Source organism: Massilia litorea (assembly GCF_015101885.1).
Classification (GTDB): Bacteria; Pseudomonadota; Gammaproteobacteria; order Burkholderiales; family Burkholderiaceae_D; genus Telluria; species Telluria litorea.
In genome coordinates, this window is the sequence record NZ_CP062941.1 from 3,412,996 (window position 1) to 3,527,346 (window position 114,351).

The window sequence follows — 114,351 nt, forward strand, 5'->3', positions numbered from 1 at the left end:
GCCGGCAGCTCGGGCGTCCTGATGCGCGTGACCTTCCGCGACCAGTCGGGCAAGGTCATTGCGACGCCGGAATTCTTCCAGCGCTCGAACGCCATGAGCGGCGGCTTCACCCTGGGCGTGAACGACAACCTGATGCTGACCCGCGTCGCCAAGCTGGCCAGTAACTACGTGATCGCCAACTACGAGCAGGCCGTCGGCGGCCCGTCGGGCGCGGACGAACAGGCCGTCGCCGCAAACTGATCCGGTTCACTTTCGAGGAAAACAACATGAAAAAACTGATGCTGAGTATCGCCGTGGCCGCCGCCGCCATCGGCAGCACCGTCCCTGCGCAAGCGCGCGACAACAAGCTGATGATGCCGCTGGCCGCAGCCATGGCGGCCAACGACGCGCAGAGCCGCCTCGGCGACACGGTCAAATTCTATTTCGGCAGCCAGAAGACGCCGGCCATTGCCCAGCGCCTGGGCAGCGACAAGACCAGCCAGAAGACCAATTCCTTCGGCAAGTCGCCAGAAACGGCCTGCAACTGGGCCTTCCTGTCGGGCATGCTGAAGCTGCAGCAGCGCGCGAAAGAACTGGGTGCCGACGCGGTCATCAACATCGTGAGCAATTACAAGAACGAGGAAATGTCGAGCGAGACCGAGTTCGAATGCCACGACGGCGCGATGATGTCGGGCGTTGCGCTCAAGGGCGAGTTCGTCAAGCTCAAGTAATGAGCGAGGGCCGGGCGGGCTGCCGCGACCAAACACTGTTGTGGCTGTTGGACGCCGGCGCGATCTCCTGCGCGGCGCTGGACGCTTACACCGCCTGGCTGGGTGAAGGGGAGCGCCAGCGCTGCGCCCGTTTCGTGCGGGCCGGGCGGCGCCGGCAGTTCATTGCAGGCCGCGCCTTGCTGCGCCTGGCTCTGGGCCGTCTTCTTGACCTGGCACCGCGCGACATCGTGCTGCGTGAGCGGCCGGGCCTGGCCCCCGCGCTCGATACGCCGGCGCCGGAGGGCGTCGGTTTCAGCATCTCGCACAGCGGCCCTTGGGTCGCCTGTGCCGCCAGCACCGTTTCCCAGCTTGGCCTCGATATCGAACGCATCGATGCCGGGCGCGACCTGCTGGCCCTGGCCGAACAGGCGCTTGGACCTGAGGACGTCGCGGAATTGCGTGCGCTGGCTGGGCAGGCCAGGGTGGATGCGTTCCACCGGATGTGGTGCCTGCATGAGGCGCGTTTCAAGCTGGGCAGCGCAAGTGCTGCCGATTATGTGTTCGCGCAGCCGGGACTGGCGCTGGCCTTGAGCGCCAGTCGTCCCCTGACGCCCGCGCCGCCGCCGCTCGTCGTGACACTCGGCGAATTGGCCGCAGGCTAGGTACGCCGGGCTGGCCTTACCTGGCCACGCCGACCAGCTTGTGCACCAGCTCCGACGAGGTCGACGCCGAAAACTTGCGCATCAGTTTCGCCCGGTGCATCTCGACAGTGCGCGGACTCAGGTCGGTCTCGCGGGCGATCACCTTGCTGGTCTTGCCTTCCACTAAAAGCGCGGCGATCTCGCGTTCGCGCGGGGTCAGCTCGGCCGTGACCGGCCGCTTCTCGCTCACGTCCTCGAAGGTCCACACGCCCGCGCCGAGCGGCTCGTTCGCGTTCAGGGCGCGCCCCGTCACGTGGCACCAGAACAGTTCGCCGTCGCCGCGGCGCATGATGCGCTCGTCCGAGTAGCGGCCCTTCGCATTCATGATGGGCACGATGCGGTCGCCCGTGCGCAGGAATTCGTCCATCGTCGGGTACAGCACGGCAAAGGACTGGCCGTCGAGCTGGCCGCGGTCGTAGCCGAACATCGCGGCCAGCGCGAGGTTGCATGACTGGATCACGCGGTTGCTCGAGATGCACATGCCGACCGGCGCATGCTGGAAAATCATCTCGTAATCGATGGCGTATGATGGATTCACTTGAACTGCTTCTACTTGTTGTTGCTGGGGCAGGGCCATGGCCGGTAGTTCTACGGTATTGTGCTTTGAATCGGCGTATTTTATGCTGGGATTCTACTCTGCGGTACATAAACGGCTATTCAGCCACTCTACAAAAGGGACGGGTATGAACAAAGTGTATCCTGACGCGGCATCGGCGCTGGCCGGTATCGTTCAAGACGGCCAGACCATCGCCGTCGGCGGCTTCGGCCTGTGCGGCATTCCCGAGGCGCTGATCGAAGCGCTGCGCGATTCGGGCGTGAAGCAATTGACCGCCATCTCCAACAACGCAGGCGTCGACGGCTTCGGCCTCGGCCAGCTGCTGGAGACGCGCCAGATCAAGAAGATGATCGCCTCGTATGTCGGCGAAAACAAGGAATTCGCACGCCAGTTCCTGGCCGGCGAACTCGAACTCGAATTCACCCCACAGGGCACCCTGGCCGAGAAGCTGCGTTGCGGCGGCGCCGGCATCCCGGCCTTCTTCACGAAAACCGGCTACGGTACCATCGTTGCCGACGGCAAGGAAACGCGCGAGTTCAACGGCGAACATTATGTGATGGAGCTGGCCCTGGTGCCGGACGTGTCGCTGGTGAAAGCCTGGAAGGCCGACAAGGCCGGCAACCTGGTGTTCCGCAAGACCGCGCGCAACTTCAACCCGAACGTCGCCACCGCCGGTAAAGTCTGCATCGTCGAAGTCGAAGAGCTGGTCGAGATCGGCGAGATCGATCCGGACCAGGTGCACACCGCAAGCATCTTCGTGCACCGCATCGTCCACAATCCGACGCCGGAAAAGCGCATCGAACAGCGCACCGTGCGCGCAAACTAAAAACCGATCGGAGACAGAACATGGCATGGACTCGTGATGAAATGGCCGCGCGCGCGGCACAGGAACTGCAGGACGGTTTCTATGTGAACCTGGGCATCGGCCTGCCGACCCTGGTCGCCAACTATGTACCGCAGGACATCGAAGTCTTCCTGCAGTCGGAAAACGGCCTGCTCGGCATCGGCCCGTTCCCGACCGACGACGCGGTTGACGCAGACCTGATCAACGCAGGCAAGCAGACCGTCACCGCGCTGCCCGGCGCCGCCTACTTCAGCTCGGCCGATTCCTTCGGCATGATCCGCGGCGGCAAGATCAACCTCGCCATCCTGGGCGCGATGCAGGTCTCCGAGCACGGCGACCTGGCCAACTGGATGATCCCTGGCAAGATGGTGAAGGGCATGGGCGGCGCGATGGACCTCGTCGCCGGCGTCAAGCGCGTGGTCGTGGTGATGGAACACGTCGCCACCGCCAAGGATGGCTCGACCAGCCACAAGATCCTCAAGAAATGCGACCTGCCGCTGACCGGCGTCGGCGTGGTCGACCGCATCATCACGGACCTCGGCGTGATCGACGTCACCGGTAAGGGCCTGAAGCTGGTCGAGCTGGCGCCGGGCGTGACGAAGGAGCAGATTGTGGAAGCAACGGCGGCCGAGCTGGACGTGTCGGCGGTCTGAGCCTGCGATAGATGCAGTCGAAGAGAGCGGCCTGTGCCGCTCTTTTTTATTCCAGCACGTACCAGTAAATCGTGATGTAGTGCGCGGCGCTCCCCGCCAGCACGAACAGATGCCAGATCCCGTGCGCATGGCGCAGGCGCGCATCGAGCGCATAGAACACGATGCCGGCCGTGTAGGCGATCCCTCCGCCCAGCAGCCAGGCAAAGCCGTCCGCACCGAGACCTTCCTGCAGTGGCCGCAACATGGTTGCCGCCGACCAGCCCATCGCGAGATACACCAGCATCGACAGCACCCGCGCGCCCTTGTGCGGCCGGGTTTCCTGCAGGATGCCGACGATCGCCAGGCCCCACACGACGCCGAGCAGGATCCAGGCCTCGCTGCCCGTCAGCATCAGCATGCAGAAGGGCGTGTAGCTGCCGGCGATGAGCAGGTAGATGCTGAGGTGGTCCAGGCGCTGCAGCAATTGCTTCAGCGATCCGCTGGCGCCGTGGTAGGCGGTCGAGCAGGCGTACATCAGGACCAGCGAGATCGCGTACACGGCCGTGCTGGCCAGCCCCAGGTGGCCGTTGGCATTGAAGGCGCGCGCCAGCAGCGGGATGCTGGCGCCGAAGGCGAGCACGGCGCCGCCGAGGTGGGTGATGGTGTTGAACTTTTCGCCGTGTTGCATGGCACCCCCCGCTGGACAGTGGGCGGCACCGGAAGTGCCGCCTCCCCATTCTAGCGCGGGCGTGTCTGCGCGCACTGTGCCATGCCGGCGCGCGTGCGCCGGTGTTGCGTTTTTACCCGAGCGACCAGACGTACTGGACCGGCACCCAGGCACGCGCCGGCTTGCCGCCGGCAAGCGCCGGCGTGAAGCGGCACTTGGCGATCGCGGCGCGTGCCGCCTCGTCGAGCGAGGCGTCGCCGCTCGACTGCGCAACTTGTGCTTCGGCCACGCTTCCGTCGGTATCGATCAGGAAGCGCAGCGAGGTCGTTCCTTGTGCGCGCCGGGCCAGTGCCTCCGCCGTATATTCCGGTTTGGCGCAGGAATTGAACTGGGCAATCGGCTTCCTGCTGAGCGAGGCGTCGCCGGTGGCGTCGTGGGCCGTGGCCGTCCCGGCGCAGCCGGCGATGCAGGCCGTCGCCATGGCCAGGACCGGAAGCGCGGCTTTCCAGGTGAGTGCTTGCGTTTCGGGACGAACCAATCGTTTGATGCGGGTCATGAGATCTCCTCCGTTGGCCGCCTGGGCCAGGTGCTGGGTTGAGAACTGGAGACGTTCCAGTTCGGAAAGCGCAAGGGCCAGGCGCCGCGGTTCGCCCAGTTGTCTTGCCGCGATATCGTCCGCAATCTGCTCGCGCTCGACACGGATGCGGTGCGAGAGCCACCAGACCACGGGGTGGTAGAACAGGATGGTTTCGATCAGGCTCTGCGCCAGGTTGACCAGGTAATCGCAGCGGCGCACGTGCGCCAGTTCATGCGCCAGCAGGGCCTCCAGCAGCTGCGGCGGCATGCCTGAGATGAGCGACGCCGGCACCAGCACCACCGGACGCCACCAGCCGGCGGTGACCGGACTGGACAGCGTGTCGACCACCCGCAGGCGCAGCGTGCGCGTGATGCCGAACTGCGCGGCCATCGTGTCCAGGCGCGCCTTCCAGTGCGGGTCGGTGCGCTCGGTCCTGGCGGAGCGCCGGATCCATACCAGGCCGAGCGCCAGGCGCAGGCCGAGCGCAGCGGCGCAGGCTGCCCAGCCGGCGACCAGCCAGGCAAGGTGGGCCTGCAGGAAGCCTTGCCAGCCGCCGCCGCCAGCCGCGCCGGTGCCGGAGAAGATTTGTCCAAGTACCGGGGTGCCGCTTGCGCCGGATGGGCCGCCGTTCAGGCGCGCGACCAGTTCGACCGCAGGCCACAGCAGGCACAACAGCAGGTGGACGCAGGCGACCGCGTAGCGCGTCTGTGGACGGGCCTTGCGCAGGCCGATCATCGCGCAGGCGGCCTCCAGCCCGATCAATGCACACTGCCAGACGGAATCGAGCAGGGTGGCGCCGATATGGCCGACGAGCTCCTGGCCGGTCATGGCCCGTCGTCCTTCAGCAGCTTTTCGATCTCGGCGCGCTCCTTCTTGGAGATGCCGCTTTTCAGGGCCGCCAGCACCAGCGCCTTGGCCGAACCGGCGAAGGCCTTCTGCATCAGGTCCTTCAATAAATTGGTTTGCAGCGAATCCTGGGGCTGGGCCGGCGCGTAGACGTGCGAACGCTCGCTCTCGTCGCGGCTCAACAGCCCCTTGGTGTGCATGATCTGCATGAGGCGCAGCACGGTGGCGTAGGTCACCTCGGGACGCGTCTTCTGCATCGCCTCGTGTACCTGGCGCGCGGTCGCGGCGCCGAGCGGCCACAGCACCTGCAGGAGGTCGAGTTCGGCCGCGGTCGGCTTGGGAATGTCGGCAGGTGTGGGCATGGTGCTTCCTTCAGGGACAGGCTGGATGAATCTAGAATATCTTGTCTAGAAAAGATTGTCTAGCTTATTTCGCTGCCGTGCCGGCCCTGCCTGCGGGGGCTTATTTCTTCTCGATCTTGCCGTGCACCTCATTGACCATCATCAGCGCCGCCGAGCCGTAGAACTTGTGGTACTCGGCAACCATTTCGCCGTTGATGATGACCGGGTCGGTGGCGACCCAGGTTTGTGCCGTCTCGATATCGGGCGTGTTGAAGACGAAGATGCCGCGCCGGCCTTCCTTGCCGTCGAGCGGGCCGGCCAGCACCAGTTTCTTTTCGCCGGCGAGCTTGCCCATGTTGGCGAAATGGCCTGCGAACATGGCCTTGCGTGCCTCGCCGTCGGCCATCTTGTTCGGGCCCGTTTTCAGGATGACCAGCACGTATTGGCGCATGCCGCGTTCGTCGGCGCCCAAGGATTTGGCGAGCTCGGCGTCGTAGGCGGGGGCGGTTTGGGCCGCTGCCGCAAAGGGCAGGGCGAGCAGGGCGGCGAAGGCGAAAGTGGACAGGCGCATGGTGTATCTCCGTGTTGTTATGGCCCGGAGCGTAGCACGCGGATATTCGGGCGGCAACGCTAAGGGTCGGCGCTCGGGTATGCCGGAGCACGAACGCGTGGGCATGCCCACCCTACGTTACACGGCAGCCGCAGGCCGTTGCGTAACCTAGGGTGGGCTCCCGAGCCCACGCGTTCCAGCCCGTGCGCACGAACGCAAGCAACAAAAAACCGCGCCGAAGCGCGGTTTTTTGATGAGACACGAAGAATCAGGCAGCTTCGCGGATCGGCGGCACGTGCTTGGCGTGATCTTCCACATAGTGGCCCGACAGCACGGCATCCATGCGTTCGTGGTCCAGCTCCTTTTCCCACTTCGACACCACCACCGAGGCCACGCCGTTGCCGACGAAGTTGGTCAGGGCGCGGCATTCGCTCATGAAGCGGTCGATGCCGAGGATCAGTGCCATGCCGGCGACCGGGATGGTCGGCACCACGGCCAGGGTCGCGGCGAGGGTGATGAAGCCGGCGCCGGTGATGCCCGAGGCACCTTTCGAGGTCAGCATCGCCACGGCGAGGATGGTCAGTTCCTGCATCAGGGTCAGTTCGGTGTTCGTTGCCTGGGCGACGAACAGGGCGGCCATCGTCATGTAGATGTTGGTGCCGTCCAGGTTGAACGAGTAGCCGGTCGGAACCACGAGGCCGACGACCGACTTCGAGCAGCCGAGCTTTTCCAGCTTGCGCATCAGGGCCGGCAGGGCGCTTTCCGAGGAGCTGGTTCCCAGCACGATCAGCAGTTCTTCCTTGATGTAGCCGATGAACTTGAAGATCGAGAAGCCGGTCAGCCTGGCGATGGTGCCGAGCACGACGACGACGAACAGGCCGCAGGTCAGGTAGAACGAACCCATCAGCTTGGCCAGCGGGATCAGCGAGGCCAGGCCGTATTTGCCGATGGTGAAGGCCATGGCGCCGAAGGCACCGATCGGGGCAACCTTCATGACGATGTTCACGACGCCGAAGATGACGTGCGAGAAGTCTTCGATGATCTTCGTCGTCGCACGGCCGCGTTCGCCGAGGATGGACAGCGCGGTGCCGAACAGGATCGCGATCAGCAGCACCTGCAGGATGTCGCCCTTGGCGAAGGCATCGACAAAGGTGTTCGGGATGATGTTCAGCAGGAAGTCGACCGTGCTCTGGTGCTGGGCCTTCTCCGTGTACTGGGCGATCGCCTTGGTGTCGAGGTGGGCGACGTCGACGTTGAAGCCGGCGCCCGGTTTCGCGATGTTGGCGACCAGCAGGCCGATGATCAGGGCGAAGGTCGAGACGACTTCGAAATAGAGCAGGGCCTTGCCGCCGACGCGGCCGACTTTCTTCATGTCCTGCATGCCGGCGATACCGGCGACGACGGTGCAGAAGATGACGGGGGCGATGATCATCTTGATCAGTTTGATGAAGCCGTCTCCGAGGGGCTTCATCTCGGTGCCGAGCTTCGGATAGAACACGCCGAGCAGGACGCCAAGGACGATGGCGGTCAGCACCTGGACATACAGGATTTTATAAAAGGGCTTTTTCATGACAACTCTTCATGAGAGGTTGGTGGTGTCGCCATGATCACCAAATCTCACTATAGCCGCTATTGTGGATATCCCCAACCCGTGTGAATGCCGGTCATGCGCCTGCGTGATATGCGCAACGCGGCAGCGCGGCGCCCCGTGCCACCGCGCCTGGCGCTAACGAGGTACATCGTTACGGTGGGCTCGGGGCGCCCACCCTACGTCGCTGCTCATGCGTTCATTCAATAAGCGGCATCACGGCCGCTTATATACCTTGCCGCCCTTCATCACGAAGCCCACCTTGCGCAGCGCGCCGATATCCGCCGTCGGGTCGCCCTCGACCGCGACCACGTCGGCCAGCGCGCCGGGCGCCAGCTGGCCCAGCTCCTGGCCCTTGCCGAGAATCCCGGCCGCCACCACGGTGGCCGCTCGCAGGGCCTCCGTCGGCGTCATCCCGAGCCGCACCATCCACTCCAGCTCGCGCACATTGGTGCCGTGGGTGAAGACACCGACGTCGCTGCCGTTGCCGATCACGACGCCGACCTTGCGCGCAAGCTGGAAGGCGCGCGCCGCCTCCTGCATGCCCGGGGTCGGTGGGCCGCCGCGCACGTGCTTCTGGAAGTATTCGCCGATGGCTTCCGGCGCCGTGAGCGTCGGCACGTAGGCCGTGCCGCGCTCCTTCATCAGGCGGAAGGTCGCCTCGCTCGCTCCATAGCCGTGCTCGATCGTGTCGACCCCGGCCAGCACGGCCAGGCGGATCGCGGCGTCGGTGCTGGCGTGCGCCGCCACCTTGCGCCCGGTGACGTGGCTCGCTTCCACCATCGCCTTCATCTCTTCCAGCGTGAAGGTGGGGCGGCTGCTGCCGTCGACGCCGGTCCGGTAGTCGGCATAGAACTTGATCCAGTCGGCGCCGTGCGCGCTCTGCTCGCGCACCGCCTTCGTGGCTTCAATGACACCGGTCGCTTCCTGGGCGCCGTAGGGAATCTCCATGTCGGGCCGGTAGCTGCGCTCGGCCGGGCCGTAGCTGAAGCTGGCCACGATGGCTTTCGTCGCGATCAGCAGGCGCGGGCCGGGCACCACGCCCCCTTCGATCGCGCGCTTGATGCCGACGTCGGCATAGTTCGCGCCTTCGGTGCCGAGGTCGCGCAGGGTCGTGAAGCCGGCCTGCAGGGTGTCGGCAGCGTGCTTGCCGGCCAACAGGGTGCGGTACTCGACCTGCTCCTTGATCACCTGGTCGTCCCAGGTCGTCTCGTTGTACGGGTGCAGCAGCACGTGCGAGTGCAAATCGATCAGGCCCGGGATCAGGGTCTTGCCGGGCAGGGAGACGCGCTCGGCATCCGGCGGCGCGCCGATCGCATCCGCCGGTCCCACTTCCTTGACCCGGCCGTCGACCACCAGCACCGCCCAGCCGGCGTGGGGCTTGCCCTCTCCCGTCCAGACACGGTCCGCGCTGAGCAGCAGGCTGCGCGGATCGGCCGCGTGGGCGGCGGCCGCGAGCAGGGTGAGGGTGGTCAGCGCTACGGTGTGCAAACTGCGGGTCCAGGTAGGCATGGCGTTATTGCTCGAGTTGTGAGAACGCCATCATAACGGAGCCGGCAGCGCTTGCGTACGGTATGCTGGCGGCCACATTCATCGATCGAGGGACACATGGGGCAGGAGGACGCGCGCGTCAGGGCGCTGTTGAAGGAAGCCGTGGCGCTGCACCAGGGCGGCAAGCTGATTGATGCGGCGGCGCGCTACCGGCACGTGCTGGACATCGCACCGCGCCAGTTCGATGCGCTGCACCTGCTCGGCGTCATCCAGCGCCAGCAGGGCGAGGCACAGGACGCAGTGCGGCTGATCGAGACGGCGCTCGCGATCGATCCGGGTCAGGCCACTGCCCACTGCAACCTCGGCGCCGCATTCCAGGACCTGGGCCGTAGCGGCGAGGCGCTGGCCAGCTACGACACGGCGCTGGGCCTGAACCCCGGCTATGCGCTCGCCTGGAGCAACCGCGGCAACGCCTTGCGCAAGCTCGGACGGCTGCCCGAGGCCGTCGACAGCTACGAGCGCGCGCTGAGCCTGCGCCCTTCCTACCCGGAAGCCTGGTGCAACCGCGCGATCGCGCTGCTCGAACTGGGCGAGGCGCAGGCGGCGCTGGAGAGCTGCGAGCAGGCGCTGCGCCAGAAACCTGTCTATCCCGAGGCGGCCTGCGTGCGCGCGAACGCCCTGTTCCAGCTGCGTGCCTTCGACGCGGCCTTGCGGGCCTATGACGATGCAATTGGCGCCGATCCGGATGCACCCGAAGCGCACACGGGACGCGGCCTGACCCTGCTGAAGCTCGAGCGGCCGCTCGCGGCGCTGGCGTGTTTCGACGCTGCGCTGCGCCTGCGGCCCGGCCACGCGGCGAGCCACCAGCAGCGTGGCGATGCGCTGCTGGCCCTGCACCGGCGCGAGGAAGCGATCGCCGCCTATGAACAGGCGCGCGCGCTTGCCGAGGACACGGGCGGGATCGACTTCGCGCTGGCCGCGCTCGGCGTCGGCGCGGCGCCGAAGCAGGCCCCGGCCGGCTACGTCAAAGCCCTGTTCGACGGGTACGCCGGCCATTTCGAGCGCCACCTCACCGGGGTGCTGGGCTACCGCACGCCGGCCCTGGTCGACGCGGCCATCAGGCGCCATGTCCAGGCTGCCGGTCTCGCTACCGTGGACCTTGGCTGCGGCACGGGCCTGTGCGGGCCTTTCCTGCGCCCGAACGCGCGGCACCTGACCGGCGTCGACCTGTCCGGGAACATGCTGGCACAGGCGCGCGCGACCGGGCTGTACGACGAGCTGGCATGCGCCGACATCGGCGCCTTCCTCGCGGCGCGCCCGCGCAGCTTCGACCTGGCCGTGGCCGCCGACGTGCTGGTGTATTTCGGCGACCTGGACGCCTTGTTCGCCCAGGTGCGCGGCGCATTGCGTCCCGGCGGCTGGTTCTGCTTCTCGACCGAGGCGGGCGCAGAAGGCGCGGTACCGGAGTATGTGCTGCAGCCGTCGAACCGCTACGCGCACTCCATGGCCTACCTGCGGCGCCTGGCGCTCGGGCACGGCTTCAGGCTGGTCGAGGCCGAAGCCGCGGTCGTGCGCAGCGAGAACGGCAGCGAGGTCGCCGGCCACTTGCTGCTGATGCGCGCGGCCTGAAGAGGGCAAAGGCGCCGGCGGCTCGGCCAGAACCCTCCACGCGTTTGCGGTCCAATCCTCCCCGCGTGTCGGTATTGATTGCCTGTCTTGCGGATCGGATGCCGATGCGCGGCTTTTGGTACGCCGACGGATTGGAGGATCATCATGTCAACAACACGCTTTGAAGAACCATCCAGGGGGAGGCCGGCAGCACCAGGGTCCGCAAGGGCCGCTTCGATTCTCGCCCTGTCCGTGATGCTGGGAACGGCCGCGCCCGCTGCGCTCGCCGATTCGATTCCAGTCGAGATGCTCGACCCGAACCTGCAGGTCACGACCTGGCTCGGCGGCCTGACCACGCCGATCGGGATCGCCTTTATCGGCACGGACGAAGCCCTGATCCTGGAAAAAGCGACCGGCCAGGTGAAACGGGCCACCGGGGGGGGGCAGGCGACGCCCGTGCTCGATCTGGCCGTCAATTCGGCCTCGGAACGCGGCCTGCTCGGTATTGCGCTGCATCCGGATTTTCCGGCCCTGCCTTTCGTCTACATCCGCTGGACCGAGAGCTCGACCGGGCACCATGGGACCGCTCAGCCTCCATTCCGAGTTCAAGGGGATCGAAACGACGATGTTCGCCGGCGACCTGCAGCAGCTGCGCTATCCGCCCATCCGCCTCGCGGACACCGCCAACGGCGCGCATGGTCATGCTGCCCGGCGCCACCTACGAGGATCCGCAGTTCAGCTGGCGCTATGACGTCGGGCCGGCGGGGACGGCCTTTGTACGGGGCGACGCACTGGGCGCCGAATACGACGGCAGTCTGTGGATCGGTTCGGCCCGGTCCTACGCGCCGACCGCCACCACCGGCGGCAGCCTGTACCGGCTGCGCCTGAGCCCGGACCGGCTGGCGGTCGACGTGAGCGCCGATGCGCGCCTGGCCGACAAGGTGGCCGACAACCTGGGCAAATTCGAGCCCACCGAAAGCGAGACCCTGCTCATCGGCAGGGGTTTCGGCGTCACGCCGGACATCGAACAGGGACCGGACGGCAAGCTGTATGTGGTGTCGCTGACCGACGGCGTCATCTACCGCATCGGCCGCAGCGCCGCGCCGCCAAGCGCGACCCGATGAGCACATCGTTCCGGGGCGCGTGGCGGCGCCCCGGATTTGTTCATCGCATCAGCGGGGGACCGGTCTGGTCCTGACCGCGAGGCACAGCGCTCCGGTCAGCAGCGCCAGCGCCACGTGCATGCCGTACAGCGGAAGGAAGTCCGCGCGGGTCAGCTGTGCGTGCCCGACCAGCAGCACGGTGACTGCCACCCCCAGCACCGAGCCGAGCTGGCGCGTGGCCTGGTTGACGGCGCTGCCGACCGCATACTGCGCCGGCGGCAGGCCCGCGACCGCGGCTCCCGACAGCGAAGGCAGCACCATGCCCACGCCGATCCCGCTCAGGAACAGGCCCGGCAGCCAGTGCGTCGCATAGGCCGGCTCGATGCCGGGCACCAGCAGCAGCCACAGGCCGCTCGCCGCATACACCAGCGAACCGATGACCAGGATGGGACGATGGCCGGTTTTCGCCGCGATGCGGCCGGCGACGATCGCGGTCGGCACCACCATCAGCGGTCCCGGCGTGACGGCCAGGCCCGCCAGCGGCAGGCTGAAATGCCAGATCCGCGTCATGTAGGAGAAGAAGGCGAAGAACATCATTGCAAACGCGGTGCCGAAGGCGAGCGTGGCCAGGTTGACGGCGCTGTAGCTGCGGTTGGCGAACAGGGCCAGGTCGACCAGCGGCGCACTGCTTGTCCTCGCCCAGGCGACGAAGGCGCCGAAGGCGATCGCGCTGGTCGCGGCCAGCGCCGACAGTTCCAGCCGGCTCCAGCGCGGCGAGTCGAGCTGGGTGATCGCCATCGCCAGCGCGCCGACGGCGACGATCAGCAGCAGCATGCCCACCACGTCGATGCGGGCCTTCTTGCCGGAGACCTGCGCCTCGCGCAGGCGCAGCGCGCCGAACCAGAGCGAGACCGCGCCCAGCGGCAGGTTGATGTAGAAGGCCCAGGGCCAGCCCAGGTGCTCGACGATGGTCGTGCCCAGGCTCGGACCGATGGCGGCGGCCAGGCCCCCGACCGCGCCCCACAGGCTGACCGCCACCGTCCGCTTCTCCTTGGGGAAAGCGTCGAGGATGATCGAGAGCGAAGCGGGCGTCAGCAGCGCGGCGCCCAGCGCCTGCACCACGCGCGCCGCGATCAGCAGGGGCACGCTGCCGGCCATGCCGCAAGCGGCCGAGGCGGCCAGGAACAGCGTGACGCCGAACAGGAATACGCGTTTGCGGCCATGGGCATCGGCCAAGCCGCCGGCGGGTATCAGCATCGTCGCATACACGACCGTGTAGGCGTTCAGCACCCAGGACAGGTCGGCCGGCGTGGCGGCGGGGAAGGCGGCGGTCAGGGCGCCGAAGGCCGCGAACAGCACCGTGCTGTCGATCGAGACGAGGAAGACGGCGATGCAGGCGATCCAGAAGGTCGGCCAGGGAGACACGGGCGCGCGCGGCACGGTGTCGGTGGCGGCGGGGGCGAGGGTGGGCGTGGTCATGGCGGCTCCGGTCAGCGGGCGAACTCGATGTAGATGCCCGGCTCGCTCGACAGGCCGCGCTTGATCTGCTGGGTGAGCTCGCCGACGGCCACCTCGCTGGCGCCGCTTTCGAGCGCCTCGAAGGCCTGGGCGGCGACGAAGTCCGGCGCCAGTTTCGGCGCATCGATGCCGCGCGTGAGATCGGTGTCGATGAAACCGACGTGCAGTCCCAGCACCTGCGTACCCTGGGCGCGCAGCTCGTTGCGCAGGCCGTTGGTGGCGCTCCAGGCGGCCGCCTTCGACACCGCATACGCGGCCAGTGCCGGTGCGCTCAGCCAGCTCGCCACCGACAGCACGTTGAGCAGGGCCCCGCCGCCGTTTGCTTTCAGTACGGGCGCGAAGGCCCCGCTCACGCGCAACAGGCCGTAGACATTGGTCTCCATCATGCGCGCCGTGGATGCGATGCTGTCCTCGCCCAGCAGCCCGCCGAAATCGGCGATGCCGGCATTGTTGACGACCAGGGTGACGTTGCCGCAATCGGCCGCGGCGGCCGCGACCTGCGAGGGATTGCTCACGTCGAGCGCGACCGGCACCAGGCCGGGCAGCGTGACCGAGGCCGGGTCGCGCGCGGCGCCATAGACCTTGCGTGCGCCGGCGGCGAGCGCGTGGCGGGCGAAAGCCAGGCCGAGGCCGCGGTTGGCGCCGGTGATGAAGACGGTGGCGTCCTTGAGTTTCATGGTCGTTCCTTTCAGGCTGGGTTCTGGAATATGATGGTCGTCATATTTGTGCGTCAAAAAAAGGCCGCGGGGATGCCGCAGCCCGTGTTCAGTTGGCGTCGTACTGGGCGATGAGTGCGGCGCGGGTGGCGGGGAGCAGCGCGCGGCCTTCGTCGCCGAGGGCGCGCGCCATCTGTACGGCGCCAACCAGGCTGGCGGCAAGCAGGAAGGCGCGCTCGGGCGGATCGGTTGGCGGCAGCGCCGCGCGTGCGCGCTCGACCAGGGCCGCCACGCGGCGGCGCGACACCGCCAGCAGCTCTTCGCTCTGGCGCGGCATTTCCGAGCCGAGTGCGGCGACCACGCAGCCGCGCTCGCTGCTGGTGACGTGCAGGTCGGAGAGATAGGCCTCGACCAGCGCCCGCACCGGACTGGCGCCCGCTTCCTGCAGGGCAGCGATGCGCCGCGACAGGCTCTGCGTACTGTCGCCGGCCGCATGCTCGAGCGCCGCCGACAGCAGGGCCTCGCGCGACTTGAAGTGGGCATAGAAGCCGCCGTGGGTCAGGCCCGCTTCCTTCATCACCTCGGCCACGCCCACGCCGGCATAGCCCTGGCGGCGCAGGGCGCGCGCGGCGGCGTCGAGGATGCGGCCGTGCGATTGTTCGCGGCGGCTTTGTTTGGTGTCGGCAGTCATGGCATCGGCCTGCAAATATGATGGTCTTCATATTATGACCGTCATATTCGCGCGTCAAGCGATATATTTAACAGCCTGGACCACGAAACGGACGTCCTGTCGATTCGCCGTTGAGGCCCAGGCTTGCCTTTGATACATTGTTCCTCTCGAAAACTATTCTGGAGTGATCGGATGGGAACGATCCGTGTGCAGCGTAGCGTGGCGCTTGCCTTGCTGGCGCCGCTGCTGGCCCTCGCCTGTCCCTTGGCCGAGCGGGCGCAAATCGACTTGACGGTGCTCGACCGCGACATGGCCGGGCCACGCGCGCAGGTACTCGTGCTCGGCACCGTGCACCTGCGCGCCATGCCGCCCAGCTTCGATCCCGCCGCGCTCGATGGTGTGCTCGACCGGCTGGCAGCTTTCAAGCCCGAGATCATCACCATCGAGACCGAAAACGGCGAAGAGTGCGACCTCGCCGCGCGCCATCCGGTGAAATACGGGACCGATTACTGTCCACCGGTCGACGCGGCCCGCGTCGCGACGGGGCTCGAGGCGCCGGCGGCGATGGCGGAGGCGAACAAGCTGCTTAAGGCCTGGCCGGCGCCGCCGACGCCAGCCCAGCGCCGCCGCCTCGCCGCATTGTTCCTCGCGTCCTACGACAACGCCTCGGCCTATGTCCAGTGGCTGCAGTTGCCCGCGAGCGAGCGCCATCCGGGGGACGGCCTGGACGCCGCGCTCGTCGAGCAGCTCGTCAAGCTCGGCAAGCGCAACAACGAGAGCTACCAGATCGCCGCACGCCTGGCCGCGCGGCTCGGCCTGGCGCGCGTGCATGCGGTCGACAACCATACGGGCGACCTCATCGACGTCGCCGATAGCAAAGCCTTCGTGCGTTCGATCGAGGCCGCCTGGGCCACCGGCGGCGCCTTCAAGAAAATCGAAGCGATCGAGGAGCCGCTCAAGCGTGCACCCGACCTGCTGCCGCTGTACCGCTCCATCAACGCTCCGGACCACCTGCGCGTGCTGGCCGAGGCCAACGTCGTCCCATCGATGCGCGCGGTATCGAAAGAGGGCTATCCGCAGATCTGGGTGGGCGGCTGGGAAGTGCGCAACCTGCGCATGGTGGCCAACATCCGCGAAACCTTCCGCGAACGGCCGGGCGCGCGGGTGCTGTCGGTTGTCGGGGCATCGCACAAGCCGTGGTTCGACAGCTGGCTGGGGCAGCTGCAGGGCGTGGACATCGTGGACGTGGAAAAAGTCCTGAAATGAGCTCGCTTACGGCTGCCCGGCCATGAAGCCCGCCAGCTCGGCCGCGACCTGCTGCGCCAGCTGGTGGATATGAAAGCCGTCGACGAAGCCGTGATGGGCCTGCACCGAGAACGGCAGCAGCAGGCGCCCGTCCGGCCCATCCTTGAAGCGGCCCCAGGCCAGCGAGGGAATGTCGGGCGCGCCGAGGGTCGCCGTCGGATGCTGGATGGAGGTGAAATCGAGCCAGGGGATGCAGGTGATGAAGACCTGGTCCTTGCACTGGCGCGGCGACAGGGCCGCGTACGCGTTGTTCAGTTCCGTCATCGCGCAGGCCTGCTCGCGCGCCGCCACGCCGCGGCGGACGAATTCGCGCAGGTCGTCGGTCCAGTCGAACAGGGCGAAATTCAGGTCATTGTGCCGATTCACGACCGTGAAGGAGGGCATCAGGCGGTCGATTTCGATGACCTCGCCGTCGAAGACGCGGTAGCGGAAGTTCTCGATTTTCAGGATCGAGCGCAGCACTGCGCACAGCAGGACGTGGAAGGGCGGCAGGCCGTGCTGCCTGCACCAGGGGCGGTAGTCGGGCAGGTCGAGCGTGAAGCAGAGGTTGACCGCAGGGCTGTCCATGCGGTCGAAGAGGTCGAAGCGGTCGCGCCGGTTTTCAAAGTTTTGCATGCGTCAAGGGGTGTTGCAGGGTGGGCTCCGCCCACGCGATATCACGGCATGCAATTTCGCGGCTTGCGCTTCACTTCGTCTGTGTGCTGGCCATGATCCGCGTGGGCGGAGCCCACCCTACGTATAGAAATGATCCGGCAGCGTGGCCGGATCGGTCATGCTTACTGCGCAGCCCAGCCGCCGTCCATGTTCCACGCGACGCCGCGCACCTGGCTGGCTGCCGGCGAGCAGAAGAACACCGCCAGCGCACCGAGTTCGTCCGGCGTCACGAATTCGCCCGACGGCTGCTTCTCGGCCAGCAGCGCGCGCTTGGCCTCGTCGTTCGACACGTTCTCGCGCGCGGCGCGGTCGTCGACCTGTTTTTGCACGAGCGGGGTCAGGACCCAGCCCGGGCAGATCGCGTTGCAGGTGACGCCCGTCTGCGCCGTCTCCAGCGCGGTGACCTTGGTGAAACCGACCAGGCCATGCTTGGCCGCGACGTAGGCCGACTTCTGCGCCGAACCCACCAGGCCGTGCACCGACGCCAGGTTGATGATGCGGCCCCAGTTTTTCTGCTTCATGCCGGGCAGTGCCAGGCGCGTGGTGTGGAAAGCGGAGGTCAGGTTGATCGCGATGATCGCGTCCCATTTCTCGGTCGGGAAATCCTCGACGGCGGCCACGTGCTGGATGCCGGCATTGTTGACGAGGATGTCGACGCCGCCGAATTTCTCCTGCGCGAAGGCCATCATCGCCTCGATTTGCTCGGATTTCGACATGTCGGCGTTATGGTAGGCGGTCTGCACGCCGAATTCCTGGCCGATGTCGGTGTACAGCTTCTCGATCTGCTGCGCGTCGCCGAAGCCGTTGAAGACCAGGTTGGCGCCCTGTTCGGCCAGCGCACGGGCGATACCGAGGCCGATGCCGGAGGTCGAGCCGGTGACCAGTGCCGTTTTGCCGCTTAGCATATTCGATTTCATTGTTTCCTCTGAAGGGTGGGTGATCGGAGCGAGTTCCGCGGAATTGGTAGAATTCTAATCGCTTGGGCGGTTAAAATGTGAGGCTGGGCTTAACGGCATACCAATATTGTCATCGGGAGCAGCAGGATATGGAAGCGCAAGCGGAAGCGAGATTGAAAAGCGTGCAGTGCAGCTCGCCCGCCGGCCTGCACCGGATCGCCTACAAGGAATGGGGCGACCCGGCCAACGATCGCGTGCTTGTCTGCGTGCACGGTGTGACGCGCGTGGCCGACGACTTCGATGCCCTGGCGCGCGCGCTGTGCGACGAATACCGCGTGGTCTGCCCGGACGTCGCAGGGCGCGGGCGCTCGGACCGCCTGCGCGACCCGAACCTGTACGCGCTGCCGCAATACGTGGCCGACATGGTCACGCTGGTGGCACGGGTTACCGCGAACGGCGACGACAAGGTGGCCTGGTTCGGCACCTCGATGGGCGGCCTGATCGGCATGGTGCTGGCGTCGCTCCCGGGATCGCCGATCACGCGCATGGTCCTGAACGACATCGGCCCGGCGCTCGACGGCGCGGCGCTGAACCGGATCGCCGACTATATCGGCCAGGACCTGCGCTTCCCGGACTATGCGAGCGGTGCGCGCTTCGTACGCGAGGTGTCCGCCTCGTTCGGGCCGCACTCGGATGCCGAGTGGGACAAGCTGGCCGGCGACGTGCTGCGCCAGGAGCCGAACGGGGAGTGGGTGCGCCATTACGACCTGGCGCTGGCCCAGCCCTTCAAGGCGATGGGCGTCGAACGGGCGAAGCAGGACGAAGCCGCGCTGTGGCGCGCCTGGGATGCGATTGCCTGTCCCACGCTGCTGGTGCGCGGCGAATTGTCCGACCTGCTGTCGCACGCGACGGCGCAGGAAATGACGACGCGCGGACCGCGTCCGCAACTGGTCGAGATCGCAGGCGTCGGCCATGCGCCGACCTTTGTCCATGCGGACCAGATCGCGATCGCGCGAGATTTTTTAATGGGTCACTGAGACCCTGAACACGAAAGAAACCATGGAAATCAAACGACTTCACGTAGGCAAGCGACTCTCCGAGATCGCCATCCACAACGGCACCGTCTACCTGGCCGGCCAGATCGCCGAAGACACCACGCAGGACATCGAGGGCCAGACGCGCGAAGTGCTGGGCCACGTCGACCGCCTGCTCAACGAAGCGGGCAGCGACAAGACCTGCATCCTGATGACGCAGATTTATATCGCCGATATGGCCAACTTCGCCGGCATGAACGCGGTCTATGACGAATGGGTCGCATCGGGCCACACGCCGCCGCGTGCGACCGTCGAAGCAAAGCTTGCCAATCCGGCCTGCCTGGTGGAGATCGTCGTCACCGCCGCACTGCGCTAAGCAGACAGGGCGCCTCGATGGTATCCACCGCCGCACTCGGCGACGCCACTACCCAGCTGGTCTCGGGACTGAGTCCAGAGGAATGCGTGCGCGTGCAGCATGCGCTCGACTATGCGGCTGTCGCCTATGGCGAGCGGGCCTGCACCTCGGGGCAGAACGCCTTCGAGTTCTCGCTGGGCGTGGCCGGCACCCTGGCCTACCTGCGCAGCGATGTCGAGACGCGCATCGCCGGCCTGCTGTTCGAGCTGGCGATGTTCGAGCCGCAGCTGCTGGAAACGCTCGAGCGGCTGTTCGGCGCCGAGGTGGCGAGCCTGGTGCGCGGTGTGCAGCAGCTGATCCGCCTGCGCGACCTCACCGTCGGCCAGCAGGCCGTCGGGCGCGGCAAGAACGCGGCCCAGCAGGCCGTGGCGCAGGTCGAAACCCTGCGCAAGATGCTGCTCGCGATGGCGACCGACATGCGCGTGGTCCTGATCCGCCTCGCGTCCTGCGTCACCACGCTGCGCTGGTTCGCGGACCAGAAGCGCTTCGACGACCTCACGCGCGACTACGGGCGCGAAGTGATGGACCTGTATGCGCCGCTGGCGAACCGCCTCGGCATCTGGCAGCTGAAATGGGAGCTGGAAGACCTGGCCTTCCGCTTCCTCGAGCCGGAAACGTATAAACGCATCGCCAGGATGCTCGAAGAAAAACGGATGGCGCGCGAAGGGTTCGTCGCGTCTTCCATCGAACGCCTGGAGCGCGAGCTGCAGGCGGCCGGCATCAAGGCCGAGGTCAGCGGACGGCCGAAGCACATCTACAGCATCTATAACAAGATGCGCGGCAAGGACCTGGATTTTTCCTCGCTCTACGACGTGCGCGCCTTCCGCGTGATCGTCGCCGACGAAAAGACCTGCTACACGGTTCTCGGCCTGGTGCACAACATCTGGACCCCGATCCCGGCCGAATTCGACGACTACATCGCGCGCCCGAAGCCGAACGGCTACCGTTCGCTGCACACGGTCGTCACCGCCGAAGACGGGCGGCCGCTGGAGGTGCAGGTGCGCACCCAGGAGATGCACAACTTCGCCGAATACGGCGTCGCTGCGCACTGGCGCTACAAGGAAGAAGGCGGCTCGAATTTCAAGAGCCAGAAATACGACGAGAAGATCGCCTGGCTGCGCCAGCTGCTGGCGTGGAAGAGCGATGTCACGGATGTCGTGGCCGCCGAGGAAGACCAGAAGGAGTGGGTCGAAAAGCTGAAGGCGACGACCCTGGACGACCGCATCTTCGTGCTGACCCCGCAGGCGCGCGTGCTGGAACTGCCCGTAGGCGCGACGCCGATCGACTTCGCCTACCACCTGCACAGCGAAGTCGGCCACCGCTGCCGCGGCGCCAAGATCGACGGCGTGATGGTGCCGCTGAATACCCCGCTGAAGAACGGCCAGACCTGCGAGATCATCACCGCGAAAGGTCCGGCCGGCAGCCAGGGCCCGTCGCGCGACTGGCTCAGCCCCGGCTATACGGTCAGCAGCCGCACGCGTTCGAAGATCCGCGCCTGGTTCCACGCGCTGGAACTGGCCGAGACCCTGGCCCAGGGGCGCACCCTGGTCGAGAAATCCCTGCAGCGCGAGGGCAAGACCGCGGTCAACCTGGAAGCGCTGGCGCATAAACTCGGCTTCGCCAAGGTCGACGATTTGTTCGTCGCGGTCGGCAAGGAAAAATTCAGCCTGCGCCACGTGGAAGCGGCCCTGCACGAAACCGTGGAAGCGCCGCCGCCGGACGACGCGGCCGTCGTCAACAAGAGCCGGGCGTCGAGCGTCGAGCAGGGCGCCAAATCGGGCGTGCTGGTGGTCGGCACCGAGGGCCTGATGACGATGCTCGCCAAGTGCTGCAAGCCGGCGCCGCCGGACCCGATCGTCGGTTTCGTCACGCGCGGGAAGGGCGTCTCGATCCACCGGCTCTCGTGCAAGAACTTCGCGGAGATGCGCAGCAAGGCGCCGGAACGCGTGATCCAGACCGACTGGGGCAAGGGCGTGATCGAGACCGTTTATCCGGTCGACATCTTCATCCTCGCGGTCGACCGCCAGGGACTGCTGCGCGACGTGTCGGACGCGTTCCTGCGCGAGAAGATCAATGTGACGGGCGTGAATACGCAGTCGACCAAGGGTCAGGCGCGCATGGTGTTCACGGCGGAGATCGGGTCGACGGCGCAGTTGCAAAAAGCCCTGGCGGCGATTACCGAGGTGGCGGGCGTGCAGGAGGCGCGGCGTCAATGATGGGAACCCATGTGATACGGATGTCCATACAGGCTTATTAAAACCGTATCATATGTCCATGCGCCGCTCCCTCCACCTCGCCACCCGCCCCAGCCTCTGGGGCCTCGCTTTCCTGCGCTACCTGCGCAGCTGGTGGTACATGTTCCACCTCGGCGCGATCGCCATCGTCACCGCATTCTCGCCCTCGACCTATCGCAGCGAAAACCGCCGCGCCAACCGCCTCGCGACCGCGCGCTACATCCACGCCAGCAGCTGGCAGGTGCTGCCCTGGTTCACGGTGCTCTCGGCCCTGATCAGCCTTGTCATCATCCGCATCGTGCTCGTCACGGCCATGAGCTACGGCCTGTCGCGCTATGCGCTGGAAATGGTGGTGCGGGTGCTGGTGCTGGAACTGATTCCGCTGTCGGCGGCGCTGTTCGCCGCACTCCGCTCCGGCATGGCCTTCGACGCCTCGAGCCTGGGCCTGGCGCGCGCCGGCCTGCCGACCGCCGAGGTGAATGCAGAAGCGCTGCGCCGCCTGCGGCGCGACCTGGTGCCGCAGGTGTTCGCCAACGCGTTCTCGGTGCTCAGCCTCGCCATGGTCAGCTCGACCATCGTGCTGGTGCTGGCCTACCTGAACGTCTACGGCCTGTCGCCCTGGGGCATGCCGGATTACACGCGCACGGTGGGCCGGGTGTTCGACCCGGTCGTCACGATCGGCTTCGTCCTGAAAACCGTGCTGTTCGGGCTGGCCGTGGCCGTGATCCCGACCGCCGCCATCCTCGAACTGCAGCGTTATCCGCGCCGCTTGTCGTCGAGCGTTCAGCCCGGCGCGCTGCGCCTGCTGTTCGTGCTGCTGCTGATCGAAGGCGCTTCGCTGGCCCTCAAATACATTTGACCTTGCCCATGATCGATACGACTCCCGACGAACCGGCCCACGTGGAAACCAAGGCGATGATCCTGCTGGGTCTCGTCTCCTTGCTCATCATCGCCTTTGTCCTGTACGTGATGTACGCGCGCGGCGTGTTCGAGCCGACCCAGAAGCTGGTGCTGACGACCGAGAATTCGGAAGGCGTCATCCCCGGCATGGACATGACCTTCGCCGGCTTCCCGATCGGGCGCGTGCGCCTGGTCGACCTGGCGAAGGATGGCAAGGTGCAGATCCAGATCGACGTCTCGAAGTCCGACGCCAAATGGCTGCGGGCCTCGTCCGTCTTCACGCTCGAGCGCAGCGTGGTCGGCGAAACGCGGCTGCGCGCCTTTACCGGCGTGCTCGACGACGCCCCCTTGCCGGACGGCGCGGTGCGTCCCGTCCTGCGCGGCGACGTCACGGCCGAGATTCCGGGACTGGTGGCCACCGCCCGTTCGCTCCTGAACAACCTGGAGAGCCTGACGCAGGAAGGATCGAGCGTAGCCGGCAGCCTGGAGAACCTGCAGACCCTGACCGGCCGCCTGTCCGGGAAATACGGCCTGCTGAGCGGCGCGCTGGGCGACGAGGAAGCGAAGAAATTCGTGGGCACGCTGCAGCGCCTGGACGGGCTGCTGGCGAAAACCGACCAGCGCCTGTATGGCAAGAAGGGCGTCGTCGACGATGCGCAGGCGGCGGTGGTCGAGCTGCAGGGCGTGCTGCAGGATGCGCGCGGCACCCTGAAACGCGTCGACGCGGTGCTGGTCGAGGCCCAGGCGGTCGGCGCGAATGCGCGCGTGGCCACCGAAGACCTGGGCGCGCTGCGCGGCGAAGTCGACGCCAGCCTGCGCAAGGTGAACCGCCTGGTCGACCAGATCAACCGCAAGTGGCCGTTCGCCGGCAAGAACGAGGAGATCAAGCTGCCATGAAATTCGCGACCTTGACCATTGCGCTGGTGCTGGCGGGCTGCGCCAGCAAGCCCGCGCCGCCGAGCTGGCAGCCGAACGCCAGGGATGCGCTCGACGGTTTTACGGACGACTACCTGCGCGGGAATACGGCGGCCGCCAACGCGGAGTTTGCGCGGGCGCGGCGCGAAACCGCCAGCACGGGCCGCGCCGACCTGGTCGCCCAGGTGGAGCTGGTGCGCTGCGCGACGCTGGCGGCCTCGCTCGAATTCGATGATTGCCCCGGATTCGCGGCCCTGGCGACGGATGCGAATGCGCAGCAGCGGGCGTATGCGGCCTATCTCGCCGGGCGCTGGGAAGGGCTGGATGTGGCGGCGCTGCCGGAGCAGCATCGGGCGGTGGTCGGCAGCGGTTCGATGGCAGGCGTGGCCGATCCCTTGTCGAAGCTGGTCGCGGCAGGAGCGCTGTTCAAGGCGGGGCGGATCAAGCCGGCGGAGGTCGAGGCGGCGACCGAGGCCGCGTCCGCGCAGGGGTGGAGACGGCCCTTGCTGATGTGGCTCGGGGTGCAGGAGAAGCAGGCGCAGGCGGCGGGGAATACGGCAGCGCTCGAGCACATCAAGCGCAGGATTGCGTTGGCGTCGGGGACCAGATAAGCCTTCCGCGCCGGCTGGCGTGCGTGGAATGCGTGGGCGGGGAACCCGCCCACCCTGCGTCCGGTGCGCACCGTAGGGTGGGCAGGTCTCCTGCCCACGCGTGCAGCCAGCGCATGCACGGCCGGTTACGCCTTCTTCGGCCGCAAGGTCCACGGCAGGGCGTTATGAATCGCGGTCGCGGCAATCGCCGCCTGTCCCGCCGCCACCGCAATCTGGTTCAGGCCGCGCACCACGTCGCCGATCGCATACAGGCCCGGCACCGTGGTGCGCTGGTGGTCGTCGACCACGATCTTGTCGCATTCGGCCGTCTCCACGCCCAGGTTCGACGCCAGCCCGGAGCGCGCCGACTCGCCCAGCATCGGATAGAACACGTCGAACTCGCGGCTCTCGCCGTCCGCCGTATTCAGGATGGGTTTCATGTCCTCGCTCATCGACACGCCCAGCAGCGGCGACTCGATGTAGCGCACGCCGGCGGCCTCGATCTGCCTGCGCTCTTCGTCGTTCAGCATCGATTTTTCCCCGCGGTCGAACAGCGTGACCTCCGCGCTGAACGAGCGCATGAAGAGCGCGTGCCCGACCGGGTTGGTCTCGTTGGTGACGACGGCGATGCGCCGGTCCATCACGTCGTAGCCGTCGCACACCGGGCACAGGCGCACCGCGCCGCAGGCCACGGCTTCGCGCCAGTTCTCGATCGGCAGGCCGGCGTCCGCAACGCCCGTGGCCAGCAGCACGGTCAGGGCGCGGATCTCCCGGGTTTCACCTGCATCGTCGAGGTAGTCGCCGACGAAATGCCCGTCTTCCAGGCGCAGGCCGGTGATCTCGCCGTGCAGGACGTCGCCGCCGTAGTTCCTCAGCTGGTGCGTCAGGTTGACCAGTAGCTCGCCGCCGGGCACGCCTTCCGGGAAGCCCGGGTAGTTGTGCGAGACGGGGATCAGGCACAGGCGGCTGTTGCCCTTGTCGACGACCACGATGTTGCGCGTGAAGCGGCGCAGGTAGATGGCGGCCGTCAGTCCGCCGGGGCCGCCGCCGATGACCAGGGTGTCGAAGACGTGGCCGTTGGGATGTTCGATAAGTTCGCTCATCCCTCCATTATCGGAAGGGACAAGGGAGCGGCCTATCGGCGCGCGTGCCCAGGCAGGGTAAGAGCAGGCTTACAGTGCCCGGCCTCGAGGGGCAGCCCGTCCAGCGCTTCGGGCTGCAGCGTCACGTGGTCGATCCCGTGCTTTTCAAGCAGCATGTCGCGCACGCGCTGCAGCACGGCCGGCCATTCGGCCAGGTCGCGGATCTCGAGGTGGCCGATCAGGGCAGGGTGGCCGGGCGACATGTCCCAGACGTGCAGGTCGTGCACCGACAGCACGCCGTCGACGTCGGCCACGTCCGCGCCTACCTGCAGGTAATCGATGTGATGCGGCACGCCCTCCATCAGGAAGTGGTAGGACTCGCGCAGGATGCTCCAGGTCGATTTCAGGATCAGCAGCGACACGAAGATCGACAGGATGGGGTCGATCCGGACCCAGCCCGTAAAGTAAATGATGGCGCCGGCGGCGATCGCGGCCACCGAACCGAGCAGGTCGCCCATCACGTTGACCAGGGCCGCGCGGGTATTGATGCTCTCGCTGTCGCGCGAGAGGACCCAGGCCACGATCAGGTTGATGGCGGCACCGATCGCGGCCACGACCAGCACCACGCCGCCCTGCACGGCTTGCGGATGCGCCAGGCGGTGGGCCGCTTCCCAGACGATCCAGGCCACCAGGGCCAGCATGGCGAGGCTGTTGACGAAGGCGGCCAGCGCCTCGGCGCGCACGAAGCCGAAGGAGTGGCGCGAGGAGGGCGGGCGCTTGGCGATCAGCTGGGCCAGCAGGGCCAGACCGAGGGCGGCGGCGTCGGTGACCATGTGGCCGGCGTCCGAGATCAGTGCCAGCGAGTTCGACATGAAACCGGTGACGACTTCGATCAGCGCGAACAGCAGGGTCATCGCGAGCGCGATGCCGAGCGCCTTCTGGCTGCGCGCCTCGATGAAATGGCCATGGCTGGCGTCGCCGTCGAGGTGGGCGTGCAGGTGGTCGGAAGTCGGGGTGGCGTGATCGGAAGGCATGGGTGATTCATTCAAGTGGAACAGACGGCAGTGTAGCGGATGCCGGGAACATGTTTGCCGTCCCGCCACTAAATTCCGGACAAGCCTTGCGTGACGGCGGCGCACCCCCTATAATGCACGTCATTGGGCGGTTAGTTCAGCTGGTTAGAATACTTGGTCGACATCCAAGGGGTCGCAGATTCGAATTCTGCACCGCCCACCAGAACATTAAGTAAGAGCGAGAAAGGCACCTACGGTTATGACACCGCGAACTACAACGAAGTTGTGGGGGAATCGCTAGACGCGGTATGGTGTTCTTTTGCTCGACACACTGAAATCAACGCGGCTAGCCCGCGTTTTTTTTCGTCCATCGACTTCAAGTTTCAAATTTTTCAACGAATTTCAATATCTGCGGCGTCCGCGCCAAATGGAGATCACTATGCTTAACGTGCGACTTCCCGATGGCTCCAGCCGTCAGTTCGACGGCCCGGTGACGGTTGCCCAGGTGGCGACCAGCATCGCCCCGAGCCTTGCCAAGGCGGCGCTCGCCGGCAAGGTCGACGGTAAAGTGGTCGACACCTCCTTCCTGATCGAGCAGGATGCCGATCTTGCCATCGTGACCGACAAGGATCCCGAAGGCCTGGACGTGATCCGTCACTCGACCGCCCACCTGCTGGCCTATGCGGTGAAGGAGCTGTTCCCGGAAGCCCAGGTCACGATCGGCCCGGTGATCGAAAACGGCTTCTATTACGACTTCTCGTACAAGCGCCCGTTCACCCCGGAAGACCTGGCGAAGATCGAAAAGAAGATGGCGGAAATCGCCAAGCGCGACGAGCCGGTGACCCGCCGCGTCCTGCCGCGCGACGAGGCCGTCGCCTATTTCAAGTCGATCGGCGAAGAATATAAAGCGGAGATTATCGCCTCGATCCCGGCGAACGAGGATGTCTCGCTGTACGCCGAAGGCAATTTCACCGACCTCTGCCGCGGCCCGCACGTGCCCTCGACCGGCAAGCTGAAAGTGTTCAAGCTGATGAAGCTGGCCGGCGCCTACTGGCGCGGCGACTCGAACAACGAGATGCTGCAGCGCGTCTACGGCACCGCCTGGGCGAAAAAGGAAGACCAGGAGCAATACCTGCACATGCTGGAAGAGGCGGAAAAGCGCGACCACCGGAAACTCGGCAAGGCACTCGACCTGTTCCACTTCCAGGAAGAAGCGCCGGGCCTGATTTTCTGGCATCCGAAGGGCTGGACCATCTGGCAGCAGGTCGAGCAGTACATGCGCCACAAATACCAGGTCAACGGTTACGACGAAGTCAAAGCGCCGCAGATCCTCGACGTCACCCTGTGGCAGAAGACCGGTCACTGGGACAATTATCGCGAGAACATGTTCACGACCGAGTCGGAAAACCGTTCGTATGCATTGAAGCCGATGAACTGCCCGGGCCACGTGCAGATCTATAACTCGGGCATGAAGAGCTACCGCGACCTGCCGCTGCGCTACGGCGAGTTCGGCCAGTGCCACCGCAACGAGTCCTCGGGCGCGCTGCACGGCATCATGCGCGTGCGCGGCTTCACCCAGGACGACGGCCACGTCTTCTGTACCGAAGAGCAGATCGAATCGGAAGTCACCGCCTTCCACTCGCAGGCGATGCAGGTGTACGACGACTTTGGCTTCAACAACATCGACGTCAAGCTGGCCCTGCGTCCGGACAGCCGCATCGGTTCCGACGAGATCTGGGACGAAGCGGAAGAAGCGCTGCGCTCGGCCCTGCGCGCCTGTGGCGTGGAGTGGACGGAACTGCCGGGCGAGGGCGCCTTCTACGGTCCGAAGATCGAGTACCACCTGAAGGATAGCCTCGGCCGTCCATGGCAGGTCGGGACGATGCAGGTCGACTTCTCGATGCCGGGCCGCCTCGGGGCCGAATATGTCGCCGAAGACAACACCCGCAAGGTACCGGTGATGCTGCACCGCGCGATCGTCGGCTCGATGGAGCGCTTCATCGGCATCCTGATCGAGAACTATGCGGGCGCGCTGCCGCTCTGGTTGGCGCCGGTGCAAGTGGCTGTTCTCAACATCTCCGATGCCCAGGCCGATTACGTAAAAGAGGTGCAGGACCGCCTGAAGAAAGCCGGCCTGCGCGTTCACGCTGATTTGCGGAACGAGAAGATTACCTATAAAATACGAGAACATTCCGTCCAAAAGTTGCCATATATTCTAGTTGTTGGCGACAAGGAACGTGAAGCAAACACCGTGGCCGTGCGCGCACGGGGCAATGTCGACTTGGGCACCATGTCCGTCGACGCCCTGATCGAGCGCCTGCTTGGCGAAGTGGCATCGAAAGCCAAATAAGCCAAACTAAGCCGGCCGGTTATTCAGACATTAAAAGGAAACAACATAGCTACTGACAAGTCGTCGCATCGCATCAATGGCGAAATCAACCATCCGGAAATGCGTTTGTCCGGAGTCGACAATGAGCCGCTGGGCATTGTGAGCCTGGCCGAGGCGTTTCGCCTGGCCGAGGAAAAGAACGTCGACCTCGTGGAAATCGCGCCGAACGCGGTTCCACCGGTCTGCCGCCTCATGGATTACGGCAAGTTCAAGTACTCCGAGCAGAAGAAGGCGCACGAAGCCAAGCTGAAGCAGAAGATCATCCAGGTCAAGGAAGTCAAATTCCGTCCGGGTACGGATGAAGGCGATTACAGCATCAAGCTGCGTAACCTCATCAAGTTCCTCGACGAAGGCGACAAGACCAAGATCACGCTGCGCTTCCGCGGTCGCGAAATGGCGCACCAGGATATCGGCTTCCGCATGCTCGAACGTCTGAAGGGTGACCTGGAGCCGTATGGCCAGGTCGAGCAGTTCCCGAAGATGGAAGGCCGCCAGATGATCATGATTATCGCGCCGAAGAAGAAGAAATAATTCTTCGATTGGTAGTAACAGGGCCGGGTCAGGTGTTGCAGTCGAACTGCAACGCCGGGCTCGGCCCTGTGCCGTTTTTGTGGCGAATGTTGGCTCACATGGCAGTATTCGCGCTACCTCGGCAACACCTTCCTCACTAAGCTGTGTTAGAATCTGCGGTTCCTGTTTTTAGAAGCAGGTTGTAGCGCACTCGCATGCGCTGCAAGACAAGTGAAAGTAGGCATCCAAGAGCAGCGTTGCTGCCACCTGCAATCCTGTCACATATGAGGCTGTCCGCAAGGGCAGATGACTATGCCAAAAATGAAAACCAAAAGCAGCGCGAAGAAGCGTTTTCGCGTGCGTCCGGGCGGTACTGTGAAATCGGGTATGGCGTTCAAGCGTCACATCCTGACCAAGAAGACCACCAAGAACAAGCGTCAGCTGCGCGGCACCCGTAACATCAATGCGTCGGACGTGACCAGCGTCTACCGCATGATGCCATCTGCTTAATCTCACACTAAGGAGCTAATATGCCTCGAGTAAAACGTGGGGTTACTGCACGTGCCCGTCATAAGAAAGTTCTTGAGCTTGCCAAAGGCTACCGTGGCCGTCGCTCAAAAGTATTCCGTATTGCCAAGCAAGCAGTCATGCGCGCTGGCCAGTACGCATACCGCGACCGCCGCAACAAGAAGCGCGTCTTCCGCGCACTGTGGATCACCCGTATCAACGCGGCTTCGCGTTCGCACGGCATGACCTACAGCGCGTTCATGAACGGCCTGAAAAAAGCCGCGATTGAACTGGACCGTAAGGTCCTGGCCGATATGGCCGTGCACGACAAGCCGGCGTTCGCCGCGATTGTCGCCGCCGTCCAGGCCAAGCTGGCTGCCTGATAGCAGTCTGCTAGCAAAGCGCTGCGGTAACGTAGCGCAAAAAGAGCGGGGCAAGGTGCAAACCTGTGCCCCGTTTTTGATTATGGGTCCCTGTGAATTTGCTAACGCGTTGCATTAATGCGACAATTCTCCGGCTCACCCGTGGCCCCTGCCACCCAATACAGGACAAGAACAAGCATGAACTCGCTCGAAGAACTCGTCGTCTCGGCCCAGGCTGACTTTGGCGCCGCCCCTGACGCGGCCGCGCTGGAAAACGCAAAAGCAAAATACCTCGGCAAGACCGGCCAGGTAACCGAACTGATGAAGGGCCTCGGCAAGCTCGACCCCGAGCAGCGCAAGGCGCAGGGCGCCCTGATCAATGCCGCCAAAGAAAAAATCGAACAGGCACTGACGGCCCGCCGCGAAGCGCTGGCGAACGCCCAGCTGGAGGCCCGCCTGAACGCGGAAGCCATCGACGTCACCCTGCCGGGCCGCGGCCGCGCGGTCGGCGGCATCCACCCGGTGATGCGCACCTGGGAACGCGTCGAGCAGATCTTCCGCTCGATCGGTTTCGACGTGGCCGACGGCCCGGAAATCGAAAACGACTGGACCAATTTCACTGCCCTGAACAGCCCGGAAAACCATCCGGCGCGCTCGATGCAGGACACCTTCTATATCGAAGGCAATGACACGAACGGGAAGCCACTGCTGCTGCGCACCCACACCAGCCCGATGCAGGTGCGCTACGCGCGCACCCACACGCCGCCGATCAAGGTGATCGCGCCGGGCCGCACCTACCGTGTCGACAGCGACGCCACCCACTCGCCGATGTTCCACCAGGTCGAAGGCCTGTGGATCGGCGAGGACATTTCCTTCGCTGACCTGAAGGGCGTCTACCTGAACTTCGTCAAGGCCTTCTTCGAGACCGACGACCTGCAGGTGCGCTTCCGTCCGTCGTATTTCCCGTTCACGGAACCGTCGGCCGAGATCGACATCGCCTTCGGTTCCGGTCCGCTGAAGGGCCGCTGGCTGGAAGTCTCGGGCGCCGGCCAGGTGCATCCGACGGTCGTGCGCAACTTCGGGCTGGATCCGGAAAAGTTCATCGGCTTCGCGTTCGGCTCCGGCCTCGAGCGCCTGACGATGCTGCGTTACGGGATCAACGACTTGCGCCTCTTTTATGAAGGCGATCTCCGTTTCCTGAAGCAGTTCAACTAATAACAATCACCTGCAGCTGAAGGCAAGATTATGCAATTCTCCGAAAACTGGCTCCGTTCCATGGTCGATCCGAAAATGTCTTCGGATGAACTGTCCCACCTGCTGACGATGTCCGGCCTGGAAGTCGAAGAGGTCGAGCCGGTCGCGCCGCCGTTCTCGAACGTGGTCGTGGCCGAAGTGGTCGAAGTGGCGAAACACCCGAACGCGGACCGCCTGAACGTCTGCCAGGTGAACGTCGGTACCGGCACGCTCCTGAACATCGTCTGCGGCGCACCGAACGTGCGCGCCGGCATGAAGGCGATCTGCGCCAAGGCCGGCGCCGTCCTGCCGCCGGGCGCGGACGGCAAGCCCTTCGAAATCAAGGTCGGCCAGCTGCGCGGCGTCGAGTCGCAGGGCATGCTGTGCTCGGCCAAGGAACTGAAAATCTCGGAAGAGAGCAGCGGCCTGATGGAACTCCCGCCTGATGCGCCGGTCGGCACCAGCATCCGCGACTACCTCGGCCTGGACGACCTGAAGTTCACGATCAAGCTGACCCCGAACAAGGCGGACTGCCTGTCGGTGCTGGGCGTGGCGCGCGAAGTCTCCGCGCTCACCGGTACCCCGCTGCATCTTCCGACCACGGTCCCGGTTGCCGTGACAATGGACGAAATCCTGCCGGCGAAAATTTCCGCGCCCGACCTGTGCGGCCGCTTCACGGGCCGCGTGATCCGCGGTCTCAACGCGAAAGCGGCAACGCCGGAGTGGATGAAGCAGCGCCTGGAGCGCTCGGGCCAGCGCTCGGTCTCGGCCCTGGTCGACATCTCGAACTACGTCATGCTGGAAGTCGGCCGTCCGTCGCACGTGTTCGACATGAACAAGATCCACGGCAGCCTGGACGTGCGTTGGGGCAAGAAAGGCGAATCCCTTAAACTCCTGAACGGCAACACCGTCGAAGTCGACGAGTGGGTCGGCGTGATTGCCGACGACAAGGAAATCGAATCGCTGGCCGGCATCATGGGCGGCGACTCGACCGCCGTCACGCTGGACACCACCGACATCTACCTGGAAGCGGCCTTCTGGTGGCCGAACGCGATCCAGGGCCGTGCCCGCAAGTACAATTTCTCGACCGACGCGGCGCACCGCTTCGAGCGCGGCGTCGACTATGCGACGACCGTCGAGCACATCGAGCGCATCACGGCGCTGATCCTGCAGATCTGCGGCACGGACAATACGAAAGTCGGTCCGGTCGACGACCAGGTCGCGAACCTGCCTGAGCGTAAGCCGGTCGTGCTGCGCACGGCGCGCGCCCAGAAGGTCATCGGCGTACCGATTACCGACGAGATGGTGGCCGACATTTTCACCCGCCTGCACCTGCCGTTCACGCATGAGGCAGGCAAGTTCGCGGTCACCGCGCCGTCCTACCGTTTCGACATCGAGATCGAGGAAGACCTGATCGAGGAAGTCGCGCGCGTGTATGGCTTCGAAAACATTCCGGCCAATCCGCCGGTGGCGCCATCCGCCATGCTGATCGAACCGGAAAACAGCCGCTCGCTGTTCGCCATGCGGCACCAGCTGGCTGATCTCGGCTATCAGGAAGTCGTCAACATGAGCTTCGTGGAAAGCGTCTGGGAACAGGATTTCGCGGGCAACGATTCCCCGATCAAGCTGCAGAATCCGATCGCCAGCCAGATGAGCGTGATGCGCTCGACCCTGATCGGCGGCCTGCTGGCCAACGTGCGCTATAACCTGAACCGCAAGGCGGGCAGGGTGCGCGTGTTCGAAGTCGGCGCGATCTTCAAGCGCAACGACGTCACGACCGATGGTCCGCTGAGCGTGGCCGGCTTCGACCAGCCCAAGCGCGTGGCCGCCATGGCCTATGGCCCGGTGGCGGACGAGCAGTGGGGCCAGCCGACCCGTGCGGTCGACTACTTCGACGTGAAAGCCGACCTGGAAGCGCTGTTTTCGCCGCGTGTGGTACGCTTCGTCAAGGCTGAGCACCCGGCGCTGCACCCGGGCCGCTGCGCCAATGTCGAGCTCGATGGCCGCGTGGTCGGCTTCATCGGCGAACTGCATCCGCGCTGGCTGCAGAAGTACGACCTGCCGCAGGCGCCGGTGCTGTTCGAAGTCGACGCCGCCGCCTTGCAGGAACGCGTGGTCCCGGTCTACACCGAGATTTCGAAGTTCCCGGGCGCCACGCGCGACCTCGCGCTGGTGGTCAAACAGGACGTTCCGGCCCAGTCCGTGATCGATGCGTTCGAGTCGGCAATTGCCGCCCACCCGAACGGCAAGATCGTGCAAGCCGTTGTTTTGTTTGATGAATACCGCGGCAAGGGACTGGAGGCGGACGAAAAATCGCTTGCTTTCCGCTTTAGCTTGCAAGATACTCAATCGACCTTGCAGGACGATGTCGTGGAGGCCGTGATGGCTGCCGTGGCCGAGGCCGCAAGAGAAAAACACAACGCAAAATTGCGTGGCTAAGTTTTACATCCAAAACATGTCCATCTGAAGGCAGGGCTTCAAAATTAATAACAACGACGTTGATTCGGCCGTATTCCAGGAGGCTCTGGCGGCCGATCTGCATCGCGCGATGCAGGTGGCGCGGGTACGGAAAGAAGCGGAAAAGGACCTGCCGACCCTTACCAAGGCCGAGCTGGCCGAGTTGCTCTTCGAGCAGGTCGGCCTGAACAAGCGCGAAGCCAAGGACATGGTCGAGACCTTCTTCGACGAGATCCGTAACGCGCTCGAGCGCGGCGAGGCTGTCAAGCTGTCCGGCTTCGGCAACTTCCAGTTGCGCGACAAGCCGCAGCGGCCGGGCCGCAATCCAAAAACCGGGGAAGAGATTCCGATCACGGCGCGCCGCGTCGTGACCTTCCACGCCAGCCAGAAACTGAAGGGCATGGTTGAAGAAATCAGTCCGGCATCCCTGGCGCGCGCCGCCTGAGTGCGGCTGCGAAGTGCGTTTGAAAGTGAGCCATGAACGATCGCCCGAACAAGATTGAACTGACCGCGCTGCCGCCGATCCCGGCGAAGCGCTACTTCACGATCGGCGAAGTCAGCGAATTGTGCGGCGTCAAGCCGCACGTGCTGCGCTACTGGGAACAGGAATTTACTCAGCTGAAGCCGGTCAAACGCCGAGGTAACCGCCGTTACTACCAGCACCACGAGGTGCTGCTGATCCGGCGCATCCGCGAACTGCTCTACGAACAAGGTTTCACGATCAGCGGTGCACGCAACAAGCTCGACAGCCGGGCCAGCAACCAGGCCGGCGGGATCGAGGAAGTGCAGGTCGAGGAGGCGCCCGTCGTCGACACGGCCAGGCTGCGCGCGGAACTGCTCGACATCGTCGCCTTGTGCAAGCAGGGCGTGCCGGCGAACGAGGTCCGTTAAAACCGTAGCGAGCGGCAGCAATGTCGCCCTGGAAGCGCAGCTGTACGGGAGTACAGCGAGCTGTCGCCCTGGCGGCGCAGGGCGACAGTGCAACGCGCACTAGGTTCGAGCGGACTTCGCGACTTAATGTAGCGTTAACACGGCTGTCGTGCGCTGTTGTAGTAGGGCGCATGAGTGCTAAAATGTTACATGCGGCTTAGGTAATCCAACGCCTGACAGCCGGGGAATGCTATCCCCGGCACTTTCCTGTGCCAGGAAAATTTAAGGGAAGACAATGATACGCGTTGCCATTTGTGACGACCACCAGATAGTTCGAGCAGGTTTCAAACAGATTTTCTCCTCGTCCGGCGATTTCGAAGTCGTCGCTGAAGGCGCCACCGGCCGCGAGGCGCTGGACATCGCGCGTCGCGAAATCTGCGACGTGCTGCTGCTCGACATCGCCATGCCCGACCAGAGCGGGATCGACATTCTGCGTACCATCCGCCAGGGCCAGCCGAACCTGCCGGTGCTGATTCTTTCCGGCTATCCGGCTCAGCAATATGCGCTGAACCTGTTCAAGATGGGTGCCAACGGTTACCTGAACAAGGAATGCGATGCGGACGAGCTCAAGACCGCCGTGCGCACCGTGTTCCAGGGCCGCCGCTACGTGAGCTCGACCGTCGGCGAATTGCTGGCGCAGAGTTTCGACCGCGATCCGAACACGGCCCTGCATACCGAGCTGTCGGACCGCGAATTCCAGGTATTCCTGCGCCTGGCCAAGGGCGCGACCGTTTCCGATATCGGAAACGCGCTCTCGCTCTCGATTAAGACCGTGTCGACCTACCGCACCCGCATCATGGAAAAGATGGGCCTGCAGTCGAACAGCGACCTGACGTATTACGCAATGAAAAACAACCTGCTCGATTAAGAGCGGGCTGCGAGCGCCGCCCGGCGCTCGCCCTTGCCGGCGCCATGCCGGCGCAGCGGCCCGCGGCCGCCCGTGCGTCAACGCGCAGCGTTCGACCTCGCCGAACCGGTATCCGTATCAGGCCCGTCTCCTGTCCGGTTCCGCAGGGAAAAACCGCCCGCGAGTGCAATCTGTCTCATCCCTTCAACTCAACGACATTGCTGCGCTGCATTAAAGTCCGTCAGCGACTATAATCAGTGCGGTCCGGCAAGTTGCGCGAAAGGAACCCAGCAGATGTACTTCTCCACCGATCCCCTCCCGAAGCGCGCAAGCTCCCTGCCTCTCTACAAGACGCTGCTGTGCTTCGCCTGCGTGGCGATCCTGCTGGTCAACGGCATCTTCCTGCTGCGCAACCTGGACGGGCTGAAGGCCGCGAATTCCCTGCAGGACCAGACCACCGAAGTGACCAACGAGCTGCAGCACCTGAACCTGCTCGTCACGGATGCGGAAAGCAATTTGCGGGGCTATTTCCTTTCGGGTTCGCCGAGCTACCTCGGCACGGTGCAGGGCGCGCCGGCCCGGATCGACCAGCAGCTGCGCAAACTCAGCACGCTGTTGGCCGACAATCCTTCCCAGCAGAAAAACCTGGCCCAGCTTCGCGCCGTGGTGGAGCACCAGATGCGCATGATGAACGAGGCGCTGACCATCTACCGCGACGGCGGCCTGAAGGAAATCCTGACCATCACCGGCGCCCCAGGCGAAGGCGACAGCGACGAGATCCGCCTGCAGGTCGTCATCATGCTGAGCGAACAGAACGAATTGCTGAACGCGCGCAGCGCTTCTTTCTACGACCAGTACCGGCACGCGGTGATCCTGGGGCTCGGCATCAATGCCGCGGCGATTGCCGTGCTGCTGCTGTTCTACCAATTGGTGCAGCGCAGCTTTGCAGCCCGCGCGCGCGCCGAGCATGCCTTGCAGATCGCCAACGAGCAGCTCGAATCGACGGTTGCCCGCCGTACCGAGCAATTGTCCGTGCTGTCGCGTCATCTGATTCACGTGTCGGAAGAAGAGAAGTCGAAACTGGCGCGCGAGCTGCACGACGAAATGGGCGCCAACCTGACGGCGATCGGCATGGACCTGGCCACCGTCGGCGAGCAATTGCGCGGCAGCCGGCCCGAGCTGGCGGCCATGCTGGCTCGGGCACGGGCAACCCTGGTCGACACCGTGCAACTGAAGCGCCGTATCGTCGAGGACCTGCGCCCGAGCCTGCTCGACAATCTCGGCCTGGCCGCCGCCCTGCAGAGCTATTGCGAGGATTATTCCCGGGTCACCAGCCTGGACTGCGACGTGCTGGTCGATGGCGACGTCGACAGCGCCGGCCCGATGCATGCGATCGCGCTGTTCCGCATCGTGCAGGAGTCGCTCAACAACATCGCCAAGTATGCGCAGGCGCGCAGCGTGATCGTGCACCTGGCGCGCGAAGACGATGCCCTGGCGCTCGAGGTGACCGACGACGGCATCGGCATCGCGCCGGATGCGCTGACGCGTTCGAAGTCGCACGGTTTATTGGGCATGCGTGAGCGGGCCTTGCTGCTCGGCGGCAAACTCGATGTCGACCGTGGCGTGAACGGCGTGGGAACCTGCGTGCGTGCGCGGATTCCGGCGCCGATGACGCCGGCGGGGCCGCTAGCCTTGATGCCGCCGAGCCCAGCGCCGGCCCTGCCTGCGGCGGGGAACGAGGATCTGGGCAAGTTTGCTGCCTGAACCTGGGAACTTGAATACAAAAAAAGGCGCTGTTCGCGTTAAGTGTGGAATATGCCGATCGCCGCTCGCAGCAAAGCCTCCGGCGTCTTGACGCGAGCGCCGTCGAGCGCCCAGCGCCAGCCGAGATAGTTGCCGAGGTAACGGCTGGCAACCCCGCGAAACGGCTGCAGCCGTTGGCGCGGCCGTGCTTGTGGAAGCGATTCGCGCCGCAACCGGGACAGGCGAGTTGCGGTACTGCCGCCTGTTCGATGACGTCCACCGTCCGATCGCGCTTGACCGTCGGCAGCAGCAGGCCAAGCAGCCGTTCGCGCTGGCGCCGGGTCAGCGCCGCCAGGTTCTTCAGGAAGTGCTCGAACTTGCGTGCCTGCATGCGAACCTCCTCACGGGTGAAGTCCGGGTTGGACCTCAGCCGTTCAAGAAGATTCCACACTTAACGCGAACAGCGCCCAAAAAAAATCGGCGTCCAGGACGCCGATTGTCGTTTACTTCTTCATGAACGATTAACGCGCCACGTCCATCAGCAGGCGGTCGTATTCGGTCTTGGCCACCTTGTAGCACTCGCCCGCATACTCTTCCAGGCCGGCACGGTCCAGGACCGTGATGTTGCCGCGGCGGTACTGGATCAGGCCTTCATCCTGCAGCTTGCCGGCGGCGGCCGTGATGCTTTCGCGGCGCACGCCCAGCATGATCGAGATGAGTTCCTGGGTGACTTTCAGCTCGTTGCCTGGCGAACGGTCGAGGCGGTCGAGCAGCCAGCGGCACAGTTTCTGCTCGATCGAGCTGTGGCGGCCGCCGACGGCGTTCTGCGCCATCTGGGCGAACAGGGCGTTGGTGTAGCGCATCAGCAGCTGGGGCAGGGCGCCGCCGGCCATGAAGGCATCGCGCAGGAATTGGGTCTTGAGACGGTAGCCGTAGCCGGCGCTCTGGACGACGGCGCTGCACATGGCGCGCTCGCCCATGAAGAGGGAGACGCCGACCACGCCTTCGTGTCCGACGACGGCGATCTCGGTGGTGGCGCCGTCTTCCATCACGTACAGCAGCGACACGATTGAGGTCGTCGGGAAATACACGTATTCGAGTTTGCTGCCATACTCGAAGAGCTCCTTACCGAATGGCATGGGAACCAGTTCCAGGTGCTGGAACAGGGTTTCCAGGTCCTGGCGGGGAAGGGCTGCCAGCAGTTCGTTTTGCTGGGTGCCGGAGAAACTGACAACTGGACGGGACGCCGCTTTGATATCCTCTTTGGTCGAAAGAAGCTGGTTGACCGATTGTGCTTTTTGCGTGACACCACCGAGTTGAGCGTTGTTCATTTTCTGTCCTCTTATCTAACTACTGCATGAAGTGCGACTGTTCGAGACTTTGTTGACAATGTCTTAATCGCGATGTGTGTACGATAAGGGTTCCGTCTGTTGCCGAACATAAGATTAGGGGTTGCCCCTGTGTAGGCAGTATGCATGGTGTCGTGTCAGTCCAGTCCTACTGGGGAAGATGGCCGAAATCAGGGGTTTTTCCGTCATTTTCTTTTCAAAGAGCAATAAATTCCCGGATAATGGCTGCGTCCGCCACCAATAAGTCACCTTTTACCGCATGCATGTCCTACTCGTCGAAGACGATGCCGTCCTTGCCGACGGCCTGACCCGCACCCTGCAGGGCCATGGCATGCTGGTCGAACTGGCCGTCGACGGCCTCCAGGCGGACGCCCGCTTGCAGCGCAATCCCCCGCAGGTAGCGGTCCTCGACATCGGCCTGCCCGGCATCGACGGCTTCGAAGTCGTGCGCCGCCTGCGCGCCCGCGGCGACACCACGCCGGTGCTGCTGCTCACGGCGCGCGACGCCGTCGAAGACCGGGTGCGCGGCCTCGAGACGGGCGCGGACGACTACCTGGTCAAACCGTTCGCGACGCCCGAGCTGGTGGCGCGCATTCGCGCGCTGGCGCGGCGCAACGCACCGAAGACGGGCGTCATCAACCTGGGCAACCTGGCCTTCGATTCGGGCGCGCGCCGCGCGCGCATCGGCGACCAGGCCCTGGAACTGTCGGCGCGCGAGTGGGCCGTGCTCGAATACCTGCTGCAGCAGGCGGGGAGGGTGGTGTCGAAGCAGCAGATCATCGACACCATCGCGCCCTGGGGCGAAGACCTGACCCTGAATGCGGTCGAGGTGTACGTCTCGCGCCTGCGCCTGAAGCTCGATGGCGCCGGCCTCGCCTTGCGCACCATCCGCGGTTTCGGCTACCTGCTGGAAGCCGCTCCGGCCGCATGACGAGCATCCGGGTTCGGCTCCTTAAATGGCTGGTCGGCCCGATCCTGGTCGTCAACCTCGGCGCCGCCGCGCTCACCTACCTGCTGGCCTGGACCCCGGCCCAGCTCGCGTTCGACGAAGGCTTGCGCCTCGATGCCGCGGCGCTCGCTTCCCGTGTCCGCGCCGGCGGCGCGTCCGCGCTGGCCTCGATCGCGGCCGACAATGGCGCCGGCGAAGCCAGTTGGGCCGCCCTGCATGACCGGGACGGCCGCCTGCTGGCGGGCGCGGCGCGGCTTCCCGTCCCGCTGCGCAGCGGCCTGGCCGACGCCCGCCTGGCCGGCGAAGCGGTGCGGGTCGCGGTGGCCGAGGTGGGCGGAACGAATGGACTGCGCGTCAGCCTGGCGCGCACCACCCGCGCGCGGCAGGGCGTCCAGGCAGCCATCGTGCGCTCGCTGGTGTTGCTCGAGTTGGTGTTCAGCCTGGCGCTGGTGGGCCTGGTCTGGTTCTCGGTCGGGAACGGCCTGTCTCCGCTGGCGCGCCTGCGCGCCCGGCTCGACGCCCGCGGCAGCGCCGACCTGGCGCCGCTCGACGACGCCGGCATGCCGCGCGAACTGGTGCCCGTGGTCGATGCATTCAATGCGCTGCTGGGGCGGATCGAGCTCGGCGCCCGCGCCCAGGACGAATTTCGCGCGAATGTGGCGCACCAGCTGCGCACGCCGCTGGCCGGGCTGCGCCTGCAGCTCGAATGGCTGGCGGCGCGCCACGCGAACGACCCCGACACCCGGCGCTCGGTCGAGCTGATGCTGGGCGCGAACGAGCGCATGATCCGCCAGACCAACCAGCTGCTCTCGCTCGAGCGCGCCGAACCGAACCGCTTCGCGCGGGCGCGCCTGGCGCCGCTCGACCTCTCGGGCCTGGTGGCGGAAACCGTGCAGGCCTTTGTCGAGCAGGCCGCCGCCAAGGATATCGACCTCGGTTTCGAGCTCGCGCCGGCCCCGCTCGGCGGCGACCGCTTCCTGCTGCGCGACCTGGTCGACAACCTGGTCGACAATGCCTTGCGCTACACGCCGCCGGGCGGACGCGTGACGGTCAGCTGCAGTCAGGACCAGGAGGAGGGCGGCGTCCTGCTGCGCGTCGAAGACAACGGGCCGGGCATTCCGGCCGCCATGCGTGCCCAGGTATTCGAACGTTTCGTGCGCCTCGACGAGGGCACCGTGGGCAGCGGCCTGGGACTGGCGATCGTGCGCGATATCGCCAACCTGCACGGCGCCGAACTGACGCTGGGCGAGGCGCCCGGGGGCGGCGCCGTGTTCAGCGTCGCGTTCCCGGGCGCGCCGCGCCGGCCTTAGTTCGCGCCCGAGCTGTACGAGTAGGTGCGCTTGCGCTTCGAGGTGATGGCCGGGCGGATGCGCTGCGGGGCGATCGCCACGCTGGCGCCGGCCGGGCTGTCGGAACCCTTCTGGACCGCGCCGATGACGACCGTGGTGGCCTTGCCGTCGACCAGCACGCCGTTCGCCAGCACCGGCGAGGGCGGCAGGCCGCCGCCCACGAAAGGCGAGGAACGCTGGGCGCCGCAGGTGCCGGGGGTATTGATCGCTCCGGAGGCATTGAGCAGGTTGACCCAGTAGCCGCGCGCCTCGCCCAGGGTCGTGCTGCAGGAGCCGGCCACCGGCGCGATCGGGCGGTTGGTGCTGAAGGTGACCATGCCGCCCGCGATCAGCGCCGAGGTCACGACCTGCTCGCCCTTGCCGTTCTGGTTCAGGTCCATGAACCAGCCCTTCAAACCGTTGGTCGGCAGCACGCGCGGCGTGTCGCAGCCCTGGTCGGTGCTGTAATTGGCCAGCGTGTCGAGGTCCTGGGCCGGCGCCGAGGCCGCGGCCAGGTCGTCCTTGTAGACATAGAAGCGGTTGACCACGTTCGCGTATGGATAGTGCGCATACAGCGGATGCTCGCGGTCGCCGCTGCCCAGCGCGACGTAGACATAGCCCTGGGCGGCCAGCAGGGCCGGGGTGAACAGGAACTTGCGCCCGCCGCCGGCGGTGCGCGCGACCTTGCGGCTGGTCCAGGCGCTGGCGGAGAGCTCCTTGCGCGTCGCCGGGCCGTCGACGAAGTCGATCCGGTACAGGTTGCCGCCGGTGTCGGCGGCGTAGGCGTAGTCGGGCATCGCGTCGTTGTCGATGTCGACCAGCGCGACGTCGGCCGCGACCGAGCGGTCGGTCGCGAACGAGCGGATGACGGCGCCGCTGTCGGCGTCCAGCACATAGACCACGCCGCCCTTGGTGGCGCTGCAGTTCGGCGCGACGCTGTCGGCATCTTCGCAGCTGTCGTAGCCGCCGCCGACCACCACCACCGGCTTGCTCGTCGAATAACCCTTGAGGAAGGCGACGCTCGGGGTCGACCAGGTCTGGCCGATACCGCTCATGCCCGCCGTGCAGCCGGTGTCGTTCTTGAGGTTGGGGCAGCCGGCCTTCCACTTGTACAGCGGCGTGCCCACGTCGCTGACATCGAGCGCGTAGATCATGCGGCCGCCGCGCCGCATGGTCGGGTAGATCCAGACCTTCTTGTTGTCGGCGGTCTGGTAGACGCCGGTGGAGCCGTCGAAGAAGTAATCCTTGGCAGTCGGCGCGGGCGTAATGTCGTCCGGCAGGTTGGGATAGGCCACGAGCGGCGAATTGCTCTTCAGGCGGGACAGGCGCGGGAAGAATTCGGGGGCGACGAAAGCCCAGCGTTCGACGCCCGAGCTGGCGTCCAGCGCGCGCAGGGTGCCGTCGTTGGCGCCGTAGAACACGGTGACGCCGTTCTCGCCATAGTTGATCGGCAGCGGGCGCGAATGGATCACGTCGCCGTGGATCGACGGGCGGGTGGTGGCGCCGCCCGCCTTCTCGCCGTTGACGTCTTCGCCGCGGATGAACCGGACCAGCGGCGTATCGAGGCTGGCGGCGGACGAGGAAAAGTCGACCAGTTTCGTGCCGGACTGCGTGTACACGGTCCGGCTGACCGCGTTGTTGGCGGCCGTGCCGCCCTTGACGTTACCCTGGCGCAGGACCTGGGCGGCGCCGCCTTTCTCGACGAAGGGACCGTCGGGCGCGTCCGAATAGGGATCGAAGCCGGCAATCGTGCAGGCGCCGGCGGGGTCGGGATTCAGCCCCATGCCGCCCCAGTAATTCTTGCTGTCGGTCGTCCAGTAACTCTTCGCGCACGGCGTGACGAAGCCCGTTTGCGGATTGACGGCGGGCTTGGCATCGGCGTCGCCGAGGTCGAGGCCGGCCTTGGTGTTGATCAGCTGATAGCGCTTCAGGTTGCCGAACCAGCGCGGCTTGGCGTCCTGGTCCGGACGGAACATGCCGATGAAGACCTGGTTTTCGTTCTGCGAACGGTTGGTGGCGTTCACCGGCAGGCTGGTCGAGGCGAAGCTGGTGTTGACCGCCTGGATCTCGATCAGGATTTCCTTGAGGGCGTCCAGGATCGATTCCTCGTTCCTGGCCGCGAAATACTTGCCGCCGCCGGCCTTGGCCATGCTCAGCATCAGCGAGGTATGTTCCGCGTTCGGCTGGGCGTTGTAGACGTCGATGGTGTAGGTCGACACCGAGGGGCGGACGGTGCTGCCCGCGACCGGGATGCCGCGGTCGTGCAGCAGGCGCGCCCATTCGTCGGCGTTGCGCGGACCGGTGTCGGTGCTGTAGGTGCCGGTGGGGACGTTGGTGATGATGGTGTCGGTGGCGTCCACGCTGTAACGGCTTTTGGTGCCGGTGCACACGCCGCTCTCGCTGGCCGCGATCGCGCCGATCTTGCAGCCGTCGGTATAGCCGGCGCAGATTGCCGCAAACTCGGTCAGCCCCGCGGCCGCTTCGGTCGCGCTGGCGTAGCAGGCGGTGGTGGTGCCGACCGTGGTCGCGGTGCTGACGGCCTTGCTCGCGAAGTTCGGCAGCCCCAGCTGGGTGACGGGGATCACGCTGCCGCCGGCGTTGCGGTTGTCGTTGAGCGCGGTCAGCAGCGCGGTGTTGGCCGCGCTGTCGGACGACGGGCCGCTGGCGTTCGGGTTGCCGATGAAGATGACGTAACTCTTGCCGCAGACGTTGTCGCTGGTGAGCGGCGAGGCGAACTTCGACCAGGGCGCGGTGTAGCCGCCGCGGTCGCCCTTGGTCGACAGCACGGCGGCCGGCGAATACGAATTCGCACCGGCAAAATAGTTGTACACGTCGTACATCAGGTTGCCGTAGGGCGTATTCGAGTTGCGCTTTTCGTCGGGACTGGTGATGTTGCCGTAGATGGTCGTCAGCTGCGTGGAAAAGGCGGCCCGGTTGGTCTCGTTCATCGGCCGCACCGCATAGCGGATGAAGCCGCCGTCGTCATTGGCATTGCCGCCGGTGACGAATTCCATCATCCCGAGGCTGACGCTGCCGTCGAGCTCGGCCACCAGGCGCTTGATCGCGTTGACTTCGGACTGGCCCTGGCTGGCGCTCGGCCATTTCTGGTTCTGGCGTGACCAGTTCGACGTGTTGTCGAGCACGATCAGGATGCGCGGGTTGATGCTGGCGCCGGCCGAGGCCCCGGTGAAGATGTCGATGTCGTCGGCCCCGGCGACCAGCGGCGTGGCGGCCAGTGCGCAGGCGAGCGCGCCCGCAAGTGTGTTGGTGACGCTGCTGCGGATCATGGTGTTCTCTTTCTTCACGTGGTGGGGCAGTTGTTGGTCACGTCGTCGCGCGCGACGCGTACCGCAACGCCCTGGGTGACCTCGACCTTGGCCTCGGTTTCGACATCGGTTGCCGCCGCGGTGATTTCCCAGATGCTGTCGGCGCAGGCCGAGTTGCCGTCCACCGCGCCCGCCACGCCGAAGTTCTGGGCGCTGCCCATGCTGCAGCGGGCATCCTCGGCATCGGCCATGTTGAGCGCCGTGTTCTTGATGACCGGCGCCTTGACGCATTTCGGCTTCGGCGCGATCGCCACTTTGACGTCGGTCTTGCCGTCGCCGTTGGTGTCGACGCAGCGCTGGTTGGGCGCGCCGCAGGGATTGGCCAGGATGTAGTCCGGGGTGACGAAGAAGCGGGTATTGCTGATGGTTTCCTCGATCGTCTCGCGGGCGGCGGCCGTGGCTTCGTCACGCTGCTGCATGTTGGAGACGATCTGCAGGTTCGACTTGCCGAGGTTGAAGCTGGTGACCGCGACCAGGGTCAGCAGCACCAGCATGACCAGCGCGGTGATCAGGGTGATGCCGCGTTGGCGGTGCTGGAATGTCATGGGAGCCTCCTTCCGGCCGGATTGGGAAGCGCCACCATCGACTGGAAGACGTGGCGCTTGTATGCGTCGTTGGTGGCGGCGACCTTGTTGTCGTCGCCATTGGCCTTGTGGCCGAGCACATAGACCTTGTCGTCCTTGTAGCCGGCGGTCGCAACGGCGTTGCGCGCCAGGACGTGCAGCCTGACCGCTACCGCGCTGCGCCAGTTCGCCACCGCGCAGGCGGCAGCGGCGCAGCCGGACGCGGCCGCGGGGTCGGCGGTGCCGAGGTCGGCGACGCCGTTGCCGCCGGCGGGCGCCAGGTCGAGGCCGTATTCGAGCTGCAGGTTCTCGATGCCTTCGGCCAGCGGCACGATGTTCCAGGCGACGTTCACGCCATCGCTGGACAGTTCGGCGCGCTTGAGGGTCGGGATGCCGTCCTTGCCCTGGTTGTTGTTGGCGACAAAATAGATGTGGGTGCGATAGCGCCGGATCGCCGCGGGCGTGCCGCTGGCCGCGACCGGGGTGCAGTCGCGCCCATGCCGGGTGAGCCCGGCCGTCCCGAGCGTGAGGGCGTAGAAATCGGCGCTGTTCGGCGAGTCCAGTTCGCTGGCGTTACTGCACAGCGAGGCCTGGAAGAAGGGGCCGCCGGCGGCGACCGGATCGCAGCCGGGCTGGCCGGCGATGCAGGTGGCCGTATGGCGCACCACGAGCGCGTCGGTGCCGGCGCGCACGTCCTTGAGGCAGCCCAGGCCCGCGGCATCGCCGTCCACGCCCTGGACCGCCAGCGCCAGGCCCGCCTTCAGCTCGTCCAGGCTGGCGGCGCAGGGCGGCGGCAGCGCCGCCGGCGAAGCCAGCACGGTCGGATCGAACTCGGCGTAATAACCGGCGTTGCGCAGGTCGGCGGTCATCAGGTCGATCGCATAGCGGCCGTTTTCGACCTGGCGGTGCGCCTTTTCGATTTCGGCCTGGGCACGCGTGTTCTTGACGAACATGCCGGACAGGCCCGCGAGCAGGGCCAGGCCGATCGCCACCGCGATCAGGAGTTCGGCCAGCGAAAAGCCGCGCGCACGGCGGGCGGACGGCAAGGGGCGCATGCGGGTCATGGCCGCTCCTCAGACGCAGGTCGGCAAGCCGACCGCGACCCGTGCCGAGATGACGCGGCGGTTGGTGTCGGCGCCGTAGGCGTCCTTGCCGCAGCTTTGCGCCGGCGCCCGTGTCGCGTGCCGGCCCTGCCAGGCGACGCTGACCAGGTAGACGGCGGGCGTGCACACGCCGGCCGCTTCGTTCTTCTCGCGTACCCGCTCGATGCAGCCGCGGGCGCCTTCCATCGCGCCGCCGAGGACGCCGGAACGCTGCTCGGCCGCCCCCTTCAGGGCCGCGCTCCACTCGCACTTGTCGCGCGCGCTGCCGGCCGCCTGGGCGCTGCAGTCGGGGTCCAGGCCGTCGCTGGTGCCGAGCGGCCTGGCCGTGACATAGGCGTCGGCATCCAGGCTGTTGCCGCTCAGGCGAGATTGCATGTCCTGCAGCAGCACGGCGGCCTGGGCACGCTGGTAGGACTCGATCGACCCGACCTGGGCCTTGCTCTGGAAGGCGGCCAGGCCGAGCAGGCCGAAGGCGAGCACCACCATCGTGACCAGCACTTCGATCAGGCTCACGCCGCGCTGGCGGGCGGGAAGGGGGAAGGAGAGGTCGCTCATGGCATCAGCAGGTGGAGGTGGTCTGGTTCGGACGGCCGGACAGGTCGAGGCGCACGCAGCGGTGCTGGCCGTTGCCGCTCAGGGCGATGTCGAAGGCCGGCGCGGCGCCGCCCTTGACGCGACCGTTGGGCAGGAACACCACACTGGCCGGACCGGACACGGTGGCGCCGACCACCGCCGGGTGGTCGTCGAGCTTGCGGCTGGCGTCGCCGGGGGCGGCGATGCTCCAGCCGGACTGCCATTGCTGCGCGGTGACCGGCGCCAGCGTCACCTCGGCGTTGCGCTTGATCGCTTCGCTGCGGGCACGCGACAGGGAGGCATACAGTTCGCTGCTGACGCTGCGCGAACGCGCGGAGGCGATCATCGACGAGAATGCCGGGGCGGCCACCGAGGCCAGGATCGCGACGATGGCCACCACCGCCAGCAGCTCGGGCATGGTGAAGCCGCGCGCCGGGCGCCGCAAGGCCGGGCTTACCATTTGTCCGCCGGGCTGCGGGTGCCCGCGCTGTCGATCGAGAGTTCCTTGTCGGCGACCTGCGAGCCGCCCGCGACCGGGGTGGCGGTGATCTTGAACGAGGACGGCGGTCCATCGGTCAAGGCGATCTTGATCGTGTACTTGGCCGATACGACGGCGGGCGTCGTCATGCCCAGGTCGTTCACGCTGGCGGCATAGCTGCGCGAGTCGGCAAGATACTGCGCCTGCGCCTGCGCCAGGTCCATCATGTGCACCTGGGCGGCGACGCGGTTGGTCTTGACCAGGTATTTGGTGTACGTGGGGTAGCCGATCGCGGCGATGATGGCGATGATCGCGACGACGACCATCAGCTCGATCAGGCTGAAGCCCGGGGCTGGCGCGCGCGCGTGGCGCAGTGTCCTGGCGTGTGGCATGGCGTATCCTTGAGGGTGAATGTTGCCCAGTATAAACAAGTAAGCTGTCATTTCGCTGAAAATTTCCTGACGGAAAGCTGACAGCGTGGCGTGGACGCAGCGCCCGGCCGGCGCCCCGCAGCCCCGGGGCAGGCGCCGCCGAATCAGTTCACACAAGCCCCGGGAGACCCGGTAAAATCGAGGGTTTTGCAAGGACCCACCGCTTTGGCCGAGACTATGGATACCGATACCGCAGCACACATTCCAGCATCGACTGAGCTCGAGTCGACCGACAGCGCTTCGGCAAGCAAGTCGTCCGCCGTGATCGCGAACGAAGTGGCGCGCCGCCGCACCTTCGGCATCATTTCCCACCCCGACGCGGGTAAGACCACGCTGACCGAGAAGCTGCTGCTGTTCTCGGGCGCGATCCAGCTCGCCGGTACGGTCAAGGGCCGCAAGAGCGGCCGCCATGCGACCTCCGACTGGATGGACATCGAGAAGCAGCGCGGCATTTCGGTCGCCTCCTCGGTGATGCAGTTCGAGTTCCGCGACCACGTGATCAACCTGCTCGACACCCCTGGCCACCAGGACTTCTCGGAAGACACCTACCGCGTGCTGACGGCGGTCGACTCTGCCCTGATGGTGATCGACGCGGCCAAGGGCGTGGAAGCGCAGACGATCAAGCTGCTCGACGTTTGCCGCATGCGCAATACGCCGATCGTCACCTTCATGAACAAGCTCGACCGCGAGACGCGCGACCCGCTCGAGCTGCTCGACGAACTGGAATCGGTGCTGAAGATCGAGTGCGCCCCGGTGACCTGGCCGATCGGCATGGGCAAGAACTTCCGCGGCGTGTACCACCTGCTGAACGACGAGATCATGCTGTTCAAGGCCGGCGAAGAAAAAGCCGACGGCGCCTTCGAGATCATCAAGGGCATCGACAACCCGAAGCTGGCGCAGATGTTCCCGCTCGAGATCGAGCAACTCAAAATGGAAGTGGAGCTGGTGCACGGCGCCTCGCACCCGTTCGACCTCGAACGCTTCCTGTCGGGCGTGCAGACGCCGGTCTTCTTCGGCTCGGCCATCAACAACTTCGGCGTGCGCGAGATCCTCTCGGCGCTGGTCGACTGGGCGCCGGGCCCGCGCGAACGCGACGCCACCGTGCGCGCCGTCGAGCCGGGCGAGCCGAAGTTCAGCGGTTTCGTGTTTAAAATCCAGGCCAACATGGACCCGGCCCACCGCGACCGCATCGCCTTCCTGCGCGTCTGCTCGGGGCGTTTCGAAAAGGGCATGAAGGTCAAGCACCTGCGCCTGGGACGTGAAGTCAAATTGTCGTCGGTGGTGACCTTCATGGCCTCCTCGCGCGAGCAGGTGGAAGAGGCCTATGCGGGCGACATCATCGGCCTGCCGAACCACGGCAACATGCAGATCGGCGACAGCTTCTCGGAAGGCGAGATGCTGACCTTTACCGGCATCCCGTACTTCGCGCCGGACCTGTTCCGCACGGTGCGCATCCGTAACCCGCTCAAGATGAAGCAGCTCCACAAAGGCTTGCAGCAGCTGGGCGAGGAGGGCGCGGTGCAGGTCTTCAAGCCGGTGCTGGGTTCGGACCTGATCCTGGGCGCGGTCGGCGTGCTGCAGTTCGAAGTGGTGGCGAGCCGCCTGTTGAACGAATACGGGGTCGACGCCGTCTTCGAGGGATCGAGCATCAGCAGCGCGCGCTGGGTGTCCTCGGACGACAAGAAGTCGCTGGCCGACTTCGAGACCCAGCTCGGCCACAACGTGGCCTACGACGCGGCCGGCAACCTGGCCTACCTGGCGACTTCCGGCGTGAACCTGCGCCTGACCCAGGAGCGCTGGCCGAAGCTGACCTTCCACGCGACCCGCGAGCACGCGGCGAAGCTGGGGTAAGCTTCGCTTGTGGATGAAGAAGCCGGCAGCTTGCCGGCTTTTTTTTGTCCGGTTGTCTGGAATTATCCACCCGCAGGGGGGTGTTGATCCGCCTCAACAGCGCGGCCGGGCCGATGCCGTAGATTGGTCAAATGCGTTGAAGAAATATCGCGCATTTCGACTGCGAGGCCATCATGCACACCTACCGAGCTTTCCCCGCCGCGGCCGCCTGCGCCGCACCGGTTTTCCTGATGAGGGGGTGCTGACATGCTGTCCCGCCTGAAGCTCGGTCCCAAGCTGCTGCTGGCGCCCGCCATCGTGCTGGTGCTGCTGGTGTTGCTGTCCTGCGGCGCCTGGTACGCGATGGTGCGCCAGAACGCCTCGCTGGAAGACATCGTCGGACGCCGCGCGGCCCACATGCGCGCCGCCGGCGAGCTGGTGTCCACCGCCCAGCGTGGGCATGCCGAAATCTACCAGCTGCACACCTGGATCGGCGGCAGTTTCCCGAAAAGCCGGATCGAGCCCCTGATCCACGATATCCACCGCCAGCATGCGCTCACCGAAGCAGGCCTGGTGCGCCTGGCGCGCATGACGCCGCCGAACGGCGCCGAGCGGCAGCTGGTCGATGGCGCCGCCTCGGCCCACACACGCTACGTGCAGGCTGTGCGCGACGTGATCGAAATCGCGCGCGACGACCAGTCGATCAGCGCCAACGCCATGAGCAAGGCGGAAACCGCCTTTTCCGACCTCGCCCAGCGCCTGAACGCCCTGGCGCAGCTCGAGCAGTCGCTGTCGCAGGAGGCCTCGAACAGCGCCGCCGCCGATTTCCGGGCCGTCGCCTGGCTGATGCCGAGCGTGATCCTGCTGGCGATCGTGGTCTCGCTCGGGATCACGGTGGCGGTGCGGCGCGCCCTGCTCGACGAGATCCGCGGCATCGGGGCGGCCGTGGTGGACCTCGCCAGCGGCGACCTGACCGTCAAGGACCGGGTCTACGGCAAGGACGAGATCGCGGAAACCTCGCGCGCCCTGGATGCCAGCATCCGCAACCTGAACGGCACCCTGCGTACGATCCTCGAGTCGGCGCGCTCGATCGGCTCGGCCTCGCGCGACCTGGCGCTGGGCAACCTGAACCTGACCACGCGTGCCGTGTTCCGCGCCAGTTCGCTCGAGCACACGGCGTCCTCGATGCAGGAACTGGCGGCCACCGTGCACCTCACCGCCGACAGCGCACAGGCCGCCAACCTGCTCGCCGCCTCGGCCTCGAACGTCGCCCAGCAGGGCGGCAACGTGGCCGAGCGCCTGGTGACGACGATGGCGTCGGTCAAGGGCAGCGCCTGCCGGGTCGACGAAATCACCCGGCAGATCGACGCCATCGCCGTCGAGACCGGGACGCTGGCGCTGAACGCGGCGCTCGAGGCGGCGCGCGGCGGCGATAACGGGCGCGAGTTCGCGCTGGTGGCGGGCGAGGTGCGCACGCTGGCCCTGCGTACCGGCGCCGCGGCGCGCGAGATCCGCGAACTGATCGAGCAGTCGGTGGCCGAGATCGAGGGCGGCACCGCCTTCGCCGCGCAGGCCGGGACCAGCATGGCGACAATCGCGGTGTCGGTCCAGCAGGTGGGCGACATCATCAACCAGATCAGTTCCGCCAGCGCCGAGCAGGCCAGCGGGCTGTCGGAAGTGAACCAGGCGATCGTGCAGATGGACCAGGTCACGCAGCGCAATTCCTCGCTGGTAGAAGAGGCGGCGGAAGCGGCGCGCACGCTGCAGATGCAGGCCCTGACCCTGTCGAAGGCGGTGGCCACCTTCCGGCTCGACGAGGCGGTCCAGCCGCCGGAACCGCCTTCGAGGCCGTCGAGCGTGGCCGAGATCGACATGCGCGACGTGTTGAAGGACGGCCGGCGCGACGCCAGCATCGCACCCAGGGTGGAGCGGCGCAAATCGCCGCGGCCCCATTTGCGCCTGGCGTCGCGCCGCGATTCGTAAGCGGCTGCGCGAAGGTCCACGAAGGTCCCTTGGACGGCCGGCGCAATGCCGGCCGTTGTCAATACAAGTTCCGTATCACTTCAACAACGCGACAGGTTTTTACTCGTCCTGCTACCCTCCGGATATACAACCGCGGTGTGGAACCCGGTGCCAGGCAGTGTTTTCGCAGCCTGCGAATTCGCTTATTTATTTCAAAGGGTAAGGTCATGACAGTAGAAACCCATCCATCCCGATTCAGCGTGACGTCGGCGGTGTTCAATTTGCTCGACCCGATACCGTTCGGGTTTTTCGTGGGCGCGCTGATTTTCGACGTCATCTATGCCAAAACCGCCAATGTGTTCTGGATGAAGAGTGCCGCCTGGCTGATCAGCATCGGGCTGGTGTTCGCGATCCTGCCCCAGCTGATCAATCTCGGCCGGGTCTGGTTCGGAAAGAACCGGGTCCGCGTCCGCGGCGAGAAAATCAATTTCTGGCTCAACGTGATCGCCATCGTGGCCGCGCTGATCAACGCCTTCGTGCACAGCCGGGACGCGTATGCGGTGATGCCCGCCGCCGTCTGGCTGTCGATCGCGACCGTGCTCGCAATGGGACTGGGGAGAATCATCCTGGCTGGGGAACAAACGCATATTCAAGGAGTCAGGCCGTGATCAAGCATAAGCAAGGGTGGTGGAATGCGCTGGGCCTGGTGGCCGTTTCTTCGCTGGTATTGACTGGCTGCGGAGACAAGGAAAGGGTGGATCCCGCCAAGCAGGTTGGCGCCAATCCGGTGCTGCCGAAAGCGCAGGATTTCATGGTGCCGCCGATGCAGGTGCCCGATGGCGTGGGCTGGAAAGGCGATGCCGCGCCCAAGGTCCTTGCCGGGCTGAAGATCGAAAAGATCGCGTCCGGACTCCTGCATCCGCGCACGCTGCTGGTCCTGCCGAACGGGGACGTGCTGGTCGTGGAAGGAAACGGCCCCGGCGAGGAAGCCGTGACCACGCCGAAACAGGTCATCGCCGGCATGGTCAAAAGCAAATCCGGCAAGGGCGGCAAGGGCGGCAACCGCGTCACCCTGCTGCGCAAGAAGCCCGGCGGCAGCGGCGAGTGGGAACAGCACGTCTACATCGACAAGCTGCACTCGCCATTCGGCATCCAGCTCGTCGGCGACACCTTATATGTGGCGAACACCGGCAATATCATGAAGTATCGTTATACCCCGGGAGAGACCAGGATGTCCGACCCGGGCACCGAGCTGGGCGACCTGCCGAGTACCGTCAACCACCACTGGACCAAAGCGCTGCTGGCCAGTCCCGATGGGCGCAAGCTGTATGTCGGCAGCGGTTCGAACAGCAATATCACGGAAAACGGCATGGAGGTGGAATACCGTCGCGCCGCCGTGCTGGAAGTCGATACCGCAACCGGCGGCAGCCGTGTGTTTGCCTCGGGCCTGCGCAATCCGACCGGGCTGCAGTGGGAACCGACTTCCGGAAAACTCTGGGCCATCGTCAACGAGCGCGACGAAATCGGCGCGGACCTGGTTCCCGACTATATGACCTCGGTCCAGGAAAAGGGTTTCTATGGCTGGCCTTACAGCTATTTCGGCCAGCACGTCGACCACCGCGTCATGCCGCAGCGGCCGGACCTGGTCGCGAAAGCGATCAAGCCGGATTACGCCCTGGGATCGCACGTGGCCGCACTGGGACTGCTGTTTTATACCGGGAACGGGCTACCGCAATATAAGGGCGGTGCATTCGTCAGCGAGCACGGCAGCTGGGATCGCTCGCCGCTGAGCGGTTATCAGATCGTGTATGTGCCGTTTGCAAACGGCATGCCGTCCGGGCCGGCGCAGCCGGTCGTGACGGGCTTCCATTCGGCCGACGAAAAATCCCTGTTCGGTGCGCCGGTCGGATTGGCCCAGGACGCGGAAGGGGCCTTGCTGTTTGCGGACGATGTGGGGAATGTGGTCTGGCGGGTGACGGCGGCCAGGTAATATTTGCGTTTCGACCGGTCAGGCGCCGCAGCGCGTTACGCGGGCGCCGTCGGCCGTCGTGCACCGTAGGGTGGGCTCTTGAGCCCACGCGTTCGTGCCGCTCCGCAGTCCCACCATTCTTATAAACGACAACGGCGGCGCAGAGATGACTCTCTGCGCCGCCGTTTGCCTTACCGATTAACGATTACTCGTAATCGCTGATCGGCGCACACCCGCAGAACAGGTTGCGGTCGCCATACACATTATCGGCGCGGCCGACCGGCGGCCAGTACTTCTTCTTGCGCAGCGAGGCGACCGGGAAGGCCGCCACTTCGCGCGAATAGGTGTGCTGCCAGTCGTCGGCCGTCACCACTTCCGCCGTGTGCGGCGCGCCCTTGAGCGGGTTGTCCATCTTGTCGTACTCGCCGCGCTCGACCTTGACGATCTCGGCATGGATCGTGATCATCGCCTCGATGAAGCGGTCGATCTCGATCTTCGACTCCGACTCGGTCGGCTCGATCATCAGCGTGCCCGGCACCGGGAAGCTCATGGTCGGTGCGTGGAAGCCGAAGTCCATCAGGCGCTTGGCCACGTCTTCGTTCGAGATGCCGGTCTTGTCCTGCAGCGGACGCAGGTCGATGATGCACTCGTGCGCAACCAGGCCGTCGTGGCCGGTGTACAGCACCGGGTAGTGCGGCGCCAGGCGGCGTGCGATGTAGTTGGCGTTCAGGATGGCCGTTTCGGTCGCATTCGTCAGGCCCTCGGCGCCCATCATCGCGATGTACATCCACGAGATCGGCAGGATCGAGGCCGAGCCGTAGGCAGCGGCGCTGACCGCGCCGATGCCGTCTTCGCTGCGCACATAGCCGGTCGAACGCTGGTTCGGCAGGAACGGGGCCAGGTGCGCGCCGACGCCGATCGGACCGACGCCAGGACCGCCGCCGCCGTGCGGAATGCAGAAGGTTTTGTGCAGGTTCAGGTGGCTGACGTCGCCGCCGAAGGCGCCCGGTGCCGCCACGCCGACCAGCGCGTTCATGTTGGCGCCGTCGATGTAGACCTGGCCGCCGTGTGCATGGACGATCTCGCACAGTTCCTGGATGCCTTCTTCGAAGACGCCGTGGGTGGACGGGTAGGTCACCATCACGCAGGCGAGATTCGCGCTGTGCTGCTCGGCCTTCTTCTTCAGGTCGGCGAGATCGACGTTGCCGTTCTCGTCGCAGGCCGTCACCACGACCTGCATCCCGACCATGTTGGCCGATGCCGGGTTGGTGCCGTGCGCCGAGGACGGGATCAGGCAGATATTGCGATGGCCTTCGCCGCGCGACTGGTGGTATTTCTGGATCACCAGCAGGCCCGCGTATTCGCCCTGCGAGCCGGCGTTCGGCTGCAGCGAAATGGCGGCATAACCGGTGACGGCGCACAGCATGTCTTCCAGCTGGCAGATCATCTCGCGGTAGCCGACGGTCTGCTCGTCCGGGGCGAACGGGTGGATGTTCGAGAACTCGGGCCAGGTGACCGGGATCATCTCGGACGTCGAGTTCAGCTTCATCGTGCACGAACCGAGCGGGATCATGGTGCGGTCGAGCGCCAGGTCCTTGTCGGCCAGCGAGCGCAGGTAGCGCAGCATCTCGTGCTCGGCGTGGTAGCGGTTGAAGGTCGGGTGGGTCAGGAAGGCGCTGGTGCGGCCCAGGGCCGACGGGAAGGCCTCCACTGCATCCTTGTCCAGGGTTTCGACGTCGGGCGTGGCCTGGCCGTTGGCGAAGACCGAGAACAGCAGGGCGATGTCTTCGCGGGTCGTCGTTTCGTCCAGGGACAGGCCGACGTGCCGGTCGTCGACGCGGCGCAGGTTGACGCCGGCTTCGTTCGCGGCGACGTGCAGTTCGGCGGCGCGATCGGTCGCGATGGTCAACGTGTCGAACCAGGTCTCGTTGGCCAGCTGGTAACCCATCTGCTTCAGGCCAGCTGCCAGGATGCCGGTCATGCGGTGCACGCGGCGGGCGATGCGGGTCAGGCCCTGCGGGCCGTGGTAGACCGCGTACATGCCGGCCATCACGGCCAGCAGCACCTGGGCGGTGCAAATGTTCGAGGTCGCCTTTTCGCGGCGGATATGCTGTTCGCGGGTCTGCAGCGCCAGGCGCAGCGCCGACTGGCCTTGCGCGTCGACGGTGACGCCGACCAGGCGGCCGGCCATCGAGCGCTTGAATTCGTCGCGGGTGGCGAGGTAACCAGCGTGCGGGCCGCCGAAACCGAGCGGCACGCCGAAGCGCTGGCTGTTACCGACGACCACGTCCGCGCCCCATTCGCCCGGCGGCGTCAGGACGGTCAGGGCCAGCAGGTCGGCCGCGACGACGATCATCGCGCCGGCCGCATGCAGCTTCTCGCAGGCCACGCGGTAGTCGCGCACTTCGCCGTTCACGCCCGGGTATTGCAGCAGCACGCCGAAGCAGGTTTCATCGAGCTTTTCGACGTCGCTTGCTGCGATGGTGCGCACTTCGACGCCGATCGGCTCTGCGCGCGTGCGGATCACTTCCAGCGTCTGCGGCAGCACGTCGTCGGCCACGTAGAACACCTTCGAGGCCGACTTGCCGACGCGCTGGATCAGCGTCATCGCTTCGGCGGCGGCCGTGCCTTCGTCCAGCATCGACGAGTTGGCGATGCCCATGCCGGTCATGTCGGTGATCATCTGCTGGAAGTTCAGGATCGCTTCCAGGCGGCCCTGCGAGATCTCCGGCTGGTACGGGGTGTAGGCGGTGTACCAGGCCGGGTTTTCGAAGATGTTGCGCAGGATGACAGGCGGGGTGTGGGTGCCGTAATAGCCCTGGCCGATGACCGACTTCATGACCTTGTTCTTGGCGGCGATGCTTTTGAGCTTGGCGAGCGCAGCCTGTTCCGGCAGCGGCTCGAAGAACTGCCCCAGGTCGAGCTTGTCCTTGCGGCGGATGTTGGCGGGAACGACCGCGTCGATCAGCGCGGCGCGCGATGCGTAGCCGAGGGTCGACAGCATGGCCGCTTCTTCCGAAGACGAGGGGCCGATGTGGCGCGGGATGAAGGAATCGCGGGCTTCAAGTTGGGTGAGGCTGGTGCGGGTCATGGTGTGGGCCAAAAAGAGGAAGACGGGGGACGGGCAGGGCCGGCCGGACGAAAGGGGGATTCGGTATTGCGGCGTGCGGCGCAAGGCTGCGCCGCACGGGTTTGTCGATATCAGTTGCCGGTCGATTTGCCGTAGGCGTCGGCGTCCATCAGGGCGTCGTAGGCGCCGGCGTCGGTCGGCTTGAGCTTGAACAGCCAGGCGGCGAAGGCGTCGGTATTGATCGAGTCCGGCGCATCGGCGGTCGCCTGGTTGACTTCGGTGACGGTGCCGGCGACCGGTGCGTAGATGTCGCTGGCAGCCTTGACCGATTCCACCACGGCGGCGTCCTGGCCGGCCGTGAGAGCCTTGCCGACCTGCGGCAGTTCGACGAACACGATGTCGCCCAGCGCGTCCTGCGCGAAGTCGGTGATGCCGACGGTCAGGGTGCCGTCTGCCTCGCGGCGGACCCACTCGTGGGACTCGGTGTATTTCAGGTCGGTTGGGATGTTCATGTAATCAGGCTCCAGGGTGGATGGTGGCGATATTATAGAGGTTCGTATTCTTCAGGCGGCGAGGACTTTGCCGTTGCGAACGAAGGGCAGCTTGACCACGGTGGCGGCCAGCTTCTTGTCGCGGATCTCGACATGCACGGTGTCGCCGATCGCGACGTCCATCGGCACGCGGGCGAGGGCGATCGCCTGCTGCATCGAGGGGCTGAAGGTGCCGCTGGTGATTTCGCCCGTCGCGCCGGACGCGGCGATCACTTTCTGGTGGGCGCGCAGGATGCCGCCTTTTTCGCGCAGGATCAGGCCCAGGAACTGGGCGTTCTGGCCCTTGGCCTGCAGCGCCGCCTTGCCGATGAAGTCGCGCTCGGAGACCAGGTCGATGGTCCAGGCCAGGCCCGCGTCGAGCGGGTTCACGCTCTCGTCCATGTCCTGGCCGTAGAGGTTCATGCCGGCTTCCAGGCGCAGCGTGTCGCGCGCACCCAGGCCGGCCGGCTTGACGCCGGCGGCAACCAGCGCGTTCCACAAAGCCTCGACCTGGGTAGCCGGCACGCCGATCTCGAAGCCGTCTTCGCCAGTGTAGCCGGTGCGTGCGACCATCGCCTCGCCGAAGGCCGTGTCGGGAACGATCACGACATTGAAGGGCTTCATGTCCTGCGAGGCGGCTTTCGCGGTCGGCAGCACTTCCCAGACCTTGGCGCGTGCGTTCGGGCCCTGTACGGCGACCAGGGCGATTGCCTTGTCACCGTCGCGGCGTCCGGTGATCGTCAGGCCGCTGTTGGTCGCGTCGTTCTGCTGGCGCATCCATGCGATGTCCTTCTCGGCGGTGCCGGCGTTGACGACCAGGCGGAACCAGTCTTCGCGGAAGAAATAGACGATCAGGTCATCGATCACGCCGCCCTCGGGGTTCAGCATGCACGAGTAGAGCGCCTTGCCCGGGACCTGCAGCTTGTCGACGTTATTCGCCAGCAGGCCGCGCAGGAAGGTCCGGGCATTCGCGCCCTCGAGGTCGACCACGCACATGTGCGAGACGTCGAACATGCCGGCATCATGCCGGACGGCGTTGTGCTCTTCGATCTGCGAGCCGTAGTTGACGGGCATGTCCCAGCCGCCGAAATCGACCATCTTGGCGCCGAGTGCGCGGTGTGCGGAATTGAGCGGGGTCGCTTTGAGCGTCATGGAATCCTCAGGGCAGAATAATAGGGTGCCGCCACGCCGGCAATGCCGTTGCGTGGGCTGCGCGCCCCTCTGTCCTTGGTACCTGAGAGATAGCGGATGAGTTGATATTGAACTCCGCCTGCCCCTTCGGTGGGCCTGTGCTGCAGGCCGCTCTCCAGAGTGTGGCCTTCGCGCGCCGCGCGACGACCCCTGACCGGTCCTTTTGCCTGAGAGTTTTTGGGTGATGCCCCTTCGGCGGCCGCGTGTCGCGACGCTCTCCCGATCAAGACTGTGGAGAATATGTCACCCTCTGCCCGCTGTCAATCTTGGCAGGCCGAATTAGCGCCCCGCGGCGGACGGTTCAGCCTCCCCGGGTGCCCGCGCACCGTTGGAGGGCGTGCGCGCAGGCTTTTTCCTCGATTTGTTAAACTGGGGACCACACTTTGCGGGGCATAACAAGACTATGAGCGAAGATCAAGCAAAACACAGCAAGGAAGCGTGGTTCACCCTGTCGGGCGACGTCAACAGCGACATGGTGCACCGGGTGTTCGAAGCAGTCGGCCACATGACCGAGGACGGCATCGAGACGGCCCACGTGCTGGTGCAGTCGAACGGCGGCTATGTCAGCGACGGCCTGTGCCTGTACAACTTCATGTCGAAGTCGCCGATCGAGTTCGTGATGTACAACGGCGGGGCGGTCGCCTCGATCGCCGTCATCATGTACCTGGCGGGCACGCGCCGTTACGCCAGCGAAACGGCCCGTTTCATGGTGCACAAATCGCATGCGACGGCATCGCCCGGCTCGCGGCCCGATGCGCTCAACATCATCGTCGAGGGCCTGCGGGCGGACGATGCGCGCACCGAGTCGATCCTGCGCAAGCACGTCGAGCTGACGCCGGAGCAGTGGGCCATCCACCAATACTCCGACCTGCACCTGAACTCGCGCGACGCCAAGACCGCCGGCATGATCAACGACGTCGCCGATTTCACGCCGCCCAAGGGCGCTGTCCTTCGCAACATCTGATTGCGCAAGCTCCGAGCAAGCCGGTCCGGCAGGGGCGGCACCAGCATGCGTCGGTCTGGCCGATATAGGCCGGTGTCGGCCTTTGTTTTGCCTGTCGCTCGCATGAGTCGATTATTTATTGTCGAGATAACCCGGCAATAAGGCAATGCGCGCAAACCCGGTAATAAGCTGATTATATTGCCGAGTAATTGGCGAATAGCCGCGGCACATAAAAAAAGAGCCCGGATCGCAATACTGCGCCAGGCTCTTTTGTTTCACCGCCGCTTCAATCGGCGATGTGGGACGAATTACTTCTTTCCGTCGTTCTTGTGGCTTTGACGGCCGGCTTCGGCGTGCTGTTCAGGCGTGCCGCCGCGCATGCCCGAGCCGCTGCCCGAACGCGAGCCCGAGCCGGAACCCGACTGCTTGTTGCCGTCGTTCTTGTGGCTCTGGCGGCCGGCTTCGGCGTGCTGCTCAGGGGAGCCGCCGCGGGTGCCCGAGCCGGAGCCGGAACGCGAACCCGAGCCCGAACCGGACTGCTTGTTGCCATCGTTCTTGTGGCTCTGACGACCGGCTTCCGCGTGCTGCTCAGGGGTGCCACCTTGCGTGCGCTTTTGATTCGAGGCCATGATTATTTCCTTTCAAAGTTGAAATGATCCTGCTCGCCGAACTACTGGGTTTATTCAGCAGTTGTATTCGGTGTTGCAATCATGCGAGCCCTACTGTTGAATCGGTATCGGATGACCGCCTGAGCCCGTGTAGGAAGTTTTCCTACATATTGAAAATAATCGATGTCGCGAATACTTCAATGTTTTTGTTAGCGATTTTTTAAAGGCGCTGTTCGCGTTAAGTGTGGAATCTTCTTGAACGGCTGAGGTCCAAATGAGACTTCACCGGAGAGGAGGTTCGCATGCAAGCACGCAAGTTCGAGCACTTCCTGAAGAACCTGGCGGCGCTGACCCGGCGCCAGCGCGAACGGCTGCTCGGCCTGCTGCTGCCGACGGTCAAGCTCGATCGGACGGTGGACGCCATCGAACAGGCGGCAGCACCGCAACTTGCCTGTCCCGGGTGCGGCTCGAATCGCTTCCACAAGCACGGTCGCGCCAACGGCCTTCAACGCTTTCGTTGCCGCGCTTGCGGGAGGACCTGCAACGCGCTCACGGGCACGCCGCTGGCGCGCCTGCGCCACAAAGGGCGCTGGCTCGATTACCTGGGCGGCATGCTCGACTCGCACAGCATCCGGCGCAGCGCCGCGCAGCTCGGCGTCGCCGGCGCCACCAGCTTTCGCTGGCGCCACCGTTTTCTCGCCCTCACTCAAAACGACCGACCCCAGCGCCTGGCCGGGATCGCCGAGGCCGACGAGATGTATGTGCTCGAATCACACAAAGGTTCCCGCTCGCTCGATCGACCTCCACGCAAGCGCGGCGGCAAAGCGACAAAACGCGGTATTTCAAAGGAACAGATGTGCATTCTGGTCGCCCGCGACCGGACCGGTCAGACGCTCGACTGGGTTCCCGGCAAGGGGCCGGTGACGCAGGCGCAATTGCACCAACATTTGAAAGTGCGACTGGAGCCGGACGTGTTGCTGGTGACGGACGCCCATGCGGCGTACCGGCATTTCGCACGCGAAGCCGGTATCACCCATGAAGCGGTGAACTTACAGGCGGGAATCCGGGTGCGCGGCGCGATCCACGTCCAGAATGTGAACGCCTATCACAGCCGCCTGCGCGGCTGGCTGCAGCCGTTTCGCGGGGTTGCCAGCCGTTACCTCGGCAACTATCTCGGCTGGCGCTGGGCGCTCGACGGCGCTCGCGTCAAGTCGTCGGAGGCTTTGCTGCGAGCGGCAATCGGCATATTCCACACTTAACGCGAACAGCGCCTTTTTAAAACTCCTCCCAGTCCATATCCGCTTTGGTGGCGGGGCGGCGAATCGGCGTGACGGTTTTCGGCGTAACAGGGGCGGCGAACTTTGCCGCGCTCTTGCGCGGCGCCGGCGCGGGTTTCGGCGCGACCGGCAGTGTGCGCACGGTCGCGGGACGCGCCGGCGCCGCTTCCGCCGGGGCCTGCGCCGCGAGCACGAAGCCGCCCGTCGCCCGCGTCAGGGCCGCCGCCTGTTCGCGCACCGCGGCGGCGGCGGCGGCCGACTGTTCGACCAGGGCGGCGTTCTGCTGGGTCGCCTGGTCCATCGCCGCGATCGCGCCGTTGACCTGCTCGATGCCGGCGGTCTGCTCGGCGCTGGCGGCGGCGATCTCGCCGATGATGTCGGTGACGCGCTTGACGCTGCCGACCACTTCGTCCATCGTGCGCCCGGCCTTGTCGACCAGCAGGGTGCCGGCGTCGACCTTGGCCACCGAATCGTCGATCAGGGCCTTGATTTCCTTGGCCGCGGCGGCCGAGCGCTGCGCCAGGCTGCGCACTTCGGAGGCGACGACGGCGAAGCCGCGCCCCTGTTCGCCCGCGCGCGCCGCTTCCACGGCGGCGTTCAGGGCCAGGATATTCGTCTGGAAGGCGATGCCGTCGATCACGCCGATGATCTCGGCGATACGCTTCGAGGAGTCGTTGATCGAGGCCATCGTGCCGACCACGTCGCTGACGACGGCGCCGCCTTTCACCGCGACTTCGGAGGCCGACAGCGCGAGCTTGCTGGCCGTGTGCGCCGAGTCGGCGTTCTGGCGTACGGTGGCGGTCAGTTCTTCCATCGAGGAGGCGGTCTCTTCCAGCGAGGCGGCCTGCTGCTCGGTGCGGCCGGAGAGATCCAGGTTGCCGCTGGCGATTTCGGTGGTCCCGGTCACGATGCCGGCGGCGCCCGCGCGCACCTCGCCGATCATGCCGGTCACCCTGCCTGCCATCGTGGCCAGGGCTGCCAGCAGGGCGCCGGCCTCGCCCGCGCTGGAGGCGGGCGCGCGCACCCGCAGGTCGCCTTCGGCCACGCGGCGCGCCACCATCAGCGCTTCGTGCAGCGGCCGGTTCGCCTCGCGCACAAGCCAGGCGGCCAGCAGGCTTGTTACGACCAGGCCCACGCCCAGGCAGAGCAGGGCGCTGCCGCGCAGCGCGATGGCCGCCTCGCCCGTCTGCGCCAGCAGCCAGGACATGGAGGCCGCGCCAAGTACGAATAGCAGCGCGAATGCGCCAACGATCTTGAACCTGGTGTCGAGCTGACGAATCTGTTTCATGGAAGCTTCCTCGGGGCGGGATGGGAAAGGGGGACCTTGTTATGTTAGGGAAACAAAAAGAGCGGCGTTTGCGTCATCGCAAGCTAAAGTGTCCGATAGGAAATGCCGTCAACGAATGAAGCCGGAGCACCACAGCGAAAGGTGGGGTTTAAATTCACGCCTTACTATTGCCATTCGGAAATAATGTGCAACAATGACGTGTCGGCGCCGCTGCGCCACAGGAAGAACAAGCCCATGGCCCACGCCGCCAACGATCTCGCCAGCCCGAAAGCGCCTGCGCCCCCGCGCGAGGTGCTGGCCGAGCTCGTGCGCGAGGCCAGCGCCGGGGCGAACGAGCAATTGGGTGCGATGGTGAACCGGCTGGCGGCGGCGATGGCCGACATGACCACGGCCGGGCTCGAACCCCAGGCAGCCTACCGCCGCGCCAGGGCCGGCCAGCTCCTGAAAAACAATAGCTATGCTTTCGTGCACCTGGCCGGCGAAGCGGTCGAGCGCGCCCTGCGCGAGGCCATCGACGAGCTGGTGCCCGGCGCCAGGAGCAGGGCCGAGGCCATCTCGCTGAGCCTGGTGCCGATGGAAGTCATGGATACCCAGGTCGCCTTCGGCACGCTGTGCCGCCCCTTCGAGATCGCGCATTCGGAGCTGCTCGCCAGCCTGTGCGTGCGGATCGGCCTGCTGCTCGGGCGCGACCCGCTGCGCCCCGGCCAGAATCCCTTCCGCCCCGAAGTCTTCCTGAGCGCCATCCACGATGCATGGCGTGCCTTTACCCCCGAGCAGGACGACCACCCGCTGCTGTTGCCGCTCCTGCGCCCCGAACTGTTCCTCGACCTGGCGCCGCTGTACGAGGCCCTCGATGCCGCCTTGCGCGCTCGCAGCAAGGGTGCGCGCGAGCGTTTTCACATCAGCAAGACGCTCGAGACGGGGCGGGCACGCCGTCCGGGCATGGACGCGGCGCTCGCCCAGCAACTGCGCAGCCTGCTCGCGGGCGACGGTGAGGGCGCCGCCGCGCTGGTGCCGGACCTGCCGAATATGCCGCAAGGAAATGGATGGCGGCCGAGTTCGGCGACCGGCTTCGGCGCTGCGCCGCTGCGTGCCGCTGCCGCCGGTTCTCCGGCGCCCGCAACGGCGCAGCCGATGACGCCAGGCGCGCCAGGCGCGCACGGCCCGGCGGCCACCACCGCCTATCCCGGCTTCGCCGCTCCGACGGGCGCCGTCGCCGCGCCGGGCGCAGGCTTCGGCCAGCAGGGCGCGCTGCTCGGACTGCTGGCCGGACTCCAGCTTCCCGCAGCGCCGGCGGGCGCCGCGGGCGCGTCGCCGGCCGCTCCCCATAACGTGTTCTACCTGCCGCGCTTCAGGCAGAGCCTGCCCCAGGGGTCCCTGTCGCGCGGCGAAGAGCATACCCTCGACCTGCTGTCGCGCATCTTCGAGACCGTCCTGCTCGACGACAGCATCCCGGCCGAGACCCGTGAACTGATCCGCTTCCTGCAGGTGCCGGTGCTGAAAGCGGCGCTGCTCGACCAGGACTTCTTCTTCGAGGAAGCCCACCCGGCGCGGCGCATGATCGACCTGCTGTCGAACATGGGCTGGGAGGGCCGCAAGGGCGCCGACGATCCGGTGATGCAGGCCATGCAGCGCGGCGTCGAGCGCATCGGGCGCGAGGCCGACGCCCAGCCGGCCGCCTTTGCCGAGGCCGTGGCCGAACTCGAAGCCCAGCTGGAAGTCGAGGAGCGTGCCGCCGAGGAGGCGATCGCCGCCCCCATCGCCCGCGCCACGAAAATCGAAAAACAGACCGTGGCCGCCCGTTCGGCGCGCCAGGCGGTGCGGGTGCGGGTGGCCGACGGCGAACTGGTGGGCGTGGTCTCGAGCTTCCTCGAGCAGCGCTGGGTCGACGTGCTGACCTTCGCCTACCTGATCGAGGAAGAGCGCCCCGGCGCCCTGAAGAACGCCACCCGGACGATGGACGAGCTGGTCTGGACGGTGAAGCCGAAAGCGACCCAGGAACAGCGCCGGGCGCTCATCGCCAAGCTGCCGGGACTGCTCACCGCGCTCAACAAATGGCTCGATGCGGTCAACTGGCGCGACGCCGAGCGCCTGCAGTTCTTTGCCGAACTGGCGAAATGCCACCTGTCCATCGTGCGTGCGCCGCTCGAGGTGTCGCCCGAACGCCAGCTAGAAATCGCGCTCGAGGCGGCCCAGCAGGACGCCTTGCGCCGCATTGCCCAGGAAGCTGCCGCCGAGGAAGACGCGCCGTCGCAGGATACTGCCGCCGGCATGGTCGACGCCCTGGAGCGCGGCGCGCGCCTCGAGTTCAGGCAGCCGGACGGCAGCGTGCGCAAGCTCAAGCTGGCCTGGGTCAGCCCGCTGCGCTCGCTCTTCATTTTCTCGGGCGGCCTGCGCCAGGAAGCCTTTTCGCTGCCCGCCGAGAAGCTGGCCGAGGGGCTGCGCGCCGGGGCGATCCGGGTCGCCGCGCAGGGTGGCGTGGTCGGCCGCGTGCTGACCGAGGCGATGCAGGCGGTGAACGATCCGGGCGCCGGATCGCCCCCCGCGCGCGCCGCCGGTTGAGCCGCTTTTCCCTCCCGTCACAGACTGCCGGCCGCCGCAAGGCCGGGTTTGCCGTTTTGTACCCAAACTTGGCCGAAAAGCAAGCAACAGATGGTATGATGCGACCTTTATCGATTCCCGAGTAACCGAACCAAGGTGCGACTATCCTCCATTAAATTGTCGGGATTTAAGTCCTTCGTCGATCCCACCAATTTCCAGGTGCCTGGGCAGCTGGTTGGCGTGGTCGGCCCGAATGGCTGCGGCAAGTCGAACATCATCGACGCCGTACGCTGGGTGCTGGGCGAATCGAAAGCGTCCGAACTGCGCGGCGAGTCGATGCAGGACGTGATCTTCAACGGCTCGACCCACCGCAAGCCCTCGGGGCGGGCCTCGGTCGAACTCGTGTTCGACAACAGTCTCGGCAAGGCTGCCGGGCAGTGGGGCCAGTACGGCGAGATCGCGGTCAAGCGCACTCTCACGCGCGACGGCACATCCACCTATTACATCAACGGCCAGCCGGTGCGCCGACGCGACATCCAGGACATCTTCCTCGGCACCGGCCTCGGTCCGCGCGCCTACGCCATCATCGGCCAGGGCATGATCGCGCGCATCATCGAATCGCGTCCGGAAGAACTGCGCGTCTTCCTCGAGGAAGCGGCGGGCGTCTCGAAGTACAAGGAGCGGCGCCGCGAAACCGAAAACCGTTTATCCGATACCCGCGAAAACCTGCTGCGCGTCGAAGACATCCTGCGCGAGCTGAACGCCAACCTCGACAAGCTCGAAGCCCAGGCGGCGGTCGCCAACCGTTTTCACCAGCTGCAGGCGGACCAGGAAGAAAAGCAGAAGCTGCTCTGGCTGCTGCGCAAGAACGAAGCCAAGGCCGAACAGACCCGCTATTTCCGCGAGATGGAAGAAGCGCAGAACAGCCTGGAAGAACAGACCGCAAAGCTGCGCAACGTCGAACTCGAACTCGAACACCTGCGCCAGCACCATTTTGCGGTAGGCGATCGCCTGCACACGGCGCAGGGCGCGCTGTACCAGACGAACTCGGAAATCGGCAGCCTGGAAGCGCAGATCAAGTTCGTGATCGAGTCGCGCACCCGCCTGCAGAACCAGCTCGGCAAGCTCACCGCACAGCGCGACCAGTGGCTCGCGCAGGCGCAGGAATACGAAGAGCAGATCGAAGAGGCGACGTACAAGGTCGAGGAACTCGCGGCGCGCGCGGAAGGCGCCCAGATCGCGGTCGAGGCGCAGAACGAGCGCCTGCCGGAACTCGATATGGCCTGGCGCGAAGCCCAGCGCCGCGGTGACGAAGCGCGCGCCCGCATCGGCGAAGTGCGCCAGCGGATCGAACTGGCCGCCGCGCACGGACGCAATGCCGGCAACATCCTGAACGGTCTCGCCACCCGGCGCGAGCGCCTGCAGCTTGAAAAGAAGTCGCTGGCGCCGCCGGACAGCGCGCACCTTGCCAACCTGCGCCTGCAGCTGGAGGAAAAACAGGAGGCGCTGGAAGAGCAGACCCTGCTGCAGGAAGAAGCTGCGGCCCTTCAGGACGCGGCCGAGACCGAGCGCCGCGAAGCGCAAGCCGCCGCGCAGTCGGAGGCGGCGAAGAACGCCCAGCTGGAGGCGCGCCTGGCGGCCTTGAAGCAGATGCAGGACCGCGTGCAAACCCAGGGCAAGGTCACGCCCTGGCTGCGCAAGCACGAACTCGAGACGCTGCCGCGCCTGTGGCAGAAGGTGCAGGTCGAGGAGGGCTGGGAGACGGCGCTTGAATCCGTGCTGCGCGAGCGCGCCGGCGCGCTCGAGCTCTCCAACATCGACTGGGCCAAGGCCTTTGTCGGCGATGCTCCTCCGGCCCGCCTGGCCCTGTATGCGCCGGCGCCGGGCGCGCCGGCGCCGGTCAACGCTCCCGGCCTGAAATCCTTCGCCAGCCTCCTGCTGCTGAACGACCCGGGCATACGCGGCGTACTGAACGACTGGCTGCACCTGGTGTTCGCCGCCGAGACGGCGACCGAGGCCTTTGCCGAGCGCGCGCGCCTGCCGCAGGGCGGCTCCTTCGTCACGCGCCAGGGCCACGTGATCACCGCGTCGAGCGTGCGCTTCTACGCGGCCGACGCCGAGCAGGACGGCATGCTGCAGCGCCAGCACGACATCGACAACACGGCCACGCAGCTGCGCGCCCAGGCCCTCTTGACGGACGATGCCCGTACCCGCGCCACCCGTGCCGACGCGGCCCTGACGGAACTGACGCGGCGCCTGCAGGATGCACGCGCGCGCATCGCCACCCTGCAGCGCGAAACCCATGCGCTGCAGATCGAGGTCGTGCGCCAGAACGAAGTCGAGTCGCGCTTCAACCAGCGCAGCAGCCAGATCGACGTCGACCTGGCCGAGATCGCGGCCCAGGAAGAAGAGCAGCGCATGGTCCAGCAGGAAGCGGAACAGCAATTCGAGCAGCTCGACATGGAACTGGCCGAATTGCAGGGCAGCTTCGAGGATGGCCAGACCCTGTTCCTGCAGCGCGAAGCGGCCCTGTCCGAGGCGCGCGACAAGCTGCGCGAACTCGAACGCGGCGCCCAGGAAGCGCTGTTCGCCGAAAAGACCGGCCGCGCGAAAATCGAGGAACTCCGGCGCAGCATCGCCACGGCCTCGCAACAGGCCGCGCAAGTGGCCGACTCGCTGGCGAACGGCCAGGCCGAGCTGGCGGCGCTGGAAAGCGGCACCGCCCACGAGGGCCTGCAGGAACTGCTGGATCGCAGGACGAACCAGGAAAAGGCGCTGTCGGACGCGCGTCATGAACTCGACCAGGTAGCGCAGCAGCTGCGCCATGCCGAGGAATCGCGCATGGGTTCCGAGCGCAGCCTGCAGCCGCAGCGCGACCGCATCACCGAGATGCAGCTGAAGGAGCAGGCCGCGCGCCTCAACCAGGAGCAGTTCGCCGAGGCCCTGGCCGCCACCGGCGCCGACGAGGCGGTGCTCGCCACCAAACTCGATCCGGAGCTGAAGCCGCAATACCTGCAGGGCGAGGTCACGCGCCTGACGAATGCGATTGCGGCGCTCGGCGCCGTCAATCTGGCCGCGGTCGAGGAACTGGCGACCGCCACCGAGCGCAAGCGTTTCCTCGACTCGCAGAACGCGGACCTGAACGAGGCGATCGCCACGCTGGAAGACGCGATCCGCCGCATCGACAAGGAAACGCGCGACCTGCTGCAGGACACCTTCGAGCGCGTGAACACGCATTTCTCGGAACTGTTCCCGATCCTGTTCGGCGGTGGCCAGGCAAGGCTCGTGATGACGGGCGACGAAATTCTCGATGCCGGCGTCCAGGTGATGGCCCAGCCGCCGGGCAAGAAGAACGCGACGATTCATCTGCTGTCGGGCGGCGAGAAGGCGCTGACCGCCACGGCACTCGTGTTTTCGATGTTCCGCCTGAACCCGGCGCCGTTCTGCCTGCTGGACGAGGTCGACGCGCCGCTGGACGACGCAAATACCGAGCGCTTCTGCCGCATGGTGAAGCGCATGTCGGAACATACCCAATTCCTTTTCATTTCGCACAATAAGATTGCGATGGAAATGGCCAATCAACTGATCGGTGTGACGATGCAGGAGCAGGGCGTATCGCGCATCGTGGCGGTGGACATGGAGTCCGCCACCCATTTCGCACAAGAGGCACAAGCAGCATGACAGACTTCCAAATGAGCCTGATCGCGGCGGGCGGCGTATTCGTCGTCGGCGTCATCACCTACAACAAGTGGCAGGAGCACAAGGCGAGGAAGAGCGTCGAGCGCGCCTTCGCTTCCGACCACGACGACGTCCTGATGCGTCCCGACGGCACGCCGGCCGAGCGCAGCGAACCGGTGCTCGATATCGGCGCCACGCCGTCGATGGGACCGGTCGAACCGGGCTTCGGCACCGGCGCCGCAACCGGCATTTCGGCGTCAGGCGGCGGATCGGATGCTCCTGCCGCGCTGGAGCCGATTGCGCCCTTGCCCGGCACCATCCCCGGTACCAGCGCCGACACGCCGCCGGCCGAACTGGCCGAGAACCTGGTCGACCCGCTGATCGACTGCATGATCCCGCTCGCCCTCGATGGCGCGGCGCGCGGCGACAAGATCCTGCCGGCGCTGCAGAAGCTGCGCCGCGTCGGCAACAAGCCGATCCACTTCATCGGCCTTGCCGTGAGCGGCGACTGGGAGCCGATCGTGCATGGCGGCGTCTACACCAAACTGCAGGCCGGCGTGCAGATGGCCACGCGCACCACGGCCCTGAACGAACTCGAATATTCGGAACTCGTCACGCGCCTGCGCGCCGTGGCCGACGAAATCGGCGCCGAGCCGGAAGTGCCGGACATGATCGAAGTGATGAGCGAAGCGCGCACCCTGCACAAATTCGTCGCCGGCCACGATGCCCAGCTGGGCGTCAACCTGAAATCGAAGGGCACGCCGTGGGCGATGTCGACCCTGATCGGGGCGCTGGAAAGCGCCGGCTTCGACGTGGGGCCAAGCGGCCGCTTCGCCATGCCCGACGGCGCCGGCGGTGTGCTGTTCACGCTGTCGACCAACGTGAACATGGGCGCCGACTCCACCGACCGCCTGACCCTGCTGCTCGACGTGCCTTGCGTGGCCCCGAGCCGGGACGGCTTCGGCGCGATGGTGAAGTGCGCGAAGGACCTGATGCTGCGCCTGGACGCGGCCATGGTGGACGATTTCGAGCAGCCGCTGCTCGACTCCACGCTGGAAGAAATCGCCGGCCAGGTGAAGGATTTCTATACCGAGATGGAAGCGGCCGACATCCCCGCCGGCTCGACCCGCGCGCTGCGCCTGTTCAGCTGAGGCCGCAGTGAGTATGAAGCTTAGCGAACCGGACGATTACATCGCGCGGATGAAGGCGCTCGTCGAGGAACTGAACCGCCACATCTACAACTACCACGTCCTTGACGCGCCGACGATTCCGGACGCCGAGTACGACCGCATGTTCCGCGAACTGCAGGCGCTGGAAGCGGCGCACCCGGAAGCAGTCTCGCCCGACACGCCCACCTCGCGCGTGGGCGCCGCCCCGATCCCCGAGTTCAGGCAGGTGACGCATGCGGTGCCGATGCTCTCGCTGAACAACGGTTTTGCCGATGAAGACGTCGACAATTTCGACCGCCGCGTGCGTGAAGGACTCGACAACGGCGAGGTCGCCTATGCCGCCGAGCTGAAATTCGACGGCCTGGCGATGAGCCTGCGCTACGAGAACGGCGTGTTCGTGCAGGCCGCCACCCGCGGCGACGGCTACACGGGCGAAGACGTCACCGCCAACATCCGCACCGTGCGCGTGATCCCGCTGCGCCTGCATGGCGGCGACATCCCGCAGGTGCTGGAAGTGCGCGGCGAAGTCCTGATGTTCAAGGAAGACTTCGCGAAGCTGAACCAGCGCCAGCGCGACGCCGGCCAGAAGGAATTTGCCAATCCGCGCAACGCCGCCGCCGGCAGCCTGCGCCAGCTCGACGCCCGCATCACGGCCCAGCGCAAGCTGCGCTTCTTCGCCTACGGTATCGGCCTGCTCGAAGGTGCGCCGATGCCCGAATCGCATTCGGCCGTGCTCGACTGGTTCGACCGTCTCGGCCTGCCGGTGTCGAAGGAACGCGCGGTCGTCACGGGCCGCGACGGCCTGCTCGGCTACTACCGCAGCATCGGCGAGAAGCGTCCGGGCCTGCCCTACGAGATCGACGGCGTGGTCTACAAGGTCGACCGCCTGGCGGACCAGCGCGCGCTCGGTTTCGTGTCGCGTGCGCCGCGTTTCGCGCTGGCCCATAAATTCCCGGCCGAGGAAGCGCTGACGACGGTGTCCGCGATCGACGTGCAGGTCGGCCGCACCGGCGCGATCACCCCGGTGGCGCGGCTGGTGCCGGTGTCGGTCGGCGGCGTGACCGTCACCAACGCCACCCTGCACAACGAGGACGAGGTACGCCGCAAGGACGTGCGCGTGGGCGACACGGTCGTCGTGCGCCGCGCCGGCGACGTGATACCCGAGGTGCTGTCGGTGGTGCTCGAGCGCCGCCCGGTGCCGGAGCCGCCGATCTACACGCTGCCGGGCACCTGTCCGGTGTGCGGCTCGCACGTTGTGCGCGAAGAGGGCGAATCGGTGGCCCGCTGCTCGGGAGGCCTCAGTTGCGCGGCCCAGCGCAAGGAAGCGATCCGCCACTTCGCCGGCCGCCGCATGATGGACATCGAGGGCCTGGGCGACCGCTATATCGACAGCCTGGTCGAGTGCAGCCTGATCCACGGCGTGGCCGACCTGTACAAACTGACCCTCGACGATTTGCTGAAGATGAAGCGCCTGGCGGACGAGCGCGACGGCAGCACTCCGGAGACGGTAAAACAGGGCAAAGTGCCGACCAAATGGGCCGACAACCTGCTCAATGCGATCGCCGCCAGCAAGCGGCCGCCGCTCGAACGCCTGCTGTTCGCGCTCGGCATCCGGCATGTGGGCGAATCGACGGCGAAAACCCTGGCCGACTGGCTGGGTTCGCTGGCGCTGGTGCGCCGCGCGCCCGCCGCCTTGCTGCGCGTGCTGCCGGATATCGGCGGCACCGTGGCCGAATCGATCGCCGACTTCTTCGCCGAACCGAAGAACCAGGCCGCGCTCGACGCGCTGCTGGAGACCGGCGTGGCGCCGCAGGGCGAGCACCCGCCGAAGGCCGCGTTGCGCGAGCGCCTGGACGAAGTGGAACTGCTGGCCGCGCTCGGCATTCCGAAACTGACCGAGCCGCGCGCGCGTCAGCTGCTGGCTGGACGCACGCTCGACGACCTGGCCCACCTGCGCGTGTTCAGCGTCTTCGGATTGCCCGAGAACCTGGTCGCCGCGCTCGAGGCGTGGATGGCGGCGCCGGGCAAGCGCGAGACGGTGCAAGCGCTGGCCGACCTGCGCCGGGAACTGCTGGCGCAGCTGCCCGAGGAGTCGGACGCCCTTGATGCGGGCGCATTGTCCGGGCAGACTTTCGTCCTGACCGGGACACTGCCGACGATGTCGCGCGATGAAGCCGGCGCGCTGATCGAGGCTGCAGGTGGCAAGGTGTCCGGTTCGGTGTCGAAGAAGACCTCATATGTCGTCGCGGGCGCGGAGGCCGGCAGCAAGCTGGCCAAAGCCGAGTCGCTCGGCGTGACCGTGCTCGACGAAGCGGGCCTGCTGGCCCTGCTCGCCGGGGCGAACGCCACATGACAGAATACATAAACGAAGAGAGTACGAGATGAACAAGATTCGCAAGGCCGTCTTTCCCGTCGCAGGCCTGGGCAGCCGCTTCCTTCCCGCCACCAAGGCGCAGCCGAAAGAAATGCTGCCGATCGTCGACAAGCCGCTGATCCAGTACGCGGTCGAAGAGGCGGTCGCCGCCGGCATCACCGAAATGATCTTCATCACCGGCCGCAACAAGCGCGCCATCGAAGACCATTTCGATACCGCCTACGAGCTCGAAGCCGAGCTGGAAGCGGCCAACAAGCAGGCCCTGCTCGAGCTGGTGCGCGGGGTGATCCCGAAGAACGTCACCTGCATCTACATCCGCCAGTCGGCGCCCCTGGGCCTGGGCCACGCGGTGCTGTGCGCGCGGCCGGTGGTCGGCAACGAGCCCTTCGCCGTGCTGCTGGCCGACGACTTCATGGACACCAGGCCCGGCACCGCGCCGGTGCTGGCCCAGATGACCGAGGTCTACGGCTACGAGAACTGCAGCCTGCTGGCGGTACAGGACGTGCCGCGCGAGAACACGCGCCAGTACGGCATCGTCAGGGCCGAGTCCTACCGCAGCAATCTCGAACTGGTGTCGAGCATCGTCGAGAAGCCGCTGCCGGAAGAGGCGCCGTCGACGCTGGCGGTGGTCGGGCGCTATGTCCTGTCGGGCGCCATCTTCGAGCACCTGGAAAACCTGGGTGCCGGAAGCGGCGGCGAGATCCAGCTGACCGACGGCATCGCCGCCCTGATGCGCGCCGAACGCGTGCTCGCCTACCGTTACGAAGGACAGCGTTATGATTGCGGTTCGAAACTGGGCTACCTGCAGGCGATGGCCGCGATGGGGCTGAAGCACCCGGAAACCGCGGCCGGCTTCCGCAGCTTCCTGGCCCAGCTGGCGAAGGAGAACGGACATGGCGGTACGTGAGATTTTGAAGATGGGCGACGCGCGCTTGCTGCGCGTGGCCGAGCCCGTGACCGGGTTCGGCACGCCCGAGTTGGCGGCGCTGGTGGCCGACATGTTCGACACGATGCACGCGGCCAACGGCGCCGGCCTTGCAGCGCCCCAGATCGGCGTCAACCTGCAACTGGTGATCTTCGGCTTCAAGAACAACGTCCGCTATCCGGACGCGCCCCAGGTGCCGGAGACGGTACTGCTCAATCCCGTGCTGACGCCACTGTCGGACGAGATGGAAGAGGGCTTCGAAGGCTGCCTGTCGGTGCCGGGCCTGCGCGGCAGCGTGCCGCGCTACACGCGCCTGCGCTACGAAGGTGTCGACCAGTTCGGCAACCCGATCCGGGTCGACGCCGACGGGTTCCATGCGCGCGTGGTGCAGCACGAGGTCGACCATTTGCGCGGTATCCTGTATCCGATGCGGATCAGGGATTTTTCCCGCTTCGGCTTCACCGAAGTCATGTTCCCCGAACTCGACCCGGCAGCCGATGATTGAATCTGTTCGTATGATGACCGACCCTGGTGCGGCGCTGCCGCCGCAACTCGACGTGCGCGTCAGCGGCGACCTGCTGCTGGTGGAGGTACAGGGCGAGATGAACGAAGCGGTGCTGCGCGCATGCCAGCTGCGCGTAGTGGAACTGGCGCACGCGACCGGCCTGCGCCGGGTGCTGTACGACGCGCGTGCGATGATCGCGCCTGGAGCGAACATCGCCCTGATGCAGCAGAAGCTCGACGACCAGCTCGGCGGCATGAAGCTGCGCCGCGCGATCGTGGTGCCGGGCGCCAAACTCGCCTACCTGGCGCGCATCGCCTTCTTCGAGGGCGAGGACAGGGTGTTTTACGATGACCTCGACGCGGCAAAGGCCTGGCTGCGCGAAGGCGCCTGAGGCGGATGCGTAACCCGGCATGGGCTCTCCGGGCCCACACGTACGGGAAACCCTGGCTCAACCTTCCTTCGGATACGGACTCTTCCCACCCTCCGCGATGAAGCGGTCGATGCGCGCCGCCAGCACCGGCAGCGGCACCGATCCCAGCTGCAGCACGGTATCGTGGAAGGCCCGGATATCGAACTTGCTGCCCAGCGCCTTTTCCGCCTTCGCCCGCGCTTCCATGATCGCCATCTGGCCGAGGTAATAGGACAGTGCCTGGCCCGGCCAGGATATGTATCGGTCCACCTCGGTCGTCACCTCATGCTCGGACAGCGCCGTGCTCTCGCGCAAATAGGCCTGCGCCTGCTCGCGGGTCCAGCCCATCGCGTGGATGCCGGTGTCGACCACCAGGCGCGAAGCGCGCCAGGCCTGGTAGCTGAGCATGCCGAACACCTCGTACGGGGTTTCGTAGATGCCCATCTCGGTGCCCAGGCGCTCGGTGTACAGCGCCCAGCCTTCGCCGAAAGCGGATATGTAGGCGCGGCGGAAGGGCGGTACGCCTTTCTGTTCGAGCGCGACCGGCATCTGGAAGGCGTGGCCCGGCGCCGACTCGTGCAGGGTCAGGGCCGGCAGGCTGTAGAGCGCGCGCCCCGGCAAATTCCAGGTGTTGACGAGGTAGACGCCGGGGCCGCCGCGGCCGGCCGTGTAGTAGGGCGCCTGGTCCGGCGGCACCGGGCGGATCGCGAAGCGCTGGCGCGGCAGGTAGCCGAAGTACTGGCCGGCTTTCGCATCGAACTTCTTGGCGATCCAGGCGGCGCGCATCAGCAGCTCCTCGGGCGTCTTCGCATAGAACTGCGGGTCGGTGCGCAGGAACTGCAAAAAGGCGGGCAGGTCGCCCTTGAAGCCCGATTGTGCGATCGTCTCCATCATTTCGGCGCGGATCTTCGCCATTTCGGCCAGGCCGATGCGGTGGATGGCGTCGGCAGTCAGGTTCGTGGTCGTGAACTCGACGATCTTCGACTGGTAATAGGCTTTCCCGTCCGGCAGGCTTTCGGCGGCCAGGGCCAGGCGCGCGCGCGGCATGTAGTCGGAGCGCATGAAGGCCAGCACGGACGCGTACGCGGGCTGGACCCCCGTACGGATCGCGGCCACGGCCTCGGCGCGCAGGGCGGCCTGCTCGGCGGCGGGAATCGCGGCCGGCATCGTCCTGAAGGGCGTGTAGAACACGGTGTCCTCGGGCGCGGCCCCGGCGACCGAGGCGAGCGCGGCGTCGCGCCCGGCCAGGGTGACGCGCGGCGGCGTGAAGCCGCGCGCCAGGCCGGCGCGCATGTTGTCCAGCTGCTCGTTGAAGTAGCGCGGCAGGTGCCTGATGCGGGCCAGGTAGTTGCGGTAGTCCTCGGCTTTGGCGAAGGGCTGGCGCGCGCCATAGGTGACGTCGGTCCAGAAGGCGCTGTCGGCATTGACCGGCTGCTCGTATTCGCGAAAGCGCAATTCCTCGACAAAGGCGGCGATCTGCGCGCGGTAGACCTGGTAGTTGATTTTCTCCGGCGCCGACAGCCGCGCAGGGTCGATCCCATCGAGCTGGCGCAGCACGCCTTGCCAGTGCGCCAGGCGCACTGCCTGGGAGGCGGCGTCGACGCGCTCGAAATCGGTTGCGACCTGGCCGCGTTCCGACTCGTCCCTTGCCAGGCGCTCCTTGATGCGCCATTGCCACTCGGCGCGGTGGATCGCCGCGAAGCGCGCATCGTCCGCTGCGGATTGCTGCAATGCCGCCGGCACGGCAGGGGCGGCGCGTATGCCCGTGCACATCAAAAGTCCCGCCGCGCACAGGACGCCGGCCACGGTCTGTCTCATCATCTCCCGATCCTCGCAGTGAATTTTCTGCTTGGCATTATGTAGCAGCAGGAAGCAGGTCGCCAGAAACTTTCTACCGTGGCCAGTGCGCGCGTAGGAATTCACGCCGTCTCGATGTGAGAAGATAAAAATTGTCTGTATTGCCCTTATAATCATGCCTCGGCCCGCCACACGGCGTCCGGAAAACATAACAAACGACACCTGAACAGCGAGCATGGACCACAACGAAGGCCAGCGGCCACGGTTGCCCGACGATGCAGACAAGGCAAACAGCACCGGCACCGCGGCACTGGTGGCGCCGTGGCTGCTCCTGAGCGAACAGCTCACGCCGCTGATCGGCGAAAGCGGATTTTGCGCGCTGTTCGGCCGGGCGCTGCGCCTGTCGACAGCGCGCTTCGAGGGCCTGGGCAGCTACGAGAGTGCCCGCACGGTGGCCGGCTCGATGATGTCCCTGACCAGAACCCTGAACGAGATCGGGCCCGAGCATGCGGGCGCAGCCAATGGCGCCTTGCTCGACACTTTCACCACGCTGCTGAGTAGCCTGATCGGCGAAGCGCTAACGAAACAGCTGTTAAACGTCGCACAAGCGGGCGCGCACGGGCAGAAGCATGGACAGGAGCAGAAGTAAATGAGCGATAAAGTAGCCTTGGGTCTCTTGCAAACCGGCGTGCCGGGTCTGGACACGCTGCTGGGCGGCGGACTCCCCGAGTTTTCGTTCAACCTGATCGCCGGCCCTCCGGGCAGCGGCAAGACGACGCTGGCCCACCAGATCATGTTCGCCTTGGCGAACACCGAGCGCCGCGCGCTGTTCTTCACCGTGCTGGGCGAACCGCCGCTGAAGATGTTGCGCTACCAGCAGCAGTTCACGTTCTTCGACATGTCGAGGGTCGGTCCGGCGATCCGTTACGTGAACCTGAGCGAGAGCCTGCGCACTGGCGATTTCAGCGGGGTGCTGGAGCGCATCATGACCGAGGTCGCGGCCTTCTCGCCCTCGCTCGTCTTCGTCGATTCGTTCCGCTCGGTGGTGCAGACGGCCAAGGGCGGCAACGAAGGCGTGGCGGACCTCCAGTATTTCATCCAGGAGCTGGGCACGCGCATGACCAGCTGGCAGGCCACGACCTTCCTCATCGGCGAATACGCCAATTCCGACCCGGAAGCCAATCCGATCATGACGGTGGCCGACGGCATGCTGTCGCTGACCCAGGTGCACGAGCACAGCACCGTGGTGCGCAAGATGCGCGTCGTGAAAATGCGCGGCCGCGCGCACCTGGCCGGCTCGCACAATTTCCGCATCACCGACGACGGCCTGCGCACCTATCCCCGCATCCTGCCGTCGCTGGCCGCCGACCGCCTGCCCGGCGTCCCGGTCGACCGCGACCCGCAGCGCATCCCGACCGGCGTGCCGGGGCTCGACGGCCTGCTGCTCGGTGGCTTGCCGCAGGGGCACACGATGCTCATCGCCGGCCCGACCGGCTCCGGCAAGACCATCATCGCCACCCGTTTCCTGCAGGAGGGCGCGCGCCAGGGCGAGAAGGGCGTCGCCGTGTATTTCGAGAAGGGCACGCCGCGCCTGCGCAATGCCCAGCTGGCCGAACTGGTCCAGAACGGCGACGTTGCCGTGGTCGAGAGCCGCCTGCTCGACCTGACTGTGGACGAACTGATCGACGAGCTGGTGCAGACCCTGCAGCGCACGGGCGCGCGCCGCCTGGTGATCGATTCGCTGTCCGAATTCAGCCTCTACATGGCGCCCGAATACCACGCCGACCTGCGCCTGGCCGTGTTCCGTCTGCTCTCCGAGGTGGCCAAGCTGGACGTCAGCGCGATCGTCACGATCGGCTTGGACGACGTGTTTTCGGAGCTGCGTTTCGGCGAAGCGAACATTCCCTTCCTGACCGATGCGATTGTCGCGTTGCGTTATGCGGAAGTGGACGGCAGGCTGCAAAAATTCATGTCGGTCGTGAAAGTGCGCGGCTGTGAGCACAGCACCGACCTGCGCGCCTACCGGATCACCGACGAAGGACTGGAGGTCGATGAACTTCCGACCGAGGTTACCGGCGTGCTGGGTGGTGGTGCCGCCCGCAACCCCGCGGCACCATGAGGAGAACGGGGAATGTATCACGACGACGAGACCGGCTCGATGCAGCGTTCCCTTGATTCCATGGAAGCACAGCTCCAGCCCGACGCCTATACCGGCGCTCTGCATCGCCACATCGCCAGCCTGGAGCAGGAAATCGCGCGCCTGCGCACGGCCCTGAAAGGCAAGGAAGAGCTGGAGGCGAGCGTGGCGCGCCTGCGCGAGGCCAACGAACACCTGGTGCTGGCGGCCATCAACGAACAGGGACTGCGTGACGACGCCGAAGCGGCCAACCGTCGCCAGAACGAATTCCTCGCCATGCTGGCGCACGAGCTGCGCAACCCCCTGGTGCCGATCAGCATGTCCTCGATGCTGCTGGAACGCTCGGCCAACGCCACCCCGCAGCTCCTGAATTTTTCCAAGGTCATCCGGCGCCAGGTCGACCACATGGCCGCCCTGCTCGACGACCTGCTCGACGCCGCCCGCATCAGCAGCGGCAAGATCACCCTGAACCTCGAACCCTTGTCGCTGTCCGCTACCATCGACCAGGCGCTGGAAACCGTGTTGCCGCGCATCGCCGAGCGCGGCCAGGTGTTCGAACTCGACCTGGCCAGCAAGGAACTGGGGGCCCGCGGCGACCGCGTGCGCCTGACCCAGGTGTTTACCAACCTGATCGGAAACGCCTCGAAATACACCGGCGACGGCGGGCGGATCGGGCTGCAGGTGCGCCGCGAAGGCGAGGAGATCGTCGCCGTCATCAGCGACAACGGCACCGGGATTGCGCCCGAAGTGCTGCCGCATATCTTCGACCTGTTCACCCAGGGACCGCGCTCGCTGGCGCGTTCCGAGGGCGGCCTCGGCGTCGGCCTGAACGTGGTGCGCAACCTGGTCACCATGCATGGCGGCACGATCAGGGCCGACAGCCCGGGCATCGGCCAGGGCAGCCGTTTCACGCTGCGCCTGCCGGCCTGCGCGCTGCCCGAGCTGGCGCCCGACGCGCCGGGACACGTCGTCGCGGCAAGCGGCGGCTGCCGCGTGCTGGTCATCGAGGACAATCCCGACGCCTGCGAAACCCTGAAAGCCTTCCTCGACATGGAAGGGCACCAGGTATCGGTGGCGCACGACGGCCAGGCGGGGCTGGACAGGTTGCTCGAACAGCCTTTCGATGTCGTGGTCTGCGACATCGGCCTGCCGGGCATGGACGGGCTGGAAGTGATGGCGCGGCTGCGCGCCTCGGAGGAGGGCGCACGCCCGGTGGCGATCGGCCTGTCGGGCTACGGCCAGGCCGAGGACCGGGCCCGCGCAACTGAGGCCGGCTTCGACCACTACCTGGTGAAACCGGTCAATCCGGACGCGCTGCTGGCGCTGGTCGCGGCGCGCGCCTAGCGCCTCGGCCGCTCAGCGCGGCAGGTCGATGCCGCTTATCCAGTTGCGCCAGTGCCGCCGCGCCTCGTCCTGGTAGCGGATCGCGGCCGCCATCAGGGTCTGCCTGGCCTGCGGCGCCATCAGTTCGGGCGGCAGCAAAGGATCGCGCACCAGCAGGCCGATGGCCTCGCGCCCGAGCAGCAGCGACTCGCGCAGGGCGCCGGTCGTGTCCTCCTGCCCCAGGACTTCGGCGTGGGCATCGAGCGCGGCGGCCATGGCCGTATATTGCCGGTGCAGGGCGTCCACCTTCCACAATCCCTTGACCCGCGCCTGCCGGGCCTCGTCGAGGCCGGTCAGCCGGAACAGCGTCGCCTGCGGCGACAGTCCCAGCTCCGCCAGGCGCGCGCGCAGCGCCGCTATCCCGCCTTCCAGGTTGTCGGGCCGCAGTTGCAGGCCCGGTTCGAACTCCGCGAAGCCGCGCAGCGCCAGCGCCAGGCAATGCCGGCGCCATGCGGTCTTGTCCGAACGCTGGACCAGGGTGTCGTGCACCGCCACCCAGTCGCCATTCCAGGCCGTCATGCTGCGTTCCTTGCTGCGCCATGTATCGACGTCGCGGAACAGGGGGCGCGGCGCCACGCTGATCGCGTACACGCCGCGTGCGGGCTGGCCGATCTTGCCCTGTTCGCACAGGCGGTTCAGGGCAACCCGCACTGTCGCTTCATTGATGTCCATGATCACGCCGGCGCGGCACAGCGCAAACGAGGACAGCGGCGCCCCGTTCGCCATCAGCAGGTCGAGTATCAGTTCGGGCGCCTTCGGTTTGCGCCGCTCGATATTACAAATAGTGTCCATGGTTGCGTAATAAGGAAACAATTCTTAGTATCACCTCATTACTGCCAAGGACGCAATGAAGAACGTACTTTTTACGACCGATGGCGCGGTCTGCGCGATCACGATCAATCGTCCGGAATGCCGCAATGCGGTCGACGGCCCTACCGCCGCCGCGCTGCGCGCCGCCTTCGAACGTTTCGAAAGCGATCCGGCCCTGCGCGTTGCGGTGCTGTCCGGCGCGGGCGGCAATTTCTGCGCGGGCGCCGACCTGGGGGCCGTCGGCGATCCGGACTTGCGCAACGAACTCGACCCGGCCGGCGGCGGCAGCGGACCGATGGGGCCGACCCGCATGCAGCTGTCGAAGCCCCTGATCGCCGCCGTGGACGGCTACGCGGTCGCAGGCGGGCTCGAGCTCGCTTTGCTGGCGGACCTGCGCGTGGCCGACGAGGACGCGGTGTTCGGCGTGTTCTGCCGGCGCTGGGGCGTGCCCCTGATCGACGGCGGCACGGTGCGGCTGCCGCGCATCGTCGGCATGGGTCGCGCACTGGATATGATCCTGACGGGCCGGCCGGTCGGCGCAGCCGAGGCGCACGGCATGGGGCTGGTGAACTATGTCGCGCCACCCGGCAAGGCGCTCGACCAGGCCTGCGCGCTGGCGCACACGATCGCCGGCTTCCCCCAGGGATGCATGCTGGCCGACCGCCGCTCCGCCCATGACCAATGGGACCTGCCGCTGCCGGAGGCGCTGCGGCGCGAGGGCGCGCAGGGTACCCCCCTCGTTTTCGAGGAGGGCGTGGCGGGCGCTCGCCGCTTCGTCGAGGGCGCCGGACGCCACGGCAGCCCCGGCGCCTGAGGCAGGGCGCCATACCATCTCTTTTTTGCGGCATCCACACAACCTGGAGCGATCGATGAAGCAGGACATGCAACAAAGCCGGAAGGCGCAGGGCCCGACCTACCTCGAACTGATCCGGCGCGGGGCCGCGCAGCACGGGCCGCGCACCGCCATCGTCTTCGGCGAGCAGAGCCTGAGCTTCGCCGAGGTCGATGCCATCAGCAGCCAGCTGGCCCATGCGCTGCTCGGGCTGACCGCCCAGGGCAGCCGCATCGCGCTGCTGCTCAACAATGGCCTGTACAGCGTGCCGGTCGATTTCGCCTGCGTGAAGGCGGGCATGAACCGGGTGCCGCTGAACGCCCGCCTGTCGCTGGACGAACACCGGCGCATGCTGGAGGAGGCCGGCTGCACTTCACTGGTCTTCGGTCCTGGCCTGGCCGAGCGCGCCGCCGACCTGCGCGCCGCGCTGCCGGGCCTGCGCTGCTTCGGCATCGGCGCCGCCGGGGCCGATTCGCCCGATTTCCTGGAACACCTGGCATCCTTCCCCAGCACGCCGCCACGCATCAGGATCGGCCCCGACGACATCGTGCTGACCCTGTATACCTCGGGCACCACCGGCACCCTGAAGGCCGCCCAGCATACCCAGACCACCTACGCGGCCATCTGCCGCAACGTCCTGCTCAATCTGCTGCCCGCCACCCCGGACGACGTGATGCTGCATGCGGCTTCGCTGATCCACGCCAGCGGCGTGTTCGTGCTGCCGTTCTGGCTGCGCGGCGGCCGCACCGTGATCCTGCCCGGCTTCGAGCCCGGCCAGTTCCTGCGCGCCATCGCGCAGCACGGCGCCACCGCCATCAACCTGGTGCCGACCATGCTGCAGATGCTGTCCGAGCACCCGGAGTTCGGCGCGACCGACGTCGCCTCCCTGAAATACGTCATCTACGGCGCCTCGCCGATGCCGCGCCCGGTCATCGATCGCGCCATGGCGGCCTGGGGGCAGCACCGCTTCTGGCAGTACTACGGGCAGACCGAAGTGCCGCTGTGCCTGGCGGTCCTGCGGCCGGAGGACCACGTCGATGCGCTGCTCGATACCTGCGGACAGCCGGCCCTGGATGTCGAGATCCGGCTGCTCGACGCGGCCGGCAACGAGGTCGCACCCGGCATGCCCGGCGAGATCACCGTGCGCGCGCCGTCGGCGATCGGCGCATATTACGCCGCTGCCGACCTGAACGAGGCCACCTTCATCGGCGACGGCTGGGTGCGCACGCGCGACATCGGCGAGTTCGACGAACGGGGTTACCTGCGCCTGAAGGACCGGACCTCCGACATGATCGTCACCGGCGGCTACAACGTCTACCCGAGCGAAGTCGAGAGTGCCCTGCTGACGCATCCGGCAGTACGCGAGTGCGCGGTGGTCGGGACGGCGGACGAGAAGTGGGTGGAAGCCGTCACGGCGGTGGTGGTGTTGCGGGCAGGGCATCAGCCCAGCGAAGAAGAGCTGATCGCCCACGTTGCCCGCACGCTCGCTTCCTACAAGAAGCCGCGCCGGGTCCTGTTCGCCGGCAGCCTGCCCAAGACCGCCGTCGGCAAGATGAACCGCAAGCAGCTGCGCGACGACTTGCGCGCAGGCTGAGCGGCGGCGCGCCTCAGGCCGTGGGTGCGCGTCACTGCGTCCGGCTTAGTTCGTAGACGGCGTGGGGACGCTCGTACCAGGTTTCCTCGCCGCGATAGCGCATCCCGAGCTTGCTCATCACCTTCGCCGAATTGGCGTTGTCGGGCCGGCAGACGGCGACCAGCAGCGGCGCATCGAGCGTCTCGAAAGCCCAGGCCGCGATCGCACGGGCGGCCTCCAGGGCCAGTCCTTGTCCCCATTTGTCCGGCACCAGGCGCCAGCCGAGTTCGAGCGGGTTGGCCGGATCGCGGCCCAGGTACTGGACGCAGCCGGCGCCGACCAGGCGCCCGCTCTCGCGTTCGATGAAGGCCCACCAGGAAAAGCCGTACTGCGCCCAGCGGCCCTTGACCAGCTCGATCATGTGGCGGGTCTGTTCGGGCGTCTCTGGCATGCCGCTGACGAAACGCATGACCTCGGGCTGGCTGTTCATGGCCTGCAGGCCCTCGAAGTGCCGGTCGTCGATCGGTTCCAGGCGCAGGCGTTCGGTGCTCAGTATCGTCATGGGTCTCGTCCTGGCCGTTGGCAGATGCGTAGGGCGGGCATCCCCACGCGGTACGCTACATGAAAAGGGCCGGCGAACCGGCCCTTCCTTATCGCTTACTGGTGCGAACTGTGCGTCGCCGTCAGGCGCCGCATCAGCGGCAGCACGGACAGGGCGATCAGCGTGCAGATCACGGCCGCGATGCCCAGCTTGTTGAACAGGCTGGTATAGATCGGCAGGGTCTGCAGCGGGTCGGTCATGCCTTGCGGGACGCTGGCGTAGTTCGCCACCACGCCGCCCAGGTATTGCGAGATCCCGGTCGCGACGAAATAGGCGCCCATCATGAAGCCGCCCATGCGCGCCGGCACATAGCGCGCCACCATCGCCAGGCCGAGGCCGGAAACCAGCAGCTCGCCCAGCGAATACAGGCCGTAGCCGGCGATCATGATCCACGACGAGGTCAGCCCGTTCACCGCGAACTGGCCGGCAAAACCATAGGTGAAGAAGCCTGCGGCCACCACCGTGAAACCGAGCGCGAACTTGCCGGCGATCGACAGGTCCTTGCCGGTGCGGCCGGCGCGGGTGTAGACCAGGGCCAGGACCGGGCTCAGCACCATGATCCAGATCGCGTTCAGGGCCTGGAACTGGGCCGGCGACCAGGTCCACAGGTGGGCGCCCAGCACATTGAATTCGAGGTCGACGTTACGCAGGGCGAACAGCGACAGCGAAGTCGACATCTGCTGGTAGAAGATGAAGAAGAACACGGTCTGCAGCGTCAGCACCAGGGCCGCGATCAGGCCGGCGCGCTCGCTCGGCTCGCTCTTGCGGATCAGGTGCACGAAGATGCCCAGCACCACGATGCCGGCCAGGTAGACGAAGACGCGGGCGATGCTCTGGTACTGCAGGATCACCGCCGACAGGCCGACCGCCAGCACGCCGCCGCCCAGCACCATCGCCAGCTTGCCCTTGTCGAGCGGGCGCTCGTCCGGCAGCGAGCCGACGTGGCGGATGGTGGCGCGCATCATCAGGAGCGTGAGGACGCCGATCACCAGCCCGACGCTGCACACGCCGTAGGCCACGTGCCAGCCGATTTCATTGCCGTGGGCGGCATTGAAATAGTCCTTGATGGCCGGCGTGGCCAGCATCGAGAAGGTCGAACCGACGTTCACCGCCATGTAGTACATGGTGAAGGCGCTGTCGATTTTCGAGTCGTCGCCTTCGTAGATCTTGCGCACCAGGTTGGCGGTGTTCGGCTTGAACAGGCCGTTGCCGACCACGATCACGCCCAGGGCGGAGAACAGGAACCAGGTATTCGTCGTCGGCACCGCCATCAGCGCGTAGCCGAGCGAGAGGATCATGGCGCCCAGCACCATGCAGCGCTTGGTGCCCAGCACCTTGTCGCCGATCCAGCCGCCGATGGCCGGTGCGACATAGATCAGCGCTGCGGCGGCGCCCCAGACCAGGTTGGCGCGGCTGTCTTCGAAGCCCATGCGCTGGACCATGAAGTACACGATCAGCGCCTGCATGCCGTAATAGCCGAAGCGTTCCCACAACTCGATCATCCAGACGGTCACGAAGGACCGGGTCTGGCTGTACGGGAGGATTTCCGTTTTCAAATTATCTCCTTGGTATATTGACTGTCGTTTCCAGCTCGTGACCGGAAGCAAGCCGTTGCATGCTACGCGAGGCGCATGGAAGATGCAATCGTGGCAGGAGCGGCGCTGGACGTTCAGTATTAACTCAACTGTGCGCGGGGTCCGTAGGGTGGGCACTTGTGCCCACGCGGTACGCGGCTGGCATCTCGATATGCGTGCGCTGCACCGCGTGGGCTCGAGAGCCCATCCTACGCCCCTGCATCAGGCAACTGCCATCGATTCCTCTGCCATCAGAGCCGCGCACTGCGCCGCCGGCACCGGCCGGCCGACGTAATACCCCTGGATCTCGTCGCACCCGAAGGCCCGCAGCGCGTCCAGGTGCGCGATCGTCTCGACCCCTTCCGCCACCACTTTGAGGTTCAGGCTGTGCGCCAGGCTGATCACGGCCTTGGTGATGGCCGCGTCGTCGCTGTCGCCGGGCAGGTCGCGCACAAAAGTGCGGTCGATCTTGAGGGCGTCGAGCGGGAAGCGTTTCAGGTAGGCCAGGCTCGAATAGCCGGTGCCGAAATCGTCGACCGACAGGCGCATGCCCTGGCGTTTCAGGTCGGTGAGGATGCGCACCGCCGCTTCCGGGTCGAGCATCAGCATCGATTCGGTCAGCTCGAATTCGAGCAGGGACGGGTCGACCCCGGCCGCCTCGACGATGGCGCGCACGGTGTCGGGCAGGCCGGCGTGGCCGAGCTGGCGCGCCGACAGGTTGATCGCCACCGGCGGCACCGATGCCCAGGCGGACGACCAGGCGCCCAGCTGGCGGCATACCTCGGCGATCACCCATTCGCCCACCGGCAGGATCAGGCCCGTCTCCTCCAGGATCGAGATGAATTCGAAGGGCGCGACCAGGCCGCGCTCGGGATGGCGCCAGCGCAGCAAGGCCTCGAAGCCGCTGATTTTGCCCATCCCCGCCCCGGTGGCGAGCTTCACCTTCGGCTGGTAATGCAGCTCGAATTCGCCGCGCTCGAGCGCCAGGTGCAGCTGGTGTTCCGTCTGCAGGCGCAGCGCGGCGTTCGCGTTCATCTCGGCGAGATAGAACTGGTAGTTGTTGCGGCCGTTCTGCTTGGCGCCGTACATCGCCGTGTCCGCGCTCTTGAGCAGGGTGGCGGCATCCATGCCGTCGTCCGGGTAAGCCGCGATGCCGACGCTGGCCGAGACGTACAGCTGCTGGCCCTGCAGCAGGAAGGGCTGCGCCAGCGCCTCGACGATGCGCCGGGCGATGGGCTCGGCTTCGCTGCTTGTGCCCAGCTGCGGCAGCACGACCGCGAATTCGTCGCCGCCCAGGCGGGCCACCACGTCCAGGGTACGTACGCAGTCCTGCAGGCGGCGTCCGGCCTGGGCCAGCAGCTCGTCGCCGACGCTGTGGCCGAGCATGTCGTTGACGCTCTTGAAGCGGTCCAGGTCGATGAACATGACGCCGGCGCGGCGGCGGCTTTCGGCGGCGCCCGCGATGGCTTCTTCGAGGCAGAGTCCCAGGCGGTGGCGGTTCGGCAGGCCGGTCAGGGCGTCGAACTGGGCCAGGTAAGTCAGCCGGTTGCGCGCGTCTTCGCGCTCGACGGCGGTGGCGAGGATGTTGCCCAGGCCGTTCAGGAAGGCGTCCTCGTCTTCCTGGAAGGTGCGCGCCTCGGGGGCATACACGGCCAGCGCGCCGAACGGCCGGCCGGCGCAGACGACGACCGCGTCGATGCTGCTGCCGGCGTCCTCGAAGCCGAGCAGGCCCGTGGTCCAGCGCGTCAGCGTTTCCCCGGCCGCGCTGCCGGCAGGGCAGGGAAACGGTAGGGCGCGGGTGTTGGCGGGAAAGCCGCGCGAGGCCTGCAGGCAGGCGCTGCCCGCCTCGAGGTCGAACGCGAACAGCGCCGCATGGCGCACGCCGAGGCCGTCGCAGGCAAGCCGCGCCGCCATCTCGAACAGTTCCACCAGCGGCCCGGCTTCGAGCGCCTTGCGCCCCAGGCGCGCGATCAGGCCCTGGCGCATGGCGTTGCGCACGATGGCGCTTTCGAATTCCTTGCGCTCGCTGATGTCGAAATCGATGCAGATGTATTTGTCGACGTTTTTCGCGGCGTCGAAGATCGGGACGATCGTGCGGTACCACTGGCGTTCGCCGCCTTCGCCCCGGAACGCGACCTCGCCGCGCCAGACCGTGGTGGCGGGCGACCAGCCGCCGCCGGCCAGCGCCAGCGCGCGGCCGACCAGTTGCTCGCGCGGGTAGCCGGACTGGCGCACGAACTCGTCGTTCACGGCCGTCACGAATCCTTCGCGGTCGACTTCGCTGACGATCGCAGCCTGGTCGAGCGCGCTCTTGTGCTGCACCAGGGAGTTCATCAGGGAGGCGATGCGCTGGCCGTATTCGTCGCGCATGCTGGCGGCGCTGCGGTTCATCGCCTTGATCGCCTCGCGGATCTCGAGCGGGGCATCGGGGCGGATCGGGGCGGCCGCGTCGTGGAAGCGCAGGTTGTCCAGGTTCCTCAGCCAGCGCGCGAGCAGGGCGCGCGCCACGGCCAGGCTGATGGCCAGCACGACGGCGGCCAGGCAGGCCGACTGCACCAGCAGCAGCCACAGTTGCGAGGCCAGCCGGCGCTCGTCGAAATGCAGGCGCAGCACGCCGTAATCCTTGCCGCCGGCGGCGACGACGCGGTTGACGTCATACAGTTCGCCGCCGACATGGGCCACCAGCCAGGCTGGCGCCGGGTAGAGCGAGGCATCGCGCCTGGCCTCGACGCGGATCACGCCGCCGTTCATGTCGATGAAGGCGGCGCTGGCGAAGGGCGACTGCAGCATCATCGTCGCCAGGGTGCGCTTGACGGTGTCGTAGTCGCCGATCAGGGCGCTGTCCTCGACCGCCTGGGCCGCCACCTCGACCAGGGTATTCGCGGCGTCCTGGGTTTCCTCGATGTGTTGCAGGTACTGGTGGCGATAGAACATGCCCATGCCGACCCCGCCGAATACCAGCATGCTGAGGGCGAACAGGATGAAGACGCGGCCGGCGAGCGAGCGCGGAAGCAGCCGCCAGGCCAGCCTCAGCATCGTGCGGCGGCGGATCACCGCAGTTCGGCCGGTGCGGCCTCGTAGAAGTGGCGGTAGGCCGCGTAGTCGGCGTCCCGGGCCGGAACGAAGCGTACCGGTTTCGGCTCGTGGATCAGTGCCGAGGCGGCCTCGAGGACCTTGCGGCCCTCCGGATCGCGGCCCATGCCGAGGAAAGCCTGCGCCACTGCCTGCACGTGGGCGGCCGGCACCCGATTCGAGGCCATCAGGGCCAGGTCGTTGAACGGGGCCGAACTCCACAGCACGCGAAAGGCCTTGTTTTCCCTGCTCTCGTAGTTCTGCACCAGCTGCGAATTGGCGCCGGCCGCTTTGGCCCGGCCACTGAAGAGCTGGGTGAAGGCAGCGTCCATATTGCCGGCAAAGGCAACGTCGACCGGCACCTTGTCGCGCAACAGCTGGGCATAGGTCACCTTGTAGGCGATCAGGGCTTCGGGCCCGGGAAAGACGACGGTGCTGCCGGCAAGCTCCGCCAGGCTGCGTACCGGCGAGTCGGCCGGCACCACGATCTGCGCCCGTACCGGCACCGCATCGCGCCGCCCGAACACGGTCCAGCCCATTTTGACGCGCTCGGGGCTGAACAGGTGGTTGGTAAAGGCGAAGTCGACTTCGCGGGTGAGAATGAAGCTGGTCGTGTCGGCCGAGGTGCGGCCGAGCTTCAGGTTCAGGCGCACGCCGCTCTTGTGCGAGACATAGCGCACGATCGGGTTCCAGAAGCTGGCCGAGATTTGCAGGTTGTACTGGTTGACGGGCGAAAAATTGTAGGCGGGGGCGTCCGCAGCCATGGCCGGAGAGCTCAGGACGACAGCAACGGACAGGGCATAGCGGGCCCGCAGGGACATGCGCATGATGGTGGAAATCAGGAGGCGAGCGCGATGGGCGCGATGGGCAGAGATTATACCGGAAATCGCTTGTTTAATGCCTTATTGCAACTTTTGGTGTTGTAAGCAGCGCTGTACTATCACCGCGTGGGTACAAATGCCCGGTGAGCCCGTCATTGAGCCATTGGGCTCAACGACTCCTGCGAACTGCTCGAGCCTACCAAGTTCAGAACTGCTCGTCCGCTGCCAGGTAGCGCCACTGGCCGACCGGCAGGTCGCCCAGCTTGACGCGCCCGATGCGCACGCGTTTCAGGCCGATCACCTTCAGGCCGACCATGTCGCACATGCGGCGGATCTGGCGCTTTTTACCCTCTTTCAGGGTAAAGCTGAGCTGGTCCTCGTTCTGCCAGCGCACCTTGGCCGGCAGCAGCGGCTTGCCGTCCATCCAGAGGCCGTGGTTCAGCTTCTTGAGGTCGGAATCGGGCAGCTTGCCCCCCTTGGTGTACTCGACCCGCACCAGGTATTCCTTGTCGACCGAGGTGGTCTCGCCGATCAGCTGCTTGGCGATGCGGCCGTCCTGGGTCAGTACCAGCAGGCCCACCGAGTCGATGTCGAGGCGGCCGGCCGGCACCAGCGAACGCAGCTGGGTCGGGTGGAACTGTTCCGGTGACGGATCGTCCGGCCAGCGGTTTTCCGGCTTGATCAGGGCGACGGCGGGCGTGTAGCCGTCTTCGGCCTGGCCCGATACGTAGCCGACCGGCTTGTTGATCAGGACCGTGACGCGCTTCGATTGCTCGGCCGCGGCCTGGCGCTCGACGGTGATGCGCTGGTTCGGAAGTACCTTGCTGCCCAGCTCCGAGACGACCTTGCCGTCGACCCGCACCCAGCCGCGCGCGATCCATTCATCGGCTTCGCGGCGCGAGCACAGGCCCAGTTCGGACATTCGTTTGGAGAGGCGGAGCGGTTCGGTCATCGGAAGCTATTAGTAAGTGAGATTGGTTGTATCAAATTGCCAGCGCGTCGAGCAGCTCGGTTTCCAGCTGCACCAGCACGCGCGGGTTGTTCAAATTCGGGCCGTCGACCAGGAACACGTCCTCGACGCGCTCGCCCAGGGTCATGACTTTCGCCGTGTGCAGGTTGATGCGGTAGCGCGTCAGCACGCTGGCGATCGCGTACAGCAGGCCGGTGCGGTCGTTGGCCGCGATCGTGAGCAGGTAGTGCTGGCCGCGCTCGTCCGGGCGCAGCTCCACGCTCGGCGCGACCGGGAAGTGGCGCGACAGGCGCGACAGGCGGCCGCGGGTCGGCGGCGGCAGCGGCGCGTTCGAGGTCAGGAGCTCGCACAGTTCGTGCTCGATCAGGCTGATGATGTCGCGGTAGTTCTTCGCGAAATTCTCCTCGGTGACGAGGAAGGTGTCGAGCGCGTAGCCATCGCGCGTGGTGTGGATCTTCGCATCGAGGATGCTGAAGTTCTTGCGGTCGAAATAGCTGCAGATGCGCGCGAACAGGTCGGGCTGGTCCTTCACGTAGACGGTGAGCTGGATGCCGGCGCCGGCCGGGGCCAGGCGTGCTTTCACGACCGGCTTGGTGCTCTTGATCTTGTCGTACAGCGTGCGCGTCTGCCAGGCGATGTCGGAGGCGTCGTGGCGCAGGAAATAGACCACGTCGAGCTGGTCCCAGAGCGCCTCGTGGGCGTCGGCGGGGAGGCCGAACAGGCGCAGGGTGGCCAGCGCTTCCTGCTGGCGCATGCGCAACTCGCGGTCGGCCGAATGCGGCTCGCCGCCGAGCACGCGCAGCGTGATGCGATACAAATCTTCCAGCAGCTTCGCCTTCCAGGCATTCCACACCTTCGGGCTGGTGCCGCGGATGTCGGCCACCGTCAGCAGGTACAGGGCAGTCAGGTGGCGCTCGTCCTTCACGACGGCGGCGAAGGCCTGGATCACGTCCGGGTCGGACAGGTCCTGTTTTTGCGCGACCTGCGACATGGTCAGGTGCTGCTCGACCAGGAACACGACCAGTTCGGTGTCTTCCTGGGACAGTCCGTGGTCCCAGCAGAAGTCGAGCGCATCGACCTTGCCGAGTTCCGAGTGGTCGCCGCCGCGGCCTTTCGCGATATCGTGGAACAGGGCGGCGACGTACAGCAGCCAGCGGTCGCGGAAGTTGGCGATCAGGCCGCTGCAGAAGGGGTATTCGTGGGCGTGTTCGGCCATCGTGAAGCGGCGCAGGTTACGCACCACCATCATGATGTGCTGGTCGACGGTGTAGACGTGGAACAGGTCGTGCTGCATCTGGCCGACGATGTTGCGGAAGTTCGGCAGGTAGCGTCCCAGCACGCCGAAGTCGTTCATGCGGCGCAGGGCGTGCACCAGGCCTTGCGGGGCCTTCAGGATGCGCAGGAAGTTGGCGCGGTTGCCCGGGTCGGCGCGGAAGTCCTCGTCGATCAGGTTGCGCGCGTGCCAGAGCGCGCGCGTGGTGCGCGCCGTCATGCCCTTGATGTCGGGGCGCTCGGTCATGGCGACGAAAATCGCCAGCACGGAGGAGGGCGTGGTCTCGAAGGTGTCGTCGTGGGCGATGTCGATGAAGCCGCCGACATCGTTGAAGCAGGCGTTGATGGGCACCGCTTCGACAGGCTGCGGGAACAGGCGCGCCTCGATGTTCTGCAGCAGGATGGTGTTCAACTGGGTGACCGTCTTGGCCGCCCAGTAGTAGCGCTGCATCAGGTATTCGCTGGCGCGCCGCGCACCGGGACCGGAGGGATCCGACACCAGCCCGAACGATTCGGCGATCGCCGTCTGCACGTCGAACAGCAGGCGGTCTTCGCGCCGGTGGGTCTGCAGGTGCAGGCGCACGCGGATGTCCTTGAAGGCGCGCTCCTTTTCCATCAGCTGGCGCGCTTCGTCCTGGGTGATCAGCTCGCGGGTGGCGAGCTGGCCCCAGGAGTTGGCCAGGCCCGCCGCCTTCGCCACCCACAGGATCACCTGCAGGTCGCGCAGCGCGCCCGGGCTTTCCTTGCAGTTCGGCTCGAGCGCGAAAGCGGTGTATTCGTACTTGGCATGGCGCAGGCGCATCTCGGCCGTCTTGGCCTGGAAGAAGGCTTGCGGGTCCATGGCCTCGGCATAGCGCTTCTCCAGCTCTGCGAAGAGATGCGCGTCGCCCGTCACCAGGCGCGCTTCGAGCAGGCTGGTTTGCACGGTGATGTCGGCGCTTGATTCCTGCATGCATTCGTCGACGGTGCGGATGCTGTGCCCGATCTCCAGGCCCAGGTCCCACAGCAGCTGGACCAGGCCTTCCAGTTTCGCCTGGGTGATCGCGTCGGGCGGGGCGCCGAGCAGGATCAGGAGGTCGACGTCGGAATAGGGAAACAGCTCGCCGCGCCCGTAGCCGCCCACGCCGATCAGGGCCGTGTTGGCGGGCAGGCGCGCAGCGCGCCAGGCTTCGGTGAGGATGGCGTCGACGCTGTGGCGCAGGCCGCGCAGCAGCTTTTCCGGCTTGCCGTCCTCGCGGAAGGCGTGGAACAGGGCCTGGCGTTCGGTCTTCAGGCGGCCCTTGAGTTCGGGACGGGCCTGCTCCAGCTGGGCGGCGGACATGGTAATTAAGCCGGGACGGCGTCTTTGTTGGCGACGATCGCCGGCGGCGGCGGGGTGCCGGCCGACTGCGTCAACACCTCGTAGCCGGTCTCGGTCACCAGGATCATGTGTTCCCACTGGGCCGACAGGCTGCGGTCCTTCGTCTTGATGGTCCAGCCGTCCGGCATTTCCTTGATCTCGCGGCGGCCGGCGTTGATCATCGGCTCGATCGTGAAGATCATGCCGGGCTCGAGCTTTTCCAGGGTGCCCGGTTTGCCGTAGTGCAGGACCTGCGGCTCCTCGTGGAATACCTTGCCGATGCCGTGGCCGCAGAATTCGCGCACCACGCTGTAGCCGTTCTTCTCGGCATGCTGCTGGATCGCGTAGCCGATGTCGCCCAGGTGTGCGCCGGGTTTGACTTTTGAAATGCCGAGCCACATGCATTCATAGGTCACTTCCGACAGGCGGCGTGCCAGGATCGAGGGTTCGCCGACCAGGAACATGCGGCTGTTGTCGCCGTGGAAGCCATCCCTGGTGATGACGGTGACGTCGATGTTCAGGGCGTCGCCGCTTTTCAGGACCTTGTCACCCGGGATGCCGTGGCAGATGACGTCGTTGACCGAGGTGCAGACGGCTTTCGGGAAGGGCGGGTAGCCCGGCGGCGCGTAGTTCAGCGGCGCCGGCACGGTGCCCTGCACGTTGGTCATGTATTCGTGGCACAGGCGGTCGAGCTCGCCGGTGGTGACGCCGGGCTTCACGAAGGGGGTGATGTAGTCGAGTACTTCGGAGCCGAGGCGGCCGGCCAGGCGCATGCCTTCGATTTCGTCTGGGGTCTTGATGGAGATGGACATATGCGGTCAGTATTCAATCCGGTGGATGGCCGACGCCTCCGATACGGCGCGTGGCAAAGATGCCGTCATTATAAGGGATAGCCACGCCCCTCGTCGAAGCGAGGGGGCGGGCCGTCCGCAGCAACCCGCCCCGCATACATTGTTACGCTTGAAAAATGGGCCGAATCCGGCTAGAATCTCGGGTTGCTTGGGCTGAGGTCCAGCAATGTTGCTCAGTAGTTCATTTTTAGTTGTCTATTTTATTTATTCAAATCGCGAATGCGGCCGACAAGGGTGCCCATAGGGTGACTGGCCGTTATTCAAGACTTAACCCTGGAGAATTACATGTCCGTTACTATGCGCGAAATGCTGGAAGCCGGTATTCACTTCGGCCACCAGACCCGTTTCTGGAACCCAAAGATGGCACCGTTCATCTTCGGTCATCGCAACAAGATCCACATCATCAACCTGGAAAAGACCATGGCGATGTACCAGGATGCGATGAAGACCATCAAGCAGATCTCGGCCAACCGCGGCACCATCCTGATGGTCGGCACCAAGCGCCAGGCCCGTGACCTGATCGCTGCTGAAGCCCAGCGCGCCGGTGTTCCTTACGTCGACCAGCGCTGGCTCGGCGGCATGCTGACCAACTTCAAGACCATCAAGACCTCGATCAAGCGCCTGCAGGACATGGAAGCGCAAGTGGAAGACGGTTCGGTCGAGAAGCTGTCGAAAAAAGAAGCCCTGATGTTCTCGCGCGAAATGGTCAAGCTGCAGAAATCGATCGGCGGCATCAAGAACATGGGTGGCGTTCCTGACGCAATCTTCGTCGTCGACGTCGGCTACCACAAGGGCGCCATCACCGAAGCCGGCAAGCTGGGCATCCCGGTCATCGGCGTGGTCGATACCAACCACTCGCCAGAAGGCGTCACCCACGTGATCCCTGGCAACGACGACTCGTCGAAGGCCATCGCCCTGTACGCACGCGGCGTCGCCGATGCGATCCTGGAAGGCCGTGCCAACGCCACCAACGAAGTCGTTGAGATGGTCAAGGCCGGCGGCGACGACTTCGTCGAAGTCTCCGAGCAGGCGTAATTAAGAAAGCGGACTCCGGTCCGCGCAAAGAAGGGGTGCTGGGCCGTGGCTGCGCACCCCTTTTTTTAAGCACAGAATTGGTAAGAAATTATCGTGTGGATGTTCCAGTCGGACATCCGCGACACTGAACACATTTTGGGAGAAAAACATGGCAGCGATTACTGCAGCGATGGTGGGTGAACTGCGCGCGAAGACCGACGCGCCTATGATGGAATGCAAGAAGGCACTGACCGAAGCCGAAGGCGACATGGGCCGTGCCGAAGAGATCCTGCGCGTCAAGCTGGGCGGCAAGGCATCGAAGGCATCGGCACGCGTGACCGCCGAAGGCGTGGTTGCTTCGTACATCGCCGGTAACGTCGGCGCGCTGGTCGAAATCAACAGCGAAACCGACTTCGTCGCCAAGAACGACGAGTTCCTGGCCATGGCCAACCTGGCAGCCAAGCTGGTTGCCGAGCAGAACCCTGCCGACGTGGCAGCCCTGTCGGCACTCGACGTCGGCGGCCAGACCTTCGACGCGCTGCGTTCGGCACTGATCGGCAAAATCGGTGAGAATATGACCGTGCGCCGCTTCCAGCGTTTCGAAACCACCGGCAAGCTCGCTTCCTACCTGCACGGCACCCGTATCGGCGTCATGGTCGACTACGAAGGCGCGGACGAGCAGGTCGGCAAGGACGTCGCGATGCACATCGCCGCGATGAAGCCGGTCGCCCTGTCGTCGGAAGGCGTTCCTGCTGAACTGATCGAGAAAGAGCGTTCGGTCGCCCAGCTCAAGGCCCAGGAAGATGCAGACGCAGCCGCTGCCGCAGGCAAGCCGGCCCAGTCGCCGGAAATCCTGGCCAAGCGCCTCGAAGGTTCGGTCCAGAAGTACCTGAAAGAAGTGTCGCTGCTGAACCAGACCTTCGTGAAGAACGACAAGCAGTCGATCGAGCAGATGCTGAAGGCAACCAACACCACGGTGAAGGGCTTCACGATGTACGTCGTGGGCGAGGGCATCGAGAAGAAGGTCGACGACTTCGCAGCAGAAGTCGCGGCACAGATGGCTGCCAACAAGCAGTAATGTGAAAGCGGGCCGCAAGGCCCGTTTTTTTAACCCGGTCGTTTACATCGGCCGGGTTTCGTGGGACCGGCACCCGTGCCGGCCCACGCGAAACACGGCGCCGCCTCCCCGGAGCGTGCGCGCCAGTTTCGCCGCCATCTGTACATTTGCAGATGAGGCTCCAGGCCACGAGCCTGCGGCCGGAACCGAATTCGAATCAAACATACAGGAGAGCGCTTCATCATGACAAAACCAGCCTACAAACGAGTCCTGCTTAAACTGTCTGGCGAAGCACTGATGGGCGACGATCAGTTCGGCATCAATCGCGCTACCATCGACCGCATGGTCGCCGACGTCGCGGAAGTGGCGGAGCTGGGTGTCGAGCTGGCGGTCGTGATTGGCGGCGGCAACATCTTCCGTGGCGTCGCGCCGGGTGCGCAGGGCATGGACCGCGCCACCGCCGACTACATGGGCATGCTGGCCACCGTCATGAACGCGCTGGCACTGGCCGACGCCATGCGCCATGTCGGCATCACCGCACGCGTGATGTCGGCCATCGGCATCGACCAGGTGGTCGAGCCGTATGTGCGCCCGAAGGCGCTGCAATACCTGGAAGAGGGCAAGGTCGTCGTCTTCGCCGCCGGCACCGGCAACCCCTTCTTCACCACCGACACCGCAGCGGCGCTGCGCGGCGCCGAAGTGGGCGCCCAGATCGTCCTGAAGGCAACCAAGGTCGACGGCGTCTACACTGCCGACCCGCAGAAGGACCCGAACGCCACCCGTTACGAGTCGATCTCGTTCGACGAGGCGATCTCGAAGCAGCTGCAGGTGATGGACGCCACCGCGTTCGCCCTGTGCCGTGACCAGAAACTCCCGATCAAGGTGTTTTCGATCGTCAAGCCCGGCGCCCTCAAGCGCGTGATCATGGGCGAAGACGAAGGTACACTGGTACACGTTTAAGTTTTAACAATCGCAGTTACTGAAGAATATACTGAATAACAGGAGAGCAGCATGTCCTTAGCTGACGTGAAGAAGAATGCGCAAGAGCGCATGACCAAGTCCATCGAAACCCTGCGTTCCGACCTGGCCAAGGTCCGTACCGGCCGCGCCCACACCGGCATCCTCGACCACATCATGGTCGACTACTACGGTTCGCCGACGCCGCTGACCGGCGTCGCCAACCTGACCCTGATCGACGCGCGCACCATCGGCGTGCAGCCGTACGAGAAGAAGATGCTGAGCACCATCGAAAAGGCGATCCGCGATTCCGACCTCGGCCTGAATCCATCGACCTTCGGCGAACTGGTCCGCGTGCCGACCCCGGCCCTGACCGAAGAACGCCGCAAGGAAATGGTCAAGCTGGTGAAATCGGAAGCGGAAGACGCGAAGATCGCCGTGCGCAATATCCGCCGCGACGCCAACGAGCAGCTGAAGAAAATGGTCAAGGACAAGACGGCATCGGAAGACGACGAGCGCCGCTCCTCGGACGAAATCCAGAAGCTGACCGACAAGTTCGTCGCCGACATCGACAAGATGGTCGCGGAAAAGGAAAAAGAAGTCCTGACCGTGTAAGATGCCTGCCTTCCGGCGTGCAAACTAGTAAGCAGACGTAACCGAAAGTAGTACGCGGGCCAATGCCGGGCACAATCGGGCAAGGCCCGCTTTTTACCGCGTTTTTTACCGTAATTGCCGTGATGGCAAACGATTTATGATCTTTAAGAGTTCGACGACCGTAGTTCCCGATGTGCCGGCCGTTCCGCGCCATATCGCCGTCATCATGGACGGCAATGGCCGCTGGGCGACCAAGCGCCTGCTGCCGCGCGTGGCAGGCCACGTCAAGGGCGTGGAAGCGGTACGCGGCGTGGTCGAAGCCTGCGTGCTGCGCGGGGTCGAATACCTGACCCTGTTCGCATTTTCCTCGGAAAACTGGCGCCGTCCGGAAGAAGAAGTCTCGCTGCTGATGCGCCTGTTCGTTACCGCCCTCGAGCGTGAAGTCTCGAAAATGCACGCGAACAACATCCGGCTGAAGGTCGTGGGAGACCTGTCGCGCTTCGACGCCAAGCTGCGCGAGATGATCGCCAATGCCGAGCGCCGCACGGCCGGCAACACGCGCCTGACGGTGTCCGTCTGCGCCAACTATGGCGGCCGCTGGGACATCATGCAGGCCACCAGCAAGATGGTTGCCGCCAACCCGGGCGTGACCGAGTACACGGAAGACATGCTGGCGCCGCACCTGGCGATGGCGTATGCGCCCGAGCCTGATTTGTTCATCCGCACCGGCGGGGAAGAGCGCATCTCGAACTTCCTGCTGTGGCAGCTGGCCTATTCCGAGCTGTATTTCACCGACACCTACTGGCCGGATTTCTCGGTCGAGTCGCTGGACGCGGCGATCGCGTCCTACCAGAGCCGCGAGCGCCGTTTCGGCCGCACCGGCGAACAAGTGGCTAAAAAGAACTGATGCTCAAAACCCGGATCCTTACCGCGCTCGTGCTGCTGGCAGTCCTGCTGCCGGTCCTGTATTTCAACAACTACACGGCGTTCGCGGTGGTGGTGACCGCCTTCTTCGGCGCCGCGATCTGGGAAACCTTCCGCCTGTTCAACCCGAAGTCGGGCAAGGCGGTCGTCGTCGCCGTCGCCTGGACCGCGGCCTTCGCCTGGACCTTCTTTTTCAGCGGTAATGGTAAGACGCAAACTTTCTGGTTCGTGATCAGCCTGCTGGTCTGGGTGCTGCGTTTCGCGCCCTCGCTCAAGATCGGCCTGCCGGCCCTGGACAGCACCCCGAATACGCTGCTCAGCCTGACCTATGCCGTGGCCCTGGTCGGCTGCTTCGCCGCGATCGCCGCGCTGTTCGCGTATTCTCCCCTGTACCTGCTGTCGGTGATGGCCATCGTCTGGGCCGCCGACATCTTCGCCTACTTCTCGGGCAAAGCCTTCGGCAAGCGCAAACTCGCGCCGTCGATTTCGCCCGGTAAATCCTGGGAAGGCGCGATCGGCGGCGGCATCGCCGTGCTCGTGATCGCGACCCTGGCGATCGTCTTCGGAAACGAGGCGCTCGCCAACACCTTCCCGGTCCGCGTGCAGGCCAGCCTCGGCTGGGCCGCCACGTACGCCATCCTGATCCTGATCGTCGCCGCCAGCATCGTCGGCGACCTGTTCGAATCCCAGCTCAAGCGCCGCGCCGCCATGAAGGACAGCAGCAACCTGCTGCCCGGCCATGGCGGGGTGCTCGACCGGATCGACGCCCTGGTACCGGTACTGCCGCTGGCGGCACTGATCGGCGCCTGGCTGTAAGGAGTTTTGACATGCAACGCATCACCATCCTGGGCGCCACCGGCTCGATCGGCGTCTCGACCCTCGACGTGCTCGCGCGTCATCCCGGGCAGTACCAGGTGTACGCCCTCAGCGCCCATTCGCGCGTCGCCGAACTGGCCGCGCAATGCCGGAAGTATCGTCCGCAGCGCGCCGTCGTCGGCACGCCCGAAGCGGCAGCCGAACTGGCGCGCCTGGTGGGCGACCTCGGCATCGACGTTGCGTATGGTGAAGCGGCCCTGTGCGAGATCGCCTCCAGCCCGGACACCGACACCGTGATGGCCGCCATCGTCGGCGCGGCCGGCCTGGCCCCAAGCCTGGCCGCGGCAAATGCCGGCAAGAAAATCCTGCTGGCGAACAAGGAAGCGCTCGTGATGTCGGGCCAGCTGTTCATGGACGCCGTGCGCGAGCACAAGGCGACCCTGCTGCCGATCGACAGCGAGCACAACGCGATCTTCCAGTCGCTGCCGGGCGATTACGCCCGCACGCCGGCCCGGTCGGGCGTGGCGAAGATCCTGCTGACGGCTTCCGGCGGCCCCTTCCTGAACCGCGCCGTCGAGACGCTGGAAGAGGTGACCCCGCTCGAGGCCTGCAAGCACCCGAACTGGTCGATGGGCCGCAAGATCTCGGTCGATTCGGCGACCATGATGAACAAGGGCCTGGAAGTGATCGAGGCGCACTGGCTATTCGGCGCGCCGGCCGAGCTGATCGAGGTCGTGATCCACCCGCAAAGCGTGATCCACTCGATGGTCTCGTATGTCGACGGCTCGGTCTTGGCCCAGCTCGGCAATCCCGACATGCGCACCCCGATCGCGCACGCGCTGGCCTACCCGGAGCGTATCGAATCGGGCGTGGCGCAACTCGATCTCACCACCATGGGCGCGCTGCAATTCCACAAGCCCGACTACGAGCGCTTCCCCTGCCTCGCGCTCGCCTTCGACGCGCTACGCGCAGGCGGCACCGCGCCGGCCCTGCTGAACGCGGCCAACGAAATCGCGGTCGAGGCCTTCCTGAACGAGCGCATCGGTTTCCGCGACATCGACCGCGTCGTGCGCCGCGTGATGGACGAGAACCCGCATGGCGCCGCGCACGACATCGCGGCCGTGATGGCGCAGGATGCGCATGCCCGCAGCGCGGCATCGAACATCGTCGCCAACATCGCCCGGCACTGACATGAGCTTCCTCTACACCGCGGCCGCCTTCATCCTGGCGCTGGGGCCGCTGATCGTCTTCCACGAACTCGGCCACTACTGGGTCGCGCGCGCCTGCGGCGTGAAAGTGCTGCGCTTCTCGGTCGGCATGGGCAAGGTCCTGTGGTCGCGCCGCTTCGGCCCCGACCAGACCGAATGGGCTGTCTCCGCGCTGCCGCTGGGCGGCTATGTCCAGATGCTCGACAGCCGCGACCCGGCGACCACGCCGACCAACGACGCAGACCGCGCGCGCGACTTCATGCGCCAGAACGTCTGGAAGCGCATCGCCATCGTCGCCGCCGGCCCGGTCGCCAACTTCCTGCTGGCGATCGTGCTGTTCGCGGCCCTGTTCATGCACGGCACCGAAGAACCGGGCACCAAACTGCGCCCGATGGCGCCGAACACCCCGGCGTATGTCGCCGGCCTGCGCGGCGGCGACAGCATCGTCGCCGTCAACGGCGAGCCGGTCGCCGCCTGGTCCGACCTGCGCTGGCAGATGACCCATCTCGCCGTCGACAGGATCGATGCGCACCTGACCGTGCGCGCTGCCGACGGCAGCCAGTACGCGGCCACGATCCCCGCCAGCGCGGTGAAGGAGCCGGGTCCGGACAGCGACCCGATGGCCGCGCTCGGCCTCGACGTCTGGATCGGCATGCCGCAGGTGGAAAAGGCGGTCGCAGGCGGGGCGGGCGCACGCGCCGGCCTGCAGCCGGGCGACGTCGTGCTCGGCGCCGACGGCAAGCCTTTCGCGACCGCGGCCGATTTCGTGCAGGCGGTGCGCGCCGCGCCCGGGCGCACCTTGCAGCTGCAGGTGCGGCGTGGAAGCCAGATCCTTACGTTGCCGCTGACGCCGGCGAAAGATCCGAAAGGGCAGGGCCTGGCCTCGGTGCAGCTGGCGCAAGCCATCGAACGCGTCACCGTGCGCTCCGGCCCCGTCGAGGCGGTCGCGAAGGGTGCGCGCCGCACCTGGGAGATGACGGCGCTGACCTTCAAAATGATCGGCAAGATCGTCACCGGGCAGGCTTCGCTGAAGAACGTGACCGGTCCGATCGCGATCGCCGACTACGCCGGACAGACTGCACGCATGGGCCTGGCGACCTTTTTGGGCTTCATCGCAGTCGTCAGCGTGAGCCTGGGCGTCATGAATCTGTTACCAATCCCCGTGCTGGATGGGGGGCATTTGTTGTATTATTCGCTGGAAGTTTTGACCGGGCGTCCCCTGTCCGAGCGAATCCAGGGATTCGCACAGCGCGCGGGGGTGGCCCTGCTGTTCATGCTGATGGCGCTCGCCATCTTCAATGACCTGTCGCAGCGGCTCTAGGGCGCAGCAGCCCGGCGCCGCCGGCGGCAGCGCGCCACCGTCAAAGAAAAACATGTACGTTGTCCAATGACTGATTAGCCAATGAAATCACAACCAGATCGTTTTGCCCTGCCGTTCATTCGCCGCAGCCTGATCGGCGCAGCCGTGCTGGCCCTGTGCGCCGCTCCTGCGCTTGCCGTCAATCCGTTCGTGGTCAAGGACATCCGCATCGAAGGCATCCAGCGTACCGAAGCCGGCACCGTGTTCAGCTACCTGCCGGTGCGCGTGGGCGAGACCTTCGACGAAGAGAAGAGCATCGCCGCCATCAAGGCGCTGTACGCGACCGGCTTCTTCAAGGACATCCGCCTGGAAGAAGACAAGGGCGTGCTGGTCGTGCTGGTCGAAGAACGTCCGGCGATCAACACGGTCGATTTCACCGGCACCAAGGAATTCGAGAAGGACATGCTGGTCAAGGCGCTGAAGGACATCGGCGTCGGCGAAGCGAAGATCTACGACAAGGCCGCGGTCGACCGCGCCGAGCAGGAACTCAAGCGCCAGTACCTGTCGCACGGCCTGTACGGCGTGAAGATCACGACCACCGTCACCCCGATCGAGCGTAACCGCGTAAACGTGATGTTCAACGTCGACGAAGGCGAGGTCGCGCGCATCAAGGGCATCAACATCGTCGGCAACAAGGCCTTCTCGGACAAGGAACTGCTGGAAGTCTTTCAGCTGTCCAAGTCGGGCTGGTTCACCTGGTATTCGAAGGCCGACCAGTACTCGAAGACCAAGCTGACCGGCGACCTGGAAGCGATCAAGTCCTACTACCTGGACCGCGGCTACCTCGAGGTCAACGTCGACTCGACCCAGGTCGCGATCACGCCGGACAAGAAAGAGATCTACCTGACCATCAACGTCACCGAAGGCGAGAAGTACACCGTCTCGAGCGTGAAACTCGAAGGCGAGACCTTCGGCCGCGAGGAAGAACTGCGCCGCCTGATCGTCCTCCAGCCGGGCAAGACCTATTCGGGCGCATTGCAGGAAGCGTCGAACAAGCGCATCGCCGCGCGCCTCGGCCAGTTCGGCTATGCCTTCGCCAACGTGAACGCCGATCCGCAGATCGACCGCGAGAAGCGCACCGTCGCGTTTACCTTCGTCGTCGATCCGGGCAAGCGCGCCTATGTGCGCCACGTGAACATCTCGGGCAACACCACCAGCCGCGACGAAGTGATCCGCCGCGAATTCCGCCAGTTCGAAAGCTCGTGGTACGACGCCGACAAGGTCAAGCTCTCGCGCGACCGCGTCGACCGCCTCGGCTACTTCAAGGAAGTCAAGGTCGACACGCCGGAGTCGCCGGGCACCAGCGACCAGGTCGACATCAACCTGACGGTCGAGGAAAAACCGACCGGTAACTTCATGATCGGCGGCTCGTTCTCGCAGGCCGAGAAGTTCACCTTCACGGCTTCGGTCCAGCAGGCGAACTTCGCCGGCAGCGGACAGACCGTCGGCATCGACCTGAACACCTCGAAGTACAGCCGCACGATCGCGTTCTCGAACACGAATCCGTACTTCACCGACGAAGGCGTCTCGCGCGCCTTCCAGCTCTACCTGCGCACGACGCGTCCACCGCTGTCGAACATCGGTTCGTACACGGTGCGCCAGACCGGCGGCAACATGACCTTCGGCGTGCCGTTCTCCGAAACCGACACCGTCTACTTCGGCGCCGGCCTGGAGCGCACCTCGCTCGAGACCGACGCCACCAGCCCGACCCTGTACCGCAATTTCGTGGCCCAGAACGGCGGCCCGAACAACCCGGCCGACCAGTCGACCTACGGTATCGGCACCGGCAAGAGCATCTCGATCCCGCTGACCGTGGCCTGGGGCCGCGACAGCCGCGACAGCGCGCTGACCCCGAGCGTCGGCCGCTACCAGCGCGCCAACCTCGAAGTCGACGCGATCGGCGATTCGAAATACTTCCGCATGGTGTACGAACACCAGTGGTATCGTCCGGTGACCTCCTGGATGACGTTGGCCCTGCGCGGCGAGCTCGATTACGGCAAGGGCATCGGCAGCCATTCCTATCCGGTGTTCAAGAACTTCTATGCGGGCGGCATCGGTTCGGTGCGCGGCTACGAGAGCTCGACCCTGGGCGTGATCGACCCGGTCTACGGCGACGCCATCGGCGGCTCCAAGCGCGTCATCGGCAGCGCCGAGCTGCAGTTCCCGTTCCCGGGCAGCGGCAAGGACCGCAGCCTGCGCTGGTTCACCTTCCTCGACGGCGGCCAGGTCTACCAGGAAAAGTCGAAGATCTACCTCGGCGAGCTGCGTTACGCCGCCGGTATCGGCTTGTCGTGGATTTCGCCGGTGGGCCCGCTGCGCTTGAGTTATGCTAAGCCCCTGAATGCGAAACCGGGCGACCGTCTCGAGCGCTTCCAGTTCCAGATGGGCACGGGCTTCTGACCGGGCGCCCGTCGGCACTTACCCTTTCATCGCGGAGAAATATGTTGAAAAATCCGATAGCCTCCCTGCCACGCGGCCTGGCGCGCAGTTTGCCTTGTGCCCTGGTGCTGGCAGCCCTGTGCGCCGCGCCGCTGGCCTGGGCGCAGACGGCGCCGAGCCGCATCGGCTTCGTGGTCACCGAGCGCCTGATGACCGAATCGAAGATGGCCAAGGCGGCCGACGCCAAGATCCAGGCCGAATTCTCGAAGCGCCAGAAGACGAACGAGGAGATGGTCGCCAAGTTCAAGCAGATGAGCGAGAAGTTCGATGCCGACGCGCCGCGCCTGACCGACATCGAACGCACCCGCCGCGCGCGCGAGCTGTTCGACATGGAAAAGGACGTGCAGCGCATGAACCGCGAGTTCACCGAAGACCTGATGCAGAGGAAGTCGGAAGAGCGCGCGGCGATCGCCACCAAGGCCTACAAGCTGATCGAACAGATCGCCGAGCAGGAAAAGCTCGACGCCGTGCTGCAGGAAGCGGCTTGGTCGAGCCCGCGCATCGACATCACCGACCGGATCCTGAAACTGCTGGACAAGTAATTTTGGAACAACGTGAACAAACCCAGCCGGGCGTACGCCTCGGCGACCTGGTCGAGCGTTTCGGCGGCCAGCTGACGGGCGACCCGGATCTCGTGGTCGCCTCGATCGCGCCGCTCGACAGCGCAGGTCCCACCCAGATCAGCTTCCTCTCGAACAGCAAGCTGCGCGCGCTCGCCGCCCAGAGCGAAGCGGCGGCGCTGATCCTGTCGCCGCTGGACGATCCCTCGGTGGCCGCCACCTACGCCGGCGCCCGCATCGTCACCACCAACCCCTACGCCTATTTCGCGCGCGCCGCCCAGTACTTCGTATCGCTCGAAGAAGCTGCGCCAAGTCCCGGCATCCATCCGAGCGCGGTCGTCGATCCATCGGCCGAGATCGACGCGAGCGCCCACATCGGGCCGCACGTGACGGTCGAAGCGGGGGCGGTGGTGAAAGCCGGCGCCGTCATCGACCATGGCTGCTTCGTCGGCCGTGAAGCGGTGATCGGGGAGGGCACCCACCTGTTCGCCAACGTGACCTTCCATCGCAAGTGCGTCATCGGTGCGCGCGGCATCATTCACTCCGGCGCGGTCATCGGCGGCGACGGTTTCGGTTTTGCGAACGAAGCAGGGGTGTATATCAAGATTCCGCAGACCGGGCGCGTGGTGATCGGCGACGACGTCGACATCGGGTCGAACACCTCGATCGACCGCGGCGCCCTGGCCGACACCGTCATCGAAGACGGCGTGAAGCTCGACAACCAGATCCAGATCGGCCACAACTGCCATATCGGCAAGCACACGGCGATGGCCGGCTGCGTCGGCGTGGCCGGCAGCGCGAAGATCGGCAGCCGCTGCACCTTCGGCGGCGCGGCGATGGTGCTGGGCCACCTCGAGATCGCGGACAACGTCCACATCTCGTCGGGCAGCATGGTCTCGCGCTCGGTGCTCGAACCGGGCCAGTACACGGGCTTTTATCCGCTCGCGAAGAATGCCGAATGGGAGAAGTCGGCGGCCATCGTGCGCAACCTGAACAGCATGCGCGACAAGATCCGCGCGCTGGAAAAAATCATCAAGACGAAGACAGAACAACAATGACGACTACCGAAAAAAGAACCCTGGGGATCACCGAGATCAAGGAATACCTGCCGCACCGCTATCCGCTGCTGCTGGTCGACCGCGTGCTGGACGTCGAAGTCGGCAAGCGCATCACCGCGATCAAGAACGTGACCGTCAACGAAGAATTCTTCAACGGCCACTTCCCGCACCAGCCGGTCATGCCGGGCGTGCTGATGATCGAGGCGATGGCGCAGACCGCCGCCATCCTGTCCTTCATGACGATGGACGTGAAGCCGGACGAGAATTCGGTCGTCTACTTCGTCGGCATCGACAACGCGCGCTTCAAGCGCCCGGTCGGTCCCGGCGACCAGCTGGTGATGGACGTCGAGATCCTGCGCGTCTCGCGCGGCATCTGGAAGTACAAGGCGACGGCCAGCGTCGACGGCAAAGTGGCGGTCGAAGGTGAACTGATGTGCACCATTCGCGCGAACGAAAAGGCGGCGGAGCAGTAATGATGAAGATTCACGCGACTGCGATCGTCGACCCGAAGGCCGAGCTCGACAGCTCGGTCGAAGTCGGCCCGTATTCGATCATCGGCCCGAACGTGCGCATCGACGCCGGCACGGTCGTCGGCCCGCACGTGGTCATCGAGGGCCATACCACGATCGGCAAGGACAACAGGTTCTTCCAGTTCGGCTCCATCGGCGCCGCGCCGCAGGACAAGAAATGGAACGGCGAGCCGACCCGGCTCGAGATCGGCAGCGGCAACACCATCCGCGAATTCGTCACCTTCAACCTCGGCACCGCCCAGGACGAAGGCGTCACGCGCCTGGGCGACGACAACTGGATCTCGGCCTATGTACACCTGGCGCACGACTGCCAGGTGGGCAGCCACACGATCTTCTCGAACAATGCGCAGCTGGCCGGCCACGTGCACGTGGGCGACCACGCCATCCTGTCCGGCTACGCCGGCGTGCACCAGTTCTGCAAGATCGGCGCCCATGCCTTCATCGGCATGTACACCAGCCTGACCCAGGACGTGCCGCCTTTTGTCCTGGTCTCGGGCAATCCGGCCGGCGCGCGCGGCGTGAACATCGAAGGCCTGAAACGGCGCGGCTTCACGCGTCCCCAGATCGACGGCATCCGCGCTGCGTACAAACACATCTACCGTTCGAACCTGACGCTCGAGGAAGCCAAGGCCGCCCTGCTGCGCGAAGAAGAGGCGATGCCGGAAGCGGCGCCTGACATCCGCGCGATGCGCGACTTCCTCGGCATTGCCACCCGTGGCATCGTGCGCTGACAAATTGAGCCCGAACAGCGCTTCGGACATCTCCTTGGCCCTGGTCGCCGGGGAGGTGTCCGGCGACATGCTCGCCGCCCGCCTGATGGCGGGCTTGCGTCCCCAGCTCCCGAACGCGCGCTTCCACGGCATCGGCGGCCCGCGCATGATCGAGCAGGGGCTTGTATCGGACGTCCCGATCGAGACCCTCACTGTGCGCGGCCTGTTCGAGATCATCCCGCGCTTCCGCGAGATCAAGGGCATCCAGAACCGCCTGCGCGACCGACTGCTGGCGGAGCGGCCGGCCGCCTTCATCGGCGCCGACTATCCCGGTTTCAATCTCGGGCTCGAAGAGCAGCTGCGCGCGGGCGGGATTCCGACCGTGCACTTCGTCGGCCCGCAGATCTGGGCCTGGCGCGGCGGGCGCATCAAGAAGATACAGCGCGCGGTCTCGCACATGCTGGTGATCTTCCCCTTCGAAGAGCAGATCTACCGTGACGCCGGCGTGCCGGTGACCTATATCGGCCATCCGCTGGCCGAGACGATCCCGCTGGTGCCCGACGTCGGCGCCGCGCGCGCTTCGCTCGGCATCGCGCCCGATGCACGCGTGGTGACGGTGATGCCCGGCAGCCGCATGGGCGAACTGAAATACCTGGCCGAGCCCTTCGTGCGTGCGGCTGGCCTGCTGGCCAGGCGCGATCCCGGCCTGCGTTTCGTGGTGCCGATGGCGGGGGAAAAGCAGCGGGCTTATTTCAGCGAGATCGTCGCGCAGGCGGGACTGGACGATATCGCGTTGACGCTGGTCGACAATTCGCACACGGCAATCGCCGCCGCCGACGCGGTGCTGGTGGCGTCGGGCACGGCGACGCTGGAAGTGGCGCTGTTCAAGAAGCCGATGGTGATCGCCTATAAAGTCATGCGCGCGTCCTGGGAAATCATGCGCCACATGGGCTACCAGCCCTGGATCGGCCTGCCGAACATCCTGGCGCGCGAATTCCTGGTGCCGGAACTGCTGCAGCATGCGGCCACGCCGGAAGCGATGGCCGATGCGGTGTGGACGCAACTGAATGACACCGCAGGACGCGACCGGCTTGCGGAGCGCTTCACGGAGATGCATCATAGCCTCCTGCGCGACAGCGCCGCGCTGAGTGCCGAGGCTGTGTTGGGGATCATACGTCCGTAAACGCGTGGGCTCGGGAGCCCACCCTACGGTGCGCTTCCGCCACGGACTGGTGCGTAACGTAGGGTGGGCACCTGTGCCCACGCGTTACGCACGCATCCGTCGGACGCGCACCCTGAACATCGAAATACGAAAATTAGCACCATGAGCAAAAAACGCGTCAACTTCTACCCCGGCCTGCCGCCCCGGCTGCGCCCGTTCACCGATCTCGACATCGTCTGCGGCGTCGACGAGGCCGGCCGCGGTCCGCTGGCCGGTCCGGTGTTCGCCGCCGCCGTCATCCTCGACCCGAAACGCCCGATCGACGGGCTGCGCGACTCGAAGAAGCTGACCGAGGCGCGCCGCGACGAGCTGGCGCCGCAGATCCGCGAATACGCGCTGGCCTGGGCCATCGCGGAAGCCTCCTGCGACGAGATCGACACCCTGAACATCCTGCACGCTACGATGCTGGCGATGCGCCGCGCCGTCGAGGCGCTCTCGATGCTGCCGACGATCGCCCTGATCGACGGCAACCGCTGTCCGCCGATGGCCATCCGCGCCCACGCCGTGATCGAGGGCGACGACAAATGCCACGCGATCTCGGCCGCCTCGATCCTGGCCAAGACCGCGCGCGACGCCGAACTGGTGCGCCTGCACGCACAGTATCCGGAATACTGCTTCGACCAGCACAAGGGCTATTCGACGGCGCTGCACCTGGAACGCCTGCGCCTGCACGGCCCGTCGCCGGTGCACCGCCGCTCGTTCGCGCCGGTGCGCAACCTGCTGCAGGTGGACCTGTTCGCGCCGCCCGCGGCGCAAGGGTCGCTCGAGGGCGTGGCGTTCGCATGAAGTCGGTCACCTCGCGCGACAATCCCTTCTACAAGGAACTGAAAAGCCTCGCCGCCAGCTCGCAGGCCAGGCGCAAGGCCGGGCGCACGCTGCTCGACGGCGTGCACCTGTGCCAGTCCTGGCTCGAGCTGCGCGGCGCGCCGAATCACTGCGTTGTCTCGGAAGGCGCCCTGCACAACCCGGAAGTGGCGGACATCGTCGCGCGCTGCGAAAGCCTGCACGCCCACGTGACGGCCTTGCCGGACGCGCTGTTCGGCGCGCTCAGCCAGGTCGAGCATGGCGTCAACCTGCTGTTCCTGGTCGAGACGCCGGCGCCGGTCCAGCCCGCGGCAATGAGCGTGTCCGCCGTGCTGCTCGACGGCGTACAGGACCCCGGCAATGTCGGCTCGATCCTGCGCAGCGCGGCCGCAGCCGGCATCACCCAGGTGTTCTGCAGCGCCGGCACCGCCTTCTGCTGGTCGCCCAAGGTGCTGCGCGCGGCGATGGGTGCGCACTTCGTGCTCGAGATCTTCGAGCATGTCGATCTTGGCGCCCTGATCGACGCATCGCGCATTTCCGTCCTGGCGATGAGCGGCTATGCCGAGCAGAAGCTGTGGCAGGTCGACCTGCGCGGCCCGGTCGCATGGCTGCTCGGGCACGAAGGGCAGGGCGTGGCCGACGACCTGATGGGACGCGCCACCCACCAGGTGGTGATCCCGCATGCGGGCCGGGTCGAGTCGCTGAACGTGGCGGCGGCGGGCGCCATTTGCTTCTTCGAGCAGCTGCGCCAACGGCAGGCCTGAAAGCGGGCATAGACGCAATCGCCGCCCGTAGGTTAAGCTCGGGGCAACAACTGTGGAGTGAAGATGGACATCGCGCATTTGCATTTTCTGGTAGCCGAAGGGGACAGCACCCAGCGCGCCGCCCTGGTCGAGATGCTCGGGCGCCTCGGCGCCAGCCGCGTCACCGACGTGCCCGACGGGCACATGGCGCTGCGCACCTTCCAGGCCGGCTTCACGCCGCGTGTGCACGTGGCCATCATCGACCTCGCGCTGCCCGGCATGGACGGGCTGGAACTGATCCGCAACCTGGCCGGGCTCGATTCCGGCATCAGCCTGGTCGTCACCGGCGCCCAGCCGGCGAATCTGCTGTTCTCGGTCGAGACCCTGGCCCAGGTCTACGGCATCGACCTGCTCGGCTCCGTCTCGAAACCGGTCACCGCCGCCAAACTCAAACCCCTGCTCGACAACTACGCGCCGGCCGTGCTTCCCGACCGCGTCGACACCACGCCGCGCTTCACCTTCGCCGAAATCGGCAACGGCCTGCAGAAACGCCAGTTCGAGCCCTTCTTCCAGCCGAAGATCGAGCTGGCCACCGGCCAGGTCAAGGGCCTGGAGACCTTCGCCCGCTGGAACCATCCGGAACACGGCCTGCTCGGCCCCTCGGCCTTCATCGACGCGCTCGAGCAGAACAACCGCATCGACTTCCTCGACTGGAGCATGATCGAGCTGTCGGTCGAGCGCTGCCGCTGGCTGCATGACCAGGGCACGCCGATCTCGATCTCGATCAACCTGGCGCCCGAGACCCTGGCGCACCCGTCCTTCCTGCGCCAGATGAGCGCCTGCCTCGCCCGCCACGGGGTGCTGCCCGACTACATCACCTTCGAGATGCCCGAGTCCTCGGTCCTGAACACCGACCCGAATTTCATCGAGCGCCTGGTGCGCTTGCGGATGATGGGATTCGGCCTCGGCATCGACGACTACGGCACCGGCCGCTCCAACCTGCAGCTGCTGGCGCGCATTCCGTTCACCGAACTCAAGATCGACCGCAGCTTCGTCGACGGCGCCTCCAAGCGGCGCCCGCTCGGCACGGTGCTGCGCTCCTGCCTCAGCCTGGCGCACAGCCTGGACCGGATGTCGGTCGCGGTCGGCGTCGAGACGCGCCAGGACTGGGACTTCCTGCAGGGACTGGGCTGCACCTATGCGCAGGGATATCACATCGCCAATCCGATGGAAGCGAGCGCTTTCCCGGGCTGGCTGGAAGACTGGCGCCATTTTTTCTGAGTTCGGTTTTTCTTACCGGGGAGACGGGCGGATGAACATTCGGTTGCGCTGCCGGTGCGGCAAGCTGCAAGGGGAGGTAGACGCCGCGCGCGTTGCGGCGCGCGCGGTGTGCTATTGCAAGGACTGCCAGGCCTTTGCCCGGTTCCTGAAGGCGGAGAACGCGGTGCTCGATGCGGCCGGCGGTACCGAGGTCGAGGCGGCCGTGCCGGCGGCGCTGCGTTTTACTGAAGGGCTGGAACACCTGGCCTGCATGTCGCTCAGCCCGAAAGGGATTTATCGCTGGTATGCGTCCTGCTGCAATACGCCGATAGGGAATACCCCGCGCGATCCGAAGATGTCGTATGTGGGGCTGGTACGCACCTGCCTCGACGCGCCGGACGAAGGACTCGACCGCGCGCTGGGACGCGCGCGCTTCACGGCCAATACCGGCTCGGCCACCAAACCTGTGCAATCGACGCCGGTGGGCGCGGTGCTTGCCGTCGCCCGGATCGGCATGGCGCTGGCCAAGGCGCGCCTGGGCGGCGGCTGGCGCAGCAATCCCTTCTTCGATACGGCCGGTGCGCCGATCAGGGCACCCCGGGTGCTGACGCGCGAGGAACGCGCGGCGGTCACGCCGTAAGCCGGCGGCCCGAGTCCAGCCTACAGCTCGATCACCAGCCCCGGTCGGAAACCTTCCTGTTCGCCCTTGCTGAGGTAGCCGAGCGGATTGGCGACGACCCGGCAGGACCAGGCGCGCCCGTTCTCGACGCCGGTCGCCACGTAATCGTTCAGGCAGTGCAGGTGGCCGTGCATCCAGACGTCGGCCAGGGGCAGCAAATCGTCGAGCGAGTTGCAGAAGCCCGCCGTGCCGGGGCTGACGCCGTAGCGCGGGTCGGCACTTTTCAGGCTGGGCGCGAAATGGGTGACGGCGACCGTGACGCCGTCGAAGGGGACGGCCAGCGCCGCGCGCAGCCATTGCTGGCAGTCGAGCGACATCGCGCGCCAGCCGTCGGCCAGCACCGGTGCGCCATCGCGCAGCGTCGTGTTCTTGTTGAGGTAGTAGTTGGCGGCGCGGATCGCCTTTTCGCGCAGCTGCAGCTGTTTCGTCAGTTCGTGGCCGCCGGCCAGCGCGTCGAAATCGGCCCAGAGCGTGGTGCCGATGAAGCGGACGTGGCCAATCGTGACCGTCTCGCGGTCGAGCCAGGTGATGCCGAGGCGGGCGCAGGTGTCGCGCAGGCGCGCGTGGGCTTCGTCGAATTCGAGGCCGTCGTATTCATGGTTGCCGGGAACGTAGAGCACCTGCGCCCTGGTGGCGCCCAGGGCCGGCGCGAAGCGTTCCAGGCCGAAGTCGGTGCCCGTCAGGCGCGAGCCGCCCTGGTAGGAACCGATGTCGCCGGCGAGGACGATGAGGTCGGCATCCGGCCGCAGTTCGGGCTGGAAGGCCGGATAGCGTTCGAGGTGGAGGTCGGAAAACAGCTGTATGCGCATGGCGGCAGTATAGCCGGGATCCTGCCCCGGCCCCGTCCCGGCCCTGTCCCGGCACCGTCAGCGGATGGCGGCGCTGGGTGCGCAAGCGCACAGAGGCGCGCGTGGCCGCAGGCTAGGGTATCCCATCGGTCAATCGGGGGAACAGCATGAGCAAGGATTCCGACAATTTACGCATCAAGCCGGCCACCATGCCCGCCGGCGGCTGGGGCTCGGTGGGCGAGGTGGCGCACATCCTGTTCGACCAGCGCGCGGCGCTGAAGGACAGCGCGCTGCTGGCGAAACAGAACAAGCCCGACGGCTATGCCTGCGTCAGCTGCGCCTGGGCCAAGCCGGCCAATCCGCATCCCTTCGAATTCTGCGAGAGCGGCGCCAAGGCGACCGCCTGGGAAACCACCAGCAAGCGCATCGGCGCCGACTTTTTCGAGCGCCATACGGTGACCGAACTGGAAGCCTGGAGCGACCACCAGCTGGAAGACCAGGGCAGGCTCACTACCCCGCTGCGCTGGGACGCGGCCAGCGACAAGTACCGGCCGGTGGCCTGGGACACGGCCTTCGCCGAGATCGGCGCGGCCCTGCGGACGTACGAGCGCGAACAGGTCGTGTTCTACAGCTCCGGACGCGCCTCGCTCGAGACCTCCTACATGTACGGCCTGCTGGCGCGCATGTACGGCAACAACAACCTGCCCGACAGCTCGAACATGTGCCACGAAAGCACCTCGGTGGCGCTGCAGAAGACCATCGGCGACGGCGTCGGCACCGTGGTGCTGGACGACTTCGCGCAGACCGACTGCATCTTCTTCTTCGGCCAGAACGTCGGCGTGAACAGCCCGCGCATGCTGCACCAGCTGCAGGAAGCGCGCCGCCGCGGCGTGCCGATCATCACCTTCAATCCGCTGCGCGAGCGCGGCCTGGTGAGCTTCACCAATCCGCAGTCGCCGGTCGAGATGCTGACCGGGCAGGAGACGGCGATCAGCACCCAGTACCATCAGGTCAAGCCCGGCGGCGACACAGCGGCGATCATGGGCCTGGCCAAGGCCATCCTGGCGCTCGACGACGACGCGGTGGCGGCCGGCGCCCAGCGCGTGCTCGACACCGAATTCATCCAGGAGCACACGCAGGGCTTCAACGACTTCGCGCAGGCAGTGCGCGATTGCGGCTGGCCTGACATCGAACGCGAATCGGGCCTGAAGCGCGCGGCGCTGGAGAGTGCGGCGGCCGTGTATGCCGGTTCCAGCGCCGTGCTGGGCGTCTACGGCATGGGCCTGACCCAGCACCGCAACGGCGTGCAGAACGTGGCGATGATCGTCAACCTGCTGCTCCTGCGCGGGAACATCGGCAAGCCCGGCGCCGGCGTCTGTCCGGTACGCGGGCATTCGAACGTGCAGGGCCAGCGCACGGTCGGGATCACGGAAAAGCCGGAACTCGCGCCGCTCGACAAGCTGAAGGAACAGTACGGGTTCGAGCCGCCGACGAAGAAGGGCATGAACACGGTCGAAGCCTGCGAAGCGATCCTGGCGCGCAAGGTGCCGGCTTTCATTGCCCTGGGCGGCAACTTCCTGCGCGCCGTGCCCGAGACCGTGCTGATGGAAGCGGCCTGGCGCGAGATCCCGCTGACGGTGCAGATCGCGACAAAACTCAACCGCAACCACGTCATCCACGGCAAGGCCTCGTATATCCTGCCTTGCCTGGGGCGGATCGAGGTCGACCGCCAGCTCGGCGGCGAGCAGGCCGTCACGGTCGAGGACAGCACCGCCTGCATCCACGGCTCGCGCGGCATGGCGGAACCGGCCTCGCACGAGCTGCTGTCGGAACCGGCCATCGTCGCCGGCATCGCGCAGGCCACACTCGACCCGAATCCGCGCGTCGACTGGGACGCCTGGGTGGCGGACTACGGCAGCATCCGCGATGCCATTGCCGAAACCTATCCGGACATCTTCCACGACTTCAATGCGCGCATGTGGACGCCGGGCGGCTTTCGCAAGCCGGTCGGCGCGGCGCACCGGGTCTTCAGGACGGAAAGCGGCAAGGCGCAGTTCACGGCGCCCGAAGGCCTGGCGGGCGACCCCGACCTGAAGCAGAACCCGGCCACGATGCGCCTGTTCACGGTGCGCAGCGACGGCCAGTTCAACACGACCATCTACAGCCACGACGACCGCTTCCGCGGCGTCTACGGCAGCCGCATGGTGCTCTTCATGAACCGCGCCGACCTGGCCAAACGGGCGCTGGCGCAGGGCGACATCGTCACCCTGCGCAGCGCCACCGACGACGGCGTCGAGCGCCAGGTCGCGGGCCTGGTGCTGGTGCCCTACGATATCCCGGAGGGGACGATCGCCGGCTACTTCCCGGAATGTAATCCGCTGATCCCGCTCTGGCACCACGCGAAGGAGAGCAAGGTGCCGGCCGCGAAAGCGATCGACGTGCTGGTGGAGCGGACCGGGAGCGCGAAATGAACGCGGCCGAGCCTTTTCTGGGCGCGCCCGAAGGCACGCGCCGCCTGCCCGCCAGTCGCTGCGAAGGCGAGGCCATGGAAGAGGGCAGCGAACTGGTGGCCGACGAGGTGCCGGTGGCGCTAGTCTACAACGGCATCGCGCATGCGGTGATGCTGGCGTCGCCGCTCGACCTGGAAGACTTCGCCCTCGGTTTTACGCTGGGCGAGCGCATCGTGCGCCATGCGCGCGACGTCTACGACATCGAGGTCGAACGGACGGCACGCGGCATCGCCATCGAACTGCGCATCGCCTCCGGCGCCATGGCGCGCCTGAAAGGGACGCGGATGGCGCGCACGGGCAAGACCGGCTGCGGCCTGTGCGGCGTCGACAGCCTCGATTATTTCGAGCAGGAGGCCTGCCTGCCGGAAGCCCGCCCCTTGAACGAAGCGCGTTTCCAGGCGGCTGCGCTGCACCGCGCGATGAACGAGATGACAGGGCGCCAGCACCTGCACCAGGCAACCGGCGCCGTGCATGCCGCCGGCTGGGCCGGGCGCGACGGCCAGCTGCTGTGCGTGCGCGAAGACGTCGGCCGCCACAATGCGCTCGACAAGCTGGTCGGCGCGCTGGCGCGTGACAAAGTGGATGTGGGCGAAGGCTTTGCCGTGGTCACCAGCCGCGCCAGCTTCGAGATGGTGCAGAAGGCGGCGCGCGCCGGCTTTGGCCT

General features: G+C 66.0%; 102 protein-coding genes, 1 tRNA gene, 1 pseudogene and 2 riboswitches (2 of these 106 cut by a window edge). Of the genes and pseudogenes, 66 read left to right on the forward strand and 38 right to left on the reverse strand.

All coding sequences use genetic code 11. The features are described from left to right. The 3 genes in view from LPB04_RS15360 to LPB04_RS15370 are tightly spaced (at most 26 nt apart) and all read left to right on the forward strand, a layout consistent with a single transcriptional unit that may run on beyond the window. Positions 1–240, forward strand: the end of a protein-coding gene (locus tag LPB04_RS15360) for a hypothetical protein (RefSeq protein WP_193685396.1). Its footprint begins 348 nt before the window's first position; 240 of the gene's 588 nt are visible here — the last part of the coding sequence; the start codon falls outside the window, past its left edge; its stop codon occupies positions 238–240. 26 nt (positions 241–266) lie between these two features. Then, entirely contained in the window at positions 267–710 is a 444-nt protein-coding gene (locus tag LPB04_RS15365) for an excinuclease ATPase subunit (protein ID WP_193685397.1), read from the forward strand. Next, positions 710–1,351: a 4'-phosphopantetheinyl transferase family protein gene (locus LPB04_RS15370; RefSeq protein ID WP_193685398.1), complete on the forward strand. Its 642-nt coding sequence runs from the start codon at positions 710–712 to the stop codon at positions 1,349–1,351. The genes LPB04_RS15365 and LPB04_RS15370 overlap by 1 nt, the downstream gene beginning before the upstream one ends. A 16-nt stretch (positions 1,352–1,367) precedes the next feature. Here LPB04_RS15370 and LPB04_RS15375 read toward each other — a convergent pair whose 3' ends face one another. Next, positions 1,368–1,928 (reverse strand): PAS and helix-turn-helix domain-containing protein, encoded by a 561-nt coding sequence (locus tag LPB04_RS15375; RefSeq protein ID WP_193685399.1) that lies wholly within the window; start codon positions 1,926–1,928, stop codon positions 1,368–1,370. A 145-nt stretch (positions 1,929–2,073) separates the two neighbouring features. On the opposite strand from LPB04_RS15375, the gene LPB04_RS15380 reads away from it, so the two are divergent. Both LPB04_RS15380 and LPB04_RS15385 read left to right on the forward strand, forming a co-directional pair. Then, positions 2,074–2,772: a CoA transferase subunit A gene (locus LPB04_RS15380; RefSeq protein WP_193685400.1), complete on the forward strand. Its 699-nt coding sequence runs from the start codon at positions 2,074–2,076 to the stop codon at positions 2,770–2,772. A gap of 20 nt (positions 2,773–2,792) precedes the next feature. Next, complete coding sequence (locus LPB04_RS15385) at positions 2,793–3,443, forward strand: 3-oxoacid CoA-transferase subunit B (RefSeq protein ID WP_193685401.1); 651 nt, start codon at positions 2,793–2,795, stop codon at positions 3,441–3,443. Between the two features lie 46 nt (positions 3,444–3,489). Here the strand turns inward: LPB04_RS15385 and trhA are convergent, their stop codons facing one another. The 6 genes from trhA to LPB04_RS15415 form a co-directional block, all read right to left on the reverse strand. Further along, positions 3,490–4,110, reverse strand: a complete 621-nt coding sequence (gene trhA / locus LPB04_RS15390) for a PAQR family membrane homeostasis protein TrhA (RefSeq protein ID WP_193685402.1) — start codon at positions 4,108–4,110, stop codon at positions 3,490–3,492. 112 nt (positions 4,111–4,222) lie between these two features. Then, positions 4,223–5,494: a M56 family metallopeptidase gene (locus LPB04_RS15395; protein ID WP_193685403.1), complete on the reverse strand. Its 1,272-nt coding sequence runs from the start codon at positions 5,492–5,494 to the stop codon at positions 4,223–4,225. After that, the gene (locus LPB04_RS15400; protein WP_193685404.1) at positions 5,491–5,874 is read right to left on the reverse strand and encodes a BlaI/MecI/CopY family transcriptional regulator; all 384 of its coding nucleotides are present in this window, start codon (positions 5,872–5,874) and stop codon (positions 5,491–5,493) included. Before LPB04_RS15400 ends, LPB04_RS15395 begins: the two co-directional genes overlap by 4 nt. 100 nt (positions 5,875–5,974) lie before the next feature. Further along, positions 5,975–6,424, reverse strand: coding sequence for a YciI family protein (locus tag LPB04_RS15405; RefSeq protein ID WP_193685405.1), 450 nt, complete (start codon positions 6,422–6,424; stop codon positions 5,975–5,977). A gap of 247 nt (positions 6,425–6,671) precedes the next feature. Continuing rightward, positions 6,672–7,973 (reverse strand): dicarboxylate/amino acid:cation symporter, encoded by a 1,302-nt coding sequence (locus LPB04_RS15410; RefSeq protein WP_193685406.1) that lies wholly within the window; start codon positions 7,971–7,973, stop codon positions 6,672–6,674. A gap of 234 nt (positions 7,974–8,207) precedes the next feature. Then, positions 8,208–9,503 carry a metal-dependent hydrolase family protein gene (locus tag LPB04_RS15415; protein WP_193685407.1) on the reverse strand — a complete coding sequence of 432 codons (1,296 nt, stop codon included), beginning with the start codon at positions 9,501–9,503 and terminating at the stop codon, positions 8,208–8,210. 96 nt (positions 9,504–9,599) lie between these two features. On the opposite strand from LPB04_RS15415, the gene LPB04_RS15420 reads away from it, so the two are divergent. Continuing rightward, positions 9,600–11,111: a tetratricopeptide repeat protein gene (locus LPB04_RS15420; protein WP_193685408.1), complete on the forward strand. Its 1,512-nt coding sequence runs from the start codon at positions 9,600–9,602 to the stop codon at positions 11,109–11,111. A gap of 147 nt (positions 11,112–11,258) precedes the next feature. On the opposite strand, the gene LPB04_RS24070 is transcribed toward LPB04_RS15420, so the two are convergent. Next, positions 11,259–11,606 (reverse strand): hypothetical protein, encoded by a 348-nt coding sequence (locus LPB04_RS24070; RefSeq protein ID WP_227496782.1) that lies wholly within the window; start codon positions 11,604–11,606, stop codon positions 11,259–11,261. Between LPB04_RS24070 and LPB04_RS24455 the strand changes: the two genes are divergently transcribed. Together LPB04_RS24455 and LPB04_RS24460 are read left to right on the forward strand one after the other, a co-directional pair. Continuing rightward, positions 11,490–11,978: a PQQ-dependent sugar dehydrogenase gene (locus tag LPB04_RS24455; protein WP_227496757.1), complete on the forward strand. Its 489-nt coding sequence runs from the start codon at positions 11,490–11,492 to the stop codon at positions 11,976–11,978. The genes LPB04_RS24070 and LPB04_RS24455 overlap by 117 nt on opposite strands. A gap of 23 nt (positions 11,979–12,001) precedes the next feature. Then, positions 12,002–12,214, forward strand: a complete 213-nt coding sequence (locus tag LPB04_RS24460; protein WP_193685409.1) for a hypothetical protein — start codon at positions 12,002–12,004, stop codon at positions 12,212–12,214. A 48-nt stretch (positions 12,215–12,262) separates the two neighbouring features. Here LPB04_RS24460 and LPB04_RS15435 read toward each other — a convergent pair whose 3' ends face one another. From LPB04_RS15435 to LPB04_RS15445, 3 genes are all read right to left on the reverse strand, one after another. Then, positions 12,263–13,672: an MFS transporter gene (locus tag LPB04_RS15435; protein WP_193685410.1), complete on the reverse strand. Its 1,410-nt coding sequence runs from the start codon at positions 13,670–13,672 to the stop codon at positions 12,263–12,265. Positions 13,673–13,683: 11 nt separating this feature from the next. Further along, on the reverse strand, positions 13,684–14,388 hold the full coding sequence (locus tag LPB04_RS15440) for an SDR family oxidoreductase (RefSeq protein WP_193685411.1): 705 nt from the start codon (positions 14,386–14,388) through the stop codon (positions 13,684–13,686). 88 nt (positions 14,389–14,476) lie between these two features. Beyond that, positions 14,477–15,058: a TetR/AcrR family transcriptional regulator gene (locus tag LPB04_RS15445; protein ID WP_193685412.1), complete on the reverse strand. Its 582-nt coding sequence runs from the start codon at positions 15,056–15,058 to the stop codon at positions 14,477–14,479. A 171-nt stretch (positions 15,059–15,229) separates the two neighbouring features. On the opposite strand from LPB04_RS15445, the gene LPB04_RS15450 reads away from it, so the two are divergent. After that, the gene (locus tag LPB04_RS15450; protein WP_227496433.1) at positions 15,230–16,303 is read left to right on the forward strand and encodes a DUF5694 domain-containing protein; all 1,074 of its coding nucleotides are present in this window, start codon (positions 15,230–15,232) and stop codon (positions 16,301–16,303) included. A gap of 6 nt (positions 16,304–16,309) precedes the next feature. Here LPB04_RS15450 and LPB04_RS15455 read toward each other — a convergent pair whose 3' ends face one another. Together LPB04_RS15455 and LPB04_RS15460 are read right to left on the reverse strand one after the other, a co-directional pair. Then, positions 16,310–16,957: a CatA-like O-acetyltransferase gene (locus LPB04_RS15455; protein ID WP_193685413.1), complete on the reverse strand. Its 648-nt coding sequence runs from the start codon at positions 16,955–16,957 to the stop codon at positions 16,310–16,312. A 161-nt stretch (positions 16,958–17,118) separates the two neighbouring features. Then, entirely contained in the window at positions 17,119–17,913 is a 795-nt protein-coding gene (locus LPB04_RS15460) for a 3-hydroxybutyrate dehydrogenase (protein WP_193685414.1), read from the reverse strand. A gap of 128 nt (positions 17,914–18,041) precedes the next feature. Here LPB04_RS15460 and LPB04_RS15465 point away from each other — a divergent pair, with 128 nt between their 5' ends. Genes LPB04_RS15465 through LPB04_RS15490 form a run of 6 tightly spaced genes read left to right on the forward strand, consistent with a single transcriptional unit; the run spans position 18,042 to position 24,001 of the window. Continuing rightward, entirely contained in the window at positions 18,042–18,929 is an 888-nt protein-coding gene (locus LPB04_RS15465) for an alpha/beta fold hydrolase (protein WP_193685415.1), read from the forward strand. A 22-nt stretch (positions 18,930–18,951) separates the two neighbouring features. Further along, positions 18,952–19,302 (forward strand): RidA family protein, encoded by a 351-nt coding sequence (locus LPB04_RS15470; protein ID WP_193685416.1) that lies wholly within the window; start codon positions 18,952–18,954, stop codon positions 19,300–19,302. 17 nt (positions 19,303–19,319) lie between these two features. Beyond that, positions 19,320–21,557, forward strand: a complete 2,238-nt coding sequence (locus LPB04_RS15475; protein ID WP_193685417.1) for a RelA/SpoT family protein — start codon at positions 19,320–19,322, stop codon at positions 21,555–21,557. A gap of 58 nt (positions 21,558–21,615) precedes the next feature. Beyond that, positions 21,616–22,434 carry an MlaE family ABC transporter permease gene (locus LPB04_RS15480; RefSeq protein ID WP_193685418.1) on the forward strand — a complete coding sequence of 273 codons (819 nt, stop codon included), beginning with the start codon at positions 21,616–21,618 and terminating at the stop codon, positions 22,432–22,434. An 8-nt stretch (positions 22,435–22,442) separates the two neighbouring features. After that, on the forward strand, positions 22,443–23,372 hold the full coding sequence (locus LPB04_RS15485) for an MlaD family protein (protein WP_193685419.1): 930 nt from the start codon (positions 22,443–22,445) through the stop codon (positions 23,370–23,372). Continuing rightward, positions 23,369–24,001, forward strand: coding sequence for a hypothetical protein (locus LPB04_RS15490; protein ID WP_193685420.1), 633 nt, complete (start codon positions 23,369–23,371; stop codon positions 23,999–24,001). Before LPB04_RS15485 ends, LPB04_RS15490 begins: the two co-directional genes overlap by 4 nt. A 125-nt stretch (positions 24,002–24,126) precedes the next feature. Here the strand turns inward: LPB04_RS15490 and LPB04_RS15495 are convergent, their stop codons facing one another. Both LPB04_RS15495 and LPB04_RS15500 read right to left on the reverse strand, forming a co-directional pair. Further along, a complete protein-coding gene (locus LPB04_RS15495; RefSeq protein WP_193685421.1) occupies positions 24,127–25,083 on the reverse strand; it encodes an NAD(P)/FAD-dependent oxidoreductase in 957 nt (318 codons plus the stop codon). 32 nt (positions 25,084–25,115) lie between these two features. Then, positions 25,116–26,096, reverse strand: coding sequence for a cation diffusion facilitator family transporter (locus LPB04_RS15500; RefSeq protein ID WP_193685422.1), 981 nt, complete (start codon positions 26,094–26,096; stop codon positions 25,116–25,118). 125 nt (positions 26,097–26,221) lie between these two features. Between LPB04_RS15500 and LPB04_RS15505 the strand changes: the two genes are divergently transcribed. The 11 genes from LPB04_RS15505 to LPB04_RS15555 all read left to right on the forward strand — a co-directional run bounded on the left by LPB04_RS15505 (position 26,222) and on the right by LPB04_RS15555 (position 37,074). Beyond that, positions 26,222–26,298 (forward strand) — tRNA-Val (locus tag LPB04_RS15505). A 216-nt stretch (positions 26,299–26,514) separates the two neighbouring features. Further along, positions 26,515–28,425 (forward strand): threonine--tRNA ligase, encoded by a 1,911-nt coding sequence (gene thrS / locus LPB04_RS15510; RefSeq protein ID WP_193685423.1) that lies wholly within the window; start codon positions 26,515–26,517, stop codon positions 28,423–28,425. 21 nt (positions 28,426–28,446) lie between these two features. Continuing rightward, the gene (gene infC / locus LPB04_RS15515) at positions 28,447–28,995 is read left to right on the forward strand and encodes a translation initiation factor IF-3 (protein WP_227496758.1); all 549 of its coding nucleotides are present in this window, start codon (positions 28,447–28,449) and stop codon (positions 28,993–28,995) included. A 291-nt stretch (positions 28,996–29,286) separates the two neighbouring features. Continuing rightward, complete coding sequence (rpmI, locus tag LPB04_RS15520) at positions 29,287–29,484, forward strand: 50S ribosomal protein L35 (RefSeq protein ID WP_026354218.1); 198 nt, start codon at positions 29,287–29,289, stop codon at positions 29,482–29,484. A 20-nt stretch (positions 29,485–29,504) separates the two neighbouring features. Next, positions 29,505–29,864, forward strand: a complete 360-nt coding sequence (gene rplT / locus LPB04_RS15525; RefSeq protein ID WP_056334468.1) for a 50S ribosomal protein L20 — start codon at positions 29,505–29,507, stop codon at positions 29,862–29,864. A gap of 177 nt (positions 29,865–30,041) precedes the next feature. After that, entirely contained in the window at positions 30,042–31,058 is a 1,017-nt protein-coding gene (pheS, locus tag LPB04_RS15530) for a phenylalanine--tRNA ligase subunit alpha (RefSeq protein WP_193685424.1), read from the forward strand. A gap of 30 nt (positions 31,059–31,088) precedes the next feature. Further along, positions 31,089–33,515 carry a phenylalanine--tRNA ligase subunit beta gene (pheT, locus tag LPB04_RS15535; RefSeq protein WP_193685425.1) on the forward strand — a complete coding sequence of 809 codons (2,427 nt, stop codon included), beginning with the start codon at positions 31,089–31,091 and terminating at the stop codon, positions 33,513–33,515. A gap of 109 nt (positions 33,516–33,624) precedes the next feature. Beyond that, complete coding sequence (locus LPB04_RS15540; RefSeq protein WP_193685426.1) at positions 33,625–33,978, forward strand: integration host factor subunit alpha; 354 nt, start codon at positions 33,625–33,627, stop codon at positions 33,976–33,978. Between the two features lie 32 nt (positions 33,979–34,010). Then, the gene (locus LPB04_RS15545; RefSeq protein ID WP_193685427.1) at positions 34,011–34,424 is read left to right on the forward strand and encodes a MerR family transcriptional regulator; all 414 of its coding nucleotides are present in this window, start codon (positions 34,011–34,013) and stop codon (positions 34,422–34,424) included. Positions 34,425–34,698: 274 nt separating this feature from the next. Then, positions 34,699–35,331, forward strand: coding sequence for a response regulator (locus LPB04_RS15550; RefSeq protein WP_056334485.1), 633 nt, complete (start codon positions 34,699–34,701; stop codon positions 35,329–35,331). A gap of 273 nt (positions 35,332–35,604) precedes the next feature. Beyond that, positions 35,605–37,074: a CHASE3 domain-containing protein gene (locus LPB04_RS15555; RefSeq protein WP_193685428.1), complete on the forward strand. Its 1,470-nt coding sequence runs from the start codon at positions 35,605–35,607 to the stop codon at positions 37,072–37,074. 30 nt (positions 37,075–37,104) lie between these two features. On the opposite strand, the pseudogene LPB04_RS24075 reads toward LPB04_RS15555, so the two are convergent. Continuing rightward, positions 37,105–37,262 (reverse strand): annotated as a pseudogene (locus LPB04_RS24075) (IS1595 family transposase); the annotation flags it as partial. Between the two features lie 312 nt (positions 37,263–37,574). After that, entirely contained in the window at positions 37,575–38,384 is an 810-nt protein-coding gene (locus tag LPB04_RS15560) for a Crp/Fnr family transcriptional regulator (protein ID WP_193685429.1), read from the reverse strand. A gap of 277 nt (positions 38,385–38,661) precedes the next feature. On the opposite strand from LPB04_RS15560, the gene LPB04_RS15565 reads away from it, so the two are divergent. Further along, positions 38,662–39,333, forward strand: coding sequence for a response regulator transcription factor (locus LPB04_RS15565; RefSeq protein ID WP_193685430.1), 672 nt, complete (start codon positions 38,662–38,664; stop codon positions 39,331–39,333). After that, positions 39,330–40,661: a sensor histidine kinase gene (locus tag LPB04_RS15570; protein WP_193685431.1), complete on the forward strand. Its 1,332-nt coding sequence runs from the start codon at positions 39,330–39,332 to the stop codon at positions 40,659–40,661. The genes LPB04_RS15565 and LPB04_RS15570 overlap by 4 nt, the downstream gene beginning before the upstream one ends. Here the strand turns inward: LPB04_RS15570 and LPB04_RS15575 are convergent. From LPB04_RS15575 to LPB04_RS15600, 6 genes are read right to left on the reverse strand one after another with little or no spacing between them, the layout of a single operon-like run. Then, positions 40,658–43,966: a pilus assembly protein gene (locus LPB04_RS15575; RefSeq protein ID WP_193685432.1), complete on the reverse strand. Its 3,309-nt coding sequence runs from the start codon at positions 43,964–43,966 to the stop codon at positions 40,658–40,660. The genes LPB04_RS15570 and LPB04_RS15575 overlap by 4 nt on opposite strands. Before the next feature lie 14 nt (positions 43,967–43,980). Beyond that, on the reverse strand, positions 43,981–44,550 hold the full coding sequence (locus LPB04_RS15580; protein ID WP_193685433.1) for a hypothetical protein: 570 nt from the start codon (positions 44,548–44,550) through the stop codon (positions 43,981–43,983). Then, positions 44,547–45,632: a PilW family protein gene (locus tag LPB04_RS15585; protein ID WP_193685434.1), complete on the reverse strand. Its 1,086-nt coding sequence runs from the start codon at positions 45,630–45,632 to the stop codon at positions 44,547–44,549. Before LPB04_RS15585 ends, LPB04_RS15580 begins: the two co-directional genes overlap by 4 nt. Positions 45,633–45,641: 9 nt before the next feature. Beyond that, positions 45,642–46,226, reverse strand: a complete 585-nt coding sequence (pilV, locus tag LPB04_RS15590; protein WP_193685435.1) for a type IV pilus modification protein PilV — start codon at positions 46,224–46,226, stop codon at positions 45,642–45,644. Between the two features lie 4 nt (positions 46,227–46,230). Beyond that, positions 46,231–46,704: a GspH/FimT family pseudopilin gene (locus LPB04_RS15595; RefSeq protein ID WP_193689032.1), complete on the reverse strand. Its 474-nt coding sequence runs from the start codon at positions 46,702–46,704 to the stop codon at positions 46,231–46,233. Beyond that, positions 46,698–47,114 carry a type IV pilin protein gene (locus tag LPB04_RS15600; RefSeq protein WP_193685436.1) on the reverse strand — a complete coding sequence of 139 codons (417 nt, stop codon included), beginning with the start codon at positions 47,112–47,114 and terminating at the stop codon, positions 46,698–46,700. The genes LPB04_RS15595 and LPB04_RS15600 overlap by 7 nt, the downstream gene beginning before the upstream one ends. Positions 47,115–47,330: 216 nt before the next feature. Here LPB04_RS15600 and LPB04_RS15605 point away from each other — a divergent pair, with 216 nt between their 5' ends. From LPB04_RS15605 to LPB04_RS15620, 4 genes are all read left to right on the forward strand, one after another. Beyond that, positions 47,331–49,004, forward strand: coding sequence for a peptide chain release factor 3 (locus tag LPB04_RS15605; RefSeq protein WP_193685437.1), 1,674 nt, complete (start codon positions 47,331–47,333; stop codon positions 49,002–49,004). 246 nt (positions 49,005–49,250) lie between these two features. Beyond that, positions 49,251–50,966, forward strand: coding sequence for a methyl-accepting chemotaxis protein (locus LPB04_RS15610; RefSeq protein ID WP_193685438.1), 1,716 nt, complete (start codon positions 49,251–49,253; stop codon positions 50,964–50,966). Positions 50,967–51,172: 206 nt separating this feature from the next. Further along, positions 51,173–51,613, forward strand: coding sequence for a DUF2231 domain-containing protein (locus LPB04_RS15615; protein ID WP_193685439.1), 441 nt, complete (start codon positions 51,173–51,175; stop codon positions 51,611–51,613). Beyond that, entirely contained in the window at positions 51,613–52,935 is a 1,323-nt protein-coding gene (locus tag LPB04_RS15620) for a PQQ-dependent sugar dehydrogenase (RefSeq protein WP_227496759.1), read from the forward strand. Before LPB04_RS15615 ends, LPB04_RS15620 begins: the two co-directional genes overlap by 1 nt. 184 nt (positions 52,936–53,119) lie before the next feature. On the opposite strand, the gene gcvP is transcribed toward LPB04_RS15620, so the two are convergent. From gcvP to gcvT, 3 genes are all read right to left on the reverse strand, one after another. Further along, on the reverse strand, positions 53,120–56,005 hold the full coding sequence (gene gcvP, locus LPB04_RS15625) for an aminomethyl-transferring glycine dehydrogenase (protein ID WP_193685440.1): 2,886 nt from the start codon (positions 56,003–56,005) through the stop codon (positions 53,120–53,122). 110 nt (positions 56,006–56,115) lie between these two features. Next, on the reverse strand, positions 56,116–56,496 hold the full coding sequence (gene gcvH, locus LPB04_RS15630) for a glycine cleavage system protein GcvH (RefSeq protein WP_193685441.1): 381 nt from the start codon (positions 56,494–56,496) through the stop codon (positions 56,116–56,118). A gap of 51 nt (positions 56,497–56,547) precedes the next feature. Continuing rightward, a complete protein-coding gene (gene gcvT / locus LPB04_RS15635) occupies positions 56,548–57,666 on the reverse strand; it encodes a glycine cleavage system aminomethyltransferase GcvT (RefSeq protein WP_193685442.1) in 1,119 nt (372 codons plus the stop codon). Between the two features lie 59 nt (positions 57,667–57,725). After that, positions 57,726–57,834, reverse strand: a riboswitch (glycine riboswitch). 16 nt (positions 57,835–57,850) lie between these two features. After that, a riboswitch (glycine riboswitch) is annotated at positions 57,851–57,937 on the reverse strand. A 171-nt stretch (positions 57,938–58,108) separates the two neighbouring features. On the opposite strand from gcvT, the gene LPB04_RS15640 reads away from it, so the two are divergent. Continuing rightward, positions 58,109–58,669: an ATP-dependent Clp protease proteolytic subunit gene (locus LPB04_RS15640; protein ID WP_193685443.1), complete on the forward strand. Its 561-nt coding sequence runs from the start codon at positions 58,109–58,111 to the stop codon at positions 58,667–58,669. Between the two features lie 287 nt (positions 58,670–58,956). Here the strand turns inward: LPB04_RS15640 and LPB04_RS15645 are convergent, their stop codons facing one another. Next, positions 58,957–59,277: a hypothetical protein gene (locus LPB04_RS15645; protein WP_193685444.1), complete on the reverse strand. Its 321-nt coding sequence runs from the start codon at positions 59,275–59,277 to the stop codon at positions 58,957–58,959. Between the two features lie 281 nt (positions 59,278–59,558). On the opposite strand from LPB04_RS15645, the gene LPB04_RS15650 reads away from it, so the two are divergent. Next, positions 59,559–60,515 carry an IS1595 family transposase gene (locus LPB04_RS15650; protein WP_193685445.1) on the forward strand — a complete coding sequence of 319 codons (957 nt, stop codon included), beginning with the start codon at positions 59,559–59,561 and terminating at the stop codon, positions 60,513–60,515. A 16-nt stretch (positions 60,516–60,531) separates the two neighbouring features. Here the strand turns inward: LPB04_RS15650 and LPB04_RS15655 are convergent, their stop codons facing one another. Further along, a complete protein-coding gene (locus LPB04_RS15655; RefSeq protein WP_193685446.1) occupies positions 60,532–61,821 on the reverse strand; it encodes a methyl-accepting chemotaxis protein in 1,290 nt (429 codons plus the stop codon). 183 nt (positions 61,822–62,004) lie between these two features. On the opposite strand from LPB04_RS15655, the gene LPB04_RS15660 reads away from it, so the two are divergent. The 7 genes from LPB04_RS15660 to LPB04_RS15690 all read left to right on the forward strand — a co-directional run bounded on the left by LPB04_RS15660 (position 62,005) and on the right by LPB04_RS15690 (position 73,404). Beyond that, a complete protein-coding gene (locus tag LPB04_RS15660) occupies positions 62,005–64,383 on the forward strand; it encodes a DUF1631 family protein (protein WP_227496434.1) in 2,379 nt (792 codons plus the stop codon). A gap of 135 nt (positions 64,384–64,518) precedes the next feature. Further along, positions 64,519–68,043, forward strand: coding sequence for a chromosome segregation protein SMC (gene smc, locus LPB04_RS15665; RefSeq protein ID WP_193685447.1), 3,525 nt, complete (start codon positions 64,519–64,521; stop codon positions 68,041–68,043). Next, the gene (locus LPB04_RS15670; RefSeq protein ID WP_193685448.1) at positions 68,040–69,191 is read left to right on the forward strand and encodes a cell division protein ZipA C-terminal FtsZ-binding domain-containing protein; all 1,152 of its coding nucleotides are present in this window, start codon (positions 68,040–68,042) and stop codon (positions 69,189–69,191) included. Before smc ends, LPB04_RS15670 begins: the two co-directional genes overlap by 4 nt. A gap of 13 nt (positions 69,192–69,204) precedes the next feature. Continuing rightward, positions 69,205–71,562 (forward strand): NAD-dependent DNA ligase LigA, encoded by a 2,358-nt coding sequence (ligA, locus tag LPB04_RS15675; protein WP_227496435.1) that lies wholly within the window; start codon positions 69,205–69,207, stop codon positions 71,560–71,562. Between the two features lie 28 nt (positions 71,563–71,590). Further along, positions 71,591–72,490, forward strand: a complete 900-nt coding sequence (gene galU / locus LPB04_RS15680) for a UTP--glucose-1-phosphate uridylyltransferase GalU (RefSeq protein WP_193685449.1) — start codon at positions 71,591–71,593, stop codon at positions 72,488–72,490. Then, entirely contained in the window at positions 72,477–73,013 is a 537-nt protein-coding gene (def, locus tag LPB04_RS15685) for a peptide deformylase (protein ID WP_193685450.1), read from the forward strand. The genes galU and def overlap by 14 nt, the downstream gene beginning before the upstream one ends. A gap of 10 nt (positions 73,014–73,023) precedes the next feature. Beyond that, positions 73,024–73,404 carry a SpoIIAA family protein gene (locus LPB04_RS15690; protein WP_193685451.1) on the forward strand — a complete coding sequence of 127 codons (381 nt, stop codon included), beginning with the start codon at positions 73,024–73,026 and terminating at the stop codon, positions 73,402–73,404. 57 nt (positions 73,405–73,461) lie between these two features. Here the strand turns inward: LPB04_RS15690 and LPB04_RS15695 are convergent, their stop codons facing one another. After that, a complete protein-coding gene (locus tag LPB04_RS15695) occupies positions 73,462–75,243 on the reverse strand; it encodes a DUF885 domain-containing protein (RefSeq protein WP_193685452.1) in 1,782 nt (593 codons plus the stop codon). 211 nt (positions 75,244–75,454) lie between these two features. Here LPB04_RS15695 and LPB04_RS15700 point away from each other — a divergent pair, with 211 nt between their 5' ends. Genes LPB04_RS15700 through LPB04_RS15710 form a run of 3 tightly spaced genes read left to right on the forward strand, consistent with a single transcriptional unit; the run spans position 75,455 to position 78,700 of the window. Further along, positions 75,455–75,868, forward strand: a complete 414-nt coding sequence (locus tag LPB04_RS15700) for a hypothetical protein (protein WP_193685453.1) — start codon at positions 75,455–75,457, stop codon at positions 75,866–75,868. Beyond that, complete coding sequence (locus LPB04_RS15705) at positions 75,869–77,338, forward strand: RAD55 family ATPase (RefSeq protein WP_193685454.1); 1,470 nt, start codon at positions 75,869–75,871, stop codon at positions 77,336–77,338. 12 nt (positions 77,339–77,350) lie between these two features. Further along, a complete protein-coding gene (locus LPB04_RS15710; RefSeq protein ID WP_193685455.1) occupies positions 77,351–78,700 on the forward strand; it encodes a hybrid sensor histidine kinase/response regulator in 1,350 nt (449 codons plus the stop codon). 12 nt (positions 78,701–78,712) lie between these two features. Here LPB04_RS15710 and LPB04_RS15715 read toward each other — a convergent pair whose 3' ends face one another. Next, positions 78,713–79,531, reverse strand: a complete 819-nt coding sequence (locus LPB04_RS15715) for a PaaX family transcriptional regulator C-terminal domain-containing protein (protein WP_193685456.1) — start codon at positions 79,529–79,531, stop codon at positions 78,713–78,715. A gap of 55 nt (positions 79,532–79,586) precedes the next feature. Here LPB04_RS15715 and LPB04_RS15720 point away from each other — a divergent pair, with 55 nt between their 5' ends. Both LPB04_RS15720 and LPB04_RS15725 read left to right on the forward strand, forming a co-directional pair. Then, complete coding sequence (locus tag LPB04_RS15720; RefSeq protein ID WP_193685457.1) at positions 79,587–80,363, forward strand: crotonase/enoyl-CoA hydratase family protein; 777 nt, start codon at positions 79,587–79,589, stop codon at positions 80,361–80,363. Between the two features lie 67 nt (positions 80,364–80,430). Beyond that, complete coding sequence (locus LPB04_RS15725) at positions 80,431–81,975, forward strand: AMP-binding protein (protein WP_193685458.1); 1,545 nt, start codon at positions 80,431–80,433, stop codon at positions 81,973–81,975. Positions 81,976–82,006: 31 nt separating this feature from the next. On the opposite strand, the gene LPB04_RS15730 is transcribed toward LPB04_RS15725, so the two are convergent. From LPB04_RS15730 to map, 7 genes are all read right to left on the reverse strand, one after another. Beyond that, positions 82,007–82,516, reverse strand: a complete 510-nt coding sequence (locus LPB04_RS15730; RefSeq protein ID WP_193685459.1) for a GNAT family N-acetyltransferase — start codon at positions 82,514–82,516, stop codon at positions 82,007–82,009. A 95-nt stretch (positions 82,517–82,611) separates the two neighbouring features. Continuing rightward, on the reverse strand, positions 82,612–84,111 hold the full coding sequence (locus LPB04_RS15735; RefSeq protein WP_227496436.1) for a peptide MFS transporter: 1,500 nt from the start codon (positions 84,109–84,111) through the stop codon (positions 82,612–82,614). 240 nt (positions 84,112–84,351) lie between these two features. Beyond that, positions 84,352–87,183: a putative bifunctional diguanylate cyclase/phosphodiesterase gene (locus tag LPB04_RS15740; RefSeq protein WP_227496437.1), complete on the reverse strand. Its 2,832-nt coding sequence runs from the start codon at positions 87,181–87,183 to the stop codon at positions 84,352–84,354. After that, positions 87,180–88,022: a phosphate/phosphite/phosphonate ABC transporter substrate-binding protein gene (locus LPB04_RS15745; RefSeq protein WP_227496438.1), complete on the reverse strand. Its 843-nt coding sequence runs from the start codon at positions 88,020–88,022 to the stop codon at positions 87,180–87,182. Before LPB04_RS15745 ends, LPB04_RS15740 begins: the two co-directional genes overlap by 4 nt. A 205-nt stretch (positions 88,023–88,227) precedes the next feature. Beyond that, complete coding sequence (locus tag LPB04_RS15750) at positions 88,228–88,974, reverse strand: pseudouridine synthase (RefSeq protein WP_193685461.1); 747 nt, start codon at positions 88,972–88,974, stop codon at positions 88,228–88,230. 31 nt (positions 88,975–89,005) lie between these two features. Continuing rightward, positions 89,006–91,585 carry a [protein-PII] uridylyltransferase gene (locus LPB04_RS15755; RefSeq protein WP_193685462.1) on the reverse strand — a complete coding sequence of 860 codons (2,580 nt, stop codon included), beginning with the start codon at positions 91,583–91,585 and terminating at the stop codon, positions 89,006–89,008. A 5-nt stretch (positions 91,586–91,590) separates the two neighbouring features. Next, positions 91,591–92,415, reverse strand: coding sequence for a type I methionyl aminopeptidase (map, locus tag LPB04_RS15760; protein WP_193685463.1), 825 nt, complete (start codon positions 92,413–92,415; stop codon positions 91,591–91,593). Between the two features lie 324 nt (positions 92,416–92,739). On the opposite strand from map, the gene rpsB reads away from it, so the two are divergent. The 18 genes from rpsB (at position 92,740) to LPB04_RS15850 (ending at position 110,350) form a co-directional block, all read left to right on the forward strand. After that, positions 92,740–93,489, forward strand: coding sequence for a 30S ribosomal protein S2 (gene rpsB, locus LPB04_RS15765; RefSeq protein WP_193685464.1), 750 nt, complete (start codon positions 92,740–92,742; stop codon positions 93,487–93,489). A 148-nt stretch (positions 93,490–93,637) separates the two neighbouring features. Then, on the forward strand, positions 93,638–94,546 hold the full coding sequence (gene tsf / locus LPB04_RS15770; protein WP_193685465.1) for a translation elongation factor Ts: 909 nt from the start codon (positions 93,638–93,640) through the stop codon (positions 94,544–94,546). Between the two features lie 222 nt (positions 94,547–94,768). Further along, a complete protein-coding gene (gene pyrH, locus LPB04_RS15775) occupies positions 94,769–95,485 on the forward strand; it encodes a UMP kinase (RefSeq protein ID WP_193685466.1) in 717 nt (238 codons plus the stop codon). A 51-nt stretch (positions 95,486–95,536) separates the two neighbouring features. Further along, positions 95,537–96,097, forward strand: coding sequence for a ribosome recycling factor (frr, locus tag LPB04_RS15780; protein WP_193685467.1), 561 nt, complete (start codon positions 95,537–95,539; stop codon positions 96,095–96,097). Positions 96,098–96,233: 136 nt separating this feature from the next. Beyond that, a complete protein-coding gene (uppS, locus tag LPB04_RS15785) occupies positions 96,234–96,983 on the forward strand; it encodes a polyprenyl diphosphate synthase (protein WP_193685468.1) in 750 nt (249 codons plus the stop codon). Next, positions 96,983–97,816, forward strand: coding sequence for a phosphatidate cytidylyltransferase (locus LPB04_RS15790; protein WP_193685469.1), 834 nt, complete (start codon positions 96,983–96,985; stop codon positions 97,814–97,816). Before uppS ends, LPB04_RS15790 begins: the two co-directional genes overlap by 1 nt. Positions 97,817–97,827: 11 nt before the next feature. Then, on the forward strand, positions 97,828–99,006 hold the full coding sequence (ispC, locus tag LPB04_RS15795) for a 1-deoxy-D-xylulose-5-phosphate reductoisomerase (protein ID WP_193685470.1): 1,179 nt from the start codon (positions 97,828–97,830) through the stop codon (positions 99,004–99,006). Position 99,007: 1 nt separating this feature from the next. Continuing rightward, positions 99,008–100,345 carry an RIP metalloprotease RseP gene (gene rseP / locus LPB04_RS15800; protein ID WP_193685471.1) on the forward strand — a complete coding sequence of 446 codons (1,338 nt, stop codon included), beginning with the start codon at positions 99,008–99,010 and terminating at the stop codon, positions 100,343–100,345. 81 nt (positions 100,346–100,426) lie between these two features. Then, positions 100,427–102,784, forward strand: a complete 2,358-nt coding sequence (bamA, locus tag LPB04_RS15805; protein WP_193685472.1) for an outer membrane protein assembly factor BamA — start codon at positions 100,427–100,429, stop codon at positions 102,782–102,784. A 41-nt stretch (positions 102,785–102,825) separates the two neighbouring features. Then, positions 102,826–103,365, forward strand: coding sequence for an OmpH family outer membrane protein (locus LPB04_RS15810; RefSeq protein WP_193685473.1), 540 nt, complete (start codon positions 102,826–102,828; stop codon positions 103,363–103,365). A gap of 2 nt (positions 103,366–103,367) precedes the next feature. Continuing rightward, a complete protein-coding gene (lpxD, locus tag LPB04_RS15815) occupies positions 103,368–104,441 on the forward strand; it encodes a UDP-3-O-(3-hydroxymyristoyl)glucosamine N-acyltransferase (protein ID WP_267878207.1) in 1,074 nt (357 codons plus the stop codon). Next, positions 104,438–104,914, forward strand: a complete 477-nt coding sequence (fabZ, locus tag LPB04_RS15820) for a 3-hydroxyacyl-ACP dehydratase FabZ (RefSeq protein WP_193685474.1) — start codon at positions 104,438–104,440, stop codon at positions 104,912–104,914. The genes lpxD and fabZ overlap by 4 nt, the downstream gene beginning before the upstream one ends. Further along, entirely contained in the window at positions 104,914–105,702 is a 789-nt protein-coding gene (gene lpxA, locus LPB04_RS15825; RefSeq protein ID WP_193685475.1) for an acyl-ACP--UDP-N-acetylglucosamine O-acyltransferase, read from the forward strand. The genes fabZ and lpxA overlap by 1 nt, the downstream gene beginning before the upstream one ends. A 34-nt stretch (positions 105,703–105,736) precedes the next feature. Then, positions 105,737–106,864 carry a lipid-A-disaccharide synthase gene (lpxB, locus tag LPB04_RS15830; RefSeq protein WP_193685476.1) on the forward strand — a complete coding sequence of 376 codons (1,128 nt, stop codon included), beginning with the start codon at positions 105,737–105,739 and terminating at the stop codon, positions 106,862–106,864. 141 nt (positions 106,865–107,005) lie between these two features. Then, complete coding sequence (gene rnhB, locus LPB04_RS15835; protein WP_193685477.1) at positions 107,006–107,689, forward strand: ribonuclease HII; 684 nt, start codon at positions 107,006–107,008, stop codon at positions 107,687–107,689. After that, the gene (locus LPB04_RS15840; protein ID WP_193685478.1) at positions 107,686–108,471 is read left to right on the forward strand and encodes a TrmH family RNA methyltransferase; all 786 of its coding nucleotides are present in this window, start codon (positions 107,686–107,688) and stop codon (positions 108,469–108,471) included. The genes rnhB and LPB04_RS15840 overlap by 4 nt, the downstream gene beginning before the upstream one ends. A gap of 63 nt (positions 108,472–108,534) precedes the next feature. Beyond that, complete coding sequence (locus tag LPB04_RS15845) at positions 108,535–109,731, forward strand: EAL domain-containing response regulator (RefSeq protein ID WP_193685479.1); 1,197 nt, start codon at positions 108,535–108,537, stop codon at positions 109,729–109,731. Positions 109,732–109,762: 31 nt separating this feature from the next. After that, the gene (locus tag LPB04_RS15850) at positions 109,763–110,350 is read left to right on the forward strand and encodes a DUF6151 family protein (protein ID WP_227496439.1); all 588 of its coding nucleotides are present in this window, start codon (positions 109,763–109,765) and stop codon (positions 110,348–110,350) included. A 20-nt stretch (positions 110,351–110,370) separates the two neighbouring features. Here the strand turns inward: LPB04_RS15850 and LPB04_RS15855 are convergent, their stop codons facing one another. Then, the gene (locus LPB04_RS15855) at positions 110,371–111,198 is read right to left on the reverse strand and encodes a metallophosphoesterase (RefSeq protein WP_193685480.1); all 828 of its coding nucleotides are present in this window, start codon (positions 111,196–111,198) and stop codon (positions 110,371–110,373) included. Positions 111,199–111,344: 146 nt separating this feature from the next. Between LPB04_RS15855 and LPB04_RS15860 the strand changes: the two genes are divergently transcribed. Both LPB04_RS15860 and fdhD read left to right on the forward strand, forming a co-directional pair. Further along, the gene (locus LPB04_RS15860) at positions 111,345–113,648 is read left to right on the forward strand and encodes an FdhF/YdeP family oxidoreductase (RefSeq protein ID WP_227496440.1); all 2,304 of its coding nucleotides are present in this window, start codon (positions 111,345–111,347) and stop codon (positions 113,646–113,648) included. After that, positions 113,645–114,351, forward strand: partial view of a formate dehydrogenase accessory sulfurtransferase FdhD gene (gene fdhD / locus LPB04_RS15865; RefSeq protein ID WP_193685481.1) — the 5' portion only. Its footprint extends 130 nt past the window's final position; the window shows 707 of its 837 coding nt (coding positions 1–707); it begins with the start codon at positions 113,645–113,647; the stop codon falls past the right edge of the window. The genes LPB04_RS15860 and fdhD overlap by 4 nt, the downstream gene beginning before the upstream one ends.

Coding starts and splice junctions, on each gene's coding strand:
- LPB04_RS15445 (WP_193685412.1), bottom strand. CDS start 15,058: ATGACTGCCGACACCAAACAAAGCCGCCGCGAACAATCGCACGGCCGC.
- LPB04_RS15845 (WP_193685479.1), top strand. CDS start 108,535: ATGGACATCGCGCATTTGCATTTTCTGGTAGCCGAAGGGGACAGCACC.
- LPB04_RS15750 (WP_193685461.1), bottom strand. CDS start 88,974: ATGACCGAACCGCTCCGCCTCTCCAAACGAATGTCCGAACTGGGCCTG.
- LPB04_RS15575 (WP_193685432.1), bottom strand. CDS start 43,966: ATGATCCGCAGCAGCGTCACCAACACACTTGCGGGCGCGCTCGCCTGC.
- LPB04_RS15645 (WP_193685444.1), bottom strand. CDS start 59,277: ATGGCCTCGAATCAAAAGCGCACGCAAGGTGGCACCCCTGAGCAGCAC.
- LPB04_RS15435 (WP_193685410.1), bottom strand. CDS start 13,672: ATGACCACGCCCACCCTCGCCCCCGCCGCCACCGACACCGTGCCGCGC.
- LPB04_RS15565 (WP_193685430.1), top strand. CDS start 38,662: ATGCATGTCCTACTCGTCGAAGACGATGCCGTCCTTGCCGACGGCCTG.
- LPB04_RS15650 (WP_193685445.1), top strand. CDS start 59,559: ATGCAAGCACGCAAGTTCGAGCACTTCCTGAAGAACCTGGCGGCGCTG.
- rplT (WP_056334468.1), top strand. CDS start 29,505: ATGCCTCGAGTAAAACGTGGGGTTACTGCACGTGCCCGTCATAAGAAA.
- LPB04_RS15480 (WP_193685418.1), top strand. CDS start 21,616: ATGCGCCGCTCCCTCCACCTCGCCACCCGCCCCAGCCTCTGGGGCCTC.
- gcvT (WP_193685442.1), bottom strand. CDS start 57,666: ATGACGCTCAAAGCGACCCCGCTCAATTCCGCACACCGCGCACTCGGC.
- LPB04_RS15595 (WP_193689032.1), bottom strand. CDS start 46,704: ATGGTAAGCCCGGCCTTGCGGCGCCCGGCGCGCGGCTTCACCATGCCC.
- LPB04_RS15570 (WP_193685431.1), top strand. CDS start 39,330: ATGACGAGCATCCGGGTTCGGCTCCTTAAATGGCTGGTCGGCCCGATC.
- fabZ (WP_193685474.1), top strand. CDS start 104,438: ATGACGACTACCGAAAAAAGAACCCTGGGGATCACCGAGATCAAGGAA.
- LPB04_RS15560 (WP_193685429.1), bottom strand. CDS start 38,384: ATGAACAACGCTCAACTCGGTGGTGTCACGCAAAAAGCACAATCGGTC.
- gcvH (WP_193685441.1), bottom strand. CDS start 56,496: ATGAACATCCCAACCGACCTGAAATACACCGAGTCCCACGAGTGGGTC.
- rpmI (WP_026354218.1), top strand. CDS start 29,287: ATGCCAAAAATGAAAACCAAAAGCAGCGCGAAGAAGCGTTTTCGCGTG.
- tsf (WP_193685465.1), top strand. CDS start 93,638: ATGGCAGCGATTACTGCAGCGATGGTGGGTGAACTGCGCGCGAAGACC.
- pheS (WP_193685424.1), top strand. CDS start 30,042: ATGAACTCGCTCGAAGAACTCGTCGTCTCGGCCCAGGCTGACTTTGGC.
- LPB04_RS15655 (WP_193685446.1), bottom strand. CDS start 61,821: ATGAAACAGATTCGTCAGCTCGACACCAGGTTCAAGATCGTTGGCGCA.
- LPB04_RS15370 (WP_193685398.1), top strand. CDS start 710: ATGAGCGAGGGCCGGGCGGGCTGCCGCGACCAAACACTGTTGTGGCTG.
- rpsB (WP_193685464.1), top strand. CDS start 92,740: ATGTCCGTTACTATGCGCGAAATGCTGGAAGCCGGTATTCACTTCGGC.
- LPB04_RS15705 (WP_193685454.1), top strand. CDS start 75,869: ATGAGCGATAAAGTAGCCTTGGGTCTCTTGCAAACCGGCGTGCCGGGT.
- LPB04_RS15455 (WP_193685413.1), bottom strand. CDS start 16,957: ATGCAAAACTTTGAAAACCGGCGCGACCGCTTCGACCTCTTCGACCGC.
- gcvP (WP_193685440.1), bottom strand. CDS start 56,005: ATGACCCGCACCAGCCTCACCCAACTTGAAGCCCGCGATTCCTTCATC.
- LPB04_RS15405 (WP_193685405.1), bottom strand. CDS start 6,424: ATGCGCCTGTCCACTTTCGCCTTCGCCGCCCTGCTCGCCCTGCCCTTT.
- ligA (WP_227496435.1), top strand. CDS start 69,205: ATGAAGCTTAGCGAACCGGACGATTACATCGCGCGGATGAAGGCGCTC.
- rseP (WP_193685471.1), top strand. CDS start 99,008: ATGAGCTTCCTCTACACCGCGGCCGCCTTCATCCTGGCGCTGGGGCCG.
- LPB04_RS15720 (WP_193685457.1), top strand. CDS start 79,587: ATGAAGAACGTACTTTTTACGACCGATGGCGCGGTCTGCGCGATCACG.
- LPB04_RS15465 (WP_193685415.1), top strand. CDS start 18,042: ATGGAAGCGCAAGCGGAAGCGAGATTGAAAAGCGTGCAGTGCAGCTCG.
- LPB04_RS15615 (WP_193685439.1), top strand. CDS start 51,173: ATGACAGTAGAAACCCATCCATCCCGATTCAGCGTGACGTCGGCGGTG.
- LPB04_RS15790 (WP_193685469.1), top strand. CDS start 96,983: ATGCTCAAAACCCGGATCCTTACCGCGCTCGTGCTGCTGGCAGTCCTG.
- LPB04_RS15380 (WP_193685400.1), top strand. CDS start 2,074: ATGAACAAAGTGTATCCTGACGCGGCATCGGCGCTGGCCGGTATCGTT.
- LPB04_RS15860 (WP_227496440.1), top strand. CDS start 111,345: ATGAGCAAGGATTCCGACAATTTACGCATCAAGCCGGCCACCATGCCC.
- LPB04_RS15460 (WP_193685414.1), bottom strand. CDS start 17,913: ATGAAATCGAATATGCTAAGCGGCAAAACGGCACTGGTCACCGGCTCG.
- LPB04_RS15855 (WP_193685480.1), bottom strand. CDS start 111,198: ATGCGCATACAGCTGTTTTCCGACCTCCACCTCGAACGCTATCCGGCC.
- LPB04_RS15550 (WP_056334485.1), top strand. CDS start 34,699: ATGATACGCGTTGCCATTTGTGACGACCACCAGATAGTTCGAGCAGGT.
- pheT (WP_193685425.1), top strand. CDS start 31,089: ATGCAATTCTCCGAAAACTGGCTCCGTTCCATGGTCGATCCGAAAATG.
- LPB04_RS15640 (WP_193685443.1), top strand. CDS start 58,109: ATGAGCGAAGATCAAGCAAAACACAGCAAGGAAGCGTGGTTCACCCTG.
- LPB04_RS15410 (WP_193685406.1), bottom strand. CDS start 7,973: ATGAAAAAGCCCTTTTATAAAATCCTGTATGTCCAGGTGCTGACCGCC.
- LPB04_RS15715 (WP_193685456.1), bottom strand. CDS start 79,531: ATGGACACTATTTGTAATATCGAGCGGCGCAAACCGAAGGCGCCCGAA.
- pyrH (WP_193685466.1), top strand. CDS start 94,769: ATGACAAAACCAGCCTACAAACGAGTCCTGCTTAAACTGTCTGGCGAA.
- LPB04_RS15365 (WP_193685397.1), top strand. CDS start 267: ATGAAAAAACTGATGCTGAGTATCGCCGTGGCCGCCGCCGCCATCGGC.
- LPB04_RS15600 (WP_193685436.1), bottom strand. CDS start 47,114: ATGCCACACGCCAGGACACTGCGCCACGCGCGCGCGCCAGCCCCGGGC.
- LPB04_RS15730 (WP_193685459.1), bottom strand. CDS start 82,516: ATGACGATACTGAGCACCGAACGCCTGCGCCTGGAACCGATCGACGAC.
- LPB04_RS15420 (WP_193685408.1), top strand. CDS start 9,600: ATGGGGCAGGAGGACGCGCGCGTCAGGGCGCTGTTGAAGGAAGCCGTG.
- map (WP_193685463.1), bottom strand. CDS start 92,415: ATGTCCATCTCCATCAAGACCCCAGACGAAATCGAAGGCATGCGCCTG.
- LPB04_RS15585 (WP_193685434.1), bottom strand. CDS start 45,632: ATGACCCGCATGCGCCCCTTGCCGTCCGCCCGCCGTGCGCGCGGCTTT.
- LPB04_RS15610 (WP_193685438.1), top strand. CDS start 49,251: ATGCTGTCCCGCCTGAAGCTCGGTCCCAAGCTGCTGCTGGCGCCCGCC.
- uppS (WP_193685468.1), top strand. CDS start 96,234: ATGATCTTTAAGAGTTCGACGACCGTAGTTCCCGATGTGCCGGCCGTT.
- LPB04_RS15690 (WP_193685451.1), top strand. CDS start 73,024: ATGATGACCGACCCTGGTGCGGCGCTGCCGCCGCAACTCGACGTGCGC.
- LPB04_RS15580 (WP_193685433.1), bottom strand. CDS start 44,550: ATGACATTCCAGCACCGCCAACGCGGCATCACCCTGATCACCGCGCTG.
- LPB04_RS15490 (WP_193685420.1), top strand. CDS start 23,369: ATGAAATTCGCGACCTTGACCATTGCGCTGGTGCTGGCGGGCTGCGCC.
- LPB04_RS15495 (WP_193685421.1), bottom strand. CDS start 25,083: ATGAGCGAACTTATCGAACATCCCAACGGCCACGTCTTCGACACCCTG.
- LPB04_RS15545 (WP_193685427.1), top strand. CDS start 34,011: ATGAACGATCGCCCGAACAAGATTGAACTGACCGCGCTGCCGCCGATC.
- LPB04_RS15395 (WP_193685403.1), bottom strand. CDS start 5,494: ATGACCGGCCAGGAGCTCGTCGGCCATATCGGCGCCACCCTGCTCGAT.
- LPB04_RS15700 (WP_193685453.1), top strand. CDS start 75,455: ATGGACCACAACGAAGGCCAGCGGCCACGGTTGCCCGACGATGCAGAC.
- rnhB (WP_193685477.1), top strand. CDS start 107,006: ATGAGCAAAAAACGCGTCAACTTCTACCCCGGCCTGCCGCCCCGGCTG.
- LPB04_RS15840 (WP_193685478.1), top strand. CDS start 107,686: ATGAAGTCGGTCACCTCGCGCGACAATCCCTTCTACAAGGAACTGAAA.
- LPB04_RS15605 (WP_193685437.1), top strand. CDS start 47,331: ATGGATACCGATACCGCAGCACACATTCCAGCATCGACTGAGCTCGAG.
- lpxA (WP_193685475.1), top strand. CDS start 104,914: ATGATGAAGATTCACGCGACTGCGATCGTCGACCCGAAGGCCGAGCTC.
- pilV (WP_193685435.1), bottom strand. CDS start 46,226: ATGAGCGACCTCTCCTTCCCCCTTCCCGCCCGCCAGCGCGGCGTGAGC.
- LPB04_RS15415 (WP_193685407.1), bottom strand. CDS start 9,503: ATGCCTACCTGGACCCGCAGTTTGCACACCGTAGCGCTGACCACCCTC.
- LPB04_RS15485 (WP_193685419.1), top strand. CDS start 22,443: ATGATCGATACGACTCCCGACGAACCGGCCCACGTGGAAACCAAGGCG.
- LPB04_RS15670 (WP_193685448.1), top strand. CDS start 68,040: ATGACAGACTTCCAAATGAGCCTGATCGCGGCGGGCGGCGTATTCGTC.
- LPB04_RS15710 (WP_193685455.1), top strand. CDS start 77,351: ATGTATCACGACGACGAGACCGGCTCGATGCAGCGTTCCCTTGATTCC.
- bamA (WP_193685472.1), top strand. CDS start 100,427: ATGAAATCACAACCAGATCGTTTTGCCCTGCCGTTCATTCGCCGCAGC.
- trhA (WP_193685402.1), bottom strand. CDS start 4,110: ATGCAACACGGCGAAAAGTTCAACACCATCACCCACCTCGGCGGCGCC.
- LPB04_RS15725 (WP_193685458.1), top strand. CDS start 80,431: ATGCAACAAAGCCGGAAGGCGCAGGGCCCGACCTACCTCGAACTGATC.
- LPB04_RS15695 (WP_193685452.1), bottom strand. CDS start 75,243: ATGATGAGACAGACCGTGGCCGGCGTCCTGTGCGCGGCGGGACTTTTG.
- LPB04_RS15440 (WP_193685411.1), bottom strand. CDS start 14,388: ATGAAACTCAAGGACGCCACCGTCTTCATCACCGGCGCCAACCGCGGC.
- ispC (WP_193685470.1), top strand. CDS start 97,828: ATGCAACGCATCACCATCCTGGGCGCCACCGGCTCGATCGGCGTCTCG.
- LPB04_RS15385 (WP_193685401.1), top strand. CDS start 2,793: ATGGCATGGACTCGTGATGAAATGGCCGCGCGCGCGGCACAGGAACTG.
- LPB04_RS24070 (WP_227496782.1), bottom strand. CDS start 11,606: ATGCAGCGCAATACCGAGCAGGCCGCGTTCCGAGGCCGAATTGACGGC.
- LPB04_RS15850 (WP_227496439.1), top strand. CDS start 109,763: ATGAACATTCGGTTGCGCTGCCGGTGCGGCAAGCTGCAAGGGGAGGTA.
- LPB04_RS15540 (WP_193685426.1), top strand. CDS start 33,625: ATGCAGGTGGCGCGGGTACGGAAAGAAGCGGAAAAGGACCTGCCGACC.
- LPB04_RS15450 (WP_227496433.1), top strand. CDS start 15,230: ATGGGAACGATCCGTGTGCAGCGTAGCGTGGCGCTTGCCTTGCTGGCG.
- LPB04_RS15475 (WP_193685417.1), top strand. CDS start 19,320: ATGGTATCCACCGCCGCACTCGGCGACGCCACTACCCAGCTGGTCTCG.
- def (WP_193685450.1), top strand. CDS start 72,477: ATGGCGGTACGTGAGATTTTGAAGATGGGCGACGCGCGCTTGCTGCGC.
- LPB04_RS15555 (WP_193685428.1), top strand. CDS start 35,605: ATGTACTTCTCCACCGATCCCCTCCCGAAGCGCGCAAGCTCCCTGCCT.
- LPB04_RS15755 (WP_193685462.1), bottom strand. CDS start 91,585: ATGTCCGCCGCCCAGCTGGAGCAGGCCCGTCCCGAACTCAAGGGCCGC.
- LPB04_RS15500 (WP_193685422.1), bottom strand. CDS start 26,096: ATGCCTTCCGATCACGCCACCCCGACTTCCGACCACCTGCACGCCCAC.
- LPB04_RS15470 (WP_193685416.1), top strand. CDS start 18,952: ATGGAAATCAAACGACTTCACGTAGGCAAGCGACTCTCCGAGATCGCC.
- LPB04_RS15810 (WP_193685473.1), top strand. CDS start 102,826: ATGTTGAAAAATCCGATAGCCTCCCTGCCACGCGGCCTGGCGCGCAGT.
- LPB04_RS15660 (WP_227496434.1), top strand. CDS start 62,005: ATGTGCAACAATGACGTGTCGGCGCCGCTGCGCCACAGGAAGAACAAG.
- LPB04_RS15400 (WP_193685404.1), bottom strand. CDS start 5,874: ATGCCCACACCTGCCGACATTCCCAAGCCGACCGCGGCCGAACTCGAC.
- thrS (WP_193685423.1), top strand. CDS start 26,515: ATGCTTAACGTGCGACTTCCCGATGGCTCCAGCCGTCAGTTCGACGGC.
- galU (WP_193685449.1), top strand. CDS start 71,591: ATGAACAAGATTCGCAAGGCCGTCTTTCCCGTCGCAGGCCTGGGCAGC.
- LPB04_RS15745 (WP_227496438.1), bottom strand. CDS start 88,022: ATGTCCCTGCGGGCCCGCTATGCCCTGTCCGTTGCTGTCGTCCTGAGC.
- frr (WP_193685467.1), top strand. CDS start 95,537: ATGTCCTTAGCTGACGTGAAGAAGAATGCGCAAGAGCGCATGACCAAG.